At 41.7% G+C, this 115,343-nt stretch carries 100 protein-coding genes, 1 tRNA gene and 2 pseudogenes (2 of these 103 cut by a window edge); 59 read left to right on the forward strand and 44 right to left on the reverse strand.

What is annotated here, in order from left to right:
* Positions 1-812: the beginning of a ribonuclease E gene (gene rne, locus L4D20_RS09445; RefSeq protein ID WP_428801332.1), read on the reverse strand. It extends 2,194 nt beyond the left edge of the window; only the first 812 of its 3,006 coding nucleotides appear in the window; it begins with the start codon at positions 810-812; the stop codon falls past the left edge of the window.
* Positions 813-1,408: 596 nt separating this feature from the next.
* On the opposite strand from rne, the gene rluC reads away from it, so the two are divergent.
* On the forward strand, positions 1,409-2,359 hold the full coding sequence (rluC, locus tag L4D20_RS09450; RefSeq protein ID WP_428801333.1) for a 23S rRNA pseudouridine(955/2504/2580) synthase RluC: 951 nt from the start codon (positions 1,409-1,411) through the stop codon (positions 2,357-2,359).
* An 80-nt stretch (positions 2,360-2,439) separates the two neighbouring features.
* Here rluC and L4D20_RS09455 read toward each other — a convergent pair whose 3' ends face one another.
* Positions 2,440-3,024 (reverse strand): Maf family protein, encoded by a 585-nt coding sequence (locus L4D20_RS09455; RefSeq protein WP_428801727.1) that lies wholly within the window; start codon positions 3,022-3,024, stop codon positions 2,440-2,442.
* A 147-nt stretch (positions 3,025-3,171) separates the two neighbouring features.
* Between L4D20_RS09455 and yceD the strand changes: the two genes are divergently transcribed.
* From yceD to L4D20_RS09530, 15 genes are all read left to right on the forward strand, one after another.
* Positions 3,172-3,699 carry a 23S rRNA accumulation protein YceD gene (gene yceD, locus L4D20_RS09460; RefSeq protein WP_428801334.1) on the forward strand — a complete coding sequence of 176 codons (528 nt, stop codon included), beginning with the start codon at positions 3,172-3,174 and terminating at the stop codon, positions 3,697-3,699.
* 48 nt (positions 3,700-3,747) lie between these two features.
* Positions 3,748-3,918: a 50S ribosomal protein L32 gene (gene rpmF / locus L4D20_RS09465; protein WP_004737376.1), complete on the forward strand. Its 171-nt coding sequence runs from the start codon at positions 3,748-3,750 to the stop codon at positions 3,916-3,918.
* Between the two features lie 9 nt (positions 3,919-3,927).
* Positions 3,928-4,953 (forward strand): phosphate acyltransferase PlsX, encoded by a 1,026-nt coding sequence (gene plsX, locus L4D20_RS09470; RefSeq protein ID WP_428801335.1) that lies wholly within the window; start codon positions 3,928-3,930, stop codon positions 4,951-4,953.
* A gap of 5 nt (positions 4,954-4,958) precedes the next feature.
* The gene (locus L4D20_RS09475; RefSeq protein ID WP_428801336.1) at positions 4,959-5,909 is read left to right on the forward strand and encodes a beta-ketoacyl-ACP synthase III; all 951 of its coding nucleotides are present in this window, start codon (positions 4,959-4,961) and stop codon (positions 5,907-5,909) included.
* Between the two features lie 96 nt (positions 5,910-6,005).
* Positions 6,006-6,932, forward strand: a complete 927-nt coding sequence (gene fabD / locus L4D20_RS09480) for an ACP S-malonyltransferase (RefSeq protein WP_428801337.1) — start codon at positions 6,006-6,008, stop codon at positions 6,930-6,932.
* A 44-nt stretch (positions 6,933-6,976) separates the two neighbouring features.
* Positions 6,977-7,711 carry a 3-oxoacyl-ACP reductase FabG gene (fabG, locus tag L4D20_RS09485; RefSeq protein WP_428801728.1) on the forward strand — a complete coding sequence of 245 codons (735 nt, stop codon included), beginning with the start codon at positions 6,977-6,979 and terminating at the stop codon, positions 7,709-7,711.
* Between the two features lie 236 nt (positions 7,712-7,947).
* A complete protein-coding gene (gene acpP / locus L4D20_RS09490; RefSeq protein WP_012603569.1) occupies positions 7,948-8,181 on the forward strand; it encodes an acyl carrier protein in 234 nt (77 codons plus the stop codon).
* 91 nt (positions 8,182-8,272) lie between these two features.
* Positions 8,273-9,514, forward strand: a complete 1,242-nt coding sequence (gene fabF / locus L4D20_RS09495) for a beta-ketoacyl-ACP synthase II (protein WP_428801338.1) — start codon at positions 8,273-8,275, stop codon at positions 9,512-9,514.
* A gap of 103 nt (positions 9,515-9,617) precedes the next feature.
* Positions 9,618-10,421, forward strand: coding sequence for an aminodeoxychorismate lyase (gene pabC, locus L4D20_RS09500; protein ID WP_428801339.1), 804 nt, complete (start codon positions 9,618-9,620; stop codon positions 10,419-10,421).
* Complete coding sequence (gene mltG / locus L4D20_RS09505) at positions 10,418-11,434, forward strand: endolytic transglycosylase MltG (protein WP_428801340.1); 1,017 nt, start codon at positions 10,418-10,420, stop codon at positions 11,432-11,434. Before pabC ends, mltG begins: the two co-directional genes overlap by 4 nt.
* The gene (gene tmk / locus L4D20_RS09510) at positions 11,431-12,066 is read left to right on the forward strand and encodes a dTMP kinase (protein WP_428801341.1); all 636 of its coding nucleotides are present in this window, start codon (positions 11,431-11,433) and stop codon (positions 12,064-12,066) included. Before mltG ends, tmk begins: the two co-directional genes overlap by 4 nt.
* Complete coding sequence (gene holB, locus L4D20_RS09515; protein WP_428801342.1) at positions 12,067-13,029, forward strand: DNA polymerase III subunit delta'; 963 nt, start codon at positions 12,067-12,069, stop codon at positions 13,027-13,029.
* Entirely contained in the window at positions 13,020-13,787 is a 768-nt protein-coding gene (locus L4D20_RS09520) for a TatD family hydrolase (RefSeq protein WP_428801343.1), read from the forward strand. Before holB ends, L4D20_RS09520 begins: the two co-directional genes overlap by 10 nt.
* 445 nt (positions 13,788-14,232) lie before the next feature.
* The gene (ptsG, locus tag L4D20_RS09525) at positions 14,233-15,669 is read left to right on the forward strand and encodes a PTS glucose transporter subunit IIBC (protein ID WP_428801344.1); all 1,437 of its coding nucleotides are present in this window, start codon (positions 14,233-14,235) and stop codon (positions 15,667-15,669) included.
* A 140-nt stretch (positions 15,670-15,809) separates the two neighbouring features.
* Positions 15,810-16,217 (forward strand): hypothetical protein, encoded by a 408-nt coding sequence (locus L4D20_RS09530; protein ID WP_428801729.1) that lies wholly within the window; start codon positions 15,810-15,812, stop codon positions 16,215-16,217.
* Positions 16,218-16,296: 79 nt separating this feature from the next.
* Here the strand turns inward: L4D20_RS09530 and L4D20_RS09535 are convergent, their stop codons facing one another.
* From L4D20_RS09535 to L4D20_RS09545, 3 genes are all read right to left on the reverse strand, one after another.
* Entirely contained in the window at positions 16,297-16,392 is a 96-nt protein-coding gene (locus L4D20_RS09535) for a MetS family NSS transporter small subunit (protein WP_017034046.1), read from the reverse strand.
* Between the two features lie 2 nt (positions 16,393-16,394).
* A complete protein-coding gene (locus tag L4D20_RS09540; protein WP_428801345.1) occupies positions 16,395-17,864 on the reverse strand; it encodes a sodium-dependent transporter in 1,470 nt (489 codons plus the stop codon).
* Between the two features lie 470 nt (positions 17,865-18,334).
* Complete coding sequence (locus L4D20_RS09545; RefSeq protein ID WP_428801346.1) at positions 18,335-18,919, reverse strand: porin family protein; 585 nt, start codon at positions 18,917-18,919, stop codon at positions 18,335-18,337.
* 132 nt (positions 18,920-19,051) lie between these two features.
* Here L4D20_RS09545 and cydH point away from each other — a divergent pair, with 132 nt between their 5' ends.
* Both cydH and L4D20_RS09555 read left to right on the forward strand, forming a co-directional pair.
* Entirely contained in the window at positions 19,052-19,141 is a 90-nt protein-coding gene (cydH, locus tag L4D20_RS09550; protein ID WP_428801347.1) for a cytochrome bd-I oxidase subunit CydH, read from the forward strand.
* A 13-nt stretch (positions 19,142-19,154) separates the two neighbouring features.
* Complete coding sequence (locus L4D20_RS09555) at positions 19,155-20,336, forward strand: patatin-like phospholipase family protein (RefSeq protein WP_428801348.1); 1,182 nt, start codon at positions 19,155-19,157, stop codon at positions 20,334-20,336.
* A 42-nt stretch (positions 20,337-20,378) separates the two neighbouring features.
* Here L4D20_RS09555 and pyk read toward each other — a convergent pair whose 3' ends face one another.
* Positions 20,379-21,824, reverse strand: coding sequence for a pyruvate kinase (pyk, locus tag L4D20_RS09560; protein ID WP_428801349.1), 1,446 nt, complete (start codon positions 21,822-21,824; stop codon positions 20,379-20,381).
* 263 nt (positions 21,825-22,087) lie between these two features.
* Here pyk and mlc point away from each other — a divergent pair, with 263 nt between their 5' ends.
* Both mlc and L4D20_RS09570 read left to right on the forward strand, forming a co-directional pair.
* On the forward strand, positions 22,088-23,305 hold the full coding sequence (mlc, locus tag L4D20_RS09565; RefSeq protein WP_428801350.1) for a sugar metabolism global transcriptional regulator Mlc: 1,218 nt from the start codon (positions 22,088-22,090) through the stop codon (positions 23,303-23,305).
* Positions 23,306-23,428: 123 nt separating this feature from the next.
* A complete protein-coding gene (locus L4D20_RS09570) occupies positions 23,429-24,376 on the forward strand; it encodes a chemotaxis protein CheV (RefSeq protein WP_428801351.1) in 948 nt (315 codons plus the stop codon).
* A gap of 315 nt (positions 24,377-24,691) precedes the next feature.
* Here L4D20_RS09570 and L4D20_RS09575 read toward each other — a convergent pair whose 3' ends face one another.
* The 4 genes from L4D20_RS09575 to L4D20_RS09590 form a co-directional block, all read right to left on the reverse strand.
* On the reverse strand, positions 24,692-27,763 hold the full coding sequence (locus L4D20_RS09575; RefSeq protein WP_428801352.1) for an error-prone DNA polymerase: 3,072 nt from the start codon (positions 27,761-27,763) through the stop codon (positions 24,692-24,694).
* A 42-nt stretch (positions 27,764-27,805) separates the two neighbouring features.
* Positions 27,806-29,227: a Y-family DNA polymerase gene (locus L4D20_RS09580; RefSeq protein ID WP_428801353.1), complete on the reverse strand. Its 1,422-nt coding sequence runs from the start codon at positions 29,225-29,227 to the stop codon at positions 27,806-27,808.
* 3 nt (positions 29,228-29,230) lie between these two features.
* Positions 29,231-29,908, reverse strand: a complete 678-nt coding sequence (imuA, locus tag L4D20_RS09585) for a translesion DNA synthesis-associated protein ImuA (protein WP_428801354.1) — start codon at positions 29,906-29,908, stop codon at positions 29,231-29,233.
* A gap of 176 nt (positions 29,909-30,084) precedes the next feature.
* Entirely contained in the window at positions 30,085-30,825 is a 741-nt protein-coding gene (locus L4D20_RS09590; protein WP_428801355.1) for a YciK family oxidoreductase, read from the reverse strand.
* Positions 30,826-30,933: 108 nt separating this feature from the next.
* Between L4D20_RS09590 and sohB the strand changes: the two genes are divergently transcribed.
* Complete coding sequence (gene sohB, locus L4D20_RS09595; RefSeq protein ID WP_428801356.1) at positions 30,934-31,995, forward strand: protease SohB; 1,062 nt, start codon at positions 30,934-30,936, stop codon at positions 31,993-31,995.
* Positions 31,996-32,085: 90 nt separating this feature from the next.
* Here the strand turns inward: sohB and rrtA are convergent, their stop codons facing one another.
* Positions 32,086-32,637, reverse strand: a complete 552-nt coding sequence (gene rrtA / locus L4D20_RS09600; RefSeq protein WP_428801357.1) for a rhombosortase — start codon at positions 32,635-32,637, stop codon at positions 32,086-32,088.
* Between the two features lie 3 nt (positions 32,638-32,640).
* On the opposite strand from rrtA, the gene L4D20_RS09605 reads away from it, so the two are divergent.
* The gene (locus L4D20_RS09605) at positions 32,641-33,285 is read left to right on the forward strand and encodes a tRNA-uridine aminocarboxypropyltransferase (protein WP_428801358.1); all 645 of its coding nucleotides are present in this window, start codon (positions 32,641-32,643) and stop codon (positions 33,283-33,285) included.
* Between the two features lie 3 nt (positions 33,286-33,288).
* On the opposite strand, the gene L4D20_RS09610 is transcribed toward L4D20_RS09605, so the two are convergent.
* The 4 genes from L4D20_RS09610 to L4D20_RS09625 all read right to left on the reverse strand — a co-directional run bounded on the left by L4D20_RS09610 (position 33,289) and on the right by L4D20_RS09625 (position 39,234).
* Positions 33,289-34,608: an anti-phage deoxyguanosine triphosphatase gene (locus tag L4D20_RS09610; RefSeq protein ID WP_428801359.1), complete on the reverse strand. Its 1,320-nt coding sequence runs from the start codon at positions 34,606-34,608 to the stop codon at positions 33,289-33,291.
* Positions 34,609-34,687: 79 nt separating this feature from the next.
* Positions 34,688-37,105, reverse strand: coding sequence for a bifunctional diguanylate cyclase/phosphodiesterase (locus tag L4D20_RS09615; protein WP_428801360.1), 2,418 nt, complete (start codon positions 37,103-37,105; stop codon positions 34,688-34,690).
* Positions 37,106-37,245: 140 nt separating this feature from the next.
* Positions 37,246-37,848, reverse strand: a complete 603-nt coding sequence (gene yfbR / locus L4D20_RS09620) for a 5'-deoxynucleotidase (RefSeq protein ID WP_428801361.1) — start codon at positions 37,846-37,848, stop codon at positions 37,246-37,248.
* A gap of 171 nt (positions 37,849-38,019) precedes the next feature.
* Positions 38,020-39,234, reverse strand: coding sequence for a pyridoxal phosphate-dependent aminotransferase (locus tag L4D20_RS09625; RefSeq protein ID WP_428801362.1), 1,215 nt, complete (start codon positions 39,232-39,234; stop codon positions 38,020-38,022).
* Between the two features lie 217 nt (positions 39,235-39,451).
* Between L4D20_RS09625 and L4D20_RS09630 the strand changes: the two genes are divergently transcribed.
* The 6 genes from L4D20_RS09630 (at position 39,452) to menE (ending at position 46,854) form a co-directional block, all read left to right on the forward strand.
* Positions 39,452-40,759, forward strand: a complete 1,308-nt coding sequence (locus L4D20_RS09630) for an isochorismate synthase (RefSeq protein ID WP_428801363.1) — start codon at positions 39,452-39,454, stop codon at positions 40,757-40,759.
* Positions 40,759-42,498, forward strand: a complete 1,740-nt coding sequence (menD, locus tag L4D20_RS09635; RefSeq protein WP_428801364.1) for a 2-succinyl-5-enolpyruvyl-6-hydroxy-3-cyclohexene-1-carboxylic-acid synthase — start codon at positions 40,759-40,761, stop codon at positions 42,496-42,498. The genes L4D20_RS09630 and menD overlap by 1 nt, the downstream gene beginning before the upstream one ends.
* A complete protein-coding gene (gene menH / locus L4D20_RS09640) occupies positions 42,488-43,270 on the forward strand; it encodes a 2-succinyl-6-hydroxy-2,4-cyclohexadiene-1-carboxylate synthase (protein WP_428801365.1) in 783 nt (260 codons plus the stop codon). The genes menD and menH overlap by 11 nt, the downstream gene beginning before the upstream one ends.
* A gap of 58 nt (positions 43,271-43,328) precedes the next feature.
* Entirely contained in the window at positions 43,329-44,195 is an 867-nt protein-coding gene (menB, locus tag L4D20_RS09645) for a 1,4-dihydroxy-2-naphthoyl-CoA synthase (RefSeq protein WP_428801366.1), read from the forward strand.
* Between the two features lie 260 nt (positions 44,196-44,455).
* Positions 44,456-45,442, forward strand: a complete 987-nt coding sequence (menC, locus tag L4D20_RS09650) for an o-succinylbenzoate synthase (protein ID WP_428801367.1) — start codon at positions 44,456-44,458, stop codon at positions 45,440-45,442.
* On the forward strand, positions 45,442-46,854 hold the full coding sequence (menE, locus tag L4D20_RS09655; protein WP_428801368.1) for an o-succinylbenzoate--CoA ligase: 1,413 nt from the start codon (positions 45,442-45,444) through the stop codon (positions 46,852-46,854). The genes menC and menE overlap by 1 nt, the downstream gene beginning before the upstream one ends.
* A gap of 111 nt (positions 46,855-46,965) precedes the next feature.
* Here menE and nagE read toward each other — a convergent pair whose 3' ends face one another.
* Positions 46,966-48,435 carry an N-acetylglucosamine-specific PTS transporter subunit IIBC gene (gene nagE, locus L4D20_RS09660; protein ID WP_428801369.1) on the reverse strand — a complete coding sequence of 490 codons (1,470 nt, stop codon included), beginning with the start codon at positions 48,433-48,435 and terminating at the stop codon, positions 46,966-46,968.
* Positions 48,436-48,613: 178 nt separating this feature from the next.
* Here nagE and L4D20_RS09665 point away from each other — a divergent pair, with 178 nt between their 5' ends.
* Positions 48,614-49,492: a LysR substrate-binding domain-containing protein gene (locus tag L4D20_RS09665; protein WP_428801370.1), complete on the forward strand. Its 879-nt coding sequence runs from the start codon at positions 48,614-48,616 to the stop codon at positions 49,490-49,492.
* 128 nt (positions 49,493-49,620) lie between these two features.
* Positions 49,621-49,794 carry a hypothetical protein gene (locus tag L4D20_RS09670; RefSeq protein ID WP_428801371.1) on the forward strand — a complete coding sequence of 58 codons (174 nt, stop codon included), beginning with the start codon at positions 49,621-49,623 and terminating at the stop codon, positions 49,792-49,794.
* A 35-nt stretch (positions 49,795-49,829) separates the two neighbouring features.
* Here the strand turns inward: L4D20_RS09670 and L4D20_RS09675 are convergent, their stop codons facing one another.
* The 3 genes from L4D20_RS09675 to L4D20_RS09685 all read right to left on the reverse strand — a co-directional run bounded on the left by L4D20_RS09675 (position 49,830) and on the right by L4D20_RS09685 (position 53,379).
* On the reverse strand, positions 49,830-50,753 hold the full coding sequence (locus tag L4D20_RS09675; protein ID WP_428801372.1) for a YeiH family protein: 924 nt from the start codon (positions 50,751-50,753) through the stop codon (positions 49,830-49,832).
* 145 nt (positions 50,754-50,898) lie between these two features.
* Positions 50,899-52,773: an MFS transporter gene (locus L4D20_RS09680; protein WP_428801373.1), complete on the reverse strand. Its 1,875-nt coding sequence runs from the start codon at positions 52,771-52,773 to the stop codon at positions 50,899-50,901.
* Positions 52,774-52,788: 15 nt separating this feature from the next.
* Positions 52,789-53,379 carry a TetR/AcrR family transcriptional regulator gene (locus tag L4D20_RS09685; protein WP_428801374.1) on the reverse strand — a complete coding sequence of 197 codons (591 nt, stop codon included), beginning with the start codon at positions 53,377-53,379 and terminating at the stop codon, positions 52,789-52,791.
* A gap of 177 nt (positions 53,380-53,556) precedes the next feature.
* Between L4D20_RS09685 and L4D20_RS09690 the strand changes: the two genes are divergently transcribed.
* The gene (locus L4D20_RS09690; RefSeq protein ID WP_428801375.1) at positions 53,557-54,447 is read left to right on the forward strand and encodes a Tim44 domain-containing protein; all 891 of its coding nucleotides are present in this window, start codon (positions 53,557-53,559) and stop codon (positions 54,445-54,447) included.
* A gap of 90 nt (positions 54,448-54,537) precedes the next feature.
* Here the strand turns inward: L4D20_RS09690 and aqpZ are convergent, their stop codons facing one another.
* Positions 54,538-55,233 (reverse strand): aquaporin Z, encoded by a 696-nt coding sequence (aqpZ, locus tag L4D20_RS09695; protein ID WP_428801376.1) that lies wholly within the window; start codon positions 55,231-55,233, stop codon positions 54,538-54,540.
* A gap of 249 nt (positions 55,234-55,482) precedes the next feature.
* Between aqpZ and L4D20_RS09700 the strand changes: the two genes are divergently transcribed.
* Positions 55,483-55,803, forward strand: a complete 321-nt coding sequence (locus tag L4D20_RS09700) for a DUF1244 domain-containing protein (RefSeq protein ID WP_428801377.1) — start codon at positions 55,483-55,485, stop codon at positions 55,801-55,803.
* A gap of 65 nt (positions 55,804-55,868) precedes the next feature.
* Here the strand turns inward: L4D20_RS09700 and L4D20_RS09705 are convergent, their stop codons facing one another.
* Both L4D20_RS09705 and aroA read right to left on the reverse strand, forming a co-directional pair.
* Positions 55,869-56,117, reverse strand: a complete 249-nt coding sequence (locus L4D20_RS09705) for a YkgJ family cysteine cluster protein (RefSeq protein ID WP_428801378.1) — start codon at positions 56,115-56,117, stop codon at positions 55,869-55,871.
* Positions 56,118-56,224: 107 nt separating this feature from the next.
* A complete protein-coding gene (gene aroA / locus L4D20_RS09710; RefSeq protein ID WP_428801379.1) occupies positions 56,225-57,505 on the reverse strand; it encodes a 3-phosphoshikimate 1-carboxyvinyltransferase in 1,281 nt (426 codons plus the stop codon).
* A gap of 189 nt (positions 57,506-57,694) precedes the next feature.
* On the opposite strand from aroA, the gene L4D20_RS09715 reads away from it, so the two are divergent.
* Positions 57,695-58,132 (forward strand): YcgN family cysteine cluster protein, encoded by a 438-nt coding sequence (locus L4D20_RS09715; protein ID WP_428801380.1) that lies wholly within the window; start codon positions 57,695-57,697, stop codon positions 58,130-58,132.
* A 97-nt stretch (positions 58,133-58,229) separates the two neighbouring features.
* Here the strand turns inward: L4D20_RS09715 and L4D20_RS09720 are convergent, their stop codons facing one another.
* From L4D20_RS09720 to gap, 5 genes are all read right to left on the reverse strand, one after another.
* Positions 58,230-60,116 (reverse strand): BCCT family transporter, encoded by a 1,887-nt coding sequence (locus tag L4D20_RS09720; protein WP_428801381.1) that lies wholly within the window; start codon positions 60,114-60,116, stop codon positions 58,230-58,232.
* 134 nt (positions 60,117-60,250) lie between these two features.
* A complete protein-coding gene (locus L4D20_RS09725) occupies positions 60,251-60,598 on the reverse strand; it encodes a hypothetical protein (RefSeq protein WP_428801382.1) in 348 nt (115 codons plus the stop codon).
* Between the two features lie 214 nt (positions 60,599-60,812).
* Complete coding sequence (gene rlmA / locus L4D20_RS09730) at positions 60,813-61,631, reverse strand: 23S rRNA (guanine(745)-N(1))-methyltransferase (protein ID WP_428801383.1); 819 nt, start codon at positions 61,629-61,631, stop codon at positions 60,813-60,815.
* Between the two features lie 103 nt (positions 61,632-61,734).
* On the reverse strand, positions 61,735-62,619 hold the full coding sequence (locus tag L4D20_RS09735; RefSeq protein ID WP_428801384.1) for a D-hexose-6-phosphate mutarotase: 885 nt from the start codon (positions 62,617-62,619) through the stop codon (positions 61,735-61,737).
* Between the two features lie 186 nt (positions 62,620-62,805).
* A complete protein-coding gene (gene gap, locus L4D20_RS09740) occupies positions 62,806-63,801 on the reverse strand; it encodes a type I glyceraldehyde-3-phosphate dehydrogenase (protein ID WP_428801385.1) in 996 nt (331 codons plus the stop codon).
* Between the two features lie 334 nt (positions 63,802-64,135).
* On the opposite strand from gap, the gene msrB reads away from it, so the two are divergent.
* Entirely contained in the window at positions 64,136-64,558 is a 423-nt protein-coding gene (msrB, locus tag L4D20_RS09745) for a peptide-methionine (R)-S-oxide reductase MsrB (protein ID WP_428801386.1), read from the forward strand.
* A 45-nt stretch (positions 64,559-64,603) separates the two neighbouring features.
* Here msrB and L4D20_RS09750 read toward each other — a convergent pair whose 3' ends face one another.
* Complete coding sequence (locus tag L4D20_RS09750) at positions 64,604-65,425, reverse strand: DUF2989 domain-containing protein (protein WP_428801387.1); 822 nt, start codon at positions 65,423-65,425, stop codon at positions 64,604-64,606.
* A gap of 99 nt (positions 65,426-65,524) precedes the next feature.
* Here L4D20_RS09750 and L4D20_RS09755 point away from each other — a divergent pair, with 99 nt between their 5' ends.
* A complete protein-coding gene (locus tag L4D20_RS09755; protein ID WP_428801388.1) occupies positions 65,525-65,827 on the forward strand; it encodes a YeaC family protein in 303 nt (100 codons plus the stop codon).
* 117 nt (positions 65,828-65,944) lie between these two features.
* Here the strand turns inward: L4D20_RS09755 and ansA are convergent, their stop codons facing one another.
* From ansA to deoD, 4 genes are all read right to left on the reverse strand, one after another.
* Entirely contained in the window at positions 65,945-66,958 is a 1,014-nt protein-coding gene (ansA, locus tag L4D20_RS09760) for an asparaginase (protein ID WP_428801389.1), read from the reverse strand.
* An 89-nt stretch (positions 66,959-67,047) separates the two neighbouring features.
* The gene (locus L4D20_RS09765; RefSeq protein ID WP_428801390.1) at positions 67,048-70,743 is read right to left on the reverse strand and encodes a hybrid sensor histidine kinase/response regulator; all 3,696 of its coding nucleotides are present in this window, start codon (positions 70,741-70,743) and stop codon (positions 67,048-67,050) included.
* Positions 70,744-71,002: 259 nt separating this feature from the next.
* Positions 71,003-72,550, reverse strand: a complete 1,548-nt coding sequence (locus tag L4D20_RS09770) for a response regulator (RefSeq protein WP_428801391.1) — start codon at positions 72,548-72,550, stop codon at positions 71,003-71,005.
* A gap of 282 nt (positions 72,551-72,832) precedes the next feature.
* Positions 72,833-73,543: a purine-nucleoside phosphorylase gene (gene deoD, locus L4D20_RS09775; protein ID WP_428801392.1), complete on the reverse strand. Its 711-nt coding sequence runs from the start codon at positions 73,541-73,543 to the stop codon at positions 72,833-72,835.
* A gap of 104 nt (positions 73,544-73,647) precedes the next feature.
* Here deoD and L4D20_RS09780 point away from each other — a divergent pair, with 104 nt between their 5' ends.
* Positions 73,648-74,301, forward strand: coding sequence for a Crp/Fnr family transcriptional regulator (locus tag L4D20_RS09780; protein ID WP_428801393.1), 654 nt, complete (start codon positions 73,648-73,650; stop codon positions 74,299-74,301).
* A gap of 85 nt (positions 74,302-74,386) precedes the next feature.
* Here the strand turns inward: L4D20_RS09780 and sppA are convergent, their stop codons facing one another.
* Positions 74,387-76,252 (reverse strand): signal peptide peptidase SppA, encoded by a 1,866-nt coding sequence (gene sppA, locus L4D20_RS09785; RefSeq protein ID WP_428801394.1) that lies wholly within the window; start codon positions 76,250-76,252, stop codon positions 74,387-74,389.
* A 299-nt stretch (positions 76,253-76,551) separates the two neighbouring features.
* Between sppA and L4D20_RS09790 the strand changes: the two genes are divergently transcribed.
* Positions 76,552-78,564 carry a 2,4-dienoyl-CoA reductase FMN-binding domain-containing protein gene (locus tag L4D20_RS09790; RefSeq protein WP_428801395.1) on the forward strand — a complete coding sequence of 671 codons (2,013 nt, stop codon included), beginning with the start codon at positions 76,552-76,554 and terminating at the stop codon, positions 78,562-78,564.
* Between the two features lie 112 nt (positions 78,565-78,676).
* Here L4D20_RS09790 and purU read toward each other — a convergent pair whose 3' ends face one another.
* Positions 78,677-79,510 carry a formyltetrahydrofolate deformylase gene (gene purU, locus L4D20_RS09795; protein WP_428801396.1) on the reverse strand — a complete coding sequence of 278 codons (834 nt, stop codon included), beginning with the start codon at positions 79,508-79,510 and terminating at the stop codon, positions 78,677-78,679.
* A 196-nt stretch (positions 79,511-79,706) separates the two neighbouring features.
* On the opposite strand from purU, the gene L4D20_RS09800 reads away from it, so the two are divergent.
* The 11 genes and pseudogenes from L4D20_RS09800 to L4D20_RS09850 all read left to right on the forward strand — a co-directional run bounded on the left by L4D20_RS09800 (position 79,707) and on the right by L4D20_RS09850 (position 90,408).
* Positions 79,707-79,907, forward strand: coding sequence for a hypothetical protein (locus L4D20_RS09800; RefSeq protein ID WP_428801397.1), 201 nt, complete (start codon positions 79,707-79,709; stop codon positions 79,905-79,907).
* A 112-nt stretch (positions 79,908-80,019) separates the two neighbouring features.
* Positions 80,020-81,936: a DNA repair helicase YoaA gene (yoaA, locus tag L4D20_RS09805; RefSeq protein WP_428801398.1), complete on the forward strand. Its 1,917-nt coding sequence runs from the start codon at positions 80,020-80,022 to the stop codon at positions 81,934-81,936.
* Positions 81,937-81,972: 36 nt separating this feature from the next.
* On the forward strand, positions 81,973-82,689 hold the full coding sequence (gene tsaB, locus L4D20_RS09810; protein WP_428801399.1) for a tRNA (adenosine(37)-N6)-threonylcarbamoyltransferase complex dimerization subunit type 1 TsaB: 717 nt from the start codon (positions 81,973-81,975) through the stop codon (positions 82,687-82,689).
* A 71-nt stretch (positions 82,690-82,760) separates the two neighbouring features.
* Positions 82,761-83,066, forward strand: a complete 306-nt coding sequence (locus L4D20_RS09815) for a chromosome partitioning protein ParA (protein ID WP_428801400.1) — start codon at positions 82,761-82,763, stop codon at positions 83,064-83,066.
* Positions 83,067-83,150: 84 nt separating this feature from the next.
* Positions 83,151-83,708, forward strand: a complete 558-nt coding sequence (locus tag L4D20_RS09820) for a Slp family lipoprotein (protein ID WP_428801401.1) — start codon at positions 83,151-83,153, stop codon at positions 83,706-83,708.
* Positions 83,709-83,719: 11 nt separating this feature from the next.
* On the forward strand, positions 83,720-84,571 hold the full coding sequence (locus L4D20_RS09825) for an alpha/beta fold hydrolase (protein WP_428801730.1): 852 nt from the start codon (positions 83,720-83,722) through the stop codon (positions 84,569-84,571).
* 101 nt (positions 84,572-84,672) lie between these two features.
* A complete protein-coding gene (fadD, locus tag L4D20_RS09830) occupies positions 84,673-86,367 on the forward strand; it encodes a long-chain-fatty-acid--CoA ligase FadD (protein WP_428801402.1) in 1,695 nt (564 codons plus the stop codon).
* A 136-nt stretch (positions 86,368-86,503) separates the two neighbouring features.
* A complete protein-coding gene (rnd, locus tag L4D20_RS09835) occupies positions 86,504-87,622 on the forward strand; it encodes a ribonuclease D (RefSeq protein ID WP_428801403.1) in 1,119 nt (372 codons plus the stop codon).
* Positions 87,623-87,893: 271 nt separating this feature from the next.
* Positions 87,894-88,766 (forward strand): annotated as a pseudogene (gene rimK / locus L4D20_RS09840) (30S ribosomal protein S6--L-glutamate ligase); the annotation flags it as partial.
* A 116-nt stretch (positions 88,767-88,882) separates the two neighbouring features.
* The gene (locus L4D20_RS09845; protein ID WP_428801404.1) at positions 88,883-89,902 is read left to right on the forward strand and encodes a succinylglutamate desuccinylase/aspartoacylase family protein; all 1,020 of its coding nucleotides are present in this window, start codon (positions 88,883-88,885) and stop codon (positions 89,900-89,902) included.
* 65 nt (positions 89,903-89,967) lie between these two features.
* Positions 89,968-90,408, forward strand: coding sequence for an ATP-dependent zinc protease family protein (locus L4D20_RS09850; RefSeq protein ID WP_428801405.1), 441 nt, complete (start codon positions 89,968-89,970; stop codon positions 90,406-90,408).
* 95 nt (positions 90,409-90,503) lie between these two features.
* Here the strand turns inward: L4D20_RS09850 and L4D20_RS09855 are convergent, their stop codons facing one another.
* Positions 90,504-90,872 carry a MaoP family protein gene (locus L4D20_RS09855; protein ID WP_428801406.1) on the reverse strand — a complete coding sequence of 123 codons (369 nt, stop codon included), beginning with the start codon at positions 90,870-90,872 and terminating at the stop codon, positions 90,504-90,506.
* Positions 90,873-91,151: 279 nt separating this feature from the next.
* Between L4D20_RS09855 and L4D20_RS09860 the strand changes: the two genes are divergently transcribed.
* Positions 91,152-92,039, forward strand: coding sequence for a LysR family transcriptional regulator (locus tag L4D20_RS09860; RefSeq protein ID WP_428801407.1), 888 nt, complete (start codon positions 91,152-91,154; stop codon positions 92,037-92,039).
* 150 nt (positions 92,040-92,189) lie between these two features.
* Here the strand turns inward: L4D20_RS09860 and minE are convergent, their stop codons facing one another.
* The 3 genes from minE to minC are packed head-to-tail and all read right to left on the reverse strand — an operon-like array spanning position 92,190 to position 93,949.
* Positions 92,190-92,453, reverse strand: coding sequence for a cell division topological specificity factor MinE (gene minE / locus L4D20_RS09865; RefSeq protein WP_428801408.1), 264 nt, complete (start codon positions 92,451-92,453; stop codon positions 92,190-92,192).
* A 4-nt stretch (positions 92,454-92,457) separates the two neighbouring features.
* A complete protein-coding gene (gene minD / locus L4D20_RS09870) occupies positions 92,458-93,270 on the reverse strand; it encodes a septum site-determining protein MinD (protein ID WP_428801409.1) in 813 nt (270 codons plus the stop codon).
* A gap of 16 nt (positions 93,271-93,286) precedes the next feature.
* Positions 93,287-93,949, reverse strand: a complete 663-nt coding sequence (minC, locus tag L4D20_RS09875; protein WP_428801731.1) for a septum site-determining protein MinC — start codon at positions 93,947-93,949, stop codon at positions 93,287-93,289.
* A 153-nt stretch (positions 93,950-94,102) separates the two neighbouring features.
* Here minC and L4D20_RS09880 point away from each other — a divergent pair, with 153 nt between their 5' ends.
* Together L4D20_RS09880 and L4D20_RS09885 are read left to right on the forward strand one after the other, a co-directional pair.
* Positions 94,103-94,378 carry a YcgL domain-containing protein gene (locus tag L4D20_RS09880; RefSeq protein ID WP_428801410.1) on the forward strand — a complete coding sequence of 92 codons (276 nt, stop codon included), beginning with the start codon at positions 94,103-94,105 and terminating at the stop codon, positions 94,376-94,378.
* A 27-nt stretch (positions 94,379-94,405) separates the two neighbouring features.
* The gene (locus tag L4D20_RS09885; protein ID WP_428801411.1) at positions 94,406-95,377 is read left to right on the forward strand and encodes a lytic murein transglycosylase; all 972 of its coding nucleotides are present in this window, start codon (positions 94,406-94,408) and stop codon (positions 95,375-95,377) included.
* Between the two features lie 82 nt (positions 95,378-95,459).
* Here L4D20_RS09885 and folD read toward each other — a convergent pair whose 3' ends face one another.
* The gene (gene folD / locus L4D20_RS09890) at positions 95,460-96,320 is read right to left on the reverse strand and encodes a bifunctional methylenetetrahydrofolate dehydrogenase/methenyltetrahydrofolate cyclohydrolase FolD (RefSeq protein WP_428801412.1); all 861 of its coding nucleotides are present in this window, start codon (positions 96,318-96,320) and stop codon (positions 95,460-95,462) included.
* 199 nt (positions 96,321-96,519) lie between these two features.
* On the opposite strand from folD, the gene L4D20_RS09895 reads away from it, so the two are divergent.
* From L4D20_RS09895 to L4D20_RS09930, 8 genes and pseudogenes are all read left to right on the forward strand, one after another.
* Positions 96,520-96,596 (forward strand) — tRNA-Arg (locus L4D20_RS09895).
* A 497-nt stretch (positions 96,597-97,093) separates the two neighbouring features.
* Positions 97,094-97,270, forward strand: a complete 177-nt coding sequence (locus L4D20_RS09900) for a helix-turn-helix transcriptional regulator (RefSeq protein ID WP_428801413.1) — start codon at positions 97,094-97,096, stop codon at positions 97,268-97,270.
* Between the two features lie 594 nt (positions 97,271-97,864).
* Positions 97,865-99,454, forward strand: a complete 1,590-nt coding sequence (gene dptF / locus L4D20_RS09905; RefSeq protein ID WP_428801414.1) for a DNA phosphorothioation-dependent restriction protein DptF — start codon at positions 97,865-97,867, stop codon at positions 99,452-99,454.
* Positions 99,455-99,457: 3 nt separating this feature from the next.
* Positions 99,458-100,792 carry a DNA phosphorothioation-dependent restriction protein DptG gene (dptG, locus tag L4D20_RS09910; protein ID WP_428801415.1) on the forward strand — a complete coding sequence of 445 codons (1,335 nt, stop codon included), beginning with the start codon at positions 99,458-99,460 and terminating at the stop codon, positions 100,790-100,792.
* The gene (dptH, locus tag L4D20_RS09915) at positions 100,773-105,887 is read left to right on the forward strand and encodes a DNA phosphorothioation-dependent restriction protein DptH (RefSeq protein ID WP_428801416.1); all 5,115 of its coding nucleotides are present in this window, start codon (positions 100,773-100,775) and stop codon (positions 105,885-105,887) included. Before dptG ends, dptH begins: the two co-directional genes overlap by 20 nt.
* 192 nt (positions 105,888-106,079) lie before the next feature.
* Positions 106,080-106,199: pseudogene (locus L4D20_RS09920) on the forward strand (phosphorothioated DNA-binding restriction endonuclease); the annotation flags it as partial.
* A 201-nt stretch (positions 106,200-106,400) separates the two neighbouring features.
* A complete protein-coding gene (locus L4D20_RS09925) occupies positions 106,401-107,126 on the forward strand; it encodes a hypothetical protein (RefSeq protein WP_428801417.1) in 726 nt (241 codons plus the stop codon).
* The gene (locus L4D20_RS09930; protein ID WP_428801418.1) at positions 107,126-108,292 is read left to right on the forward strand and encodes a DGQHR domain-containing protein; all 1,167 of its coding nucleotides are present in this window, start codon (positions 107,126-107,128) and stop codon (positions 108,290-108,292) included. Before L4D20_RS09925 ends, L4D20_RS09930 begins: the two co-directional genes overlap by 1 nt.
* Positions 108,293-108,344: 52 nt before the next feature.
* On the opposite strand, the gene dndE is transcribed toward L4D20_RS09930, so the two are convergent.
* The 5 genes from dndE to L4D20_RS09955 form a co-directional block, all read right to left on the reverse strand.
* Positions 108,345-108,692 (reverse strand): DNA sulfur modification protein DndE, encoded by a 348-nt coding sequence (gene dndE / locus L4D20_RS09935; RefSeq protein WP_428801419.1) that lies wholly within the window; start codon positions 108,690-108,692, stop codon positions 108,345-108,347.
* On the reverse strand, positions 108,692-110,710 hold the full coding sequence (dndD, locus tag L4D20_RS09940) for a DNA sulfur modification protein DndD (RefSeq protein ID WP_428801420.1): 2,019 nt from the start codon (positions 110,708-110,710) through the stop codon (positions 108,692-108,694). The genes dndE and dndD overlap by 1 nt, the downstream gene beginning before the upstream one ends.
* 8 nt (positions 110,711-110,718) lie before the next feature.
* Entirely contained in the window at positions 110,719-112,524 is a 1,806-nt protein-coding gene (locus tag L4D20_RS09945) for a DNA phosphorothioation system sulfurtransferase DndC (protein WP_428801421.1), read from the reverse strand.
* Positions 112,521-113,600 (reverse strand): DNA sulfur modification protein DndB, encoded by a 1,080-nt coding sequence (gene dndB / locus L4D20_RS09950; protein ID WP_428801422.1) that lies wholly within the window; start codon positions 113,598-113,600, stop codon positions 112,521-112,523. Before dndB ends, L4D20_RS09945 begins: the two co-directional genes overlap by 4 nt.
* 320 nt (positions 113,601-113,920) lie before the next feature.
* A protein-coding gene (locus L4D20_RS09955; protein ID WP_428801423.1) for a DNA phosphorothioation-associated putative methyltransferase crosses the window boundary here: on the reverse strand, positions 113,921-115,343 show its 3' portion. Its footprint extends 599 nt past the window's final position; the window shows 1,423 of its 2,022 coding nt (coding positions 600-2,022); its start codon lies off the right edge, out of view — the gene reads right to left on this strand; the stop codon is at positions 113,921-113,923.

Consider the following 115,343-nt stretch of genomic DNA (forward strand, 5'->3'; position numbering starts at 1 on the left):
TCGATTTGATAGTGACTAAATAGAGGCACCTCACCGTCATACTTTTTAACGCGACTAACAAAGTCAGGACGAATTAAACGAATATGCTCAAGAGCGCGTTCATAGATAGTGTTGCTATCAATCAGTATCTCACCAATATCACGACGTAAATAATCGCGAATTGCACGTACAATAACGTTGCTCTCTTGGTGGATAAGGAAAGGCGCAGAGTTAGAGTCAGATGCCTGTTTGATAGCGCCCCAATGGTTTAATAAAACATTAAGGTCCCACTCTAGCTCTTCTGCACTTTTACCAACACCAGCAGTACGAACAATTAGTCCCATGCCTTGTGGTAGTTCAAGTGTGCTCAGTGCTGCTTTAAGTTGGGTACGCTCATCACCTTCGATACGGCGAGAGATACCGCCAGCACGAGGGTTATTTGGCATAAGAACTAGGTAACTACCCGCAAGTGAAACGAAAGTCGTTAATGCAGCACCTTTGCTGCCACGCTCTTCTTTTTCAACTTGGACAATAACTTCTTGTCCTTCTTTCAATACTTCTTTGATGTTTGGGCGACCCTGGTAGGTGTAGCCTGCTGGGAAGTATTCGCGAGCAATTTCTTTAAGAGGAAGGAAACCGTGTCTGTCTGCACCATAATCAACAAAAGCAGCTTCTAGGCTTGGTTCGATACGGGTAATACGGCCTTTATATATATTTGCTTTCTTTGATTCGTGTCCAGGACTTTCAATATCTAAATCAAACAGTCGCTGGCCATCAACCAAAGCAACACGCAACTCTTCTTTTTGAGTTGCGTTAATTAACATTCTTTTCATTTAATAATCTCATTATCTTTCTTTATATTAATTGTTCTTATTGCTTTAGTTCGTTTTCACGGTGCCAGATCCCATGGCTAAAAAGTGCAGCCTCCCGGCTGGAGGGGATGCTCTATGGGCACGTCAGTTGTCACAAACTCTAAAGCTTGTGACCCGCGAGTTGCGGAGAATACTCAACATGAAAATACGACGAGTAGAGCAATAAGTTGACTTAATTCAGAAGAGTCTTACGCCAGTTGCGGCACTACGGAATAAAGTAATCTACTCAGTTAACTGTGCTATATCACGTTTGATTTTGTTTAAATAATCATCGAAGCGTGAATTGCAGCTGTGAACTATAGCAGTGCAAAGAAATCACAGCAATCTGCTTTGTTATAAACAGGCAAAAAAAAACAAACTTTACTCTTTCAATTGCTCGGTATTCTATTGTTTTCCTGTGTATTTCTATCTTCATTAGGTCAATGTTTGATAGGGCGTTTATTTTTTATCCACAGCCAAGAGTGGAATACCGCTTAAGGGTTACTTCATATGTAATATCAATATATCTTGCATAAGAAAATATGAAATATAGCGTGTTTGGGTGATACAATAGCGAAATGAGTGAAATTAGAACTAAAGTCCAATTTGTCGATATCGATGAAGACATGGCTGGTCAGCGTATTGATAACTTCTTGCGCAACCAATTGAAAAATCTTCCCAAAAGCATGGTTTATAGGATCGTGCGTAAAGGTGAGGTAAGAGTAAATAAAAAACGCATTAAAGCTGAATACAAGCTCCAAGCCGGAGATATTGTTCGCATTCCTCCCGTTACGCTTGAAGAGAAAGATGATGACCCCGTCATTAGTACCAAGCTAAACAAGGTAGCGCAGCTTGAAAGCAATATCATCTTCGAAGACGATCACCTTCTGATCTTAAACAAGCCATCAGGTTTAGCGGTTCATGGCGGAAGTGGTTTGAAGTTTGGTGCAATCGAAGCGTTACGTGCTTTACGCCCAACAGCAAGGTTCTTAGAGTTAGTGCATCGTATCGACCGGGATACATCAGGCATTCTATTGGTTGCTAAGAAACGTTCAGCTCTTCGCCACCTGCAAGCTCAATTTAGAGAAAAAACGGTTAAGAAGTTTTACTTTGCTCTTGTAATGGGTCAATGGAAGGGTACGTGTAAGGTAATCAATGCACCGTTGCTGAAAAATGAAGTAAATAGCATTGTGCGTGTTAACCCGAAAGGGAAAGCGTCTGAAACACGTTTTAAAATTATTGAAAAGTTTGATGATGCGACGTTAATTCAAGCAAGTCCAATAACGGGCCGTACACACCAAATTCGTGTTCATGCCCAGTATGCGGGTCACCCGATAGCTTGGGATGACCGTTATGGTGATCGTCGCTTTGATGCCTATACCGGAAAATGTGGTTTAGACCGACTGTTTTTACATGCTGCCAATATCAAGTTTATTCATCCATCAACGGAAGACAGTGTAGATATCAGTGCACCGATGGAAGCGAAGCTAGAACGTGTGATTAAGTCACTTAAATCAAAAAATAGATAACGATTATCATTAATGAAAAGCAGCTAATCTACACACAGATTACGTTAGCTGCTTTTTCAATTCTTATTTCCTAAAAATAGCTAACGTAGAACATCAAACCCTTGTGAATTAAGCATGCTCACTAATTCAATTAACGGTAATCCAATCAATGCGTTTGGATCTTTTCCCTCTAATTTCTTAAATAGAACAATGCCTAATCCTTCACACTTAAAACTTCCCGCGCAATAAAACGGTTGCTCTTTGTCTATGTAGTTTTCAATGGTTCTTTTATCTAATTGACGAAAGTGAACATGAAATTCGTCAACAATGGTCTCGCAAAGTTTTGTTGCCGAGTTATAAACGGTCAAACCAGTATAAAATGTGATCTTTTTTCCACTCTGGGCACTAAGTTGAGCTATTGCTTTATCACGATTTAAAGGCTTTCCAACGATATTTCCGTCGATAACACAGACTTGATCACTGCCTATTACCAAGCTTGGTTTTTCAACGTGACAAGATGTGGCTTTTACTTGTGAAAGGCGCGAGACTAACGCTTCAGGGCTTTCGTTTGGGAGCGGTGTTTCATCACAATCTGGTTGCGCTGTTTCAAAGGGAATCGATAGCTTACTAAGCAGCTGTTGCCTAAATGGCGAAGTCGAGGCCAATATTAGTTGGTAATTGTGCATTTTTAGATACAATGTGTGGGTTTTAGACCACAGCATAACTTAATCGTTACTGTTGTTTATAATTCTCTCTCTTGAAAGGCAAAAAAGTCCAACTTTTTTACCTTTTTCTTTGACTAAACGTATTTTGAAAGATAAGATTCGCGCCCTATGCAAAAGGTAAAAATACAACGCACGGTTCATCCTGCAAAAACGGCACAAAGAAGAACAGACATAGATGGCATCATCCAAGTCAGTCTTCTGAAACGTTTAGAGGAAGCAACCGAAGGCGTTAAACGCGACGCAGAAGTCTCAGTGTCATTTGGGCTTGATGAACAGCGACTCGTAGTTATCTCTGGTAAAGCTAACGTCGAAGTCGACTTGGAATGTCAACGCTGTAATGAGGTTTTCACACATAGTTGTGATGTCCAATTCACATATACTCCTTGTAATGAGAAGAGTGAAGAGGAAGCACCGGAAGAGTACGATTTGGTAGATCTGAACGAGTACGGTGAGTTAGACCTGATTGAGTTAGTTGAAGATGAGTTCATCTTAAATTTGCCACAAATAGCAATGCATGACGAAGCGGATTGTAGCGTTAATTCAAATAACATGGTGTTTGGTGAAATTCCTGAAGAAATTATTGAGGAAGAAGAAAAACCGAACCCCTTTGATGTTTTAAAAAACTTAAAGCGCTAACTTATTAACAAGTAAGTATCTTTAAGAATTTACATAGGAGTAGGGTCAATGGCCGTACAAAAGAGCAAGAAATCACGTTCAATGCGTGGCATGCGTCGTTCACACGATGCACTTACTACAGCAGCACTTTCTGTAGATGCAACTTCAGGTGAAACTCACCTACGTCACAACGTGACTGCCGAAGGTTTTTACCGTGGCAAAAAGGTTATCAACAAGTAAGGTTGACCTTTGCAAAATATAACCGTTGCGCTTGATGCAATGGGCGGGGATTTCGGTCCTCGTGTTACAGTGCCTGCCGTCGTGCAGGCACTGTCGTCTTTCCCAGAGCTAAAAGTCATTTTAATAGGTGATCGGACTTCGATCACAACTCAATTATCTTTACTTGGTTATGACACCAATGATCGCCTGATCATTGAACATAGTGACCGAGTCATTTCCAATTTCGAAAAACCTTCTCTAGCTTTACGTAACAGTGCTGGTACGTCGATGCGAATGGCGATTGATGCTGTTGCTAGCAATCAAGCCGATGCATGTCTCAGTGGCGGAAACACAGGTGCTTTAATGGCATTGTCTCGTTTTCGTTTAAAACTACTTCCTGGAATTGAAAGACCAGCATTAATTTCAGCGTTGCCCACAGCCCAAGGAAACAAGACTTGGATGCTAGATTTAGGGGCTAATGTTTCTAGTGATGCAGATTCCCTATTTCAGTTTGCTGTAATGGGGAGTGCCTTAGCAGAGCAGTATTTATCAAGGCCAGCGCGCGTCGCTATCCTCAATATTGGCGCAGAAGAAATCAAAGGCAACGATCTTGTTAAGCGCTGCTCAGAAATGCTATCTCAAACTCAATCTGTTAACTTCATTGGCTATATAGAAGGCAATCAGTTGCTTCATGACGCGGCAGATGTGGTCGTTTGTGATGGGTTTGTAGGCAATGTGTGTTTAAAAGCATGCGAAGGTACCGCTCAACTCTTTATCGATAAGCTCAAATCAAGCATGATGAAGAGTTCCATCAAAGGGTGGGTGGCTAGGAAATTATTTTCAGGTCTATTTGACGAGTTAAAAACATTGAACCCCGACCAGTATAATGGTGCAAGTTTGCTAGGATTGCGCGGTATTGTTATTAAAAGTCATGGAAGTGCCGATGTATCTGCCGTCGTTAATGCGATTGGCGAAGCGGTACATGAGGTCAAGCGACAAGTTCCTAGTCGTATTAGCGATCGTTTAGAAGCGGTTTTACTCGAGAGGCATTATTAGTTTTCATGTATAGCAAAATATTAGGCACAGGCAGCTACCTGCCATCTCAGGTGCGTACAAACGCAGATCTAGAGAAAATGGTAGAGACAAGCGACGAATGGATCGTGACTCGTACGGGCATTAAAGAACGTCGTATTGCAGCTGAAGACGAAACGGTTGCAGATATGGCTTATCATGCAGCGGAAAATGCCATTGAAATGGCAGGCATCGATAAGAACGATATTGATTTAATTATTGTCGCGACAACAAGTAGTAGCCATGCATTTCCTTCATCAGCTTGCCAAGTTCAAGGTAAGCTCGGTATTAAGGGTTGTCCTGCATTTGATATTGGCGCGGCATGTTCTGGATTTGTTTATGCCTTATCTGTAGCAGATCAGCATATTAAGACTGGCATGTGTAAAAACGTGTTAGTGATTGGAGCAGATGCACTGTCTAAAACGTGTGATCCAACCGATCGTTCAACCGTCATTCTATTTGGTGATGCCGCTGGTGCTGTTGTTATTGGCGCAAGTGAAGAGCCGGGTATTCTATCGACTCACATCTATTCTGACGGCAAGTTTGGTGAGTTATTGAGCCTTGGTGTACCTGAGCGCGGTGGCGATGCTGATAAATGGTTGCATATGGCTGGCAATGAAGTCTTTAAGGTTGCGGTAACTCAGTTATCGAAGCTTGTTAAAGACACTTTAGCGGCAAATGATATGGATAAATCTGAGCTTGATTGGTTAGTACCACATCAAGCGAATTATCGAATTATCTCGGCGACAGCTAAAAAACTAACGATGTCGTTAGATCAGGTCGTTATTACACTAGATCGACACGGTAATACTTCTGCAGCCACTGTCCCTACAGCGCTTGATGAAGCGGTTCGTGATGGGCGCATTCAACGTGGTCAGATGCTCTTATTGGAAGCATTTGGTGGTGGTTTTACTTGGGGTTCAGCACTGGTTAAGTTCTAAACTCTTAATAATTTTTAGGTTAAGGCGCACTTGTCGAGGTTAAACCGACGTTGGTGTGCCTTTTCTCTTTCATAAATATGTTTAAGGAAAATAACAATGAGCAAATTTGCTATCGTATTTCCAGGTCAAGGTTCTCAAGCCCTCGGTATGCTTGCAGAGCTAGGTGAACAGTTTGATGTTGTTAAGCAAACCTTTGCTGAAGCATCGGATGTTCTAGGTTATGACCTTTGGGCTTTAATTCAAGATGGCCCTGCTGAAGATCTAAACCAAACGTTCCGTACTCAACCAGCATTACTAGCCTCTTCAGTGTCTATCTGGCGTGTATGGCAAGAGCTTGGTCTTGAGCAACCTGAAAATCTAGCGGGTCACAGCTTGGGCGAATACTCTGCACTAGTATGTGCAGGCGTTATCGATTTCAAACAAGCAATTAAATTGGTTGAGCTACGTGGCCAGTTAATGCAAGAAGCAGTTCCTGCAGGTGTTGGCGCAATGTACGCAATTATTGGTCTCGATGACGAGTCAATTGCAAAAGCTTGTGAAGCAGCAGCGCAAGGCGAAGTGGTTTCTCCGGTGAACTTTAATTCTCCTGGCCAAGTCGTTATTGCCGGTAATAAAGATGCAGTTGCTCGCGCGGGTGCACTATGTAAAGAAGCAGGCGCAAAACGTGCGCTTCCACTTCCTGTTTCAGTACCTTCTCACTGTGCTCTAATGCAGCCAGCAGCAGACAAACTTGCCGTTGCTCTTGAAGAGATTGAGTTCAATACGCCAACGTTGCCTGTTATTAACAATGTCGACGTAGCAGCAGAAACCGATCCTGCAAAAATTAAAGCCGCTTTAGTTCGTCAATTACACAGCCCAGTTCGTTGGACTGAAGGCGTTCAATTGATGAGTGAGCAAGGCGTAGAAAAATTATTAGAGTTTGGCCCTGGTAAAGTTTTAACTGGCCTGACGAAACGAATCGTAAAAACACTGACAGCAGCACCTGTGAATGACAGTGCATCTTTAGATGCCGCTAAGTCTTAATCAAGTAATGCTTTAGTCGTTAAGAACACAAGGAATAACAAATGATGAACCTAGAAGGCAAGATTGCCCTAGTTACAGGCGCAAGCCGTGGTATTGGCCGTGCAATTGCAGAATTGTTGGTTGAACGTGGCGCTACAGTGATTGGTACAGCGACAAGTGAAAATGGCGCAGCTGCGATCAGCGAGTATCTTGGCGAGAATGGTAAAGGCCTTGCACTTAACGTGACTGATGTAGACTCAATCGCTGCAACATTGAAGACAATCAATGACGAGTTTGGCGTTATCGATATTCTTGTAAATAATGCAGGTATCACACGCGACAATCTTCTAATGCGTATGAAAGATGATGAGTGGAACGATATCATCGACACTAACCTAACGCCTATCTTCCGCATGTCTAAAGCGGTGCTTCGCGGCATGATGAAAAAGCGTAACGGTCGTATTGTAAACGTGGGTTCTGTTGTTGGCACAATGGGTAACGCAGGACAAGCAAACTACGCAGCGGCAAAAGCAGGCGTGATCGGTTTCACTAAGTCTATGGCACGTGAAGTAGCTTCTCGCGGTATCACGGTTAACACTGTCGCTCCGGGTTTTATTGAAACAGATATGACGAAAGCTTTGAACGATGAGCAACGTGCTGCCACGTTATCAAACGTTCCAGCAGGTCGCTTAGGTGACCCTCGTGAAATTGCATCAGCAGTCGCATTTTTAGCGTCTCCTGAAGCGGCTTACATCACGGGTGAAACTTTGCATGTTAATGGCGGCATGTATATGGTTTAATACCACAGTTTTTGACATTTAGAATGAGTTTAAATTTAAACTTGCTCTACACTGTTGAGAACTTGACTGCATCATGCTCAAGAGTTGTGCATGATTTAAGTCAAAAATGTACTGAATTTCGGTTAAAATCGCTAAAATTGTGGTTTGACCAGCAAGGTCTCTCTTGCAACTTTCAATAGTTTGAATAAACTACGGAATCATCGCATTTAGGCGACATCTGTAAAGGAAAAAGAAAAATGAGCAACCTCGAAGAACGCGTAAAAAAAATCATCGTTGAACAGCTAGGCGTAGACGAAGCAGAAGTTAAAAACGAAGCTTCTTTTGTTGACGATTTAGGTGCAGATTCTCTAGATACAGTTGAGCTAGTAATGGCTCTAGAAGAAGAATTTGATACTGAGATTCCAGATGACGAAGCTGAGAAGATCACTACTGTTCAAGCTGCTATCGACTACGTAACCAGCGCTCAGTAATATCTCTCCCAGGCGGCTTTCTAGCCGCCTGTGTTTTTTCTAGTATTTCTATACCTTTCATAGAACAATTTCAATTCCGGAGAATTATATCGTGTCCAAGCGTCGTGTTGTTGTCACTGGCATGGGTATGTTGTCACCGGTAGGCAACTCTGTAGAATCTTCATGGAAAGCCCTGCTCGCCGGTCAAAGCGGTATCGTTGATATCGATCACTTTGACACTACCAATTTTACTACTCGTTTTGCAGGTTTAGTTAAAGACTTTAACTGCGAAGAGTATATGTCTAAAAAAGATGCTCGTAAGATGGATTTATTTATCCAGTACGGCGTCGCGGCAGGTATCCAAGCAATGGATGACTCTGGCCTACAAATCACTGAAGAAAATGCTCCACGCGTTGGCGTAGCAATTGGTTCAGGTATTGGCGGCTTAGAATTAATCGAAAAAGGGCACAATGCTCTTCTCGAAAAGGGTCCCCGTAAAGTAAGCCCATTTTTTGTTCCATCAACAATCGTAAATATGGTTGCTGGACACTTATCTATCATGCGTGGCTTACGCGGTCCAAATATTGCTATCTCTACAGCATGTACTACAGGTCTTCATAATATTGGTCATGCGGCTCGTATGATTGCTTACGGTGATGCTGAAGCTATGCTAGCTGGTGGATCTGAAAAAGCATCATGTGAACTTGGTATGGCAGGTTTTGGTGCAGCTAAAGCGCTTTCAACTCGCAATGATGAACCTCAAAAAGCTTCTCGTCCTTGGGATAAAGACCGTGACGGTTTTGTTCTTGGCGATGGCGCTGGCATGATGGTACTTGAAGAGTATGAACACGCTAAAGCTCGTGGAGCAAAAATCTACGCTGAACTTGTTGGTTTCGGTATGTCTGGTGATGCTTATCACATGACATCACCAAGCGCAGACGGATCAGGTGGTGCGTTAGCGATGGAAGCTGCAATGCGTGATGCTGGTATTACTGGTGAGCAGATTGGCTACGTTAACGCTCACGGTACTTCAACTCCTGCAGGCGATGTTGCAGAAGTTAAAGGCATTAAACGTGCTCTAGGCGAAGCTGGTTCAAAACAAGTATTGGTATCATCAACGAAATCAATGACGGGTCACTTACTGGGCGCTGCAGGTTCTACTGAAGCAATCATTACCGCTCTGTCTTTAGTTGATCAGATTGTTCCACCAACGATTAACCTTGATAACCCAGAAGACGATTTAGATATCGATCTTGTTCCACATACCGCTCGCAAAGTGGATATGGAATACGCTGCGTGTAACTCATTTGGTTTCGGCGGAACAAACGGTTGTTTAATCTTTAAGAAGATCTAAACAGGCGAAAGTCTTAAATTGACTTGTATTGAAACGGCTTGATGCTTAGCATTAAGCCGTTTCTGTTTTTGTAATCTCGTCAATCTGGATAAAGGGAATCAATATGTTTTGGGTAAATGGATTACCTTGTAACACTATCTCATTGACTGACCGCTCTTTTCAGTACGGAGACGGTTGCTTCACCACAATGCTCACGACTCACGGTGAGATACAACATTGGCAAGAACATCAATCTCGAATGCAGCGTTGCCTTGAACTATTAAATATTGCTCAACCGGATTGGAAGCAAGTCCACGAATGGTTAAAAAATGCCGCTATACACGATCCAAAATCAGGACTTCGGCTTAATATAACGCGCGGAGAAGGTGGGCGAGGTTATAGTTCACTAGGTATATCTGAGATGAATGTGGTGATCAGTGATTTTGCTTATCCAACTCATTATGAGCAATGGGCAGAGCAAGGTATTGAACTTGGCATGTGCAATCGCCGACTTGGGCTCAACCCAATCCTAGCAGGACACAAACACAACAACCGATTAGAGCAAGTGCTTGCAAAGCAAGATATCGATGAGCAAGGACTTTTAGATGGCATTGTGCTTGATATTCATGATCAAATAATTGAAACCACCATGGCCAATTTATTTTGGGTAACGGGTGACACCCTATATACTCCCTCACTGGAAAATAGTGGTGTATCTGGCGTGATGAGACAGTTAGTCATAACTTGTGCAAAGAAGCAGGGAATACCCATTAAGGTTGGCCAGTATTCGTTAACTGATTTGAGGCAAGCGGACGAAATCTTCATAACAAATTCTATTTGTACGGTCGTTCCTATCATCAAAATTAATAAATCGACATTCACTATCGGGTCGAATACACGAAACTTTCAGGAGAATTTTAATTCGTGATTAAGAAGTTATTTATTTTATTAGTAGTACTTACAGCGATGGTTGTAGGTGCTTTTTTTTACGTAACAGGTGAAGTCGATCAGTATCTAGATCAGCCGCTTAGCCTTGAGTCTGAACAGATTTTTACTATTGAATCAGGTACAAGCTTTAATGGTGTTTTGTCTAAGTTTGAAGCGCAGGGTTGGATAGAAGAGAGCCAATTTAAACCTCTAGTACGTCGCTTTTATCCTGAGCTCACACAAATCCGGGCAGGGACGTTCCAACTCAAGCCTGAACAAAGTTTACGAGACGGTTTGTTATTTCTTATACAGGGTCGAGAGCATCAGTTTTCGATCACCTTCGTTGAAGGTACACGCTTTGATGAGTGGCTTGAAGCACTAGCGTCTGATCAGTATCTAGAACATACACTGGGTCAACTCAGTGAAGAAGAGATCGCAGCCAAGCTGGGTAGTGAGTATGAAAAACTTGAAGGTTTGATGCTTGCAGAGACCTATAACTATACATTGGGTACAACGGATCTTGATATATTAAAGCGCGCCCATAAAAAGCTAAACGAAGCACTTAATGAAGAGTGGCAAGAGAAGCAGTCTGATTTACCGCTGAAATCACCATATGAAGCCTTAATTTTGGCGTCGATCATTGAAAAAGAGACAGCCGTAGAGTCAGAGCGCGAACGGGTAGCATCAGTGTTTGTTAATCGCCTTAATAAACGAATGCGTCTACAGACCGATCCGACGGTCATTTATGGAATGGGTGATAGTTACCAAGGAAGAATTGGTAAAAAGGGGCTTAGAACGCCAACACCGTATAACACCTATACCATTTACGGCTTACCACCAACGCCAATTGCAATGCCGGGTAGAGCTTCAATTGCAGCAGCACTCAACCCTGAAGATGGTAATTATTTATACTTTGTAGCAAGTGGTAAAGGTGGTCATGTATTTTCTAAAAACTTAAAAGACCACAACACGGCAGTAAGAGCCTACTTAAGAGAGATAAGAAGTCAAAAATGAATAAAGCAAAATTTGTTGTAGTTGAAGGTTTAGAGGGTGCAGGTAAAAGTACTGCGATTAACGCTATTTTGGCGACATTACGTCAATCTGGTATTGCTGACATCACTCAAACTCGTGAGCCTGGCGGTACGGTTCTCGCCGAAAAAATGCGAGCTCTAGTCAAAGAAGAGCATCAAGGCGAAAAACTGCAAGATATGACTGAGTTGCTGCTAATGTATGCGGCTCGCGTACAGCTCGTTGAAAATGTCATTAAGCCCGCATTAGACAGTGGTTCATGGGTTGTGGGCGATCGCCACGATATGTCCTCTCAGGCGTATCAGGGTGGTGGAAGACAGATTCCAGCATCAACAATGCTAGCACTTAAAGAAACCACTCTAGCGGACTTTAAGCCTGATTTCACACTGTACTTAGATTTAGACCCACGAGTAGGGCTAGAACGAGCACGAGGTCGTGGAGAGTTAGACAGAATTGAAAAAATGAACATTGAGTTTTTCGACAGAACTCGAGCAAAGTACTTAGAGCTAGCCGCACAAGACAGCAGTGTGGTTGTCATTAATGCAGATCAGAATATTGAACAGGTATCCGCTGATATTAAAGATGCGTTACTGGTTTGGTTAGGTGAGAATTCATAGATGCAATCGCTTTACCCCTGGTTAGATGAGACGTGGCAACACTGGCAACGAAACTTAGAAAACGATCAGTTTACCAACTCAACACTTCTTGTTGCTCGTGGTGGTCTTGGGGCTGAACAGTTAGTTAAACGCTTTAGTCAGGCGCTAATGTGTAGCAATGACAAAACTCAAGCTTGTGGTTTCTGTCATAGCTGTAGTTTGATGCAATCGTTTAATCATCCTGATGTACACTTTATCTCTCCTGAGAAGGAAGGAAAAAGCATTTCGGTGGATCAAATTCGCCAATGTAATCAAATTGCCCAAGAGTCATCGCAGTTATCGGGTTTCCGTCTGTTTGTCATTCAGCCAGCAGAAGCGATGAATGAATCAGCAGCGAATGCTCTGTTAAAAACACTTGAGTCCCCCGGAAATCAGTGTTTATTCTTGTTGGTGACTCAGCGGAAAGAGCTGTTGCTACCGACTATAGTCAGCCGTTGCCAACAGTGGAATGTCAAAGCCCCAAGCTCTGAAGTCGCTTCTTTGTGGGTTGCTGAGCGATTAAAACAAGATGTTCCTCAGTATATTGCTCATTTAAATGATAATGCGCCGCTAAAGCTAGAAGCATTTATCAAGCAAGATCATCTAAAGAGTTACAACGCGATCGAAGCTTCAATACTTTCCATGGTTAAGGGTGAAGATAGTTTTTTAACATTGGGTAAGAACCTAAATGACGGCTCAGTCGAAAAGCTTCAGTGGTTGTGGTATCTACTCTGTGAGGCGCAAAAAGCGCATTTTCAGGTCGCGGAAACATCATCACATTCTGCTGCTTATGAGCTGTCACAATATGTAAGCTATGATTTACTGTATCAACAAACACAAAGTCTTAGTGCTTTGATTACTCAGCTACGGACGTTCCCTGGGCTTAATCATGAGCTGTTGATTTCAGATTGGTTAATTAAATTTAATGAGGAAGTATGTTCGTAGATTCACACTGTCATTTGGACAAACTAGATTACAACGAGTGTCACTCAGGAATAGAAGATGTCCTTGAGAAAGCAAAAAATGCGAATGTTACTCAGCTTCTCTCGGTTGGTGTCACGCTAGATTCATTTCCTAATATGATTGAGATGATAGCACCGTTTGATCATGTGCATGCGTCTTGTGGCGTACACCCTCTAGATGTAGAGAGTGATTTTGCTTTGGATATTCTTCATGAGTATGCAAAGCACGACAAAGTTGTTGCTATCGGTGAAACTGGGCTTGATTATCATTACAAACCAGAAACGGCCGATTTACAGAAGTTGCGTTTTTCTCAGCAAGTGGAGTTAGCGGTAGAGCTCAACAAACCACTGATTATTCATACGCGAAATGCACAGGCCGACACTTTATCTATTTTGAAAGAAGGTCATGCTCAAAAGTGTGGTGGGGTGATTCATTGCTTTACTGAAGATTTAAAGTTTGCCGAAGCTGCTATGGATCTGGGTTTTTACATTTCTATCTCTGGAATTGTTACCTTTCGCCAAGCGAAAGAGCTTAAAGACGTCGTTAAATCTTTGCCTTTGGATCGCCTTCTAATTGAAACCGATTCGCCGTATCTCGCTCCCATTCCCCATCGTGGAAAAGAGAACCAGCCAGCGTATGTTGTCGAGGTTGCTGCCTATATAGCACAGCTTAAAGGGGTTGCACTATCAGAGGTTGGGCAAAAAACCACCAAAAACTTCGCCGATCTTTTTTTGCGATAGAATGTTTAACTTGAATATAAAAAGAGCTTAGGCTCTTTTTTTTTGTTTCAAAAGTGATGAAGCACGCAAAAATCTCGTTGTTTACGAAATATGTTGAAATATAGGCATGAATTGGTCGAATTGTAATTTTGTTACATAAAATAACAATCGGGTCTATTTTATTTACTTCGTGAAATTAATCGTTATTAATCTTATTTTTATATTTATCAATTGGATAGGGTGTTATTTAACTATGTTAACGACCATCACTAACTGTGATCTATCCAATATTTTGAAACTAAATTTCGTAACTGTATAGAAAGTATGAAGGGCATCAATATATATTTAGAGGCGAAAAATATAATGCAATACGTGGTTACATTTTCGCTGGGTGCTAACATCAAAGCTACGGGGGTATGCAGTTAGCACCTTGAAAAATTCTAATAATTTATTCAGGAGCACAATTATGTTTAATAACCTTTTTGCAAGTTTGCAAAAAGTCGGCAAATCGCTAATGCTGCCAGTTTCTGTAATGCCTGTAGCGGGTATTCTTCTGGGCGTTGGTGCTGCTAACTTTTCATTTCTTCCTGAGATTGTTTCTCAGATAATGATGAATGCTGGTGATGCAGTTTTCGGTAACATGGGTTTACTGTTTGCTGTAGGTGTAGCACTTGGCTTTGCTAAGAACGATGGTGTGGCTGCTTTAGCTGCAGTTGTCGGTTTTTATATTATGGAAAAAACACTAAGCGTAATGGCTGGTGTTATGGAAATTGATGCGATTAACACTGGTGTATTCGGTGGTATTGTTGTCGGTGCTGTTGCAGCTTGGGCTTTCAACAAGTTTTTCCGCATTCAACTACCTGAGTATCTAGGCTTCTTTGGCGGTAAACGCTCAGTGCCGATTGTTACAGGTTTCATGAGTATTTTCTTAGCACTTGTTTTATCGTTCATTTGGCCACCAATCGGTAATGTAATTGCTATGTTCTCTCATTGGGCAGCTACGCAGAGCCCTGAAATAGCATTTACTATTTACGGTGTCGTTGAGCGTTCATTAATCCCATTCGGTTTACATCACATTTGGAACGTACCGTTTTTCTACGAAGCTGGTGAGTGTATTTCTGCAGCGGGCGGTGACGTTCGTAATGGTGTATTAACATGTTACATGGTTGCTGATGAAGCGACTCGAGCTGCGGGTAATGGCTTTGGTCAATTAGCTGGTGGTTACATGTTCAAGATGTTTGGTCTTCCTGCTGCTGCAATCGCTATCGCTCACTCTGCTAAACCAGAGAACCGCGCAAAGGTTATGGGTATCATGGCTTCTGCAGCATTGACTTCGTTCCTTACAGGTATTACTGAGCCAATTGAATTTTCGTTCTTATTTGTTGCGCCTGTGTTGTATGCCATCCATGCTCTATTAGCTGGTACGGCATTCTTCGTTACTAATACCCTTGGTATGGTACACGGTACATCATTCTCACACGGCTTCATTGACTTTATTGTTCTATCTGCAAACTCTGTTAAGTTCTGGCTATTCCCTGTTGTTGGCCTAGTTTACGCGGCAATTTACTACACGGTATTCCGCGTTGTGATTAAGGCGATGGACTTGAAAACTCCGGGTCGTGAAGATGAAAACGATGATGAATCAGAAGTTGCTACAGGCACAGAACTAGCTGGTGAACTTGTTGCTGCATTTGGTGGTAAAGCTAACATCACAGGTCTAGATGCTTGTATTACTCGTCTACGTGTATCTGTAGCGGAGACTGAAAGTGTTGACCAAGATAAGCTTAAGAAGTTAGGCGCTGCAGGTGTAGTTGTTGTAGCAGGTGGCGTTCAAGCTATCTTCGGTACTAAATCTGACAACCTGAAAACGGACATGGACGAATGGATTCGTACTAACGGATAATTCGATTCATATCTAACAAAAGGAGGCTTCGGCCTCCTTTTTTGATCGCCTTAGTTTAAGTTTCTTCCTCGCATTTACCTTCTCCTGACATTTTGAACGGTATTCAAAATAGAATGCGGGTGATATTTTTGGAGAACATGATGAAAAAGTTAATTCCTTTATTTGCAACCGTTGCTTCCTTTTCTGTTCTCTCTGAAGAGTCTTCTAACTCAACAAACTTTTCAGTGGGAATGGCAGTAGATCAGCAACTCAGTGTTGTGGTTGAACTAGATAGCCAATATCGCTTTACTATTGGTAACAAAGGCGCTGCTTTTGATTACATAATCAAACGAGGCAGCTTTGATGCAGACTTACCGTTATCTTGGTATGTGGGTGCAGGCGCGTGGGGTGAATGGGATCATGACTTTGGTGCTCGTGTTCCGTTAGGGCTGAAGGTCGATTTACCAAAAGGCTGGGATATGTACGCTCAAGTACACCCTGAACTCAACCTTTATAAAAGTGCTGAGCTTCAAATTGGTGCAGCGGTCGGTATTAAATACGCGTTCTAGTCGTGACTCGTTTTGACACGAATTCAGAATGTAAAAAAGCCAGCATTATGATGCTGGCTTTTGTCTTTAGAAGAGCGTGTTACTGCTTATTCATTGCTCTTCGAATACAGTAAATAGCACCGCCCCACGTGATTCCAAGGCCTAATACCATCATAATGATTGCGCTAGTTGTCATAATTAAGCTTCCTTCTTGCTCGTTAGGTTGATAATAACACCACCGACAAACAGCAGTGCTAATAGACCCCAACCAAGTAGTAATAGGTCAGACTGAGCGTAGCCGCCGTAACCTTCAGAAAGTGTTGTTTTCAATGTATTAAAGACGATCACTGCTAGAATTGCAGGGCTGATGAAGCGTAGGCATATTTCAAACCAACCACCGACTTCAAAATCAGAGACTTTGTTTACGTAGCTACGAACATTAGAGATCTTGAATACCCAAATCATTAGCAGTAACTCAACAAAACAGCTGACAACGATACCGATGTTATTAGTAAAGTAATCAACTAGGTCAAGTAGTAGCAATCCGCCATTTGTTGCGAAGGCAAGTGAAACGATAGCGCCTACACCACAAACAATAGTTGCTGCTTTTTTACGGCCCCAGTTCAGTTTGTCGATGATAGCTGATGTAACTGCTTCAATGATTGAGATATGAGAACTTAATCCTGCAATAGTTAGAGCTAAAAACAGGAGTGGACCAAAGATGTACGGTGCTGGAAGTTCATTAATCGCCGCTGGTAGTGTTACAAACGCAAGGCCAACGCCCGCAGAAACAACATCAGTAAGCTCTTTCCCTTGTTCATGAGCCATGTAACCCAGAATAGAGAAAATCATGATACCGGCAAGAATAGAGAAGCCACAGTTAATCAATACCGTCATAAAGGCGTTGTTATTGATGTCCGACTTTTCAGGCAAGTAGCTTGAGTAAGCTAGCATGATTGCAAAACCAATACTTAACGTGAAGAAGATTTGACCATAAGCCGCAGCCCAAACTTTCAGATCCCAAATTTTGCTAAAGTCAGGTTCAAATAGGTAGTTCACCCCATTAAGAGCACCTGGTAGGAAAATCATACGCCCAATTAGTAAGATAACCATGATAAACAGCACTGGCATCATGATTTTAGCTGCACGTTCGATTCCTGATTTTACACCGCCCACAATGGCAGCATAAGTCACACCCCATGCAATCAGCATAGCACCAGCGATTTTCCACTGAATAGAGCCAAGATTAGAAGGTGAATTATCACCAAGTTTTAAATATTCGCTAAAGAAGAATGCGTTAGTGTCGGTTCCCCAGCTTTGGTTAAATGACATACCTAAGTATGAGATTGACCAGCCAATAACCGCCACGTAGTAAACAGCGATTGCAGCAGCAATACCTACTTGGAACCAACCAAGCCATTCAAACTTACTGTGAATTTTAGATAGTGAAATTGGTGCTGAACCGCGATTTTTTTGGCCCATACTGAATTCCATGATCATAAATGGAATACCAGCGGTGAGCATGGCAAAAAGGTAAGGGATAAAAAATGCGCCACCACCGTTTTCATAGGCCATATAAGGGAAACGCCAAATGTTTCCTAGGCCAATTGCAGATCCTACAGCGGCTAGAATAAATCCAGCTCGAGATCCCCATTGTTCTCGCTTCATATTGAACTCCTTTACAAACTCTGAGGTATGAAGCTTTTCTTAGGCAGATAAGGCGATAAAAGGATGAAGTACACTGCGACCAAGTTTGGTCTGAATAATTGCTCTATCATCCGTGATATAGCGATAAACTAGATGTATATTCTAGCTGCGACAAGAAAACTCAGAATATTGTTCTTTATTGTCTAATGTGTGTTTGCGTAAACTGAAATAATCAGCTGCGCATTGAGAGTGAGATTACCGATATAACTATTATTGTGCAATAGAATATGTTCAGTTGAATATATCGTAGGCTTTGCGAAAGTGCTGATTTTTATGGGTATGATCGGCGTAATGTGTCGCCTAAGTGTGGATGGGTGGTTTTATAGGCTGATTTTAAAAATAAAACTGAATTATACAACTAATTTAATCATAAGAATGTATGACTATAATCTAGCCATTTATTAAGATTAACGTGCTGCAGCTAGAGTTAGCTAGAAACGAACTACTAATCCAATATTTGCAGAGAATTGGTTCATCCAATCGGTTTTAAAGTGGATGGTACAGCTTTCAGACGTTGGAAGATTACATATCCCCGTAGTTTCGTTGTCGACTACAGTACCTAACCAGCGAAGTTGGCTATTGAGTGAGATGGTATCGCTAATTTCATACTCGAATCCACCAAACATACTGGCAGAGAAGCCGTATTTGTCATCAGCCCAATCAACATCAACATATGATGCTCCAAGGCCTACACCAACATATGTTTTGAATTTATCTTGGACGGGGTAATAAATGCTGCTTTGAAAGTGCAAATATTTGATGGCACTTTTTTCGTTGAGCTTTTCAATGCTGCTATTTTGTTGGCCATAGAATAGGCCGATCCGGCCTTTATCTAGCGTTGTTTCAAGCGTGAGTGCATAGCTCTCAGAGCCCTTAAGGTCATATTCGACCTCATCTTGGTCGACCACAGAGCCACCTCCTGTATAACCGATCCATGGCGTAAGGTAGAAATCTGCATGGACAAATGTGCTAGCGAACAGAGTACATAATCCTGTAGCGATAATTTTATGGTTCATAACGATGTTCCTTTAAAGGCCAAGCAGTTAACCAAGTGTGAAGCTAATGGCATAATTGTGCACGGAAAATGCACATAATTTGAAGATGCTTCACACTGCTGTTATTACTTTAATATACACAAGGTGGAATTTATGGAACAAGACTTAAAGTACTCGCTTCTTATCACGGTGATTGTTTTTACTGTTTTATTGATGTTTGGAGCAATTGTCGTCACTCACTAGTGGGGTGTTATCTATGAAAAACAGTGGTGTTATTACCAATTTATCAGATCAAGTTGATGCTCATCAGCTTTCTCAATACATCGGTGGAAAACACGCGCTTGTTGCACAAGGAGGAGGGCAGAGAAGTATTTTTACTTCTGGTGTTCTTGATGCGTTTCTAGTGTCGAATTTCGATCCATTTCATGAATTTTATGGTACATCAGCAGGCGCTTTAAACTTGTGTGCCTTTCTTTGTCGGCAGAAAGGGTTAGGTCACTCCTTTCTAGTTGAACTCACCACAGACTCTCGTTTTTTTAATCTGTTTCACTATATCCGTCGTAAGCAATATCTAGGCATTGAATGGGCGCTCGACAGTATTAGCAGCTACCCGTATAAACTCGATATCGATATGGGTCGAAAAATATTGGGTGAACGTAGAGCTTTTGCTGCGGTGACTCATGGAACGACGTTGCATGATCATTACTTACCTATGCTTAATGAAGATTGGTATAAAGTGATGGTGGCAACCTGTGCAATACCGCGTTTATATCCTCATGAAGTCGAGATTGAAGGTGAAGGGTATGTGGATGGTGGCGTTTCTGCCGCTATTCCTGTTCAACAAGCTTGGCGAAATGAAGCTCGTTGTATCATTGTAATTCGAACCGAAGGCGCTGATCTTGAGGCTGACTCTGAAATTCTAACGTCACCTGCCGATATTCAGTGGTATCGAGAATCGCTAAACTCAATCCAAGAGCAGTGGCAGGAAAAAGTAGGACAGTGGAAATTAGATTGGAATGGTTTTTTTCAGCAACAGGTATTGAAGTCTAAACAACAAAAACATGAGCATCGTCATTTAGAGTCAATTAATGGGGGCCGCTGGTTATTTGGGGCCGATGACATTTATCGATTGAGTCACCTGATTGGCGACAAATTTGATTCAGGTCTCGCTGACATGCTGATGGCGCATTATCAAACGTATTCATTAACACAAGACTTTCTACATCACCCGCCGGATGATTGCTTTATTGTCCAGATAAAACCAGATAGTCCGCTTAAATCCAATTCGCTTATGAGCAGTAAAGAAGATCTTCTTCATGATTATCAATTGGGTCTTGATGCTGGGTATCAGTTTGTCGACATGTATACCAAAGTAGAACTGAATGCTGAAAACAAGAGAGGCTCAATGAATGAGCCCCTGCATTATAATTTTGATTAAGCTCTAAGACCTATTAAGCTTCGATGACCTGAACTAGTGATACTAAGTAACCGGCAATATTCTTAGACAGTTTGTGGAACCTGCAACATCCATGATATCACCCTGAGTCATAATCAAAATATCACCAAATTCGACAAGCTTACGCTCTTTGAGTGATTTAAGTGCTTCAATCGCAATATCGACACCGGATTCAGCGGAAGTATCAAAATACAATGGGGTCACTCCACGGTACATGCTGCAGCGGTTAAGCGTGCCTTCGTTTCGCGATAGAGCAAAAATAGGCAAGCCAGAGTTTAATCTCGACATCATCAGTGCGGTTCGGCCCGATTCAGTCAATGCTACCATGCCTTTAATACCATCCATGTGGTTGGCAGAGTAGATTGTCGCCATCGAGATTGTCTCTTCCGCAGTCATGAAGGTTTTATCAATGCGGTAGCTTGACGTGTTTTCGAGTGCCTTTTTCTCTGCCCCAACACAGACCTCTGCCATTGATTTAACCGTTTCAACAGGGTAAGCACCGGCGGCGGTTTCCCCCGAAAGCATAACAGCATCGGTTCCATCTAATACGGCGTTGGCCACATCCATCACTTCTGCTCGAGTTGGCATAGGAGCGTAAATCATCGATTCCATCATCTGAGTTGCGGTAATAACCGTGCGATTAAGGGCTCTAGCACGCTGTATAAGCTGTTTTTGCACACCGACTAACTCAGGGTCACCAATTTCAACACCGAGGTCTCCACGGGCTACCATGACGGTATCTGACGCCATGATGATGTCATCCATATTTTCTATTGTTGCTACGGTCTCTGCTCGTTCCACTTTGGCGACAAGGTTTGCTTCAAGTCCCGCATCTCGAGCTAGACGTCGGGCGTATTTCATATCTTCGCCATTTCGGGGGAAAGATACCGCCAGATAATCAACTTTGAGTTCAGCGGCAAGAAGAATGTCTCGTTTGTCTTTCTCTGTTAATGCATCGGCTGAAAGCCCGCCGCCTTTTTTGTTGATCCCTTTGTTGTTCGATAGAGGACCGCCTATGGTGACGATGGTATGAACGCGGTTTCCCTCAACTGAGACGACTTTTAATTGAACTCGACCGTCATCAAGAAGTAATAGATCATTAGGGACAACATCATTGGGAAGCTCTTTGTAATCTAGCCCAACGGACTCTTTATCGCCTTCGCCAAGGCCAAGGTCGCTGTCTAAAGTGAAACGGTCACCCGGCTCTAATTCTATTTTTCCATCTTTGAAGGTTGAAACACGAATTTTAGGCCCTTGTAAGTCACCTAATACCGCAATATGAATGCCCAATTTAGCAGCAATTGCTCGCACTTTTGCGGCTCTATTTTTATGATCTTCTGCGGTGCCATGAGAAAAGTTCATTCTGACGACATTGGCACCCGCTTTAATAATTTGGAGTAAGTTATCGTCTTTATCAGTGGAAGGGCCAAGGGTAGTTACAATTTTTGTTCTTCGTGTTGCTGGGGTCATCCTGTTCTCCTAGATTGCAGATAGCTTTCTTAGTATATGCGGTGTTGATAATTTGGGGTGACGGATCCCTCACAATCCCACATAGAGCGATGAATTAGTTCGCGACAATAAAAAAGATTTCTATGATTTTTACTCTACAATTCGACATCTTCCGCAAAGATGAATGTTTCTACGTGATGCTTGTCACGGCAATATATCAAAGCACTTCACAATTACTTCGCAAAGTAAAAAAATTAATATGTTGTTGAATTTTGGAGTACATCATGTACATCGCCCAACCCGGTCACATTGATCATATTAAGCAAGTCAATGCTGGTCGAGTCTATAAACTCATAGACCAAAAAGGTCCCATCTCTCGAATCGATCTGTCGAAAGAGAGCTCACTTGCACCTGCAAGTATTACAAAAATCACACGTGAGTTAATAGAGTCTCATCTTATTCATGAAACAACGGTTCAGGAGTCGACTAGTCGTGGGCGTCCTGCGGTTGGTCTGCAAGTGAATAATCAAGGTTGGCAGTTTTTGTCGATGCGATTAGGTCGTGGCTATTTGACGATTGCACTTCATGAATTAGGCGGTGATGTTCTTATTGATACCAAAATCGACATTCATGAACTTGACCAAGAAGATGTATTAGCTCGGTTATTGCATGAAATTGATGAATTTTTTCAAACCTATTCAGATCAGCTAGATAGGGTGACGAGTATCGCTATTACTCTACCTGGTTTGGTGAACTCTGAAGATGGTATCGTGTTGCAGATGCCGCACTACAACGTGAAAAACTTGGCACTAGGCCCAGAGATCTACAAAGCGACTGGGCTGCCAGTTTTTGTTGCGAATGACACACGAGCATGGGCGCTAGCTGAGAAGCTGTTCGGTCACTCTCAAGATAATGACAATTCTGTTTTGATTTCAATCCACCACGGCTTAGGTGCCGGAATAATTCTTGATGGCCGAGTTTTGCAAGGTCGTCATGGCAACATTGGTGAGTTAGGCCATATTCAGATTGATCCTAATGGAAAACAGTGTCACTGCGGAAATAAAGGTTGTTTAGAAACGGTCGCGAGCTCTCAAGCGATTCGTGAAGAAGTGGCGAAGCGCATCGAAAACGGTGAAGAGTCTGTTTTGAGCAGCCTCGAAGAGATGACCATTGAATCGATTTGTTCTGCGGCGGCAGAAGGTGATGCGCTTGCGGTTGATGTTATCGAGAAACTGGGGCGTTATTTAGGCGCTGCAATTGCTATTGTTATTAACCTGTTTAATCCAGAAAAAATCTTGATTGGTGGCGTTATTAATCAAGCCAAAAGTGTGCTTTATCCCGCCGTTTTAACCTGCATTAAAGAGCAAAGCTTACCGGTATACCACCAAGACTTAGAGCTGGTGGAATCTCGTTTTTATAAGCAAGCCACGATGCCCGGAGCAGCACTGGTAAAACAGGCTCTTTTTGATGGGCTACTTTTAATGAAAGTTATTGAAGGTTAGGCAGTTCAACACTACATATTGAAAATAAACCCACATAACATCTCTGTTATGTGGGTTTATTTTTTGTCTAAGCACTACACTATGGACTATGTTATTTATAGGCCAGTAATCCCGAGAGAATGTATGTCCGGAGTTCTTAATTCAGTTGACCAACGTACCAATTTAGTCGGTGAAAATCGTCTAGAGCTGTTGTTGTTCAGCTTAAATAGCCGTCAGATTTTTGCCATTAATGTCTTTAAGGTCAAAGAGGTACTTAAGGTGCCTGTTATGACCAAGATGCCAGGGTCTCATCATAATATTACTGGTGTTGCCTCACTTCGTGGTGAGTCTGTCCCTGTGATTGATCTTCGAAGTGCTATTGGTTTCCCTCCTGCGAAAGATGACTGTCAGGAACAAAACCTGATCATTACTGAATACAATCGTTCAACACAGGGATTTTTGGTTGGGCAAGTTCGTAATATTGTGAATACCGCGTGGACTGAAATCCAGCCACCACCAAAAACGACAGGCCGAGCCAATTATTTAACCGCAATTACCCATGTTGAGGAAGATGACCGCTCTCATATTGTTGAGATCATTGACGTCGAAAAAGTATTGGCAGAAATCATTGATTACGATGTGTCTATTTCTGAAGGTATCCTAGATGAGGATCTTGCATCGCAAATGATCGGACGCAATGTGCTGATTGTTGATGATTCTTCAACTGCACGTAACCAAGTAAAGGGGACGCTCTCTCAGCTAGGGCTTAATATCATTGAATGTAGCGATGGTCTTGAAGCACTGAATTTACTTAAGTCTTGGTGTGATGAGGGGAAAGACATTTATTCTGAGCTACTCTTGATGATCACCGATGCTGAAATGCCCGAAATGGATGGGTATAAATTGACTTATGAAGTTCGAAATGACCCAAGAATGAAGGATTTGTACATTACTCTTAATACTTCTCTAAGTGGTAATTTTAACGAGGCTATGGTGGAAAAAGTTGGGTGTGATCGTTTCATCTCCAAGTTTCAACCTGACTTGTTAGTACAAGTTGCTCAGGACAGATTACGAAATGTTTTATCCGGTTAGATCTCAGTTTTTATCTGTTTTTGGAAGCTAGTTCATCAATTTTGCTACAATTTAAAAGGTTTCAAAAACCGTACTATCTGTACTCTTTTATTTAAATACTTTTAGGTAGTTTCATTCTATGATCTTGATAGCAACGACATTAAGCATGTTATTGTGGAAAGTATGGAAGAAAAGGTGCACGGAAGCAGAAGTTGAATTGTAATTAACAGGTTCAACCACGGATTAAAATGGGAGGTTTTCCTCCCTTTTTTATGCCTGAAATATTGTATGTTTAGATTTAAATACAACACAGAACAATGTCATTACCTGTTGATATTAATGAAAATCTCTAGAGTGTGTATCTAGCTTTTCAAAATGTTCCGTTAAGTCAATTAATCGCCCTGCCATAATGTGTGTGACTTCGCCTTCTCGTTCTAATATGCCTTTCACCATCAATACTTTCGCCGTTAAGTAAGCTTGTTTTTGAGCTCTTGCTGTTGCTTTCCATACCACAACATTTATGTTGCCCGTGTCATCCTCTAGTGTGAAAAATGTTACGCCTGCTGCCGTGGCGGGGGATTGCCTTCCTGTCACTAATCCAACAACCGTCACCATGGATTGATGCGCCTTTTTAACCAAATCTTTTTGACGAGTAAACTGGCCAAGTTGATTGGCATTGTCGAGTAAGGTGATAGGGTGCAGATTAAGAGAGACACCTGTTGAAGAGAAGTCTTCTAACAGCGTTTGCATATCACTGGGCGCTTCAATTTGGCGTTCATCTGAGTCATTCATACTCTGGAAAAGTGGCAAGTCAGTAATAGAGTCCATCATGCTCCAGCGAGCCTGATAGCGATTATGAGCAAACTCGTGCATGGCATTTGCAGAGGCCAAGAGCTCGATATCTCGTTTGTTTAAGCCAATGTGCTGTAACTGACTTGGGTGTTGATAGCCAGAGGTAGGGCGTGCTTTGATAAGCTGCTTCATCCCATCTCTACTTGCACCTTTTATCTGCCGCAGCCCAAGGCGAATGGCTAACCCTGAGGCGTGATGAACAACTAAATGTTGGTAGTCTGAGTGATTGACACAAATGGGCAGTACGGTGATGTTATGTCGTTTTGCGTCTTGGATGAGTTGAGCTGAGCTGTAAAAACCCATTGGTAAACTGTTGAGCAGTGACGTATAAAACGCTTCTGGATAGTAGTGTTTTAACCATGAAGAGCAATAAGCCAACACGGCAAATGACGCGGAGTGGCTTTCTGGGAACCCGTATTCACCAAAACCACAGATTTGTTCGAAAATACGTTCCGCAAAATCACGGTCATAGCCACGAGATAGCATCCCATCAATCAGTTTGGTTTTAAACTTAATCAGCTCTCCACTTTTTTTCCATGACGCCATAGCACGACGAAGCTGATCGGCCTCACCGCCAGTAAATCCTGCCGCCACCATCGCAAGCTTAATCACTTGTTCTTGGAAAATAGGCACACCCATAGTGCGAGAAAGTACCTCTTTAACCTCTTCTGATGGATAGGTAACAGCTTCAATGCCATCACGCCTTTTTAAAAAGGGATGCACCATATCGCCCTGAATAGGACCAGGGCGAACAATGGCTATTTGAATGACTAAGTCATAATAGCAAGCTGGCTTTAACCGTGGCAGCATACTCATCTGCGCTCGTGATTCTATTTGGAACACGCCAACGGTGTCTGCACGTTGAATCATGGCATAGACATTAGGGTCATCTTTTTTTCGCGTAATGTCTGCAATAGTGAGCGTTTTCCCGTGATGCTTTTCTACCAGAGCAAAGCACTTTCGAATTGCCGTGAGCATTCCAAGGGCAAGAACGTCCACTTTAAGTAGCCCAAGGCTCTCCAAATCATCTTTGTCCCATTGAATCACTGTGCGATCAACCATCGCTGCGTTCTCTACAGGAACAAGCTCATACAAAGGCCCTGATGAGATAACAAAGCCGCCGACATGTTGAGACAGATGACGTGGAAACCCCATAATTTCATTAATTAAGGAGATAAAGTGCTGACCTTTTAGTGAGTCTGGCTTTAGCCCTAGCTCCATGATTTGAGCTTGCCAACCTAATTGATGGTCACGACGGTTGATGTTCTTTATAAAAAAATCGAGTTGAGTTTCATTGATCCCCAAGGTTTTACCCACATCGCGTATTGCACTTTTCAAGCGATAGGAGATAACAGAAGCCGCTAGTGCAGCACGCTCTCTGCCGTATTTTTTATAGATGTACTGGATAACCTCTTCACGTCTTTCGTGTTCAAAATCTACATCGATATCAGGCGGCTCATTGCGTTCTTTGCTAATAAAGCGCTCAAACAAGACGGAGACTTGCCTTGGATCGACAGAGGTTATTTCTAAGCAGTAGCAAACCACAGAATTGGCCGCTGATCCTCGACCTTGATAAAGAATATCTTGTCGCTTAGCAAACATCACAATGTCATGGATAGTAAGAAAGAAGAACGCATACTTGAGCCGTTCAATAAGCATCAGCTCTTTATCGATGATCTGTTCAATATGGTTTGGAACGCCATTAGGGAATCGACGCTGTTTACCTTGTTCAGTGAGCTGACGCAAATAACTCATCGGTGTCATTTGATTTGGAATGAGTTCACTTGGGTATTCATAACGAAGTGAACTCAACTTAAAATGGCAACGCTGAGCAATTGCGTGTGTCTCTGCTATCCACTCCGGCTTAAAAAGCTTCGTGAGTTTTTCACGGCTACGCAGTGCTCGCTCAGTATTAGTGAGCATGTGCTGACCGATAGCATCAAGAGTACTGCCGTGTTTGATTGCAGTTAGTGTGTGCTGCAGTGGAAGCCTTGTTGCGGTATGCATCAGAACACCACCACAGGCGGTAATAGGTAGGTGAAACTCTGATGCGAGCATCTGGCAATGCGCTATGTACTCTTTATCGTTGGCGTTTAAGTGGCGTTGTAAGCCAACCCAAAGGCGATAGGAGTGATGTTGACTGAGCCAGTTCCCCCAATGATGATCGCTCTGTTCATAGCTAGGTAGCCACAGAATAAGACAGTGTTGAACAGACATAATATCCCATTCAGAAAGCTGATATTCGCCCTTACTTGCTCGTCTTCTTGCGTTAGTAATAATGCGGCAAAGTTCCCCGTATGCTTCTCTACTCGGGCAAAGTAAGATCAATTGGCATTCGGAATTAAGCCAAAACATGCTGCCAACAATTTGTTTGATGGCAAGTTGATGATCCTTAATAGCAGTATGTGCTCTGACGACCCCTGCAACTGAGCATTCATCTGTGATCGCTAAGGCGTGATAGCGTAAAAAATCTGCCTGAACGATAAGTTCTTCAGCATGAGAAGCCCCGGTTAGAAAGGAGAAATTACTTTGGCAAAATAGCTCAGCGTATTTCATTGCGTTACCTAGTTAAAGAAAGCTCAATTTATTCAGACACAGCTAGCTAAACTGGCCGTGTAAAAACCATTGCTTTTGATGGTCTCTAAACACCCAAATCCAACGTCCTTCAGTGCTACGGGCAATAAAGTAGTCACGAGTCATTTCATCAGCGTCCCACCAACCAGTCACAATGCGTTCTGGCCCACTGATGATGGTGGCTTTCTCTGTCAGTGGGTATGGCACAGGCTCCATGATAGAAGGTCGTAATCTAGGAGTTAACCGTGAGGTTTTATCCTTCGGAATTGAAGTGGGGTCACATAAAGTGGTGGACTTTTCTGGTCGTGGATCGTGTGTTTTGTAGACCTTACATACCCGATCAAGCCCTAGCTTGGCCTGCAGTAATGAGATCAGTTCTAATTCGGTTTGTTGGCCTTCTTTTCCACGAAAACTGGTCCCGCAGAAAATATCCTGTGTGGTGCTTTGGCGCTCACCACCTCGAGCAATGGTTAATGTGATGCCGTGAGTCGGGGCATTCAGTGCCATCGATTCAAAAGATAACCGACACAATGTCGACCATTTAGCTGCTAAGTAGTCTCCGTTAGCCGAAGTAAAGCAGATCATTTGATCATCTTTATCTCGCAAGTGAAGTGTTAAACACAGCTCGTAGGCAACTTGATTACGCAGTGTTAAAAATAGCTCTAGTTGCATGAGTAGCTTCATAAGGGGCTTTTCTAGCCATAGCACGTTATCGATATCAAACAGTAGCTCTAAGTAGCGTTTAAAGGCTTCAGGTGGATGATAAAAGACGACAGGGTGCTTAAATTGGCCGAGTAGGCGTCCAACATAATTCACCAAGTCGATATTGAAGCGCTTAGCCAACTCCTGCATTGGCAGAGCAAGTAGCTCTTGAAACGTTTTAATGCCAATTCGACTCAGTTGTTCAACTTGCTTCTTATCAAGCTCACTTGTGGTTAAAAAATGAGACTTTATCTCTTCAATAATCGATTCTTTGTCGTTATAAATGCAGTTCTTCGCTGATTTTGAAAGTAACATCGCCGAATAGGGCGAAAACCCGGTTGAGAATTGATAGCGAAAATTGAGCTTATTTAAGTGTCGGTGTATTGCTTGCCAGTAGCTATCAAGATCTTGATAAAGTGACAGCATATTGGTCACTTTGAGTAGAATCCCTTTTGATGGGAACAGAGTAATGTCGGAGGTCTTTAGATAAAGCCATTGCGCAATATGCGTTAAAGTTTGTTGCTCTGTTTTTCCGTCGTAGGCATGCACTTGAAGGTTTGAACACAGAGCAGCAGCACTACCAAGCCCCATACCGATCTTAATTCCTTGATTAAGAGCTTCTTCATTTAACTGGACAATCTGGTGCTTCTTTTCCTCAACGATGACTAAAGGCAGCGTCGATTGCTCGGAAAAAAGCGCATCGAGTTGTAAGTATGGAAAATGAAGATAGAGCCACAATTGCACCGTTTAACCCTGTTTCAACAGCGGGAAAGGGACAATTATCGGAGACGTTTGATCAAGGGTTAGGCTTGGCCATAAATGTTCCATGTGAAGAATAAAACTTCCTTGAGGCCATCCTCCCTTGCGTTTGGTAATCGTCACTTCAAGGCCACTTCGATGAGGAGCTAATGTCATACTCAAACTCACGGGCAGTGAAAAGCGTCCTTGTTGTTGCTGACGGAAAATGAACTGTAAACAGTCACCCTCTTCACTGGCAACTTGCAGCCTTCGAGCTTGATGAACTTCTAGATCTGAATGCCATAGAAATACGTTGCTACAAGCGCCACTTTTTAAACACTGTTCTGCCGCCCACAATGCTTGTTGCTGAGTTTGAGGGTACATAATCAGAACCTTTTGATTATCAATATCTTCTGCTTCAAGTTGTTCAGCGCATAAGTAACCGGGAGGCTGAATAAATACCGACAACCGCTCAGTATCGTTCTGTTTAATATGGGGAAACATCAAGCGAAGCTCACCAATACCACTGAGAGATTGAACTTCAACGACCCCGTGTCTTGGGTAGCCACCTTCAAGCTTTTGATCCAGAGTTTCAAACCCTGTTGGTAAGTATTCACCAGAGACAGGGGTATGGGCACCTTGCCATATCATTTGGTTGTTTTTCAATTGTTCGATCAGTTCACACATATCAGTGCACACATAATTAACCTGTACATTTATACAGTATATATCATGGGGAGCATGCAGCAATAAAAAGATCAGGATTTTGGAATAAAGGAGTTAGTGCAGAATTCAGATAAGAAAATGCCCCACTGTATTGGTGAGGCATTGTGAAATACGTAAAGAGCATTTAACTCATTAAGTTATTTAGGCTGTGCGTCAATACATTGTCCGTGTAGTTCTTTCCCTTCTGGTGCCATTAAGTAGACGTACAGTGGGATAATATCTTTTGGCGTTTTTAGCAGTTCTACGTCTTCGGCAGGGAAGGCTTTCGCGCGCATACTTGTGCGAGTACCACCTGGATTGATGGCATTAACTCGAATCGGTGAGTCAGAGACTTCATCAGCGAGAACTTGCATCATGCCTTCAGTGGCGAACTTAGATATAGCGTATGCACCCCAATAAGCACGACCAACGTGTCCAACGGTTGACGTTGTAAACGTCACGCGTGCATCGTCTGATTTTCGCAGCAGTGGTAGCAAGGCTTGAGTCATCAAGAACTGAGCTTTGACATTTACCTGCATGACTTCATCAAACGTGTCTTCGCCAATTTGGTCAAATGGGCTAATAACACCTAGAAGGCTAGCGTTATGTAGGACACCATCAAGACGGCCAAATTGACCTTGAATAGTCTCAACCATATCGATGTAATGCTGTTTTGTTGCGCCTTTCATATCCAAAGGGACGATAGCGGGTTGAGCAAAACCTGCATCGACTATTTCGTCGTAAGTTTGCTCTAATTTTTTAACGGTACGGCCAAGTAAAATAACCGTTGCTCCATGCTCAGCAAAACTCATGGCTGCTTGTTTGCCGATGCCTGCACCAGCGCCTGTGACTAAAATAACTTTATCTTTGAGGGCGTCTGCAGAAACTGAATAATCCACCGTAAGCTTCCTTATTGTTATGATTTTCTTTTTTTCTTTGTGATAAGACGGTTACAATAACCGAGTAGAACGAACAATACACTAATTCGCACATTTGAGGATATGACATTGGAATTTTTGTTGGACTATGGCCTGTTTTTGGCCAAGATTGCGACTGTCGTCGTCGCGATTATTGCGATTTTAGTTATTGCTAAAGCCGTTAGTGGTAAAGGAAGTGGGGCTAAGGGTGAGTTAGAGATTACTAATCTGACAGAGCAGCACAAAGAGCGTGTTGAGCAGTTAGAACATCATCTACACGATGAGGCTTTTCTTAAAGCACGTGATAAAGCAGAGAAGAAAAGCGAGAAAGAGAAAACCAAGTCTCGTGAAAAAGACATTAAAAAAGCAGTAAAAGAGGGTGAGCTTGACTCACAACGCGAACCTCATCTGTTTGTATTAGACTTCAATGGCAGTATTGATGCTAAAGAAGTGACGTCACTGCGTGAAGAAGTCACGGCGATTTTGGCGGTTGCACGTGAAGGTGATGAAGTGCTACTTCGTTTAGAATCTGGTGGAGGCATGGTACATGGCTATGGTTTGGCGTCGTCTCAACTTGATCGTATTAAAGCGGCTGGATTACCACTAAGTATCTCAGTTGACAAAGTAGCCGCAAGTGGCGGTTACATGATGGCGTGTATTGCCGACAAAATCATCTCGGCACCGTTTGCTATCGTTGGTTCTATTGGTGTGATTGCACAGCTTCCTAACTTTAATAAACTGCTTAAAAAGCACGATATTGAATTTGAGCAGTTAACGGCGGGCGAATACAAACGCACACTGACCATGTTTGGCGAAAACAGTGATAAAGCACGTGATAAATTCAAGCAAGAACTTGAAGAGACGCATGGGTTATTCAAAGACTTTATTCGTGAGCGTCGCCCTGAGCTAGATCTTGAAAAAGTGGCAACCGGAGAGCACTGGTTTGGTACTCAAGCGAAAGAGCTTGGCTTAGTCGACGAAATCAAAACATCTGACGATGTGGTTGTTGAAGCATGCAAAGATAAGACAGTATTGTCGATTCATTATGTGCAGAAGAAAAAGATCACCGACAAGCTAGCCGGCGTTGCAGGTGAAGCGGCTGACAGTGTATTAATGAAACTGATCGCTCGTGGTCAAAAGCCGATCGTTTAGTAATGCATTAGTAACGCTTAGTCATTAGCGGCAGGTAACAACATAAAATTAAACGTTTAGCTTGAAGCTCTTTTTAACAGAGAAGAAAGGCTAGACGTTTTTTTTTGTACGATATAAATGGACAATGTACGCCAGCAATAAGCCTGATAAAGCGCCAAACAGGTGAGACTCAATGGCGACGCGAGCTTCAATTAAACCACTGGTCAATGCCGAAGCGCCAAAGCTATGCTCCCAAACGACTTTACCGGCTAATCCTAGCACCAGAAACCAACTGCTTTTGCGACCTTGTAGGCTCTCACGAAGTGCATAATAACCAAACAGGCCATGTAATGTTCCAGACAGTCCAGCGTAGAGTTGCATGTCGGTAAATAGGTTGCCAGTGCCTACAGCTACACTAGTCAAGATAAGTGGGGTAATAAGCGCTCTTACACTGGGTTTAAAAATGAAACAAATGAACCATAATCCAAGAAGGTTCATCGCTAGATGCGCAAAGTTGGTATGGGTGAGGTTTCCTGTTAGGATGCGCCACCATTGCCCTGCATAAATGGCGTTAGCGTTCCACTCGACATAGGTTTGTAATGGCTCAAACTGTAAGCCGAAACAGATGATACTGATGACAGATAACAAAAGGTAAACGCGCAAGATATGTACCGATATTGTTTACAATGTGGAAAATCACACAAAGCTTGTATTTGTAGTTGGATTAAAAGCCTAACATCGAATGTGGAATTGATCATCCTTCAGCATTCGAGTGAAACACAACGTCCGATGGGAACGGCTAAAATATTAACGCTTTCACTAACAAATAGTTACTGCTTTGTTGGTGAAGACTTTAGCCAAGAACCAAAGCTCAATATCTTACTTAGTGATCCTGAATATACCCATTATATTATGTATCCGTGTGACGACTCTCAATGTGTTTCACCTGCGTTGTTACCATCTAACTCCAGTGATTCAACAAGTAGGTCAAAACATAAAAAATTAAGAGTCATTTTGCTTGATGGCACTTGGAAAAAAGCCTACAAGATGTGGCAGTTATCAGAAAACTTACATAACCTTTCAATGCTGCATTTACCTAAAGGGCTGAAGGGGAATTATCGAATTCGTAAAGCCCCTACAGACAATAGCCTATCCACGGTAGAAGCAGGTTATCACTTGTTAAGCATCTTGCAGCCAGAGCTGGACTTTACGCCTTTGCTGACGGCATTTGATAATATGATTCAATTTCATATTAATCAAATGCCAGAAGGTGTCTTTGAACGTAACTATCGCAAAAGCCTGTCTGATTAAGGACTAACTACTAGAAAATAGCTGCTGGTGGAGTCGTTTCGCATGACCATCCGTCATCGCTGATATGTAATCTGCAATAACACGTAATTCAAGACTTTGGTTACCCGCAGCGAGTTGCCATTTCTTCTTTTCAACGTGTGGCAGTAGGCGTTCTGCATTTGCGCTTAACGCTTCGAAGAGATCCATGATGATTTGCTGCCCTTTGTATTCGACCACTTGAACTTGTGGGATCTGAATAACATGTTGGCTAACAAAACGTTTTAATATATCGAGTGCGTCGGCCATTTTTGGATCCAAATAGGCGTTGTACGCGAGTAACTTACTCTCAAATTTAGCATTAACCGTTTGAATGGTGACGCTAGTCAGTAGCGCGTTAACCATCCCCCCAATCGCATCTTTTCTTTGGTGATGCTTGCCTGAAAATAGCATCTCGGTGATAGAGGCAATATGTTCTTCAAACCAAGGCTCTCCGCATTCAGAAATGAGGCTCGCTGCCGCTTCGACCCATTGGTTACGATTGACCATTCCAAGTGCAATGGCATCTTCAAGATCATGAACGCCATAGGCGATGTCGTCGGCAAGCTCCATGATTGAACAATCTAGAGATTTAAAGCGAGTTTTATTGTGTTGGTGGCTAGACAATGAAGGCGTACGCAGTTCACACAGTAAGGCTTGCTCATCACTAGATAGGGGCTTAATGACCCAATCGAAGAAGTGCTTGTCACAATCATAGATGCCTTTCGCGGGATGCCACTCTTTTGTTTTTAATCGGCGCTGATCAGAGATTGCTTTCGGTCGTTCTTTTGCTTGGGTTTGACTAAGAAATGCGGGGTACTTGATTAGCCCTAGTAACGCTCTGCGTGATAGGTTCATACCAAAGTGTTCGGTATAGGGTTCAAGCTGTGTCACGATACGAAATGTTTGAGCGTTACCCTCAAAACCACCGTGATCACGCATCATATAATTCAGTGCAATTTCACCACCATGACCATATGGCGGGTGACCAATGTCATGAGCAAGGCAAAGTGAATCAATCAAGCTGTCAGAAGGGAGTAACTCTCGAAACTCAGGTTGCTTTTTCTTAAGTTGAGCGACTATACCAGTACCTAGTTGGGCGGCTTCTAGTGAGTGAGTAAGGCGTGTTCGGTGGAAATCATCAACACTGTCACCATGAACTTGGGTTTTGGCTTGTAGGCGTCTAAAAGCAGCAGAATGCAAAATACGGGCGCGATCTCTTTGATACGGGCTGCGGTGATCATCTCGCCTGATTTTATGTTCATCGTCATGTCTATCTTGCCAAAGTGGGCTTAATTCAGACTCCATTCTCATGATCCTTTTGTAATGGATTACCTTTAACCAGATTAGATAGCCCAATGCTAAAGGAGAATATTAGGCTGTATAACTATAATGTACGGTCATTACGATAGTTTACAAGGTCACTCATTAGAATAGGTCTAGAAAAGTAATAACCTTGGCCAAGGTTACACTGATATTGATTCAGTTTACGATATTGCTCTAAAGATTCGATTCCTTCTGCGACGACTTTTAACGAATGAGAATCACCAATCGCGATGATCGCTTTAACCAGTGCATCACTTTGTTCGCTAACTAACAGTTTGTCGATAAAACTTCGGTCAATTTTAATTTCCGTTATTGGCAAGTTACATAGGTAGCTTAATGAAGAGAACCCTGTTCCAAAGTCATCCAGAGAAATAGAAAACTGGCATTCGCGGATCTGTTTCAGTATTGGAGTAACGAGTTCCAAATCGTTAATTAACACGTTTTCAGTGATCTCAACGGTAATACGCTTTCTGTCTATGCCGTTTGAATCCACAATCGCAGTGAGTTCTTCGACAAAGCCTTTAGCGATGAGTTGGCTTGGAGAGACGTTAATTGAAAGATCAATACTCTCAGCACTATTTGGATAGTGATCAATAATTTGTTTGCAAGAACGTTCAATGACAAATCGGCCAATTTCATGAATCAACCCAATCTCTTCTGCTTTGCGAATTAGCTCAACGGGTGAAACATGACCTAAGATGGGGTTTTCCCAGCGAATAAGTGCTTCCACGCCTTTAAGGTTGCCACTATTTAGGTCAATTTGAGGTTGATAGACCATATATAGTTCGTCGTTCTTGAGCGCGCAGCGAAGTTCTTTTTCAAGAGAGAGCTCATACTGAACTTGCTGATTTATCGATTCATCGTAGAAAAGAACATGACCTTTTTTACGAGCTTTCGAGGTGTAAAGTGCGGTATCTGCTTTAGCAATAAGATCTTCGGCGTAATGAGCATCTTGAGGGTAAAGAGCGACACCGACACTACAACTCGAAGAGATCACTTTTCCTGAAATGGTGAAATCTTTGGTTAATAGGTCACAAATATCGAGCCCTATTTTTTCAGCATCTAGGACACAGGATAAGTTAGAAAAGCAGAATACAAACTCATCACCGCCAAATCGTGCAACAATATCCTCTTTGCCAAGTAATGTTTCAAACTGAGAGCCAACTTTAGCCAGTAGGCGATCTCCTGTTGAATGACCAAATGCGTCATTAACCTTTTTAAAATCATCCAGATCGACGAACATAATGGCCAAAAAATTTCCATTATCTCGGCTTTTTTCTAGTTGTTGTTCTATGAACTCAATAAGAAATAGTCGGTTGGGTAACTCGGTTAAGCTGTCATGCAGTGCAAGATATTGGAGTTTATCTTTGGTCTCTTCAAGTTCATGGAAGTCTTGTTTAATCTGTTTTTGAAAGCGCATGAAGCGTCGCCCTACGGCATCACCTATAAACCAGGAGAGTGCAGCTAACAACAACGAAGCAACGAGGCTAAAAAAGGTAATTCTTAGAACCTCTTCAGAGTTCTTTCGCTCGATGGAATATTGTCTTCTATCAATAAAGCTCTCTATCTCTTGGGTATAGACACCTGTTCCAACAATCCAGTCCCAGTCAGGAAGGTAGCTAAGATAGCTAAGTTTATCTGGCTCTGTAGTTCCAGCAGGTAGATAGCTTGATCTATAGCTTATAAATCCACCGCCAGTGAGTCCTTTATCAACAATCCTTTTTATATAAAAGTCACCGTTGATATCTTGCGCATCCAATCGCTCAATACCAATAAGTGCTTTGTTCGGGTGAGAAAGCAACACACCCTTACTATTCATAACAAAAACATATCCGCCATTGCCATATAAATAACCGGATATACGATTTAAAAGGCGAGACTTAATGTCTTGCTCTACATCGACAACGTATTCACCTGTGCCAATAAACCAATCAAATGGTTTGAAGTGAGAGACATAACCAATTTTGTCGAATTCCTTATCAACCTGAGCTGGTTTACTCCACCACCAGCGATGAAACCCTTGCTTTTGACTAATAGCGACATTGGAGAGCTCTTGAATTACGTATGCCCCGCGAACATCCTGTAAATCCCATAATGATGTTCCTTCAATATGAGTCAAGATGGGGTGCATGATATTGGTGCCATCAAGCTTGTAGATAAAAAAGTAACCTCGACCATTATTGAAACGTACTTCACGCAGAGCGTCGGTGATCATTTTCGTAACAGTCGACTCGCTAAGCCCCGGGTTTTGTCGGTAGATGTTTTCTGCGATCGATATCGCTTCATCAACCCGATTTTTTATGTCTTGTTTAAGAATGGTTTCGGTATTGGCTTTCTCAAACTCAATCTGCTCTCTGATATTGGTTACTCGGTATTGAATTGCCTCACGTTGTGTCTGGTAAAAATTGTCACGCAGAGATGAGATGTCTTCTCGTAGGGCTGAACGATTGGCAGAGAGAATGATAGTAATTAATATCACTACAAAGATCCCAATGATTATCATTGGAAGATATTTGATCAGGTATAGAAGCTTTCGGTCACCAGTCAAAGACACAACCGTCCTCTTATAAATATGCTTATTGAGTAAAGTGTAGTTAAGCATTTAAGAGTTGGTAGCCGTTAGGTGATTTCATCAAGGGATAACTCGAAGCTAGGAGCAAAGGTATTGAGGAAATAGTCCATTTCATCAGTGCGCCTCTCTCTTAAAGTGACATCCAAGCGTTTTTTAGCTAACGCATATTCATGGTTGCCCGCACTGAGTTCTTCTAAGCATTTTAGGTATGCGCAGATGGTGTCTGCTTGTTTAACTACTGCAGCATCTTCTGGGTGGGCTTCTTGCGTAATGAGGTAGGGGGCAAAGTCCTCGCGAAACTCTTCAGGCAGCATTGAGAGTAGTTTTTGTTCGGCGGCTGCTTCGATTTTTTTATACTCTTTGGCGATCTCTGCATTGTAATACTTAACCGGGGTAGGAAGGTCACCAGTTAGTACTTCGCTTGTGTCGTGATACATACCTAAAATGGCAATGCGCTCTGGGTTGAGTTGCCCGTTAAATTTCTTATTTTTGATGACAGCTAATGCGTGCGCAACGAATCCAACTTGTAGGCTATGCTCTGAGATATTTTCGGTTGAAATAGAGCGCATCAAAGGCCAGCGCTGAATCAGCTTCATACGTGCTAGATGAGCAAAAAAATGGCTCTCTTTTACTGCGGACTTATCTTCCATAGCGTTGACATCCTTAAGTATCACTCTTTCTTAAAGCATAAGCTAAAAGCATAAGTTAAATTGTCTTAAACAAAAATGGACACTCTCTCACTTTATGAGTAATCACTCATATATCAGAAAGTATCCATTAAGAAGCCCTTTCCATGGCTTCAGGTATTATCAGTAAACTAACTACTGGCGATACGTCGTCAGGAAGCGCTCAAAGCGTCCAATAGCGGTTTCTAGGTCTTCTATATGTGGCAGAGTCACAATGCGGAAATGGTCCGGCTTAGGCCAATTGAATCCACTGCCTTGAACGAGTAAGACTTTCTCTTGAATCAAGAAATCGAGCACCATTTTTTGATCATCTTTGATGCTGTATTTCTTGGTGTCAATTTTCGGGAATAGATACATCGCTCCTTTGGGCTTCACACAAGAAACGCCGGGAATTTGGTTGATCAGTTCCCATGCTCTATCACGCTGCTCGAGCAAACGACCACCAGGTAAGATCAACTCGTTGATGCTTTGGTAGCCACCAAGCGCGGTTTGAATTGCGTGTTGCATCGGCACATTGGCACACAAACGCATTGAGGCGAGCATTTCTAAACCGGATATATAACCTGCGGCGGTATGTTTAGGGCCGGTTAAGAACATCCAACCACCACGGAAACCACACACTCGGTAAGCTTTAGATAGACCGTTAAACGTCACAACCAATACGTCTTCTGTCAGTGTCGCGATTGAGGTGTGAGTCGCGCCGTCGTACAAAACCTTGTCATAGATTTCATCGGCAAAAATGATCAGTTTGTGTTTACGGGCAATTTCGATCACTTCAAGCAAGAAGTCTCGGCTATACACTGCGCCAGTTGGGTTGTTTGGGTTAATTAGAACGATACCGCGAGTCTTTGGCCCGATCTTCTTTTTAATATCATCAAGATCTGGATACCAATCAGACTCTTCATCACACATGTAGTGAACGGCTTTACCACCTGACAGCGCAACAGACGCCGTCCAAAGTGGATAGTCTGGTGAAGGTACTAGCATTTCGTCGCCGTTATTTAGCAACGCTTGCATCGCCATAACGATTAACTCAGAGACACCATTGCCAATATAGACATCTTCGACATCAAGAGAGTGGATGCCTTTTTTCTGATAATGCTGAACGACTGCTTTACGAGCAGGGTAGATCCCTTTTGAATCACAGTAGCCTTGAGAAGTAGGAAGGTTACGAATTACATCAACAAGGATTTCGTCTGGGGCGTCAAAACCAAATGGGGCGGGATTGCCAATATTCAGCTTAAGAATTTTATGCCCTTCTTCCTCCATGCGTTTAGCATGTTTGAGTACTGGACCCCTAATGTCGTAGCAGACATTATCGAGTTTTGACGACATCCCGATATTTTCCATTGTACAATCCCTAAAAATGATTCGATTCTATATTTAAAGTATCTCAATTTAGGGTTTGATAGAATTAAAATCTGCCATTTATTTAGCTGATGATTAATCTTTGTACGTTTGTTATCACAGGAATATGTAAAAAATGGGAGACAGCCTTGATTTGAAGGAAGTCTATAAATAAAGTAGCCATCTAATAATAGCAATGTCATCGATATAAGAGGTTGGTTTGTCTCATTTTCATCAAGCTGTTTCTGAACTTATTGAACGTGTAAAGAGCGCCAAAGAGGGCGAAGTACGTCTAGTTCAAGTTCTTGAGGAAAACCCAAATTTTGCTTTTATAGACTGGTTAGAAGCGCAGCCAATTTTTCCAAAATTTTATTGGCAATCAAGAGATACTCGTGAAGAGGTCGTTGCACTTGGCCAATTGTATACTTTTTCTGATCCCGCTCCTGCTTATGCCATATTAGGTGAAGACCAACGCATCTGGGGTGGTCGATCGTTTGATGGTAATACGGAAAAAAACCGCCGCTGCATGCCTTCGTTTTTCTTTTTACCACAGGTTGAGTTGATTCGATTTGATGATACTTGGTCTCTTGCCGCTAATATCACAACAGACAAGCACCGTACTTTGGCAACATTAAACAAATTGAAAGGCGACGTTACCCCACTGCTTCCTTTGTCTTCTCATATCGACAGTGTTAGCCACACACCAAGTAACAGTGAATGGCAATATTTAGTCGATAAGGTACTCGATGGCATCGCCGTTGGTGATTTTAAAAAGGTAGTACTGGCTAGAAAAACCGTACTTCAGCTCGATAAGCCGGTATGCGCTGCTCAATTACTCAAAGCCAGCTACCAAAAAAATCATCACAGTTTTCACTTCTTGATGTCACTTGATCAGAAACACAGCTTCATGGGCTCAACCCCAGAGCGTTTATATTCTCGTTTAGGTCAGGAGCTTCATACAGAAGCGTTAGCGGGTACGATTGGCCGCGGTGTCAATGCAACTCAAGATATGAAATTAGCCAATTGGCTCTCGCAAGATACAAAGAACCTGAATGAAAACCAGTATGTTGTGGATGACATCGTTGATCGGTTAACGCCGCATTCCGAAGATATCTATGTTGAGCAAGATACTCGTTTGGTTAGGCTGCGGAAGGTTCAGCACCTAAAACGAAGTATTCGAGCGCATTTACACAAAGGTACCAATGGTGTTCAGTTGTTAAGTGCCCTCCAGCCTACTGCTGCTGTCGCGGGGTTGCCTCGTAAAGAATCAATCGAATTTATTCGTCAACATGAACCTTTTGCCCGTGGGTGGTATGCGGGTTCGGTTGGCTATGTGAGTCATCAAAAAGCGGAATTTTGTGTTGCTATACGAAGTGCACTTGTACTGAATGATCAAGTTCAGCTATTTGCTGGAGCAGGTATTGTACCGGGTTCGGTCGCGAGTCATGAGTGGCAAGAGTTAGATAAAAAAATGTCTACGTTGCTCTCATTGATTTCAGACAGTACTCCGTTAGGTGTCGCATCATAATGGCTCATCAAGCAGTAATGAATCGAATATGGTGCGAGGTCATATTAGAAGAGCTTACACGTTTTGGTGTTACTGACGTGTGCCTCGCTCCCGGTTCACGGTCAACGCCGCTAACTCTTGAAGCGGATGCGAACTCTAAGCTAAACATACATACCCATTTTGACGAACGTGGTTTAGGATTTTTGGCGTTAGGTTTAGCCAAAGCGAGCAAAAAGCCCATTGCTATTATCGTCACCTCTGGCACCGCGGTTGCTAATTTACTTCCTGCTATAGCTGAAGCGAAATTAACCGGCGAGAAGTTAGTTGTATTGACGGCTGATAGGCCACAACAATTAGTGGGTTGTGGTGCTAATCAAGCCATTGCCCAGCAAGGTATCTTTTCATCGCATGCGAGTGCCGCTCTTAATCTTCCCTGCCCATCGGATAGCGTCAGTTTAAATTGGTTGCTATCGAGTATTGATGAGGTCATGCACCAGCAAAACCAAGTTGGTTCAGCGGTTCATATTAACTGTCCATTCCCTGAACCGCTTTATTCAGTTCACGATAAAAGCATATTTCTTGATTATCTATCGACAATACAAATGTGGCAGAACTCTACACAGCGTTATACACAACAATATTTTGGCCATAATGAGCATTTAGTTCACCCTGATCTTTTTACTAAAAAGGGCATGGTGATTATCGGTAGTGTGAGCTTAGATGAGGCAAACCAAGCGTTGGAACTTGCTTCGACATTAGGCTGGCCGGTGTTGTGTGACCCACAATCTGGTGTGAGCAGTGATTGGGTTCATTATGACTTGTGGCTGCAAATGAAAAGCGAATCAATGGAGCCTCAATCGATTCTGGCTCAATGTGAAGCCGTTGTGCAGTTCGGTTCAAGAGTTATCTCTAAACGACTCAACCACTGGCTTGAGAAACACATATCAGCCACAGGCTGTGACTATTTCTATATTGATCCAAGTACTGTTCGAAATAACCAATCACACTTGAACCAAATTCATTGTGTAGCGAATATTTCGGACTGGGTGCAGACGCAGTTAAAAAGCTTAACCCACCCCAATGTTGAGGCTGGGAATGGTGGCTGGGCTGATGAGCTTAAAGCTCTATCGACAGTGGTAAAGACTGAAGCTCGTAATCAGTTAGAGAGCGGTGATGATCTAACTGAAATTAGTTTGGCCTATTCAATAACGCAGCTTCAACAATCGTTGCCTAAAGAGGTTTCATTCTTCTTTGGGAATAGCCTTTTTGTTCGTCTTGTCGATATGTTTTCATCATTGGAAAAGCGTGACATATTTACGAATAGAGGGGCGTCCGGTATTGATGGTTTGGTTGCCACGTCGGCCGGTGTACAGCGCTCAACACAACAACCAATGATTCTATTTATCGGTGATACGTCGCTGCTTTATGATTTCAATTCATTGGCGTTATTCACTCATCAAGAGACACCCGTTGTGGTTTTGGTTACCAACAATGATGGTGGAGCAATTTTCGATCTACTGCCTGTACCTGAAGCGCAAAAGCAGGCACTTTATCAAATGCCTCATGGCTACCAATTTGAGTATGCAGCTAAGCAATTTGGTTTGGCCTACGATAGCCCAAATACTCTCTCAACTTGTCTTGAAACAATGACAAACCATCTCACTGAAGGGCATGGCGCTTTAATTATTGAAGTTCAAACACCGCCAAATCAGGCCTCCACCCAGCTAAAAGAGTTCTATAAACTTATTCATGCTTCATAGTCATCAGTATAATCGACCGCACACTATAGAAAAACCAACGCTGGTTTTTCTTCATGGGTTGCTTGGTAGTGGCAGTGATTGGCAGCCCTGTATTGATCTTCTTAAGCAATATGCGTGTATTACCCTCGATCTTCCCGGCCATGGTCAAAGTACGAGCATGACGTGCTACGACTTTGATGATTGTTGCGCTATGATTTCCAACACACTGGACTCATTACTTCCCCCTAATCAACCTGTGATTCTAATTGGTTACTCCATGGGTGGAAGAGTCACGATGCACGGTGTTGCTAATCAACACTTTTTATCACTAAACCTTCAGAGTCTGATTATTGAAGGTGGTAACTTTGGTCTTCAGAATCAAAACGATAAACAAGTAAGGCTAGTGAGTGATACTCATTGGGCTAATCGATTCATTCATGAGCCAATTGAGCAGGTGTTAATCGATTGGTATCAGCAAGGTGTTTTTTCTTCACTAAATCATGAGCAAAGACAAATATTAGTACTCAAGCGTAGTGCTAATCTTGGCTCCTCTGTTGCAAATATGCTGCTCGCGACATCATTAGCGAAGCAAGATCATTTGTTAAAAGCGATCAAAGAGCAGAAGACACCAGTGCATTATGTTTGTGGTGAGAGAGACAATAAATTTAGTCAGATTGCTCGTGAAAGTGGTCTGTCATTTAATCAAGTAATCGGTGTTGGGCACAACGTTCATCAAGAGAGCCCGTACGCCTTTGTGCAAATTATAAATGAACATGTGATGTTGAATTTATAACGATGCAAGACATTATGCTCGCTAAAACGAGCGACTAATTGAACAAATGGATATTAAGATGGCAAAAACTGTAGGCATTACCGAAGAAGAACTTTATGCACCTGCCGAATGGCAAGATTGTACTAACGAATACGAAGATATTCAGTATCATAAATCTGCAGATGGCATTGCAAAAATCACGATTGCACGTCCTCAAGTGCATAACGCATTTCGCCCGCAGACCGTAAAAGAGATGATTGATGCATTAGCGAATGCTCGATATGACGAAAAAGTCGGTGTCATTATCTTAACGGGTTTAGGTGAGAAAGCATTTTGCTCTGGGGGCGATCAAAAAGTTCGTGGTAACTATGGTGGCTATCAAGACGATAGCGGTACACACCATCTCAATGTTTTGGATTTCCAGCGTCAAATTCGTACCTGTCCTAAACCGGTTATTGCAGCCGTTGCGGGTTGGGCTGTTGGTGGCGGTCATGTATTACACATGATGTGCGACTTAACGATTGCCGCTGAAAATGCTCAGTTTGGCCAAACAGGACCTAAAGTTGGTTCGTTTGATGGTGGTTGGGGAGCTTCTTACATGGCAAGGATTGTTGGCCAAAAGAAAGCTCGCGAAATTTGGTTCTTATGCCGTTTCTATGATGCACAAGAAGCGCTAGATATGGGCCTTGTGAATACAGTTGTTCCGGTTGAAGACCTCGAGAAAGAGGCGATTCGTTGGTCTCGTGAAACTCTGCAGCATAGTCCAATGGCACTTCGTTGCTTGAAAGCGGCACTCAATGCTGATTGTGATGGTCAAGCTGGCTTGCAAGAGCTAGCGGGCAACGCGACCATGATGTTCTACATGACAGAAGAGGGTCAAGAGGGGCGAAATGCCTTTAATGAAAAGCGTCGACCTGATTTCGATAAGTACCCGCGTAATCCTTAAATAAAAGGTCTGACCAAACTATCTATTGATTAAGTAACCTATACATTGCTTAGGTAAGCTATTGCTCAAGTGATATATAGCCGATAGGCAAAATGCACGAAGTATTGAGGTGCATTTTGTTTATCGAGAAAAGAAATATCGGCATTCTGCGGTCTATTTAAACTGAAGCTTTAGATTAAGTAAGTTAGAGATGAACTTATGACCTGATTAGATGGTCTATGTAGTACTCATGATCGCGCATCAAACAAGCGGAATCTTATATGAAATCAGCCAAACTGTATCGTTATCAATTACCTATGGATAGCGGTGTTATTCTACGAAACCATAAGCTGACCGAGCGTGTTGGCTACGTGGTGGAACTTACCGAAAATGGCCGTACAGGACGCAGTGAGATAGCCCCACTTCTAGGCTTTAGTGTTGAAACAACAGAAGAAGCAGGCATTCAAGCTCAGCAACAGTTAGAAATGTGGGTTTCAGGCCATAGCTTTGACTATGATGAGCTGTATCCGTCTGTCGCATTTGGGCTTTCAATGGCAGAACTTGAACTGTCGGGTGAATTACCGAAAGAAGGTAACTACCGCGCTGCGCCTTTATGCAGCGGAGACCCCGATGAATTGATTCCTGTATTGAGTGCGATGGAAGGAAAGAAAGTTGCGAAAGTAAAAGTGGGTTTATACGAACCTATTCGTGATGGAATGATTGTTAGCTTATTACTAGAGTCTATACCGGACCTATCTCTACGCTTAGACGCAAATCGTTCTTGGTCTTTGGATCAAGCTCAGAAATTTGCAAAATATATAGCGCCATCACTTCGCCAGCGAATTAACTACCTAGAAGAACCTTGTATGGCACCTGGAGATAGTTTTTCTTTGGCTATGGATACAGGAATAGCGATAGCTTGGGATGAAACACTTCAGCATGCCGTGCAAAAACACGACTTTGCTTTAGAAGATCTGACCGGAGCTAAAGCGATTGTTATTAAGCCAACGTTAATTGGTTCGGTTCAGCGTTGTATTGAATTAATCGAAAAAGCAAAAGTACTGAGTATACAAGCCGTTATTAGCTCAAGTATCGAATCTAGCCTTGGCTTAGATCAACTTGCTCGCTTCTCTAAATGGCAACTTCCAGAAGAAGTTCCTGGCTTAGATACGTTAAATTTATTTAAGAGCCAGCTTGAAACACCTTGGCCTGACTCTACTCTACCCATTTCCCGTTTGGATGACCAACAACTGATGTGGCAGTCATAGTGTCAACGACAACGGTATCTATTAAAAAATGGGCTCAAAGGAGCCCATTTTCTTGCGCACTCATTACCCCCGAATATAATTACACTTGGGCTCAATTGACTGGTGAAATTCATCAGTTTTCTGCGCAACTACGATCGCAAGGTGTAAAGCAGGGCGATGTGGTCACCATCGTTGGTAAGAACCAAACAGAATCATTGTTTGTCTATTTAGCTTGCTGTGAGTTAGGTGCAATTACTGCTTTAACGATGCCACAGCCTTGGTCTGCGTTAACTCAAAAACTTAATTGTTTGTACAAACAACAGCAGTCTCGATATCTATGGTTAACCGATGATGTTTGGCTCGGTTTTTCAGAGCAAGAACAGCAGGAGTTAGAAACCAGTTGTAGCTTGCTGGCGTTCGATACGTCAACCAACAGATCCGAAGCTGAGCCTCTTAGTAAAATAAATGCCGATGATATTGCATCAGTCATCTTCACCTCGGGTTCAACTGGCTTACCTAAAGCAGTTGCTCACAGCTTTGCTCAGCACTTTGCTTCAGCTCAAGGGCTGTTGGAAGAATTTAGCTATGGCGTGCCTGATACGTGGCTGTTGAGTTTGCCGATGTATCATGTGTCTGGATTGGCGATCATTTATCGTTGGTTAGCTGCTGGTGGTTGTTTGAAGTTAGGTGTAGGGGATCTGTGCAAAGATATACAAGATGTGACCCATGCTTCACTTGTTGCTACGCAATTAAGTCGATTGATCGCGAGCGACCAGCCTTTGGCGTTATCGAGAGTTCTACTCGGTGGAAGTCATATACCACAAGAATTGACAAAAAAATGTGCGAGTTTCGGTATCGATACATGGCTAGGTTATGGCATGACAGAAGCGGCTTCTACTGTAACCGTCAAACAGATTGATGATAATCCAACAGCAGGAAAATTGTTGCCAAATCGACGCCTAAAAATTGAAGGTAACCGGATCTATATTGGTGGTGAAACCTTAGCAAAAGGCTATTTCTTTCAAGGAAGAATCACAACATTAATTGATCTGGAAGGTTGGTTTGACAGTAAAGATTTGGGGCAATGGGAGGGTGGTGAATTACGTATCATAGGTCGGGCTGATAACCAGTTTATATCTGGTGGTGAGAATATTCACTGTGAAGAAATTGAAGCGCAATTGAATCAACACCCCGATATTGATCAGTCAATCATCATCCCAATTGAAGATAGTGAATTTGGACATCGTCCTGTCGCTATCATTGAAAGCTCTAGACCTATAGATGAACTCGATATTGTGGATTATTTGCAGCATAGATTAGAAAGATTTAAATGGCCTGTTTCATATTATCTTATGCCAGAGGAGATGCTGAATTCCGGTATTAAAGTGTCGCGAAGTGCATTAAAGAGATGGCTAGAAAGCCGAATAAAGTGAAGTGCAGAATCGGTGACTAATCGTTCCTGCACTTCGGGGGGCGTGGTGGAGGTGAGGCCACCACAATTTTAAAAAACGTTACTTTTTTAAAAGCCTTATTAGTTTTGAGTATTAGTTAGCTAGAGCAACTTTCATTTGCTCTGCAACCTTATCAACTTTACCTAGGCCGATGATAACTTGTAATCCACCTTTACCTACTTTCACAACACCGGCCGCACCAAGTTGCTTCAGCTTGTCAGTGTCTGCTACAGAAGAATCTTTAACGGTTAAGCGAAGGCGCGTAATACAGTTATCAACTTCAAGGATGTTCTCTGCACCACCAAGAGCTGCGATGTAGCTTTCCGTTAGAGCCGCTAGGCCTTCTTCAGTCGTACCTGCTTCACCTTCTGCTTCCATCTCTTCACCACGCCCTGGCGTAGGTAGGTTGAATTTAATGATAGCGAAGCGGAATACCGCGTAGTAAATACAGAAGAATACGAGACCTTGTGCAATTAGCATGTACCAGTTAGTTGCTAGTGGGTTTTGGCTTGAAAGTACGAGGTCTACAAAACCTGCAGAGAAGCCAAAGCCTGCCATCCATTCCATGCTTGCTGCTATGTATAGTGAGATACCTGTTAGGATTGCGTGGAAAAGGTACAGTAGTGGCGCTAGGAACATAAAGCTGAATTCTAGAGGTTCAGTGATACCGGTGAAGAATGAAGCTGTAGCCGCTGCAACCATAATTGCGAATACTTGGTTCTTGTTTTTAGCGTCAGCACAGTGATACATAGCAAGCGCTGCACCTGGAAGACCAAACATCATGATAGGGAAAAAGCCCGCTTGGTACATACCCGTTTTACCAGGGATACCTGTACCGGCAGCAATAGACTCTGCGCCGCCAAGGAAGTTAGGGATATCGTTAATACCAACAACGTCAAACCAAAATACAGGGTAAAGAGCGTGGTGCATACCAACAGATAGGAATAGACGGTTGAAGAAACCAAATAGACCAGCACCAATTGCGCCCATACTTTCTAGTTTGATGCCAAGAAGAACTAGTGTGTCGTAGATCGCAGGCCAAACGTAAAGCAGCGCAAATGAAAGTGCCATACCAGCAGCAGACGTTAGGATTGGAACTAAACGCTTACCACTAAAGAATGCGAGTGCTTGTGGAAGTTCAACAGTCGAGTAACGGTTGTAGATTTCAGCAGAAAGAATACCGACAAGAATACCGATAAACTGGTTGTTGATCTTACCAAATGCTGCTGGAACAGCATCCGCATCTACACCGGTTAACTGTGCGACAGCACCTGGTGCGAGTAGCGTTGTCACGACTAAGAACATGACGAAACCGGAAAGTGCTGCAGAACCGTTTTTGTCACGGCTTAGACCAAATGCAACACCAACGGCAAATAGCACAGACATATTGTCAATGATTGCCGCGCCAGATTTAATAAAGAATGCGGCTAGGATACTTTCAGAACCCCACCCAACAGGATCGAGCCAATAGCCAACCCCCATTAGAATAGCTGCAGCAGGTAGCGTAGCAACTGGTACCATCAGCGCCTTACCTACTTTTTGCATATAACCAAGAATATTCATGTATGCCCCTAAGTTTTCTATAGATTGATTTTTTTAATGCGTTCAAACGAATCAAAAGTAGTCATCAATTGATACCGCTTACACTTTTCTGTTCTAGCGTCATTAGAAACTTATTTTTTAATGCAAACAAACGAAATGGATCGTAGTATGGATTAAAATTTTTAATGGGTGACTTGTTGTGGCTAACCATCAATTACTATTGAGAAACTTACATACGTTTAATATTGCAGCTGAGAAGATGAGCTTCACTCTTGCAGCTAAAAAGCTGCATTTAACACAAGGCGCAATAAGCCATAGAATCAAAGTGTTAGAGAGTGAGCTTGGCTTCAGTCTTTTTGTTAGAGGCACTCGACAACTTGAGTTAACAGAGGAGGGCGAGCGATTTCAGAAAACACTGTCTAAGTCGCTAAGTACTATTTTCGGAGAGATTGAAGATATCAATAATGCTGATCTTTATGGACAAATAAACATTGGTACTAGCCCAACTTTTGCAAGTGAATGGCTGATCCCACGCCTAGCTGACTTTAAACAGCGATACCCTAACTTTAATCTCAATTTATTTTCCCAGGAAGAGCAGGACTTTCATAAAAATCAATTAGATATAGCAATCTACTACGGTGATGACGATCTGAAGGATATGTATAGAAATAGACTTTTTGGCGAAAAGTATGTCCCGGTTTGTACACCAGAGTATGCAAAAACCCATCGGATATTTGAAGATGGATTAGACTCTCTTAATCGAATCAACTTCATTCACGCACTGGGTTCTGATGCTTGGCAACGCTGGATTAAACATTTTAATATTGAACTTTACCCTTTCAAACACTTTTATTGTGTTAGCCACCGAGAGATGGGCGTTAAATGTGCCTTAAACAACATCGGTGTAGCGATGGGGCGTCTTCATTTTGTCAAAGGATACCTTGATTCTGGAGAGCTAGTTACGCCTTATTCAGCAATGGATACTGAGCATGGCTATGAATTGATTTGTCCGTTAGGCACTGAAAAGAGGCCAAAAGTAAGGACATTTATCAACTGGATTGAAGGGCAGCTAGACTAAATTAAGTGTGGCGTATGGTTCGATTTAGTTAATTTTGGCATTAAATAGTCCAAAACAGAATTTCACTCTATATAGCGTTAACTCATAATAGAAGGTATGAATTAACGAATTATGCATATAGGCGTAAAATGAAAGCAATATTTTTAGCGAGTACAATCTTAATGATCGCGCTGGCACTCAATAGTGAAGGTTTAGTAAAAGCGCTTGCTGAATTGTTTGCTTTCCTAAGCCTAATTAGCTTTGTGGTTAGTGTTAAGCACAAAAGAAAGGTAGGCGTTAGAGTCGAGGCTGAAGAGTTGTAACCACCTTCAGCCTTTAAAGAGAGTCTTACACGATATTAGAATAGCGTTAGCCATGCTAAAGATGTTGTCGAAATTAACACCCACAAAGTAACCCCAAATAATAACGGCTTTGATCCCGCTGCTTTTAGCTTATCAAGTGAAATCCCACACCCAATCAAAAACAAACACACAACCAGAGTTTGTTTCGCTACTGCAAATACTCCTTGGTAAATGAACTCAAATTGAGGCAGAAGATCGCTGACAACGATTGCCACACAATAGAAAACGATGAAAAGGGGAATCGTTACTTTTTTTGATTCACTACTGAATATAAATGAGCTAATAAGAGCGACAGGTACAATCCACAGTGCTCTAGCCAGTTTCAATGTAGTCGCTGTCGTTAAAGCTTCCTCACCGTAAGCAGAAGCAGCTCCAACAACGGAAGATGTGTCATGAATAGCAATTGCTGCCCAAGTTCCGAAAGTATGTTGGTCAAGCCCAAGAGCGTGCCCTATGACAGGGAAAATAAACAACGCGATAGAATTGAGAACGAAAATAACGGCTAGGGCTAACCCTGTCTTATCATCGTCGGCTTTAATAGCAGGTGATACAGCAGCGATGGCACTTCCTCCACAGATTGCTGTACCTGCTGAAATTAGATACCCCGTTACTTTATCGAGCCCAATCGCTTTGGCAAAAAACCACCCAATGATTAACGTCCCGGCTATAGTCGTAATAATGATGCCAATGCCATTCGAAGTAACGGCTATCGCTTCTTCTAACTGAATACCAAATCCTAAACCCACAATCGAAATTGCTAAGAGCTTTTTCGTCATTTTCCCTATGGCAATGTTTTTAGGTATCAGCCCAAAGCTTGCTAGAAGGAACCCAATAACTAGCGCAGTTGGTGATGAAACGTAGGGCGTCAAACAGAATATGCCAGCAAGCCAAAAAGGAAGTTGATGTTTTAATTGGGTCATAGTGTTGTTCATTGGCGATAAGAGCGTTTAGTGTATAGGAAAAAGAAGATCAGTCAGTCTTAATGTTTTGAACAAGCGTTCACTTTAATTGAACGCTTGCTTCTGCATATAATTTTAGAATCACACGCTAAATATAGCGTATGTTTTATTGGAAGTTGCCACGAAGTTTAGAGACCTTGTCTCTCATGTAATTTGCCGTTGCGTCAGTAGGCTCAACAGGAGGGCCCACTTCAATTTCAATCTTAGACCAAAATCTTCTTGGCAGCCCTTTACATGCACTGCCTTTGTAGCGGCTAAAGTAGCTGCCCCATAAGCCTTTCAGTGCCATTGGGATAACGGGCACAGGGCTGCGTTTGAGTATGATATCCATGCCTCGCATAAACTCTGCGACTTCACCATCCGATGTTAAGCTGCCTTCAGGGAAAATACAGACAATGTGCCCTTCGTTAAGTGACTCCTCAACTTCTTGAAACGCTCGTCGGATTGATGTTTTTCGGCTTGCAGAGATCGGAATCACTCCTGCTCGATTTAAAAAGCCTTTAAGAGGCGGAAGGTTTGCGTACTCTTCTTCCATAACAAAGCGAATCAAACGAGGGCAGACAGCACTAACGAGTAGGGCATCCATGTAGCTAACATGGTTGCAGACAATAAGAGCGCCACCTTTTTTAGGCAGGTGCTGAAGGTTCTTATGCTTAACTCGGTACATCGTGTGGGTCAAAATCCACATTAAAAATCGGATTACAAAAATAGGGACTTGAACGCAAAGATAGATTGAAACCATCAGATTCAATACTGCAAGTAAAGTAAACAGTTGGGGAATGCTAAGTTCAAGAACGCTAAGGAAGATGATGCCTAAGATGGCACTGCCGACCATCAAAAGGGAATTATAGATATTCAAGGCTGCAATGACCTGCGCACGCTCCTTAGGCTGAGCTCTAAGCTGTAACAATGCGTATAGCGGAACAATGAAGATGCCACCTGACGCCCCGAGCAGTAGCAAGTAAATAAATACTGACCAATGCGGTTGGTAAGAAACAAATTCAGAAAAAGTGGTGAAAGAGGGCAATGATTCAGGAATCGCAGCAATCATCAAATAGCCGAAAATGGTAATACCGAGACTACCAAGTGGAACGATACCAACCTCAATCCTATGGTTAGATAGCTTGTCACAAGCCAATGAGCCAATGGCTATGCCTACAGAGAAAAGTGCCAAAAGAAAAGAAACGGCACTTTCCTGTCCGTTGAGGTGCAGCTTAGTAAAGTTTGGAAACTGGGTTAAATAGGTTGCGCCTAAAAACCAGAACCAACTGATCGCCATGATAGATTGGAAAATAACGCGATCTGACTTAGCAATAGCTAATGTTTTTCTTGTTTGCTTGATGGGTTGCCATTTAAATTCTAACTCTGGCGCACTGGCAGGCGCTTCAGGTATTGAGCGACTTGCAAGGTAGCCAATGATTGCAGAAGTGATGACGCAGAAAGCAGCTATGTATTTTGCGCTCTCTGAAGAGGCAATAACACCAGCAGCCAATGTGCCTAATAAAATGGCTAAGAATGTGCCAGTTTCAACTAAAGCATTGCCTGAAACAAGTTCATCAGATTTTAGGTGCTGCGGTAATAAAGCGTATTTTACTGGACCAAAAAATGCCGATTGAGTTCCCATAAGAAAGAGTAAAATCAACAAGATAATATAACTTTCGGTAATAAAACCAACCGCACCTAAGCACATAATGCCAATTTCAAATTGCTTTATGATACGAATCAGTTGGGACTTTTCGTATTTATCCGCAAGCACACCAGCTGTCGCTGAAAAAAGGAAAAATGGCAGGATGAAAAGACCAGCGGCCAAGTTAATAAACAAGTTGCTGGAAAACGGCAAACTCCCTACCGCAGCGAATGCGACAAGGAGCAGTAGGATGTTCTTGAATATGTTGTCGTTAAAAGCGCCAAAAAATTGAGTGATAAAATAGGGTAAAAAGCGCTTTTTAGTCAGTAAAGAAGCCTGAGGATGCTCCGGCATTGCAGGTCCTTATTATTACCAATTGGAGAGATAATTAGAGAGTAAATTTTCGATCAGCTCTTTACCATCGATAGGGGCTGCTGCGAAGAATTTATCATCAACACTAAGAAGTGTAATACCATGAACACCAGACCACAACACTCGGCTTGCTTGTAGAATTTCATTTTCAGTTCTTTGAGGAGCCATAATTCGCAGTAAGCTTTCGAGCATCCCCGTCATGTTATCAATACGTTCTGATTGCCATTGAGGCAGTGTCTCACCATTCATGTTATGAGCAAAAATAAGCTGCCAGCGATGAGGATGCTTTTGAGCAAAGTCATGATAACAATAGGCAAGTTCATAAAGTGCAGACTGTGGATCAGCACTGTTCTCGACAACGTCGCGAGCTTCCACGCCTAATTCGTCAAGAGTTTGAGCGACAGCATGGAGTAATAATAAATTATAATTACCGAATACATTCACCAACGTACTCGGAACATAGCCGATCATATTCGCTATTTTTCTCAAGCTTAGGTCGTGATGTGGCTGGTCAGCCAAAAAATCTTTAACAGTGTTAAGAGTAAGAGCGACGAGCTCTTCACGGGTGTGATCGTTTCTACGGGCCATGATAACTTTATAATTATGAACAACGTTCAATATTCTAGGGAACGAAGAGGGAGGCGTCAACTAAGTCACACAATTTTTGCAATATTCTGATACACACAATCTAATTTGATAGTTTGCATAGTGTTACGAAGTCGTTATGATTAACGTGCTTCTATAATTATTTCCCTGAGGAAAAGCATGAAAAAGATTTTTTCACTGGTAGCGTTACTAATGGTATCAGTCGTTGTAGCTCCGCTAGCCGAAGCGAAAAGAATGGGTGGCGGTAAGTCTTTCGGTAAGAGCTTTAAAACAGCTCCCGCACCAAGTCAGCAAACCACCAATACTAGCCGTGTTAACAGAGAACAGGGCGCAGCACAAAAAACTAGCCGTAAAGGTGGGTTAATGGGTGGCCTAATGGGTGGCTTGTTAGCCGGTGGTCTATTAGCAGCATTCTTTGGTGGTGCATTTGAAGGTATCCAGTTTATGGATATCCTAATTATGGGTTTGATTGCTTTCCTAGCCTTTAAATTCTTGCGTGGCATGCTCGGCTCGAAACAAGGCAGTATGAATCAACATCGACAGCAGCCTGCATACGGTGGAACTAACCAGAAGTTTGAGCAGCCTAATGTTCACAACTTTGAGCAAAAAGTAGAAACTTCAAACCAAAGTACAGCTAATACAGCTGGTGGTTTTGGAGCACAAAGCGATGTCCCACACAACTACCCACCGTCGTTTGATAAAACGGCATTTGTTGATGGCTCACGTGAGCACTATCGTATCCTTCAAGGCGCTTGGAATCATAATCAACTAGATACGATTCAAGAGTATGTCTCGCCAAGTCTTTTTGAAGATTTAAAAGCGGAACGTGCCAAAGCGCAAGGCGAACAGCACACCGACGTAATGTATGTTGATGCTGAAATTGTTCGTGCAGATTACGACGCGAGTAAAGCTCAGTTAAGCTTGCAATTTAGCGGTCGCTTCCGTGATACAACGGAAGGTGTTGAAGAAGATATTACGGATATCTGGCACTTAGAGCGCGATCTAACTCAAGACAATGCACCTTGGTTGATTGTTGGTATTCAAGGCTAAACGGCCGTTACCTAATCACTCAGTGTTTTGCATAAAAGAGAGCCCGATTACATATCGGGCTTTTTTGATGATGGAATAAATCGTTGCTAATTATGCTTCTTGCTTTCCGGCAATTGCTTTATATGCGATTGCTCCAAGAATAGCACCGACAATAGGCGCTACCCAGAACAGCCAAAGTTGCGACACTGCCCAGTCACCCACATAAAGAGCAACAGCAGTACTGCGAGCAGGGTTAACCGACGTGTTCGTCACTGGAATGCTGATTAGGTGAATTAGAGTTAACCCAAGCCCTATAGCAATTGGAGCAAAGCCTTGTGGTGCTCTATTGTCTGTTGCGCCCATAATGATGATTAAAAACATCATGGTCATAATTACTTCTGTGATAATGGCAGCAGTCATTGCGTACTGACCTGGCGAGTGCTCACCAAATCCGTTAGCAGCAAAACCTGAAGCTGTAACGTCAAACCCTGCTTGTCCTGTCGCTATTAGGTACAAGGCTCCCCCAGCAATTACACCACCAATGACTTGAGCAATAATATAAGGAAGAACATATTTAGCTTCGAAACGGCCACCAACCCAAAGGCCAACAGTCACCGCTGGGTTCAAGTGACAACCAGAGATATGTCCGATTGCATAAGCCATAGTCAGAACCGTAAGACCAAATGCGAGTGACACTCCTAATAGACCGATACCAACATCGGGAAAACCTGCTGCTAATACAGCGCTACCACAACCGCCTAATACTAACCAAAATGTACCAAAACCTTCTGCTAAATACTTGTTCATGAATTTTCCTACTGTTTTTGATTGACGAAACGCGAGGAATGTAATGCAGCAATGTCAGAGCAGTGTGATAGTAATATTAAATTTGATGAGTATGGTGGCGTTACTTATGTGCGTCTCATATTCAATACAGAAGTTAGTGCTTACTTTGGCTTTCACCGCTAATTTGGTTGTCTGTATTTTTTGTTTGAGTAATTTAAAACAAATGCACATAATCAGACGATAAATAAAACAAGCAGCAAGGAAGTAAAAGTGACTGAATTTAAATACAAAAACCTATCTCAACAAGAACAAGATAAACTCGATGCAGCGGTATTTCGCCGTTTACTCTCTCATTTAGATGAAAATAAGGACGTTCAGAACATAGACCTTATGATTCAGGCTGGCTTTTGCAGAAACTGTTTTAGCAAGTGGTATAAAGCAGAAGCAGAGCAAAACGGATTAGATCTTGATATTGATGATGCACGAGAGCGTGTTTACGGCATGACTTACGACGAGTGGAAACAGAACCATCAGCCTAAAGCTACACCAGAGCAGATGTCGGCGTTTGAAGCGAAGCAAAATAAAGTTTAAGCCTTATTTTTAATCTAAAGCTCAATACTAATTGATGTGTTGGGCTTTGCTCTAAAGGCATAATTTTAAGTCAGTTTCTCAAGCTCAATCAGTGACTGTAAGGCGTGCTGATTAGTTGTACCGCAAATATCAGGGCACGCTTTGAACATATGACAAACCTTAGGCCTTTCCGGCTTACCAAATAGCTTACAGAGGTTTTGATCATTAAGCTGAATACAGCGTTCACCAGCAGGCTTACCATTAGGCATTCCAGGTATTGATGAGGATATACTTGGCGCGATACAGCAAGCACCACAATGAAGACGACAATCCATAATGTAATTACACCAGAAATAAAGGGGAGCGGATAATAGCAAACAATCCTGCTTTCAGCACTCATTGCTTCTTTTGGTGTTGCGCGTGCGCTATAGCTAGAAGCTCCCTATTGGCATAAGCCTTTAAATTTTTGGAAGTAATCAGGGAACGTTTTAGATGTGCATTTAGGGTCATTGATCGTGACAGCCGTACCACCTAGGGCAATAAGAGAGAAACACATTGCGATTCTATGGTCATCGTAGGTATCTATGCTGGCATGTTTTAAAGTGCGTAGTGGTTGTACAATAATGTAATCGTGTCCTTCTTCTACTTCTGCTCCAACTTTCCTTAATTCTGTGGTGATGGCAGCTAAACGGTCTGTTTCCTTTACTCGCCAGTTATATATGTTTCGAATGACGGTTGTGCCTTTAGCAAACAGAGCGATGATAGCTATGCTCATTGCTGCGTCTGGGATATGGTTATAATCCATGTCGATTCCCACTAACGTGTTGTGGCGACAGGTTATATAGTTTTCTCCCCATTCGATATTTGCGCCCATTTTTTCAAGAGCATCAGCAAATTGAATATCCCCTTGGATACTGTGTTTCCCGATACCCGTAACGGTTACTTCACCACCTTTAATGGCAGCAGCGGCAAGGAAATAGGACGCAGATGATGCATCACCCTCAATATGAAACTTAGTAGGTGACTGGTATTTCTGTCTACCTTTTATCTTAAAATATTGGTAATGGTGGTTTTCAACTTCAACACCGAATTTTTTCATCATTTCAAGGGTGATGTCGATATACGGTTTAGAGACCAGATCCCCAACGACATCAATACGGCTATCCTTCATTGCTAAGGGTAATGTCATAAGGATGGCGGTTAAAAATTGGCTTGAGATGGTGCCATCTATTGAAATATCCCCACCTGGCAAGGCTCCTCCCATGATTTTTAAAGGAGGGTATTGCGGGTTCTCTAGGTATTTTATGTTCGCGCCTGCTTCACATAACGCATCGACGAGGTGGCCAATCGGTCTTTCCTTCATACGCATATCACCGGTAAGCGTAAATTCGCCATCACCCAAACACAATATTCCAGCCAATGAACGCATGGATGTTCCTGAATTACCGAGAAAGACCTCCGTCGGTACAGGCGATGTAAACGGCCTGCCTAAGCCATTGATAATACATGCAGTGTTGTCTTGTGACAGCTCATAGCTAACGCCAAATTTGGCTAGCGCTTTGAGCATGTGTCTGGTGTCGTCGCTATCCAATAAATTAGTTAACTGTGTTGTACCTTCAGCAAGAGAGGCTAATATCAGTGCTCGGTTCGAGATACTTTTAGAACCGGGTAAGTTGATTTCCCCTGAGACTTTCTCGATCGGTTGTAGCGTCAATTGTTCCATAGAGAGAAGGTAATCCTTAATTGAATGATGGCCATGAACACTATATTGGGAAGATATGACGTTTGTATTTGATAAATATTAAGGCGGTTCAGGTGATCTCAATTAAGTAGCGGGTGAAAGAATAACCTTGAAGTTTATGGGTAGTAACGGTATAAAACGCATCCACTTCTAATCGATGATAATAGCGCTATGACTTCTCCTTTTTGGCAATCAAAACCTCTCCATGATATGAGCGAGCAAGAGTGGGAATCTCTGTGCGATGGCTGTGGAAAGTGTTGCCTGCATAAACTCATGGATGAAGACAGTGACGAGGTGTATTACACCAATGTGGCATGCAGTTGGCTTGATGATAAAACGTGTTCGTGTAAAGACTACCCAAATCGTTTTAATTCGGGCGAAGAGTGTTTAAAGCTAACTCGCGATAAGATTGATGAGTTCCACTGGTTGCCGGATACCTGCGCCTATCGTCTTTTAGCGGAAGATAAACCGCTTCCTGTATGGCATCCATTAATTACCGGCTCAAAGGCTGAAATGCACGCTGCAGGTGAAACCGTTCAGAATAAAGTGGTTTATGAGATTGATGTTATAGACTGGGAAGACCACATATTAAATCACCCAAATCGATAGCTGTTCATCGTTTACCTTCAAAAAAAAGGCTCACAATATTGTGAGCCTTTTGCTTATCTAGGAATAGTCCAAATTAATGGATATTGTCATGGCTAGTTCAGGCCGTTGTTGGGTTAGCAACAACCAGATCGAACGCGATACGAGCTTTCTGAGCAAGCTCAGATGATTCAATTTTCCTCTCTTGTGCAGCCTTTAAGCTACTTTCTGCCGATTCAAGTGCTTGTTGAAGTTCTTCAGGCAGCTTGTGAGTCTCAGTGTCTGAATTTTGTTCAAGAACGTAAGCGCGAATCTGTTTTCTGACTTCCATCAGTGCGTTGTATGCTTCACGTTCTAGTACTGCAGCCTCTTGAGCTGCATCTTTATCCTTCTCAAATCGAGCTAAAGCGATACCTTCAGTCGACCAAGGGTCTATATCAGGCAACTCTTCAATATTAATGGTTGGTTCGATGTAGTCGTCTTGATGACGTAAGTCTAAGGTTGTTGCTCTGACCGCTGAAACCATTAACATCACAGAGATAACAAGCAACGGTAACCCACCCACAATTGCGGCTGTTTGCAGGGTGTCTAAACCGCCAAGAAACATTAGGATTGCGGGAAGAAATGACAGAGTGAATGCCCAAAACATTCGATTCCAACGAATTGGCTCTTCCATTACATTATTTTGAACCACAGATGCCAAAATATAAGATATCGAATCAAACGTCGTTGCGGTGAAAATGATACACAGCAGCGTAAACACTGCAATAACGAGCGTGCTCATTGGTAGCTGGTCGAGCATAGAGAATATGGCTTTGGTCGCGCCTTCGTCATTTAAAATGGCGACGATATCTAGCTGTCCGGAAAGCTGCAATGATAAGCCATAGTTACCTAAGATCATAAAGAATAGGAAGCAGCCTAGCGATCCAAAGAAGATCGAGCCTGACACCATTTGTTTTATAGTTCTACCTCGAGAAATTCGAGCAACAAATAGGCCCATGCTTGGCGCGAAAACTAACCACCATGCCCAGTAAAAGATGGTCCAGTCTTGAGGGAACTGTGTGTTTTCAAACGTGCCATAGCCACCAAATGGTTCAGCCCAAGTAGCCATAACAAAGAAGTTAGATAATAGTCGACCAATGGAGTCCAGCCCTGTTTCTAGCATAAAGATCGTTGGGCCCGCGACGAGAACAAAGGCAAGTAACCCCATAGCGCCCCAGAAGTTGATATTACTCAGAATTTTAATGCCTTTCTCAAGACCAGCATACGACGAGTAAGCGAAGATCGCCGTGCAGACTAACAAAACGGAAATTTGAGTAAGGTTGTTTTTTGGTAAACCAAACAGGTGATTAAGTCCTTCGGTAATAAGAGGAGCCGCCAAGCCTAATGTGGTTGCCGCTCCGCCTAACAAGCCAAAGATAAATAGAATATCTACGGTTTTTCCCGCAATACCGCGGCTTCTATGCTCGCCTAGTACTGGCATTAAAGCACTAGAGATTTTTAGTACAGGCTGTTTACGGACATAGAAAAAGTAAGCGATAGGAATCGCCGGTATTAGGTAGATAGACCAAGCGATAGGGCCCCAGTGGAATAAACCATAAGTGGCAGCCCAGCGCACCGCTTCTTCACTTCCTGCTTCTAGTTGGAAGGGTGGAGACTGGTAGTAGTAAGCCCATTCGATACAGCCCCAGTACAAAATGCTTGCACCAATACCGCCGCAAAATAGCATTGCTGCCCATGATGCCGTGGCAAATTCGGGTTTCTCATCCGCTTCCCCCAGTTTTATCTGTCCCATATCACTAAAGACAACGTAAACCATAAAAGCGCAGGCCGATAATCCAAGGGCGAGGTAGAGGAAGCCAAGTTTGTCGGTCATGAACGTTTTGGCGACCGCTATCCAATCGGCACCCTCTGCTGGGAACATGATGAGTGGGAAGACTATCGTGAGTAGAAGTGCAATTGCACCAAAAAAGGTAGGTTTATCAATTAGCTCAAAATTGTTTTTCACGAGTGTAGCTCCATAAAAAGAGGGGGGAATTATGGAGTGAAGGTGTTATACAGGACAAATCGAATCCTTTGTCTTGACGACAAATTGATTTGTTAGGCTATATGTGGAATAAGCCTATTTATACAAGCTTAGAATTAAGCCAGCATTAATAAGATACCGCCAATGGTTGCCGCTGCGGAAAGGTATTGCCCCGCTGAGTATGAACCATCGCTTTCTTCTTTAATTTTGTCTGGATGATCCATTCCTAATGCACCGTGGGCAAAGGACTCAACCTTAGAAGTTGTTGATTTATCGGCTTCGACGCCTTCTTTTTCTAAATCCTTAAGCGCAGCTAATAGCGCCTTGCCTTCATCAGACAAAGTTACTTTATTTTGTTCAACTTTCAGAGGGGCAGGGCCATTCTCTGGTGTTGCTTGGCTTCCTTGAGGCTTGACCTGTTGGGCTTGAGACAGCTGAGCTGGCCCCATTCCTACTGGTGTCATACATATCTCCTTTACACGCTACTGTCACTATATCGACCGCTATATGAAAAACTTGTGTAAATTTATCCATAATTTGTATAACTAAAAGCTAAGCAAAAACCGAGCCTATTCTTAGGTGGAGGTTTTCTTTTGGTAGGAAGAGTGAAAAATGGTTGGAGGTTGTGATGCAGAGCCAGTTTAGACGCTGCACCTTAGTCATTGGGTATTTGTTTAACTATAGCTTTTTGTACACGCGAAGCATGAAATCAGCCTCACAATTGAATACTTCTAGTGCAGCCAGTTCAGCTTTTAGTTTTTCGTCTGCTTTCCATGCAAATGGCGTCATTTGAAGTAGCTGTAAGGCATCGCCTTTTTCCAGATCCATCGTGTAGTTGAGCTGTTCTTGGTGGACTAATTCAAACCCTTCTAATTCTTCAAGTTCTTCACTGTGAAGGTGAACCTCAGAATAGATTTTTTCTCTTAACTGATAGAGGTGTCTTCCTGCTGGTGTTACCGTGATAACTTTACCGTCTTCGGTTAAACAGCGAGCTAATTCATCGGCTTTACACGGCGCATATATTCTTAAAATGGCATTAAAAGACTGGTCAGCAAAGGGGAGGCGATGACTAGAGGCGACACTAAAGTTACATTGACGATATTGTTTGGCCGCATAACGGATAGCGACTTTTGATATATCTAACCCATAAACTTCAGCATTGGCGACTTTTGATTTAAGTGTAGTAGCAACTTGATCGGTGTAATAACCTTCGCCACAGCCAATATCGAGTAATTGAGCTTGGTCTGATTCTATGTGGTCTTTACATAGATTCGCTATAGCTTGACGCATAGGGTTGTAATAACCGGCTTGTAGGAACGCGCGACGCGCCTGCATCATCTCTTTATTGTCACCAGGATCTTTTGAACGTTTATGGTGAGCAGGCATCAAATTCACATAGCCTTCTTTGGCTAAATCGAACTGATGGTTGCTGCTACACTTGAAAGTGCGTTCCGAAAGTATAAGGGGCTGGTGGCAAAGTGGGCATTGGTAAGCCATAAAGACCTCAAAAGAGTAGTGAAGGCGGTAAGTCTATCGGGATTAGCAGCAAATAAAAAGAGCAGCAATTGCCGCTCTCATTTGTTATTGCTGTCACTCAATTCTATTTGACGGCAATAGTGGTGATCAGCTGGTAGCTTTCATTTGGTTGAAGCGTTTTACCATCTTCTATCGTTGGGGCGTTAACCGTTGACTCAACACATAGGAAGCCAAGGTAGCCGTCATCTGACATATCACCCATTGCCGTTGCGCCTTCCGCCCATGGGTTCCATAGGACTGCTGAGTTATGACCTTCATTTTCAACGGTGATTGAGCGTTGAAGTTTCAAATCGTTAATTTGAATCAAAGCTTCAGGCTTGGTGTAAACGCGATCGATGGTGTCGGTTAGAACTAACTCAGAATCACCTTGGCATATCTTGTTTGCTTGCAGGCTATCTATGTATTCGTCACCCATGCCCGTTGTAGAGGACTCGCGAACATCGCCTAGGTTCAAGTAGGTATGCAGAGCTCCAGAGAAAGTCCAAGCGTGATCATCGGTATTGGTTACATCAAGGGTCACTTTTAGTGTGTCTGAGATCTCGACATTAAGGCGAGCCTCAAATTGATGTGGCCAGATATTCAGCGTTGCTTCGCTCGGCACAAGACCAAGACTTACAATCACACCATTATCGTTTTCACGGTGTTCTACTAATTCCCACTCACTTGAACGTGCAAAGCCATGTGCAGGTGCAGCGATACGACCAAACCAAGGCCAACAAACTGGAATACCACCTCGAAGAGCAGCTTTGCCATCAAAAATAGCTTTATCACTCATCCAGATAAGGTCTTCTTGTCCTTGAGGTTTGAAAGAAACAACATGCCCACCATGCAGAGCAATGCCAGCCGTTGCTTTTTCATGGATAACGCGCACAATTTTAACACCATCTTTTTCAACAATAGTGACGTTATCAGAAAGCACCGTTAAGGCAGGAAGAGATAATAAGTCCATCGATATATCCTCAGTTTGAGAAATTACAGTCCAATACTCAATTGCAAATAACACTTAAGCTCAAGTTAAGTATTGGGCTGGAATTTAGATGAGATAAAATTTAGGTAACAAAAAGGCGACTCAAGAGCCGCCTTTTTCAAGTCTTATGTTTCAAACACAAGTATCGCTAATTGATTACAAATCTAATTACTTAGAGATGTGTGCAACTAGGTCAAGAACTTTGTTTGAGTAACCGATTTCGTTGTCGTACCAAGATACAACTTTAACGAATGTGTCAGTTAGAGCAACACCAGCTTTAGCATCGAATACTGAAGTTTGAACTTCACCGATGAAATCTTGTGATACAACTTGGTCTTCAGTGTAACCTAGAACACCTTTAAGCTCGCCTTCAGATGCTTCTTTCATAGCAGCACAGATTGCTTCGTAAGAAGCTGGAGTCTTAAGGTTAACAGTTAGGTCAACTACAGAAACGTTAGCAGTTGGTACGCGGAAAGCCATACCAGTTAGTTTGCCGTTTAGCTCTGGAAGTACAACGCCTACTGCTTTAGCAGCACCAGTTGATGATGGGATGATGTTTTGAGAAGCACCACGGCCACCGCGCCAGTCTTTAGCTGAAGGACCATCTACAGTTTTTTGAGTTGCTGTAGTAGCGTGAACTGTAGTCATAAGACCAGATTCGATACCGAACTTGTCGTTAAGAACTTTAGCAACAGGTGCTAGACAGTTAGTAGTACAAGAAGCGTTAGAAACAACATCTTCACCAGCGTAAGTGTCTTGGTTAACACCCATAACGATCATTGGAGTTGCGTCTTTAGAAGGACCAGTAAGAACAACTTTCTTAGCACCAGCAGTGATGTGCTTACGTGCAGTCTCGTCAGTTAGGAAAAGACCAGTTGCTTCAGCAACTACGTCTACGTCGATTGCATCCCACTTAAGATCTTCAGGGTTACGCTCAGCAGTTACACGAACTGTTTTACCGTTAACGATTAGGTTTCCGCCTTCAACTTCAACAGTACCGTTGAAACGTCCGTGAGTTGAATCGTACTTAAGCATGTATGCCATGTACTCAACATCGATAAGGTCGTTGATACCAACAACTTCGATGTCATTGCGCTCTTGCGCTGCACGGAATACAAAACGACCGATACGGCCAAAACCATTAATACCTACTTTGATAGTCATTATAGTTGCTCCACAACTTAATTTCTGAATAAAGATAACTGGTAGTAAAATTACAAAATCCAGTTTGCATCTGCAACTGATAATCAGGCTTTACTTGTTTAATGTCAAAAAAAACTGTCGCTTTTTTTCACATTTTGTCGCAAATGATGGTTTTTTGTACTTAATTACAGATTGTATGTAACTCAGCTATCGAAAAATGTTTTAAAATATTAAAGCGATCTATTAATTCGTAACGCTCTTGTTACGGCAAGAAAGTATGTGCTACAACAGTCTGGTTTCGCAAGTCTTTCGAAAAAAAAGTTTGTATAAAATATGAGAGTAAGAGAAGTTTTTTATGAATAACGAGAACAAAGAATTTGTTAACAAGTTAGATGAGGACTGGCGCGAGCAGTTGTCTGATGAAGAATTTGGTGTCTGTCGCTTAGGTGGAACAGAAGCCCCTTTCAGCGGTGCTTTGCTACATAATAAAGATACAGGTATATATCATTGTACTTGCTGTGAAAAAGCATTATTTAACTCTGACAGCAAATACGATTCAGGTTGTGGCTGGCCAAGCTTTGATGCCCCTGTCAGTGCAGAGGCTATTCGTTATATTGAAGACCTGAGTCACGGTATGAAGCGTGTGGAGATACGATGTAGCCAGTGTGAAAGCCATTTAGGGCATGTTTTTGAAGATGGCCCGGTGACAACCGGTGAACGTTACTGTGTGAATTCAGTGTCGTTAATTTTCAACAAAAGTAATAAAAGCGGTGAATAGTCACCGCTTTCTGTTTCATTGTTACATAATTTAAAATTGGTTGGTTTATTTCAAATTTTGAGGAATTACGTTTCTATTAAACGATCCTGAGCTAATAGAATCTTCGACTGAATCTGCAATATCATCCAATTCTTGGTATTTATCTTTTGTAAAACCGTATAAAAGCTGTATTTCTTGATCGGAAGCGATAGGGACATCAAAATCTTTAGCCACCATAGCCCAGATGTAGGCACGTTCTTTGTTTTGAACTCGATAATGGGTGCTGGCAAGAGTTTTGAGGATTTCGGTGTTCACAGAGCCTGATCGGGTAAGTTCAAGTGATCGTTTTAGTAGCTCGATGGTTTTTAAATGATCTCGGCTAGTATAAAAAGTCGCGAGCGCATATTGCATTTCGGCGGTGTCTAATTGGGGTGAGCCTTCAAGTTGTAAAAACTCTCTGCGGGCTTGTTCATCGCCAACTTGGCTCCATAAAAAATAGAGCGTTTCAGGAGAACGAGACTGCTTTAGCTCTTCAACAATACGTTCTAGTTCGTCACCAGAATGAATTAATGCATTAAATCGGCGTTGCTTGAGCCCACTTTGATCAATGGGTTGTATTTGTGCGGCAAGCTCTAAACATCTTCTATATAGTCTTGCAAATTCGTATTCTTGAATAACATTGATATCACTTGGATCTTTGAACACTTCGTAGCGGTGCCAAATCAAATCTGTTCTTGGAAGGCGGCATTGACCATCGTTCATGTTAAGTAGCTCACAACGAAGTGCGGGTGTACTTTCACACAGTTGATCGGTGTTTTTAGTGATTTCCAAACATCCAGACAAAGAGAGCGTTGCAAAGATGGTAATTGTTATTTTAGATAAATTCATACATTCGCTTGTGATCGATTACTCTTATTCTTCTAACTAACCTTGACTCAATTGATGAGCGTTATATTTTGGTACAGCCTCATAACGTAAGGATAGAACATGGATGCTGAAATATTAATTGATGCTATTACACCTGAAGTTTATCAGCGATTAATTTATGCTGTTGAAACTGGAAAGTGGCCAGAAGGTGGTCGTCTTTCTCAATCCCAACGAGATTCTTGTATGCAAGCAGTGATGCTTTATCAATCTAAGCATAATGTAGACGCGCCACATATGACAGTCGCAGCGGGCGGTGAGATCAGCTTCAAGTCAAAGTCTGAACTAAAAAAGCAGTTTAAAAAGAACGAAAGTGACATTTTACGTGTAAACCCTAACGAAGAGCAGGGCATAGGCGCCAAGTAAACGGAACAACAGTTGTCGGAACTGAAAAAACAAAAAAGCTATCTTAGTGAAGTACTAAGATAGCTTTTTAAATTTTTAGGTAATGATAGAACAAGTAGGCTTTAGTTTAAGCTCAAACTACAGACTCATCTCACCGTGCAGTACTTTTTGCATCTGTTCTTTGACTTCTTCATATGACAGCCCTTGGCTAAGCAAGTAATGTAACTTAGCTAGCGCCGCTTCAGGGGTCATATCAAAACCACTGATAACACCAGCATCTTGCAGTGCACAGCCAGTCGCATAGCCGCCCATGTTTACTTTTCCCGCTAAACACTGAGTTAAGTTAACGACAATAACACCGCGTTCTGATGCTTCTTTTAAGTGAGCCAATAACTCAGGATTTTGCGGTGCATTACCCACGCCAAAGGTCAGCAAGATCATCGCATTAACGGGTTGAAGCAATGTATTTCGGATCACTTCGTGTGAGATTCCAGGATACATTGTGATCACACCGATAGGTTGTGGCGTAATGTTATGAACCTTAAAAGCCCCTTCAGGTTTCTGGTCTACCGTTACATCGTTACTGACCTTAATGCTGATCCCTGCTTCAAGCAGTGGTTGCATATTTGGGGAAGTGAACGCGCTAAAACCATCTGCGTGAGATTTGGTGCTACGATTTCCTCTCATCAGTTGGTTATTGAAGAAAAGAGTGACTTCGTTGATTGGGTAGTTTGCCGCAATATGCAGTGCATTGAGCAGGTTAGCTTGGCCATCTGATCGCAACTGAGCCAACGGTATTTGTGAACCTGTCACGATCACTGGCTTTCCTAGGTTTTCCAGCATGAACGACAGCGCCGACGCGGTGTAAGCCATTGTGTCGGTACCATGTAAGATGACGAAGCCGTCGTACTTATCATAGTTGGCTCGAATATCATCAGCGATCTGTTGCCAATCCATCGGAGTCATATCAGACGAGTCAATTAGCGGTTCATACTCATGGATAGTGTATTCTGGCATTTCTGGGCGATGAAACTCAGGCATACCTGCGAGTTGTTTTTCCATAAAGCCGGCCACAGGTATAAAACCGTGATCAGATTTTTGCATACCGATAGTACCGCCTGTGTAGGCGATATAGATGTGTTTTCTCGTCATGATGAAAACCGTTTAGTAATTTGGGAACAGGCGGCGATTATAGACCGTTGCATCCCATTAATTCTACGCATATATGCACAATTTAGTGGTTAAGCCTTCGTTTTTTGTACGTCTTTTATGAGCAAATCTAAGCCAGCGTCAAAATCAAAATTATTGATCGCCTTTTTTATTGCTAAAAACTGTTCTTGGCTCATACCTATTTCGTCGTGGTGGTTAATGCTATTGATCAAGTCAATAGCATCGGCGTCTGCTTCAGTAAGGGTTTTTATGAGCTCGTCTCGTTGTAGTTGTAGTTCGCCCTGTGTTTTTACTATGCGAACTTGAGAGGAAGCTGTATCTGGCTTGATAGTCTCCAAATACAAAGGGATCTGTGCGTGAAGAATCTCAAACTCTGTGACAATTTTTGCTATCAACCTTGTCACATTGTCCTTTTCGGTTTGTTGGATAGAGGTTTCTAGATCGCTGCATAGTTGGTGTAACTTACGAGCCCCGATGTTTCCGGCAATACCTTTTAGAGTATGAAGGTAGCGCTCTTCTACAACATCTGTGGCTATTTGTTGAGTGATACTCTCCAGAGAATAGTGCTCTATAAACTGGTTGAGTAAAGTGTGGTACAGACTAATTTGATCGTTACAGCGTTTGATGCCACTTGCCCAATCGACTGATGCAGGTGAGTCGAGTGCATTGCAATCGTGTTTAGTTGGTTGAGCAATGGGCTGCTGTTTGTTATTAGACTCCCGCGCGGATCCATGTGCGACTTCAGAAGGGGCTAGCCACTTACGCAATGTGGCAAACATCTCCTGAATATCGACAGGCTTTGAAATGAAGTCGTTCATACCTGATTCAATCGCTTTATGTCTATCACCCTCCATATTGCTTGCCGTCATTGCAATGATGGGTAGATCCTCAAGTTCGAGTTCATGGCGAATTTTAGACGTTGCTTGGTAGCCATCTAAAATCGGCATTTGGCAATCCATTAGTACGCCATCGAATTTATTAACTCTTAAGAGGTCGATCGCTTCTTGGCCATTATTAGCAATTGAGTAACTCATGTGCGCACTAGAGAGCAGTTCACAGGCAAGCGTCTGATTCATTAAATTATCTTCAACGAGCAACACATGGCATCCAGCGAGCGCGCTGAGGTTGTTTCTATGCGGCTGGTTAATGGACATATCGGGTGAGTCAATACGGTTGCTTTCTTTCCAAAGAGTGGAGAGCAGGTCATTGAGTTGTGTTGAGTTTATTGGTTTACTTAAGATGTGTTCTACGGATAAATTTAATTGAGAAAGCTCTACTTTGATATCATCTGGCTCATAGGAAGTGAGCATTATGATGGGTGTATTTGGTTGAAGGTTACTTTCGCTTAGAACTTTAACCAGTGAAATACCGCTCTTTTCTGGCATCTTCCAATCTAGCAAAATTGCATCGTATGGTTGGTGTGTAGAATAGGCGAGATGAATCGAATCTACGGCTTGGTCAACGTTGCTAACACTGTTTGATTCTATGCCGTTTCGCTTTAAATGCTCTTCGGCGATTTTACATGCTGAATCATCGTCATCGACGATGAGTACATTTCGATTTTCGAAATTGTCTTTTTTTGAGCTACCTACAACTGTTTTTGTTGTACTTGGTTGTACGGTAACCCAAAAAGTAAAGGTTGAGCCTTTGTCTGGCTTACTGTCGACAGAAATTCCTCCTCCCATTAGCTCACTGAGTTGTTTAGATATGGCTAACCCAAGGCCTGTTCCACCATATTGGCGGGTGATGGAAGTATCAGCCTGTTGAAATGAGCTAAACAATGAGCGCATTTGTTCTTTGGTCATGCCAATTCCCGTGTCTGTAACAGAAAATTGAAGCACAGAGTGGGCATGAGACGATTCTTTGACACGAGCGCTTAGCTCAACTCCGCCTTGTTTAGTAAACTTTATCGCGTTGCTTCCTAGATTAAGTAGTATCTGCCCAAGTCGAAGTGGGTCGCTTACAACATAATCAGGAAAGTTTGGCTCAATGTTTATATTAAGCTTTAGACCATTTTCTTTTGCTTTTAACCCAATAATGTTCGAGAAATCATCAAAAACATTTTGAACGGGGAAATCAATTTGTTCGATTTGGAGCTTCCCTGCTTCAATTTTAGAAAAATCGAGAATGTCATTAATGATACCAAGTAGTGACTTTGCAGAGCGATGAACGATATCAATATGATTTCTCTGTTTTGGCTTAAGTTCATCTGACTCAAGCGCCAAGTAGCTCATACCGATAATGGCATTCATAGGAGTGCGAATTTCATGGCTCATATTTGCCAAGAAATCTGATTTACTTTGATCGGCCGTTTGAGCCTGATCTCGTGCTTTAGTCAGTTTCTTTGCTAGCTCAGATTGAGTTCTCTGCGTACTTCTAACAAGAAAGGCTAGGAGCACCAAACTGATAGAGAATGCGATGCCCCCTATTGCCAAAATAGGCGAAGAGGCTCTCGTGTCCTCCATGAGTTTATCTCGTGCGGTATGTACCTTGGTTAACGCCCTATCCATGGCGAGAATGTTATTGACCATGGATGCACCCACCTGCGTGGCTTGTTGTCGCACGTCTACCATTTTAGCAAAGTTACTTTTATACCGGCCGATATCAAAGACTACACCTTCAAAAATCATCGATTCATCATCTTCAATTAAAATGTCGTTGATATGTTTAGCGCGAAAGAGTGCCTCATCGAGAATTCGATACACTTGTTCCGCCAATACCTGCTGTGTTTCTGCACTTCGTGCTTTGATGAAATCACGGTCGATCTGACGAGCATCGGAGATATTACTTGCTAACAGAGTGACCTCTTCGGCGACATCTAGTCGAGAGTTGAGAGTGTCTTGTATCTTGTTAATAAGCAGTTGATGCGTCGAAAATTGACTTTGTTTATTATTACGAAGTTGTGCAGCTCTTCGTTCTAAATCTATTAAGTTGAGTTCGAGTTGTGTTGCTTGCTGTTCAGAAAATTCAAAGTGATTACTATTATTAAATTGGTCCCGAATTATCTTAAAGTGAAAACGAGTAAGATTACTCATAATCGATAGTAAGCTCTTATTTTCAAAGCTGGTTGTCAGTACTCCTAACGCCTCAATTAACCTTAATAATTCTTGCTCCTTTGAGAGAAGTTGAGACAAATTAAATGCTTGGCTTTTTTGAAGGTAGTGGACCTCAATACTCTTTAATGACTGAGTGACAGCCAATAATTCAAAGGAGAGATTGACGCTTTGGGAGGCCTTTTGCATCTCCTCTCTAATTCGCTTTACTTCATTGGTGTCGTAATTAATGTAGTTCAATTGAATATTTCTAAGAGCTGTAGTGCTTGATGTAACTTCACGTGCTGCGGCAACCATATATCCGTGAACTTCTTCATTGCGTAATCGCAGCAACGCATATTGATCAAATTCAGAATTAAATACTTTTAGGCGCTCTGAAAGCTCGTTGAAAACGCTCGTCGATTCAGGGTTATCATCGTTTAGTAACTGGATGGCTTCGATAGCATCGTAGATCGCTTGTGTCGCATTGTTGGCGGCATCGAAGTCTAGATCTCGGGTGAACACCAACTCATTAATACGTGCCTCATCAAGCTTGTGCTCAAATTGCGCTGCATTGTTATAGCGGTCGATGGTAGTAAAGAGAGTGGAAAGTGTTATCCAGCCAAATGACCCTATAAGTACCAAAGCAGTCCCTAATACCGTAAAGCCAATTAATACCCTGTTTCCTTTATCAAAAAGTTGTGCCTTTTTTGCCAAAGACCGAACGAGTGTCATACGAGATCCTCATACAAGTTACCGATGGAAAAGAGCCATTGTCATAGCCAAATTTTTTTTGTTATTAGTATTATCACTAATACATAGTAGAACACGTGAACTGTAACGGGAGGGAGTAGGTCAAAAAATGTCACAGAGTGAGGGAAAGCAGTAATAGCGTTAGGGGAGTGCTAATTAGTTGAATTATTGAGAAAGTAAATAAAATTCCGAATGCCGCTACCTAGTAGGTACACCAACTAACATGTAAAACTCGCAAAGGCTAAATAGGTAAACAAAGTGATATTGTTGTTGTATTAAGATCATCATCAACAGACATCTTAACGTTGCCTCGCTGAATCTCAGTCATTAACTTTATTACATACGTACCAAAACCGAGGTGGTGCCTAGAGTCTGATGTCGAATGTTTATCCCAAAAAATAGGTCGCATGTCTTTCGAGACCGCCCCAATATTTTCGATGCTCATACAGCAGTACTTGTCATGGTGGGTTAATTTGACCGAAATCCTAGAGCGACTTGAAGCGGCATGATATGCATTTTTAAGAATATTAAAGATGATGATTTGAGTGAGTTTCTGATCGCCCTTAACTGAGAATTGATGGTCTAGGTCTTCATCGGGTTCACTGTAGATGAGAATACCTTTATTCTTATACACCTCCTGCATAATCGATAAGGGCGTCGAAAGCAAAGAGTGTAAGGAAAAGCGTTTTCTTTCGGGAGAATAATGTCCTATTTCAATTTTCTCCAATACTTTGGATTGGTCTAACACCAATGCTGTTTGACATGTAAGAGATTGCAGTACGTCAATTTTTTCTTTTACATATTCGTTAATCTTTCGGTCATAAGACATATCATTAAGCATTTTTGAAGAAGCCTCGAGTGGTCTTCTTAGTTCGTCAAACAACATCTGATTTGCGTGTTGCTTTGATTGTGACTCTTGCAGCATTTGGTCGTACTCTAGCTGTAGAGACTTACGAAGGTTAATACCTGCTAACAATGATTTAATGCGAAGCTTTAATATGGTGGGCTGAATAGGTTTCTTTATGTAATCAACGGCTCCGTATTCTAATCCCTTTATTTCGTCATCTTGCTGGCTTAAAGCTGTAACAAAAATAACGGGAATATGCTCTGTCATCGGGTTTTTACGTATTTGTTGTAGTACTTCAAATCCATCCATTTCTGGCATCATGATGTCGAGTAATATTAGATCGGGTGGTGTCTCTTCCTCACATAATTGCAGTGCTCTTTTGCCACTTTTAGAAAATGTCACCTGATAATCATCTTTTAATAAACCACGGAGCAGAGTGAGATTTTCAGTCGTATCATCGACAATCAAAATCTTATTGCTGGTGTCAGTTAATAGTTCACTTTCAGGTGTGAGTGAATTAGCTTGTACGGAGTCTAAGGTGTCTTTATCGAAAGAGGGTAGAACACATGGGTGATAAGTTTGCTTTTCAAGATTGAGGAGTTTTTTCTTAAATATGGCTGCGCTAAAGGGCTTAATTAAAAGCTCTGAAACACCAGCTTGGATTACCTCCTTTATTTTGTCTCGGGTTGCTTCACTCGTGACCATTAGAAAGGGCATCGTACATATCTCTTTAGAGTTTCTAACGACATTGAGTAGCTGTGTACCGCTGATTTTGGGTAGCTCTAACCCTGAAACAATCAAAGATATTGGGTGTTCTTGTAGTACTTCAACAGCTCGCTGGCCATTGTTCGCTTGTATTACTTCGCCATAACCAAATTGTCGTAAATGCTCACTGAGCACCTTTCTCATGAGATCTGTTTCTTCTACGACTAGTACGCTCATTGATTTTGCTTCCATACATTCATGGCCCTTGGTTCATAGGTGAAATCGATCCCATTGAAATATTCAGCGATGGGGGGGGGGTATATGTTGGCGCTTGTGGCTGATACAAAGCTCACTCTTTCAGAGAGTTAACACTTAAATTTAAAATGTATTTTCCATTTATGAGTAGCTTAGTAGACCGTATCTCATTGTGCTAATTTACTGTCGATGTAATGAGGTAAATCTAAAGCATCTAGATAAGTGATGATGGTTTTATCTGATGCTTTATATAGGTTTTTTAGATTAACTGGAATGTAGGGCAGTATCGAGTGCCAATCGAATCATCTGATCAAAGCTGGCTTTGCGCTCTTCTGGTGACATTTCACCGCCTTTTACAACGTGGTCAGAAACGGTAAGAATACTCAGCGCTTGAATTCGTTTTTCTGCTGCAATGGTAAACAGCGCTGAGGTTTCCATATCCATGGCGAGAATGTTAAAGCGTTGTAGAGCAGGCAGTAGCGTTTCTGGATCGTCATAGAAAAAGTCGTTGGTAAAGATATTGCCAAAGGTCGGTTTAATACCGAGTTTATCTGCGCTCGTCCAGCACTGACGAAGAAGATTAAAATCAGGCGTAGCGGGGTAATCATAGCCTGCAAATTTGGCTCGGTTCATTGCGTTGGCTGTGCCCGCGCCAGTCACCACAATAATATCTTTAAGATCTAAGTGATCCGCGACACCGCCACAACTGCCGACACGTATTGCTTTTTTTACGCCATATACTGTAATGAGTTCATGTAGGTAAATAGAGATAGAGGGTGTCCCCATACCATGTGCCATGATGGATATTGGGGTTCCTTGGTATTCGCCAGTGTAACCAAGAACATTGCGTACATCGGTGACGAGCCTTGGGTTATCTAGATAGTTCTCTGCGATGAACTTGGCTCTTAGAGGGTCTCCTGGCATGAGGACAGTTTCTGCAAAATCACCAATTTCAGCACTAATATGTGGGGTCATTATTTGATCCTTTTATGTCGTAAAGTGTTAGATTATTTTATCGACGCAGCACCAAGTAGGACATTTGTCCGCAATGACCAATTTAACTCTAGTTTTGAGAGAATATGAACGATATAAACGCACTCGCCTCAATAGGGTTGAGCACCTTCTTACAAGAACTTGGTAAAAGAACATTACCTGCCATTTCATTTGAACAAGGTGATGTTTTACTAAGGCAAGGACAGAAGATTGAGCACTTGTATTGGGTTGAGTTAGGTGAGTTTGGTTTAGATTACATAGCCGAAAACGGAAGAACCTACAGTTTGGGTCGCCACTTTGTCTCCCAGCACCTTTTTGGTGAAGTTGAATACCTGAGTAAGCAAATGTGCCAGTTTAATGTGGTCGCTAGTGAGTCAGTGAAAGCTTTTGTTCTTCCTGTGAATGTATTTACATCGATTCTTTCTGATAATCCGCAAGTATCATGGTGGTTGAGCCAATCTTTGGCTTGTCGGTACCAAGAGGGGATGAGCTTGACGATGAAGCGGTTTTTACATCCGTTGATCTATAATATCGCTTGGGATATTAAGCAGAGAGAGCAAGGGTTAGCAGAGCCTGTTAACTTTGATCTAGTGTGTAAAGAAGCGCACAGGTTTGGTTGTTCAGAGAGAGTGTATCGCCGAGTGCTAAAGCAGCTAATTGATATGGATCTGCTTGTAAAGCAAGGTGGACTGGTCGCAATCAGAGATCCCCAAGCGTTAGACGATTTTCTTACGAATTAATTTTGGTGATCGCTGTGAATGAAAAAGGCCAACTATCAAATGATAGTTGGCCTTTTTATTAGCTTATTTGACGGAAGTTAAACGGCTACTGAACTTGGCAGTTTAAGCAAAAAGCGTATTGCCCTTTAGGGTCGTTAAAGCTATCAAGCAAAGATATGTCTGTCGCGACTTGATTCATCATTGGTTGCCATGATGCCGGAAATAGGCTCGAAGAGAACAGACTGCTCATATCAATATCGAATCGAACAGAGACCTGATTCATCATCTCTTGGAAGAATTTCTGAGCAGGTGATAGCGGTTCTTCAACCCAGTAGACGTTGTAGTTTTCTAGCTCCGCAAGTTCTGCTGCTAAATTGATGGCATCATCAAAATCGCCCATCTTATCAACAAGACCGTGCGCCAATGCATCTTGTCCTGTCCAGACTCGGCCTTCAGCAATGGATTCCATTGTCTCTAGCGAGATATCACGGTTAGCACTTACTAGACCAACAAAGCGGTTATAGCCATGTTCAATACCAAGCTGGAAGGCATCAGAGGCGCCTTGTGACATACCAGTGGTGACGCCAACACCAGAGAATGGTGAAGTACCGATTCCATCGCTGTATACGCCTAGGTTATTCAACCCTTTTTCAAAGGTAGTGATCACACTGAAAATACCAATTGAACCAGTTAATGTAGTGGGTTGTGCAACTATCTTGTCTGCGCTCATTGAGATCCAGTAACCGCCTGATGCCGCAAGGCTCGACATAGAAACAACCACAGGTTTGTTTGCAGCTCGTAGTGCGTCTATTTCGTTACGAATAACTTCGGAAGCAAAAGCGCTTCCGCCTGGGCTATCGACACGTAACACCACGGCTTTTACCTTGCTGTCATTACGCGCTTGGCGAAGCAGGCTAGCGGTAGTATCACCACCAACGTTATTACGTGACTGTTTGCCATCCATGATCGCGCCACTAGCCACTACGACTGCGATATCATCGGATTCGAGATTAAATTGTGGAGACATGGTTGTACGATATTCGTAGTAGCCCATCGCTTGGTAACTGTCTTTGCCATCGCTTCCAAATACGTCAGCAAGTTCACTTCGAATCTGCTGTCTCGTTGCTAGTTCATCAACTAGCCCAAGCTGTAGAGAAAGTTCAGCCAAATTACCGTCGACTGCTTTAAGCTTTGCAAGGAACTCATCCATAGATGGGTTTAGAGCTTTCGCATCCATCTGGCGATTGTTTGCCACATCATCGACATATGCACCCCAAAGTTGCGTTAACCAACGAGCCGCAGACTCTTTTGCTTCGTCTGACATGTCATCTCGAATGAAAGGTTCAATGGCCGATTTGTAAGTACCCACTCTAAAGACATGCGTGTTGACATCAAACTTCTCTAGTAGTGTCTTGTAGTATAGAGAGTATGCACTGTAGCCCTTGAGTAGCACTGCACCATCGGGTGAGAGGAATATTTTGTCAGCGTAACTTGCAAGGTAATATTGGCTCTGATTATAAAACTCACCTGCCGCATAAATAGGTTTACCCGACGCTTTAAACTCATTCAATGCTTTAGCGATATATCGAAGTTTAGTGAGATTTGTCTCAGGGAGGTTACGCAGTGACAGCACTAACCCTTGAATTTGGTCGTCATTTTGCGCATGTCGAATCGTATCCACAATATCGAACAGAACGTTCTCTTTCGGCATGTCTTGACCAAAGATTGATCCGGTAATCGAATCCATTGGATTATTGTAGCTTCGCTGCTCAACGATAGGGCCAGAGAGATTTAGAACCAATGCCGATTGCTGTTTCACCTCAGGCGTCGGTGTATCGACACTTGTAAACAAAAAGTAAATAACAACAAGGCTGAGAATAAAAATTAGATTTGTTAACGCAAGGCGAATAAAGGTAATGAGTTTCCAAATACCTTTAAAAATCAAACCAATAAATTTGAATAGTTTTTTCATCGAGTCTTCACTGTAGTTGACCTAACAGAGTCCATGATGCTGTTTGAAGGGCTGATTCACATCCTACGCCATCTCAAATTAGCAAACAACCGCATGTTGTTATGGCATTGATAGAAAGTAATTAGGGTATTAGTAGAAAGTCATTAGGAGATAAGCAGGAAAATACCGAATGACAGTACTTAGTGTAGAGGTATTTCAAGTTCGATGTTGACGAGTGTTGCAAAAATGTAAACGGTTGTTTGATTTTCACTTGAAGTGTGAATATTCTGGTCAGACCACGAATAATAATAGATATAGTGATGTCAGCCATGTACTCAAACTTATTACAACCACTTGATCTGGGATTTACTCAATTGAGTAATCGCGTTTTGATGGGATCAATGCACACTGGGTTAGAAGAAGACAAACAAGGTCTGCATAAGCTTGCTGCTTTTTATGAAGAGCGTGCTAAGGGCGGTGTCGGGCTGATTGTAACTGGAGGCTTTTCGCCGAATCTACGTGGCCGATTGACGCCTTTCAGTGCAGAATTTAGTAAGCCTAAACATGCTCAATCACATAAAGTTGTAACCGAAGCAGTACACAAGCATGGCGGTAAAATTGCACTGCAATTGCTTCATGCTGGGCGCTACGCCATGCACCCGTTTGCTCAAAGTGCATCTGGAATGAAAGCCCCAATTGCGAAGTTCACTCCAAGTGAAATGAGCCCAAGGCAGATTAACAAGACCATTGATGCCTTTGCTAACAGCGCTGAACTGGCGCAACTTGCAGGCTATGACGGCATTGAGATCATGGGTTCTGAAGGTTATCTCATTAACCAATTTATTTGTAAACGCACCAATATGCGTTACGACGATTGGGGTGGTAGCTATGAAAAGCGTATGCGCTTTCCTTTAGAAATTGTCCGTAAAGTTCGTAAAGCGGTTGGTGACGATTTCATTATTATCTTTAGGCTGTCGATGCTCGATTTGGTTGAGCAGGGCAGTACGTTTGAAGACGTAGTGTTACTCGCGCAAAAACTCGAAGAAGCGGGCGTTACTATTATAAATACGGGTATCGGCTGGCATGAGGCGCGAGTCCCGACTATCGCAACACAAGTACCTCGTGGCGCATTTACTTGGGTGACAGAGAAAGTAAAACCGTATGTGAATATTCCGGTCGTAACTTGTAATAGAATTAATACCCCAGAGGAAGCGGAGAAAATCTTAAGCTCTGGTCAGGCCGATATGGTTTCTATGGCAAGACCATTTCTCGCAGACCCTGAATTTGTCATTAAAGCAGAGAAAGACCAAGCCCGGTTCATTAATACCTGTATTGGTTGTAACCAAGCGTGCCTCGACAACGTATTTAAAGGTAAGCGTGCAAGTTGTTTAGTGAACCCTCGTGCTTGTTATGAAACTGAAATCGTTGTTCAGCCTGCGACGACAAAGAAAAAAATAGCAGTCGTAGGTGCAGGGCCTGCTGGACTTTCATGCGCGACGACCTTAGCGCAGCGTGGACATGATGTGGATCTGATTGAGAAAAATGACCGTATCGGTGGCCAATTCCGGCTTGCTATGCAAATCCCAGGAAAAGAAGAATTTAGAGAGACGATTCGATATTTTGCCAATCAGATTGATGCAACAGGCGTTAATTTAATGCTGGATACTGAAGCGTCATTTGAGTGCTTGAAGGAGTACGATGAGGTTGTTATGGCCTCGGGTGTCGAACCTAGAAAAGTGAAAATTTCTGGTATTGATGACACGGATAAAGTGATTGATTATCAAACACTGATTCGTGAGAAAACCCCAGTGGGTGACAAAGTGGCGATTGTTGGTGCTGGTGGTATTGGCGTCGATATCGCAACGATGATCACTGAACCGGAAGACAATACACTTGACGACTGGCTTCATGAATGGGGTATCGATAAAGAGATCGGTCATTCTGGTGGCTTGTACCCTTATCCGCCTTCAGTGAGCGATAAAACCGTTTGGGTTCTGCAAAGGCGCCAAGGACGTGTTGGTAAAGGCCCTGGAAAAACAACGGGCTGGATTCATAAGCGAACGCTTGAGAAGCGAGGTGTGAATCTATTTGGTGGTGTCGAATATAAGAAAATTGACGACGAAGGTTTGCATATCGTGATGAAAGATAAGCCTCAACTGTTAGACGCTGACAAAATCGTGATTTGTGCAGGGCAGGAATCGGTTCGTCCATTTGAAGATAAATGGTCACAGCTCGGAGAGAAACTGCATGTCATTGGCGGTGCAGATCATGCTGGTGAATTGGATGCAGTACGAGCGATTAAGCAAGGCGTTGAATTAGCGATACGTTTGTAATTCAATATCGCTGATTTGCAAGCATAGCTGCGGCTGAGATTGAAAACTAAAATGGCGCATTGATTGAGAGACAATCGATGCGCCATTTTTACATCTACGTTAAACTTAAATTTTAAAGAATGACGGTTTTGTTTCCGTAAACAAAGACATGGTCGTTCAATACTTTGTTGAGTGCTTTGCTTAATACGTTCTTCTCTACGTCACGACCAGCACGAGCCATATCTTGTGCGCTAAAGTTGTGATCCACAGGGATAACGTCTTGTTTAATGATAGGGCCTTCATCGAGATCGTTAGTCACAAAGTGAGCGGTTGCCCCAATGATCTTTACACCACGCTCGTAGGCTTGCTGGTAAGGTTTTGCACCAATAAATGCCGGTAAAAAGCTGTGGTGGATATTGATTATTTTGTGGTTGAACTTCTCAACAAATCCTGGAGTAAGTACTCTCATGTATTTAGCCAGAACTAAGTAGTCAGCGTCATATTGCTCAATCACTTCGAGCACTTTTTCTTCATGCTCTTCTCGATTTAGCCCTACATGCGAAACAGCATGGTATGGAATGTCAAAACGCTCAGTCAGAGACTGCAAAGTATCGTAGTTCCCAACAACAGCTGCAATGTCGACATCCAAACTACCATCGTAATTCTTCATCAAAATATCACCCAAACAGTGCGACTCTTTGGTTACTAAGATGATAATGCGCTTGCGTGTTGAATTCACTAAGTTGCGCTTTGTTCCTTCAGGCAGTGCTTGGTCAAGGTCGGCTAGTAGAGTTTGGTCATTGAAATAACCTTCCAACTCAGTGCGCATAAAGAAGTGGCCACTGGTGTTATCAACAAATTCATTGTTATGAATAATATTGAGCTGATGCTTATAACAAATATTGGTGATTTTAGATATCAGCCCAGGTGCATCTTTGCAGTGGGTTAAGAGTGTTTTTTTTTCCATTTGTGTCTTGCTTCCATGAATTATTTTTTTGGGCTTAAAACTAATTTCAGGTTCCGTGAACGGTGACGTAACCCGCAATATACCTGCTATAATTAATCTATTATCGAGCATGTTTCAACAAAAGATCGTTGCCAAAATCAAGGTTTTTTCCTTTTGTTGTGGATTCTGTCGTAAGAAGTATCAAAGGTGCTGTCATATGGATAAAGAACTACTAGCGCGAAAATTGTATGTTGAGCGAGTGAATGCCCTTGTTGGCGATCATGAAATTGATGAAGCGATGTTAATTGAACTGTGGGAAAACAAAGCCTCACCAAGCGACGCAGCGAAAGCAATACTCAGTGAAGATAACGGATTTGATGGGCCAGCGTGGCTATCACGTTATTTAAATAGAAAGTAACCCATTTCACCTCGCCTTAAACCAAACACCTCCGGTGCGGGTCATAATCTGATTCGCGCCGGCTCACTAAAGCTGACATAATCTCTCCATCTCTTTTTTCTAGTCTTTTTACATGATCTTAAAAACTTTCTCTGCCGACGGTGCTCTGGGTAAAGCTATTCCTGGTTTTCAACCAAGGCAGCCTCAACTTGATATGGCACAAGCGGTTTATGACGCCATTGATAAGCAAAGCCAACTGGTTGTGGAAGCGGGTACCGGAACCGGTAAAACTTTCGCGTATCTCGTTCCGGCGTTGATGAGTGGCAAGAAAGTGATCATCAGTACCGGTTCTAAAAACCTTCAAGAGCAGCTCTTTCATCGCGATCTCCCATTAATGGTGGATGCGCTTGGTTTTTATGGTCAAGTGGCACTGTTAAAAGGGCGCTCAAATTATCTCTGTTTAGATCGGTTAAGCCGCCAAATGGTAGAGAGTCATACCAATACCGCAGATCCGACTTTACTGGCTCAGTTGATTAAAGTTCGTAGTTGGGTCTCTCAAACTAAAAGTGGTGATCTTGGTGATTGTGATGAAATCGCAGAAGATAGCCCAGTCATTCCGACCATCACATCCACCAATGACAACTGCCTTGGCAAAGAGTGCCCAAGCTTTACCGATTGCTTTGTTTTAAAAGCTAGAAAGCGAGCCATGGATTCCGATGTGGTCGTCGTCAACCACCATCTGTTTTTAGCCGATTTAGCCATTAAAGAGACGGGCTTTGGGGAGCTTATTCCTGAAGCGGATGTATTTATCTTCGATGAGGCTCACCAACTGCCAGATATTGCGAGCCAATATTTTGGTCAGTCAGTTTCAAGCAGGCAGGTACAAGAGCTCGCTAAAGATATTGAAATCGCTTACCGAACTGAAGCGAAAGATATGCGCCAGCTGCAAAAGGTGGGCGATAGCCTCATTCAATGCGCGATGGAGCTGCGTATTATATTGGGTGATGCCAACTTTCGCGGGAATTGGCGTGAAGCGGTGAGCTCTCCAGTGGTTGCGCGAGAGTTACGTCGACTACAGGATGCGCTTGATTTTGCTATCGAAGTGCTCAAACTTGCTCTAGGAAGAAGCCAATTATTGGATACCGCTTTTGAACGAGCGAATACAATCAAAGCCAGAATTGAGCGGGTATGTGATGTGTCTATCACTGGGTATTCCTATTGGTTTGATACCACGCCTCGTCATTTTACGCTTCATATCACACCGCTTTCGGTCGCCGATAAGTTCCATGAGCAGATTGAACTTAAACAAGGATCATGGATTTTTACCTCTGCAACGCTTGCTGTAAATGAGGACTTTGGTCACTTTACTGCTCGTTTAGGTTTGCAGCCAAAACAAAAGCTTGCCTTGCCAAGTCCGTTTGATTATCAAACTCAAGCTAGGCTCTGCGTACCTCGTTATCTACCTGAGCCAAACAGTCCGGGGATGGCAGATAAGCTCGTTGAAATGCTTGGTCCTGTGATTGAAGCAAACGGAGGGCGCTGCTTCTTCTTATGTACCTCTCACAGCATGATGCGAGAGCTAGGAGCGCGATTTAGAGAAACATTGTCTGTACCCGTCCTACTTCAAGGTGAAACCAGTAAACAGAAAACACTGGCGGAATTTATGGAGCTTGGGAATGCGTTACTTGTTGCCACAGGGGCATTCTGGGAAGGGATAGATGTTAGAGGTGACGCATTAAGCTGTGTTATCATCGATAAATTACCGTTTACTGCACCTGATGACCCATTATTGAAGGCTCGAATCGAAGATTGCCGATTAAAAGGCGGTGATCCTTTTGCTCAAGTTCAACTGCCCGATGCTGTTATTACGTTGAAGCAAGGGGTAGGTCGATTGATTCGAGATAATAGCGATCATGGGGCGTTGATCATTTGCGATAATCGCTTAGTGACCAAAGATTATGCGCGACTGTTTTTAGCCAGTTTGCCGCCTATTCCGAGAACTCGGGATTTAGATAGTGTTCAAGCTTTTCTCAAACAGCTTGAGCAATAAAAGTTAATCAGATTAATTAAAAAGATAGAGTTATCAATGACTGTAAAAATTCTTGCTTTAGATACCTCAACAGAGAACTGTTCTGTTGCCCTGACTGTTGGCGAACAAGTATTCGCACGAAGTGAAGTGGCACCGCGCGACCATACTAAGAAAATTTTACCGATGGTCGATGAGGTATTAAAAGAAGCAGGCTTATCGCTCGCTGACGTCGATGCATTGGCGTTTGGGCGTGGACCGGGTAGCTTTACGGGTGTTCGTATTGGCATTGGTATTGCACAAGGTTTAGGGTTTGGTGCAGATCTACCAATGATTGGTGTTTCAACATTGGCTGCAATGGCGGAAGGTAGTTACCGTAAGCTAGGTCATACCAAGGTTGCGTGTGCGATTGATGCACGAATGAGTGAGGTTTATTGGGGACGTTATAGTCGTCAAGAAAACGGCACTTGGATTGAGCTTGATGCTGAGTGTGTTATTCCACCAAGTGAGCTAGTGCCACAAATTGAAAAAGATGATTCAGTTTGGTACACAGCGGGTACCGGTTGGGCAGCTTACGAAGAAGCGTTAACTGCATTACCTTTAGAACGTGTAGAAATAGTGAGTGATGAAGGCACAGTTCTTTACCCAGAAGCGATTGATATTGCCTATTTGGCACAGTTTGAATGGGCTAATGATAATACGGTAGATGCAGAGCACGCGAGCCCTGTTTATCTGCGTGATAAGGTCACGTGGAAAAAATTACCAGGAAAAGAATAAACAACGAATTCTGTTACTGACAGTAATGAGTGAAATAAGGCTAGCTCGCTAGCCTTTCATTAAGGAAGAGTATGGTCTCAATCAACGGCTTACCTCCTTCGGTAGTCCCGAGCAATACTAAGACTAGCAAGGCGAGTAAAAAGAGTGAGGTAAAAAAAGGGCAAACTACGACATCAGTTGGTCAAACGACCCAAGTCGCGGATGCTGTTTCCAATTCTATTCGTCATGTTAACGAGTCCGATATTCATCGGGCGCAAGTTCAATATGACCTTCCTGAAGGGCAAGGCCGAAAAGCGATGCAAGAGTACCTTTCTGTCATGACTCAATCCAAACGTGATGAACTTGCTAAGCTTCTTGGTGTCGATATCTACATCTAATCCTTTATCGTTTTAGTTTGTTTAATTTGAACTCAGGTTAATTATCTAACTCTGACCGACCTCCTATGAAATAACGAGTGCCTTATGAATACGTCCTTATTAAAAGCGGCTTTAATGTCGATTTCCTTATTATTTATCAGCGCCTGTTCAACGCTCCCTGAATCTTTGGCTTCATCGGATGAAACCCTCGTTTCTGATTACGCAACGTGGGTCAATATCGATCCTGTAACAACACCTCAAGTACGCCTTGGCGGTGTGATTGCCAGTGTAACCAACCTAGCAGATAAAACGCGTATTGAAGTGGTGAATTTGCCAATCAGCTCATCAGGTAAACCCGATATTAATCAACAGCCCAACGGACGATTTGTTGGTTATGTCGACGGTTTCTTAGAACCTCTAGCTTATGGAAAAGGTCAGTTGATAAGTGTTCTTGGTCAAAGTAAAGGAACTGAGAAGATTATGGTTGGCGAATCAGAGCAAGTTGTGCCTGCTATGACAGTAAGCGGTCACCATCTGTGGAAGATTCAAGAGCGTGTGCAAATCAATGATGTCAGGGTCTACCCATACCCTTGTCGAAGCTTACATTGTCGTCAAGCCTACTTTGAGCCTACCGATGGTCGAGTCATTCAAGAAGTTAAATAATGCGTGGTAGTATGCGTAATAATACGATTTCTATCGCCAGTGGTGATATCGCGACTTTAGAGTTAGGGAACGCAGAAACAGCCCATACCACGGTGGTCTTTTTGCATGGCTGGCTAGACAACGCCGCTAGCTTCCACTCAATCCTTCCTAAACTGTCTCAGCTTGATGAGAGTCTGCATCTTTGTGCGATCGATCTGCCGGGTCATGGCTTGTCTAGTCACAAAGGAATTGGCTCATTTTATCCTTTTCATGACTATATTGACGATCTTCACCAGGTTTTGTCTACTTTATCGCCGAACAGGTTGGTATTAGTAGGACATTCACTTGGTGCATTAATCGCAAGTTGCTATAGTGCCGCGTTTCCTGAGCAAGTCGCAGGATTAGTTCAAATAGAAGGCTTTGGTCCATTAGCTGAATCGCCCGAAAAGAGTATTGATAGATTACGAAATGGAGTGCTTAGTCGTCAGCGACTTAGACGAAAACCAACTCGGGATTTGACTAGCATTGAAGAGATGGCAAGTCGTCGCGCAACGATTAATCATCTTGACGCCCATTTAATACAACCCGTTGTTGAGCGTGGAATGATGAGTCTTAACGGCATTTGGCAATGGCGGCATGATAGTCACCTGCAAAGTGACTCGTTATATCGAATGTCTTTGGAGCACGCTGAAGAAGTCATCAAAAGCATTGAATGCCCTCAATTGGTCATCTTAGGTGATAAAGGTTATGACCGATTAAAACCGTCATTGAGTCATTCAACGAAGTTGTGTGATGTCGTGACAATTAGCGGAGGCCATCATTGTCATCTGCAATCCCCTTCGGCTGTAACTGATCTGATATTTGGCGTGCTTAACAAAATTTAAACAAGTGTTTGAGTCTTTCGTGCTCATGCGCTTTGGCTGTGCTGTAATAGACGAATAATAATAATGGTCGAACCAGCCTGCCAATAACAAGGAGTAATACCGTGGAAAACCCTTGGCTCTCACGCTACCCAGAAGATGTACCTGAAACTATCAACCCTGATCAATACTTATCTTTGGTTGAAATGTTTGAACAATCGGTGCAAAAATTTGCCGATCAGCCTGCGTTTATGAATATGGGCTCGGTCATGACATATCGCAAATTGGAAGAGCGTAGTCGTGCTTTTTCTGCTTACTTACAAAATGAGTTGAAGCTTCAGAAAGGTGATCGTGTTGCGTTAATGATGCCGAACTTGCTTCAGTATCCTGTGGCACTGTTTGGTGTACTCAGAGCGGGTATGATTGCGGTGAATGTAAACCCGCTTTATACACCACGTGAGCTAGAGCATCAGTTAAATGATGCGGATGCAAAAGCCATTGTTATTGTTTCTAATTTTGCCAATACCCTAGAGCAAGTTGTTGATAACACGCCAGTTAAACATGTGGTCCTCACTAGTCTTGGTCAAATGCTTCCGCGAGCAAAAGGTACAGTTGTTGATTTCGTGGTTAAGTATGTGAAAGGAATGGTACCTAAATACAATTTGCCAGGTGCTATTTCAATGCGTAAGGCTTTGCATAAAGGCCGTAGGTTGCAATATGTTAAGCCGCACATGTCAGGCGATGATATCGCGTTCTTACAATACACTGGTGGCACAACAGGTGTTGCGAAAGGGGCGATTCTGACGCACCGCAATATGATTGCGAACGTGATGCAAGCAAAAGGCGCTTACGGACCTGTATTAACCGATGGGCGTGAACTTGTTGTAACAGCACTGCCGCTTTACCACATCTTTGCGTTGACGGTAAACTGTCTGCTCTTCTTAGAAGTTGGTGGCAGCAACTTATTGATCACTAACCCAAGAGATATTCCGGGCTTTATTAAAGAGTTACAGAAATACAAGTTCACCGCGATTACAGGGGTAAATACACTGTTTAACGCGTTAGTGAATAATGAAGACTTTAATGAACTCGATTTCAGTAATTTGCGCCTTTCTGTCGGTGGTGGCATGGCGGTACAACGAGTTGTTGCTGAAAAATGGAATAAAATCTCAGGTTGTTACTTACTTGAAGGCTACGGCCTAACCGAGTGTGCGCCACTGGTTTCAGCATACCCTTACGACCTTGTCGAATATAACGGTTCGATTGGCTTACCTGTACCTTCCACTGAAGTTCGAATTGTCGATGATGAAGGTAACCCACTAGCAAATACTGAAGTAGGTGAATTGCAAGTTCGCGGCCCGCAGGTGATGCAAGGTTACTGGCAGCGCCCTGAAGCAACCAAAGACGTGATAAATGCAGAAGGTTGGCTATCTACGGGTGACATCGTTAAATTTGATGATGAGGGTTTCTTGCATATCGTTGACCGTAAAAAAGACATGATTTTGGTTTCTGGCTTTAACGTTTATCCGAACGAGATTGAAGATGTGATTGCTTCTCACGGAAAAGTGTTAGAAGTTGCTGCAATTGGTCAGGCTCACGAAGTATCTGGTGAAATAGTGAAAATCTATGTTGTTAAACGTGACCCAAGCTTAACTAAAGAAGAAGTGATCGCTCACTGTCGCGAACAACTAACCGGCTACAAAGTGCCAAAATTGGTTGAGTTTAAAGAAGAGTTGCCAAAGACTAATGTAGGTAAAATTCTTCGCCGTGTGCTTCGAGAAGAAAATGATGCTCAAGTTGCACAGCGAGAAAGTGCGTAAGCTTTTCATCTTGATGTATGCAAATTAACAATGCAGAAACTCAATAGCATTTAGTGCTAGAATGCCGACATAAACGTCGGCATTTTATTTTTCATCCTTTAGGTCAACGGATCTAATCATCATTAGCGAGCATTTTGTGAACTATCAAATCATTACCCAAGCGTCCGATCTAGAGCGCGTCTGTCACCAAGCCAAGCAGTCTGATGTTGTGATGCTCGATACCGAGTTCGTACGAGTTCGTACTTTCTATCCGTTACTTGGCTTGATACAGCTGTTTGATGGAGAGAACTTATCTCTTATCGATCCGACAGTGTTTGATGATATGTCACCGTTTGTTGACTTATTGCAAGATACGTCAGTATTAAAAGTTCTACATGCGTGTGGTGAAGATCTAGAAGTTTTCCAAAATGCCTTTGGTTGTACGCCGTTTCCTATGGTCGATACTCAAATCATGGCGGCCTTTTTAGGTTACGGATTATCTACCGGCTTTGCTGCGCTAGTTAATGAATATATTGGTGTTGAGTTGGATAAAAGCGAGTCTCGCACTGACTGGATGGCACGTCCTTTAAGCGTGAAGCAATTAGAGTATGCCGCTGCTGATGTATTCTATTTAATGCCGCTGTATGAAAAGCTACTTGAGAAACTACAAGAAGCAGACTGGTGGGACGCTGCGTTGCAAGAGTCAGAGCTATTGGTTAGCAAACGAATTAAAAATATTGATGCCAATAACGTTTATCGCGATATTAAAGGTGCTTGGCAATTAAAGCCAAAGCAACTGGCGATTTTAAAGCCACTGGCAACATGGCGATATAAAGAAGCGATGAAGCGTGACTTAGCCTTGAACTTTGTATTTAAGGAAACCGACTTACTGCTTGTTGCTCGTGATGCGATTAAAAGCTCGCACCATATGGAGCAAGAAGGTATTGATAGCCGAGCAGTACGCCGTCATGGAAGCCGTATCATCGCTATGATTAAGTCTGCAGAGCAAACACCTGAAGATGAGTACCCAGAAGCCATCGATCGCTTAATGGATTACCCTGGGTATAAACAGCTATTTAAACTGCTAAAAGATGAAGTGAAACATGCGTCTTCAAAGTCGGGTCTTGCTACTGAATTTCTCGCTTCTAAAAAGCAACTTAATCAGCTTTTGACGTGGGTGTGGAAAAAAGATCGAAATCCAAGTGCGTTACCTGATGTTATGCAGGGGTGGCGTTTAGAATTGATGGGTGAAAAGCTAGATGATTTAGTGAAGTAGCTATCTCTGTCTCTGTTAAGGTTTTTTAGAGACTTAAATTGAATATCAAGAGTCAATCAGCATTGCTGTTTGGCTCTTTTTTATTTTTATACCTTCTTGCCTGCCACATATAAAAGACAAAAATTCACCGGTATATCCCCCGTCTTAATAAATATTTCTTGTCGTGATGACTAAAACTATTCGTTGTATTTAAGCTGAAATAACTCTTAAAGTTCGCGCACTTTCCGAAGGGCTGAACCGACGGGTTAATTCATCATAAAAGGATACTGCCATGCGCATTGCGGTTTTGTCACGCAACGAAAATTTGTACTCAACTCGTCGTTTGAAAGAAGCTGGCGAAGCGAGAGGTCATCAAGTCGATATCATCGATACTTTACAGTGTTACATGGATATCACTAGCAATAACCCTAAGGTTCGTTATATGGGCGAGGATCTACCTCACTATGATGCAGTTATCCCGCGAATTGGTGCTTCCATTACCTTTTACGGAACCGCAGTAGTCAGACAGTTTGAAATGATGAATGCGTTTTGCATTAATGACTCGACAGCGATTACCCGTTCGCGTGACAAGTTGTCTTCGTTACAACTGCTTTCACGAGAGGGCATCGGTCTACCAAGAACAGGCTTTGCAAGTAAGCCAGACAAGATCAAAGACGTGATCAAAAATGTTGGTGGTGCGCCGGTCGTGATCAAGCTACTCGAAGGTACTCAGGGTATTGGTGTTGTGTTAGCTGAGACCAATAAGGCGGCAGAAAGCATCATCGAAGCGTTCATGGGGTTGAAGGCCAACATTTTAGTTCAAGAGTTTATTCAAGAAGCAAAAGGCGCGGATATTCGCTGTTTTGTTGTTGGTGGAAAAGTTATTGCAGCCATGAAACGTCAAGCTGGCGAAGGTGAGTTCCGCTCAAATTTACACCGTGGTGGGACGGCGCAGCTAGTGACGCTAACAGATGAAGAAAATGCAACAGCGGTAAATGCCGCTAAAGTCATGGGACTTAATGTGTGCGGTGTCGATATTTTGCAATCGGCTCGCGGCCCTATGGTTATGGAGGTGAACTCTTCCCCTGGCCTTGAAGGGATTGAGTTAGCCACTGGTAAAGACGTAGCTGGTTTGATTTTCGATTTCATAGAAAAGAACTCTCAAGGTATAAATAACATGGATGATATGGCTTTGGGATATGAAGATTTTGAAAGTCGTGTTTTTCATAATGACGGTGATGTCTTTAATGGCGTTAATAGCGGCAAAAAGGAGGTGGCCTAATGGCTAAGAAGTTGATGATTGCTGGTGTTGAAATTTCTCCTGGAGAGAGAAAAAAAATCGAAATACCAGTAGCTAAACTCTATACCGATGCTGAGATGAGCCTTCCTATTCAAGTTATTCGTGCAAAAAAAGAAGGGCCGGTTGTGTTTGTCAGTGCGGCGGTACATGGTGACGAGATCAACGGTATCGAGATTATAAGCCGATTGATACAAGAGAACCTAAAGCTGCAAATAGGAACATTAATATTGGTGCCTATGGTAAATGTATATGGCGTACTCAACCAAAGTCGCTATATGCCAGATCGACGAGATCTAAACCGATGTTTCCCCGGGTCTAAGACGGGATCATTAGCTGGGCGATTAGCGTATACGTTTTTAAACAGCATTGTCACTCATTGCGACTATGGAATTGATTTGCATACAGGTGCTATTCATCGCTCTAATTTACCTCAAATTAGAGCGAATTTGGATGATGTAGAGACAAAACGCCTAGCTGAAGCATTTGCCGTGCCTGTGCTTCTTAATGCCAACATTCGTGATGGTTCGTTACGAGGGGCAGCGGTCTGCAATGACACTCGAGTCTTGCTTTATGAAGCAGGTGAAGCCCTTCGTTTTGATGAGCTGTCAATTCAAACTGGGGTGAAAGGAGTCATTCGAGTATTAAGAGCTCTTGGCATGATTCGTAAGAGAATGAGTAAAGTAAATATTGAACCGTTTGTCGCTAACCGCAGTGATTGGACAAGGGCTAATGCGAGTGGCTTTGTGAAAGAGTTTGTTGCACTAGGCTCGATGGTTGAGAAAGGGGATATTTTGGCAGATATTAATGGTCCGTTAGGTAATCATATTAGCCAAATAATATCGACACGTTCAGGGATCATTATTGGCAAACAAAATATCCCACTTGTTCAAGAAGGTGAAGCGATGTACCACATTGCGTATTTCGGGGATAGTGCTGACGATGTTTATGAGCATATTGAGATGATGCAAGATGCGATCGTAGCCATAGAGCCCGCAAGTTAGGCACTCTCGCCAACTCAATTCGTTGAACTAAGCGATTTATTTAGAAAGATAAGATAGAGGCAATTATGCCAGATACATTTAAGAAACGAATGATTATTGGAAATCTAGAGCTGTGCTCACTGCCCGATTTAGGTATCCGTGATTTAGAGGTACGTATTGATACCGGAGCGAAAACATCGTCGCTTCATGTGGACAATATCGAACGAATTGTTAAGGGGGGCAGATTGTATGTTCAATATGATCTTCACCCTGACGCCTATCAACTTGATGAAGTGGTACGTTGTGAGTCACTCGTTTATGACTCTAGACGCATTAAATCATCGAACGGTAAAGTAGAGCAGCGTGTTGTGATAGAAACAACGTTTCAGCTAGGGAATAAGTCCTGGCCTATTCAGCTTACACTGAGTAATCGAAATGATATGACGTATATGATGCTATTAGGGCGTGAAGCGATGGGCGATAAAGTGTATGTCGACCCAAGCCACACATTTTTGGTCGGGGAATAGTCGGAAAAATAACGCTCTAATCTCATTGGGGGAAAGAATGGAGCGTTATCAGTTTGAATGCGTGGAGCGCATCAAGTCAAAGATTGTTTATTTCATTACGCCACCTCGGTTACTTCGTCATCATTGGTCTCAAAATCGAACTCTGGCAGCGAAATATGAAACTTTGTCCGGCTATTTAGTGTGTGAAATGACTTTCGACCACGAGCTAGGTGGGTATATTTAACCCATGTATGCTCCAGTTTGGTTTTTGCTTTCATTGGGTGTTTTATGACTTTTAGAAAGTGTTTTTCCTCCGAGTTATCTGGTGTGATATCACCTATTTCCAATGCAAGCATTGTTTCTCCAAATGTCATTAAGATCTCACTCTCTAGGAGTGTGAAATCACCCGATTTAGCAAACCCGTGCGGAAATTTCACCATATCGTAGTAGCGTTTTTTGCCGTGGCGAAACTGAGTATCAAACATGCTAACCTCAAAAGAAGCAGAATAAATATTGAATGGAAAACCAACCGATGTGGCGCCGCTAGAGCTATTAACTCTCTGGGACAAGAATAGGACACAGAGGCTTGTCATAAAAACGAATAATTTTTATCGCAATGACAAAACATTTTTTGTTATTGATCAGTGTGTTGATATTGCTTAGCTAGTGACACCATAATATAACGGGGATTAATAACTAAACTCTCTGTTTCTAATCTCTTTGTTTCTAAAAGAATAAACGTTGCACCGGAATGGGCGTAAATAATGGACATAAAAGTATTTCAGACATTTTTAGAAGTCGCTAAAGAGAAGCACTTTGGAAGGGCTTCAGAAAACCTCTATATTACTCAAGCGGCGGTTAGTGCTCGTATCAAACAATTAGAAGAGTACTTTGATGTGCAGTTGTTCATTCGTCACCGTAACAATATTCAGCTGACATCTGCCGGACAGCGTCTATTGAGTTATGCGGAGACGATGGTGTCTACACTAAAGCAAGCGAGGTTTGAGTTATCTCTAGAGAGCAATAAAGTGATGCAGTTGACCATAGGCGGTACACCGAATATTTGGGATGCATATTTACAAAACTGTTTGAGTGTCGTGACTGGTGCTTTGCACGGGTACGGATTTATGGCTGAATCGCAAGGCCGTGAACAGCTACATCGTAACTTGCTTGACCATTCGCTTGATATTGCTTTCTCATTTGATCCATTCAAGCTTGATGAGTTTATTAGTGAGCAAATAGCCGATTTGACCCTCGTACTAGTATCGACTGAGCCAGTATCGGTTGAAACTGCTTTTGATAGTAAATATGTTTATATCGATTGGGGGACGCTCTTTACTTTTGAACATGCGGATCGGCACCCGAATATACCGGCACCGTATTTAAGAACATCGACAGGTCGAATAGCGTTAGATTTTATTTTGGAGAAGGGTGGTTGTGCGTATTTACCATACTCTCTGGCTGAACCATTTATAGAGGCTGAACAGCTGTATAAAGTGGATGGTGCGGAGCAGTGGTCTAGGGCTATATATATTAGTTACCGCAAAAATAGTCATGCGACAAACTCGATTGAAAAGGTGAAATCGTTGGTGGGAACCATCGAGCCAGCAGGATCATACTTAGTTCAACAGGTGAGTGAAGGAATGGACTAAAGCAGAATCAAAAAGACATAGCTTCCTTTATCCAACGACACTAAATACAACAAAGCCTCTCACGTTATTAATCTAGGTTAATAACGTGAGAGGCTTTTTGAGTATTTAACACTTAGCTCCAGCTACGTGAAATCGCCAAGTAATAAACGGCTATTTCTCTTCGTCTGGCAGAGTGACATTCAGTTCTAGAACAGAGATATCATCATCTTTATGCTCAAAGCTAAGATCAACCATTGATGGGTCAACTTCCACATATTTAGCGATGACTTTCAAAATGTCTTCTTTTAACTGTGGCAAGTAAGAAGGCGCAGGATCATTATGGCTGCGTCGCTCTGCAACGATGATCTGTAAGCGTTCTTTCGCTAAGTTCGCTGAGTTTTTTTTCTGTGGGCGGAAAAATTCAATTAATGACATAGTGTTAACCTCCGAATAATCGCTTAAAGATTCCTTTCTTTTGCTCGACTAAAAAGCGGAAGTCCACTTTTTCACCGAGTAAGCGCTCTACCGTATCATTGTAGGCACAACCCGCATCTGACTCATCATCAAAGATAACTGGAACACCTTTGTTTGATGCGTTCAATACTGCTTGGCTTTCTGGGATAACACCTAGAAGTGGGATGTGCAGGATCTCTTCTACGTCTTCCACACTTAGCATTTCACCCTGTGTTACACGAGCAGGATTGTAGCGTGTTAATAATAGGTGCTGCTTAACAGGAGGCAGGTTTTCTTCTGCACGTCGAGACTTAGAGTCTAAAATGCCAAGAATACGGTCTGAATCACGAACCGATGAGACTTCTGGGTTGGTGGTAACAATAGCTTCATCAGCGAAGTACAACGCCATTAGCGCACCTTGCTCGATACCAGCCGGCGAATCACAGATGATGAAATCAAAACCCATTTCATCTAGGTCATCGAAAACACGACGCACGCCATCTTTTGTTAGCGCGTCTTTATCACGCGTTTGAGAAGCCGGTAAGATGAATAGGTTCTCTGTACGCTTATCTTTAATCAGTGCTTGGTTTAATGTGGCTTCACCATTGATCACGTTTACAAAGTCGTAAACGACGCGGCGTTCACAGCCCATAATAAGATCGAGGTTTCTCAAGCCAATATCGAAATCGATAACAGCAGTCTTTTGTCCTTTGAGTGCCAGTCCTGATGCGATGGCTGCGCTTGAGGTTGTTTTACCAACGCCGCCTTTACCTGACGTGACTACAATAATTCGAGCCATGGTTATTCCTTATTATTTATATAGTTAGAGTTTCAAGCTTTAAAGAATCATCATCCATGCTTATCATGACTTTCTTTTGCCAAAACGTCTCTTCAATTTTATCGCTTAACCAATAATTCCCTGAGATAGAAATAAGCTCTGCTTGTAAGTCGTTACAGAAAATACTGGCTTGTTTTTGACCACTAGCGCCCGCTATTGCACGGCCTCTTAGTGTGCCATGAATATGGATAGAACCATCGGCAATGACTTCTGCGCCCGCACTTACATGGTTTAGTATCACCAGATCACCGTCTTTGGCATAGACTTGCTGCCCAGAACGAACTGGCGTGCGAATAACTTTGGTTGGTGCCATTTCGGCAGGGGCTTGCTTGCGTGTGTTGGTTGCAGACATAACGGCAAAACCGGCTTCAGATGCTAGGTTTTGAAGGCGCTTATCTTTACACCCTGTAATTCCAACTGGAATCATACCAATCTGCTCAATACCATTTTTTAGTGTCGCAAAGTCAATGTCGCCTTCAACTTTAGCAACATTAATGACCACTGGAGCAGAGGTAAAAAACGCAGGTGCTTGCGCAACTTTTTCTTTAAGAAATGTAACAGATTTGGTGACTTCACTATCAGAAAGGTGTAACACTGACAAAGTGAAGCTGCTGCCTTTTAAGTCGGGAGTATTTGACATTTTATTTGCGGCCTTTACTGCAAGGGCGTTGCCGGAAGCTAGGGATATCATGTTATATTCCATAACTAGCAACGGCAAGCGCTGTAGCTGTTAATTTTCAAAACTTTAACGTTATTTTTCTGAATGACTCAACATTTAATCAAAAGGCGACTTATGCTTTGTTCTATATATAAAAGTTCTAAGAAAGAAGGGACTTACCTGTACATTCCGAAGAAGGACGATTTTTCACAAGTTCCTGACACCTTGATGCAAATGTTCGGTAAACCTATATTCGTGATGGTGATTAAATTAGATAAACATAATCTTGCTCAGGTGAATAAAGAAGTTGTGATTCAATCTTTGGCTGATGAAGGATTTTTCTTACAGTTACCGCCACGACAAGAGAACTTGTTAGAAGAGTATAAAGAACGAAAAGCTCAACAAAAATAGTCGAGATAATTGCTCAAGGAGGGCAGTTTGAAAAAATTTCTGTCAGTAATATTAGGTTTAGGTCTGTCTTGTTCAGCGTTTGCAAATGAGGCGAGCTTTGAAGAATACGTCGAAGGATTAAAGAAACAAGCGGTCGAGCAGGGGGTTTCTCAAGCAATAGTTGATCAAGCTTTTGAAAACGTCACCTACAGACCAAGAGCGGTCAGTTCGGACAGAAACCAGCCAGAGAAAAAACTCACGTTGGATGAGTATATTCCCCGTGCAGTTCCTGACTGGAAAGTGAAACAGGCTAAAGACTTATACAACAAGCATTATGCCGAGTTGAAACGCATTAGTGATAAGTATGGCGTGCAACCTCAATACATTGTTGCTTTGTGGGGGGTCGAAAGTAACTTCGGTGCCTTAACTGGCGGCTATAGTGTGATTGATGCATTATCAACGCTTGCGTATGAAGGGCGCCGAGAAGAGTTCTTCCGTAAAGAAGCGATGGCCGCATTAACTATATTAGATGCAGGGCACATTACAGCGAATGCAATGAAAGGCTCTTGGGCTGGAGCGATGGGTCAGCCTCAATTTATGCCTAGTTCATTTTTAGCCTACGCTGCAGATGGTAATGGCGATGGTAAAAAAGATATCTGGAATACTAAAGCGGATGTTTTTGCTTCAGCTGCTAACTACTTGAGCCAATCTGGTTGGGACGATACCTATACTTGGGGACGCCAAGTTCAGGTGCCTGAATCGGTGGATGTTGAAATGCAAGGCCGCGATGCGGAGAAGGGAAAATACCTTCAGCAATGGGGTGAGCTTGGAATTACCCGCTATGATGGTCGCCCATTACCAAAGCTTGATGAAGATATTAAAGCATGGCTCATCATGCCTGATGATCACCATGGCAGAACCTACCTTGTTTACAACAATTATAATGTGTTAATGAAGTGGAATCGCTCGTACTACTTTGCATTGGCTGTGAGTCATTTAGCTGATCGCATTAAGTATTAAGCGAACTTTCCGATACACGACATAGACAAATACTAAAAAGGCTCCTGTTCTAGGAGCCTTTTTATTTAATCAGGAATTGAATCTATTTCTTAGTATGGAACTGCTCACACGCCATCATCGTATTTTCAATTAGGCTAGCCACAGTCATTGGGCCGACACCGCCAGGTACTGGAGTAATGAAGCTGGCTTTTTCTTTGGCGACATCGTATTCAACATCGCCAACGAGTTTTCCTGACTCTAAACGGTTGATACCCACATCGACCACGATAGCACCTTCTTTAATCCACGCTCCAGGAATGAAGTTTGGTTTACCTACCGCAACGACAACTATGTCAGCTTGGCGTACGTGACCTTCAAGATCTTTGGTAAAGCGGTGACACGTTGTTGTGGTACAGGCTGCTAGCAGAAGCTCAAGTGTCATTGGGCGACCAACAATATTTGAAGCACCAACAACAACAGCGTGTTTGCCACGAAGATCGATATTGTAGCGGTCGAGTAACGTGATTATGCCCTTAGGCGTACATGAACGTAACTTTGGCATACGCTGAGCAAGTCGGCCTACATTATATGGGTGGAAACCATCAACGTCTTTTTCTGGAATGATACTCTCTAGCACGTGTGTTGTATCGATACCTGCTGGAAGAGGAAGCTGAACGAGGATACCGTCAATCTCAGGGTCTTCATTAAGCTTGCCTACAAGCTCAAGCAGTTCACTTTCTGAAGCTGTAGCAGGTAAGTCGAAAGATTTAGACACAAAGCCGACTTCTTCACATGCACGACGTTTACTTCCTACATATACATGAGAGGCTGGATCTTCACCAACGAGTACTACAGCGAGCCCTGGCGCTCTTAAACCAGCGTTAACTCTTGCTTTTACTCGAGCAGCAACTTCTGAGCGTACGGTTTGAGAAATAAGTGTGCCGTCTATATTTTGAGCAGTCATGACGTTCCTTGATTAGGATGGTTAATACTTATAAAACTATTGTCGCAGAATTTGTTAATAAACTCCATAAGCAAACGTTTGCGTCGGCGTTGGGTTGTAGGAATAATAGTCGCATGACTCTTTTTTAGGCACTTGAACAACAAAGTAAGATAAACCCGTTGCTTTACTCAATCCAATTCGTATAATCCTTTCCTGTAGCGCGCCCTTAGCTCAGCTGGATAGAGCACGTCCCTTCTAAGGATGTGGTCAGAGGTTCGAATCCTCTAGGGCGTGCCATATTCGATAAGGCGCTAGCAGTTAGTAACTGCTAGCGCCTTTTTCATTTCTGGCGTTTATAGTCAAGTAACTAGTCAAGTAACGATGAACCTATAACGAACGTTACGAACCATGATGAAACACATAGTGTTACATAGAATGATCTGAGATTGATTTTAACTCAATTTAGATTATTTCGTGGTTGCTCAATATTAAGGTTGATATCATCAATTTCGATTACACTTTAGAAATCTTAGACTGCCTTTCTTTTAAAAAACGACATTTAAAGCCAAAGAAAATTTCAGGCCAGGACTGCTAGGCTGCTTTGTCGTGTTTGTCCAGTTTTTCAATCTAAAAATAGTGGGTGATACTAAGATATTTGACTATGTACTGACTAGGGCTGCCTTTGAATGTTTGTTTTTTGTGCGATAAAATAGCACCAAAGACAAACATAGCCATTTTAGGGATTAGAGCCATCCTGGAGCTAATTACTGTAGGTTATGAGAGGTACATTATGCATGATCAATTTACTTAATATTAATGAAGTAATTAGCGTTTTAGGTATCAGTCGAACAACTTTTTGGCGCCTTCGCCAAAACCCGACATTTCCAAGGACGATTTTTGTCTCACCAGGCTGCCCGCGTTGGATTGAGCACGAACTCCTACACTTTGTTAAAAATAATAAGTTAAGTTAAACGCGTGAAAACGCAGCATAAATCAAGTTAGCCGCAAGGCTAGCTTGATCATCAGAAGATGAAACCTCAGATTCAATCCCCTCCCTGCTTATATAGAATAAACAACCCTACAGCTAAACCTTTCGCTTTGGCTCAAAGCTCCACTTCTACCTACGTGTTCAAACTAGGAGATTATCGTTTTGAAAGTACAACACTTCGATATTTAGTCCAAAAAGTTATTTCAGTTAACAAGGTCAATATATTTCAAATTATACGTTTTATGACCTTGTTCTTTAGTTTAAAACTGATGCGTGTTTTTGATTTCCTCTGGTTATGCTAATCATGGCCGTTCCTATAAGAAGAAATATTAAGACGTATAGAGCAAACCATCAGCTAATTAGGCTGGAGATCTCACAAAAACAATGAAATCTATAAAAGATATGGATTTCTTTGAGAAAAGTTGATCGCATATGAATACATGTACACTTAATTATGTAAAATGCATGAGTCATGCAGAATCAGCATGTTCATTACGCGATTTGTATGTACTTATATTAATGTTTCACTTTCCATGGGGTTACAAACTTGATTGACTTTCGAACTGCCCTGAGTGTGATGTCTAAATCATCACCATATGCTGTGTCTACAGAGAAAGACTCAAACTCTGAATTAGATAAATATAAAGACTATTTGTATATAAATACCCCTTTAGAAATGGATTTTGAGTCAGCTCTAGATGACTTATTAAACTCAGGAAAAAAAATCCTTTTCTTATGCGGGAGTAGTGGTGATGGTAAGTCTGAGATAATGACTCGATACAGCCAGAATGAAAAGTATTCGCGTAGTATAAGCTTTCATTTAGATGCTACACATAGCTTTGACCCAAAACTTGATGCTATAGCTACACTAAATAATAGATTCTCAGAATATAAAGCAGAAAACAGTTCGTTAGTTGTTGGTATTAACCTAGGTATGATGGCTAACTTTGCAAAAAATTCGGAAAATGAGCATGACGATATAAAAGCAGCTATGCTTCAGCATCTTGAAAAAAGCATTGATTCAGACGATATAAACTTTCTAAGCTTTGAAAATAAAAAGTACTCTAAGTTTTGTTTCAAAAATGGTCAGCCTAGTTCTGATTTTGCCAGTTCATTCATGCAGAAACTAACACAAAAAACAACATCTGAGGTTACAAACCCATTCTGGGATTTGATGATTGAATCTGAGGTAATTAGTAAAGATGAAGTTGTTGTAGCTAACTTTAAGTTGTTGGCGATTGAATCAATTCAAAACTCAATCATTGAGCTGTTATTAAAAGGTAGATTAGTAAAAGATCAGTTTGTGACTGCTCGTTCATTCTTAGACTTTATCCATATTCTATTGGTGAGAAAAGGGTACCTTTTTGACAATCTGTTTTTAACTAGAAATAACGAATTGTCGGAGCGGTTAATCAGTTTTGATCCTGCATTAATTAGATCTGAAAAGATTGATAGGTTCATTCTATCACTCAAGCTGAAGATCGAAGATCCCGCATTTTATGAGTTCAATGAAGAACTGAAAAAAGAGGGCGTTATAGGTTTAAAGGAACCAAGTTCGTATCTAAGGCTGTTCTATATTCTACAAAATTCAGATTTTGCAAATAATTATCATCAAGATTATCGTCCTGAATTTAAAAATACCTTGTTACAAGACTATGCCAAAGTGCTGCTTGCCCATCAAAATTATACTGGTGAAGACGACGAGGCTGAAACAAATACACTTAATGATTTTTATAGACACACCTTATTTTCTGCCTTATGGCGTTATATAAACCGGAGTGCTCCACAACTTAAGAAGAAACAGTACCTTATCTCAAAAGAAAACTCTGTTTTATTCGCAACAGAACTAAAGCTGCTTGTTGATTGGGGACTTATCATTGAATATGACTCTGAAAGCTTAATGTCTTTTAACGCGTTAATAAAAGTTAACCGCCGTCCAATTCAGCCTGCCTTACCCGTAAATATAAATCTATTTGAACTGCTTCATAGACTAAATTCAGGCTATCGACCAAATAAATATGATAAAAGTTGCGTTTTACTGCTTGACGAATTGGTTGAGCAAATAAGAGTTGAAATGGCTAAGTCAGATACATTGATAATTGTAGATGGTGTATCAACCTATGATGCTGAGCGAGATGGTAGTTTAATAGAAATAGTGGAGCGTTAATAAATGAATTCAATTATTAACATTAGTAATCTTAAGAAAGAGATAGGCGATAATATTCCTAGTGAATATCTACCTGTAAAAACCAATTATAATGAATGTAATTGGGATATGGTCGCAGGGTACTTCATTAGCTTTGCATATGGTTTAGAATTGAAAAATTACTCTAAACAAGAATTTGAAGCTGATTGTTATGATGTATTTAAAAGTAAACAAGTTTCAGATAAACATTTTCAAGCTATCCATAGAGCATATTTTGAGGAAGGAAACTATCTTAAGTTAGGGCCAAGCTGCCTTTTATTACATACACAGACTGATGAATCAATAAATAGTAAGGTGTATAGTGCTAGTAAGAAAGTGGCCATTTCTTTGTTAACTTTATTCGGCAGGGAAAGCTTAACCATACCAAATAAAGAAAGTGATCATTTCATTAGTGAAATCATAACTTCAACACTTAAGAATAAACTACAAAAAAGCAAAATAGATAATAAAGCTTCTACGTACCTTCCTTTTTTACAAGAAAAATTTTTACATGACTTTAAGTTTTTAGCCAGTAAACCTGCATATATGTTAGAACATATTGCGAGCTTTTTAGCATTATACAATTTCCTACATATATCTCAGTTGGCATTGAACTTAGCCGACTGGAAGTGTGGTGCCCCAAAAAGCAAGCAACTGTATTTTGTTATTGAAACAGAAAAAGTAAGTGCAGAGAGAACAAAAGTGAAAGAAAGGGGCTGGAATCTATTTCATTCATCTTGCCAAAACTTGTTTCCTATTTTATCAACTCTAGGACTACTTCAACAAGAGGGCTCTAGTGCACCTCTGTGGAGGATTTATGGTGAATTAAATGAAGCAGAAGATCAATGTGAATATATTAATAGTATAAATGATTACTGCAAGAGATTTATTGAAGCTAGAAATTTGAAAAAAGAGTTTAACCAAGCAGCAAGTATTGAAGACTCAATTACACAACTATTTGATCTAGCAATAGCACAATTTAATAAAATTTTTGCTGACTCATCAGCCACACGATACCAAGCAAATAGTAAGGTTACAAATGCTTTGAAAGAGCATACAGCGAAAGGTATTGTTAAGCCAATTGGTCGAGTCGGTAATACGCTGGTGCTTACGCAAGATAACTTATTACTTTTAACTAATGTGGTAATAGGGGATAAGCAAAAATTACGGCTAAACGACCTGATTGAAGAGTTCAGATTACGTGGGATATATTTCGATGAGACAAGTGAAGAGTGGTTAGTCGGTTTTTACGAACGTATAGGTAATGTTGAAAGAATGAGTGATAGTGGAGATGACTTATATGTCCGACAAACAGTTTAGTAAGTTTGAAAAATTTATTGTGTCTGAGTTAATTAACTGGGCGCCTAGTAATATTAAGCAAGGGTTTAGATACCAATTTAAATCTCCTGATAATAAAAATAGAGAAAGCCTATTTTCAGCGTTGCTAGATATTAGTAATGACAAAACCGTAAAGTTTGAAACTCAAACCAAAGATGTTGTTGAACTACCATTTATTGAAGTTGATGAATTAAAGTTAATTCCATTATTGCAATCCGATTCTGAAAAAGGCTTCACTCAAGATTTTATATCGTTTTTAAGAGATGAAATAGGTAGGACTGACAGTTCATTATACTCATTCTCACTTTTAATTATCCATAATAGTAAGTTAGACACCATAGAAAACAGCTCTCTTAATTTAGATGATTCTGAGTGTGTTTGGAGCCATGAGAGTATTAAAAATGCTTTAGACTCATTAATAGATTTAAAAGATCAAGGTAAGGAGATTTCAAAAGTTCTTTTAGATTATCAATGCGACACTATTATAAATGGTAAAGGAACACTATTTGGCTTTAAGGAGCTATATAGTGCTATAGATGATGGTGACTTGAAATTTGACGAATTATTTTTGTTGGATGACCCCCATATTCATGACTATGAAAGCAACCCAAAGCAGCAGCGTAAGAGACTTGATCAAAACCGGGAACTTTACGAATCCATTGAATATGAGATAAATGAAAACCCAGGAATACTAGAAGAACGACTTTCTAATAAATTCAGTTCTAAGTTTATTAAAGCAAAGTTTCCAAAAGGAAACCAAGATATATGGAAAAATTATCCCATTACAGACTACTGGGATGAAATAAAAAGGAATCAAAAACAAACATTAGAGTTAGATAAAATAGTTTGTAACTCTTCCACTTTTGAAGATAAGACGAAAGGAAGCTCCAAGGCGCAACAACGAGAATGGCACATCCTACTGGAAGCTCCAACTGATTTAGATTGTGTTGAAGTAGAAATGTTATGGAATGGTGGGGATCTAGAAAACTCACATTTAACCACACCTAACCGATTATTGCCTGATGGTAGTGAGTTTAAAGTTGTTTCTAAAGGAAGTAAAAAAAGTAAAACAAAATTATCAGTTCCTTTTGATGGTAAACCTATTTTCTTTACTGTTGGAACTGGAAACAGAGAAAAAGGCAGTGACAAATATACATTACACTTTTTGATTTTACGTGAAGGCCAATTTAATACGAAGGCTATACAGAATACATTTTTATTACATCCTAAAAAGAAGCTGGTTCGATTACTAACTAATGAATGCGTACTAGCTGTAAACCCGGCCGCGTATACAACGGTAGAGTTGAATGAACTGAATCAACAGATAAAATGGAATGACGTTAAATCTATTGATTTTAAATCCCTTTCTGATAGGTCAAATGATATTGAGTTTTCGATTGTAAACGGTGAAAATAGGCTTGATTTTCATGTTGAAGGGGAAACCGCGGATTCTAAGTTGTCATTACCTCTGATATTCGATAGTGAGCGAGCAAATTCAATTTTAAATGATCAATATTTTGGGCAGTTCAACCGAGATAAAGACAAAGTAATTATTGATAATAAAGAAGTACAACTAGTAAGTAATCGCCGAAACTTGATGAGGCTTGAAGCTATATTCATTGACGAAATGGTTGTTGGTATTGATGAAGTAACAGGTAAAAAGATAGAATTAGATGAATTGGAAACGGTAGATGATGATCTTTATCAATCATATTGTTTACTTTTTGAGTATTGTAAGGCACGTAACTCGGTACCATCGATAATATCGTGGGGTCAAGAATTTAGGGAAATAGTGTCTAAACTGATTAACAGCTATATCTTATTATTAGAGCAGGCTGAAATTGATAAAGTTGTTTCTAAGAAGCTCAAATTAGCTCTAAGTATAGGCCTAGTTAAGAAAGAAGATAGTGAACTTATTTCACCATTTCACCCTATTGTTCTGTCATATTATTTGTCTCTTACTGAACAGTTTGAAAATGATTTGATTGCGTCTAAAAGTAATAGATCTGAAGCTAGTTTTAAGTTCTTACCGAAAGTAACAGTTGATAGGTTAAACCCAAGAGGTTTGATCCCTTATTTATTTGACAAGAATGATCAATTTTCACATGTTAATGTTTGCAAAGAAAACTCATTTTGGCTTGAGGCTATACCACATGAACAAAGCCAGTATGATTTTGTAACCAAACTTGTAAAAGAAAAAATAATTGAGTTTCAAACAGCGTTTCCTGATCTATTTAAAAGTAATGAACAATGTAAGTTGGTACTAAACTCAGTTAACCAAGGCAGTTGTCATGAGCTGTTTTTAGGAATTGTTTCCTATTACAAAGAGAATTTGGATAAGAGCTCATTTGTACACGTTAATGTTTACGATAATGATCTTCTACTGAACTCATTTGATCAATTTGCAGAAGCAAATAACAGTGAAGAACTAAAGGTATTTTTAGAGCTAACAGCCAAAAAATACAAAGATAATGCAGATAGTATTATTGAATTACTTCGTACGCGATTAACTTATAGCAAATTTAAAACTTCAGATGTCATTCAATACGAATACGCGCATATTTCATTCTTTTATAATGACGAAAAAGTTGATTGTATTCGAGTCAATATGGACTCAAAACCAAGTGGTATTGCAGCAGATGGACTTATAGGAGGGGAGGCATCTGAAAGTCAAAGTGGAAGTTATCACACAGCATTTGGTCTAAGTAATATCGATTACAAAAGTAACCTTCATTTGCATACTGCCATGCTATTTGGATCACTAATTAGACCAGCAAGGGAAGAAAATACACCGTATTCAGGGAAAGATGCACTTGCTCTCGCGGTTAATGAAAACTTTAAAAATCTGCTGAACCAGACTTGTGACTCATCAATTTGGACCACTGTTATTGACCCCAAAGTAACCTTAGAGTTCTTCGGGACGCAAGACAAAGTTCTGATCCATTATTCTGACCAATACACCTCTTCGGCTGGTTTTGATGCGATCACAGTAAGTCGACAGAAAGACCTTTTTACGAGAGTGCTTGAACTGGGAGAAGGCACGAAAATAAGTGACTTCAACTCATTTAATGGAGATTGGCTATTAAAAATGCTTACCTCTTCGGATACATCTAAGTTAGGTATGGAAGGAGAGATCGGAGCATATAAATTAGTAACAGCATTATTGAATACTCCAGATACTGTGTGGCTCCCTCTTTCCGTCGGTGAGATGGTTCGTGTTTCAGGGAATATAGGTTTAAAAATATTAGATAGTGATTTATCAGCTGCCAATGCCGGACATAAAGGAAAAATGTCTGATGATGTATTGATGGTTGGAATTAAAGGCCAAACGATATGTATTTTACCTGTGGAAGTCAAAACAGGAAGCACACCAGATTATAAGGCTGCAAAAGAACAGGTTACTAATCTAAGAAATCACCTAAAGAAGCAACTAGGGCCTAGAAATCTAAAAGGCAAACTCAATCGCGCTTTGTTTTTTAGGCAATTACTAGTTCAAATTGAAAAATACAAGCTTTACAGCGTGTTTCCAGATAGTTATTTCTCAGAAATCTTAGCGGCCAAAACAGAATGGTTACGAGGTGAGTACCATGTCGAAGATGATGATCGCTTTCCTATAGGTATCATTGTTAGCCATTTAAATAGCGATTGTATATTTGAACCTGATGCTAATGAAGAAAATGATATCGTAAAGATTGACTTACCAATCGCACTTTTACCAACCTTAGTACAAGGTGATCTTAAGGAATTCTTAGTTGGCGAAGGATTACCTGCAAAGTTTAACTTTCCATACTTTTCTAATTTAATTGCAAATAAAGCTTCGACCACCGATTTAACTACTGTAGCTATGGAACCCAAGATCATAGCTAATAAAGCAGTTGAAGCAGTTGAAGCAGTTGAGCTAGAAGTGATGAGTGTGAATTCTGAATCATCAGGGACTACAACTGGTTCAGAAGGATTGAAAGTGTTGATTGGTCATGACGTGTTAACTGAGCGAGAGCTGCACTGGGAACCAACCAATACAGCCAAATTCATGAATACCAACTCAGGTATTATCGGTACTATGGGCACCGGTAAAACGCAGTGTACGAAATCGGTAGTGACACAGCTTTATCGTGACCAACATAAGAATGTAGATGGAAGTCCAATTGGAATTTTGATTTTTGATTACAAGTCAGACTATGTGGATGATAAGTTTATGAGCGCAACTAATGCGCAGAAATTTGATTTGGATTGCTTACCCTATAACCCATTAAGCTTGTTTGGGGATAAGGCAAAGCTACCCGTACATACTGCGAGTGCATTTGCTAACACGATGACACAAGCATTCGGATTAGGGCCAAAGCAACAAATGCGGTTGAAAAATTTAGTTCTTGATGCTTATGAACTTAAAGGAATAGATCGTTCTAATAAAAACACATGGTCAATTCCGGCACCCACATTAAGTGATGTGTGGGATGTGTATATGGATCAAGAAAAAGTCGAGCAGGACTCTTTATACGCAGCACTGGATAGCCTTGTGTCTTTTGAAATTTTTGAACCTGACGCTAGTAAAGTGAAAAGCTTGTATGATTTGGTTGAAGGTGTGACGGTAATTGAACTTGCTGGGTACGACTCCAGTATTCAAAATTTGATAGTCGCGCTTACTTTAGACTTGTTCTATGCACAAATGCAGAAGAGTGGAAAACCTGAAGTGCAGGGAGATTTCCGCCAAGTGACCAAGCTGGTGCTGGTGGATGAAGCAGATAACTTTATGTCTCAGAACTTCCCTAGTTTACGCAAAATCTTAAAAGAGGGACGTGAATACGGGGTGGGCGTGATTCTATCAACGCAAGATATTACTCACTTTAAAACCAGTGAGAACGACTATTCAACATATGTTTTAAGTTGGATTGTGCATCGTGTTTCACAGATAAAAAATCAGGATATTAAGTCTATTTTTAATAAAGATGATAAGCACGAACAAGACAATTTAATGAAGTCTATCCGTGAGTTAGAGAAGCATTACAGCTTATATGTGGATGGCGATAAGAAGATAACTAAAATCAAAGATAAGGCGTTTTGGGAGCTATTACAGTAAGAGCATGTTTTAAAACGCCCTTTAAGGGCGTTTTAATCTCTTTGGTATGAATGTATAATCACATGGATATCAAGGCCGGATGTTTGTGGTGGAACTATTAGATAACTTTTCACTATTTCATGGTGGCAATGTGTTTCTCTGCGAGCTCCGCATAAACCCCTAATGTTGCTGTTTGTTTTATCTGAAGATCAGAAAGGTGTGATTACCTTTAATATTGAGCTAAAAGTATTAGTATCCCCAGCTACAATGGGAGGAAGTATGGTTGTACGATCGATTTGGGGTTACGAGAGCAAGCCAATTGGTTTCCCGAGGGCTTTTTCCTGGTACATATGTTATAGGTGTTGGGCAGGCATGTGAGAGAGGCTTTTAAAATTTTATTAATTAGAGTGTTGATGTGTATTTTGTATTCAAAAAAACAACTAAAAATGGAAAAGTTGTTTGTTATGCTTTAACGAAATGAATAAGGTTTCTTGTAAGTGTTAAGTATATTCTGTAATTTGGCTGGGATTTAAAATGAATAATGAAGTGGTTTGTTATTGGAAAAGATTAAGGAGGAATATAAAAAATGTGCCTAGGAAATCAATTGAAAATCCAAAGTTTGTATTTTCTTTTTTTATCATAATGGTAATATCAAGTGCTGGAGTTTGGGTTCCATGGGCATTTAATTTAGAACTTTCTTCTGTATGTAATGTGAATAATGAAGAATTGGTTTTAGAATATGATAATTTTTTGAAAAAGGAAAAAATTGACGTAGGACCATATAGAGCTGTTTTATTTGAAAAAACAGATTTAACTTCAGTAGATGTGAGTCAATTAAAATTATCAATTATTTCCGCTTGCGATTATATTGGCTCTCTACCAGTGACATTATTTCAAGGGTTTGCTGTTTTTATGTTTAACTTAGGTATATTAGGAGGCATTGCTTTCGATTTCTTCATGACTCAAGGACCAAAGAAATATGAAAGGAATGACCTTACTCAAGATAAGTTGAATGAAGAAAGAGTGAATGATTTTGCAGGATTTTCTGCTTGGATTATTGCATTTATTCTTTCATTTTATGGCCTGATTTCGCCGACTAGCTTCAGCCTTTTAAGTTTATTAGGGGCGTTAATATCAGTAAGCTTATGGATATGCGTAAATCATAATAAAGCAGAATTCAAACAACCCAAAGCAAACCCAGGAAATATTGTTGCTGAAAGTGATAATACCAAGCCACTTGCCGGAGGAGGACTTAAATAATGAAACCTCATGTTTTTAAAGCGATAAAAGTAAAGCAGCCCTTCTCTGATTATTATATTTGTAAGATACCATCTGATGTTTTAAGGACTATCAGTTACACTTTAAAAGCTGTTAATAATGATGGAGAAGTTCAAGGGGTTCAAAGAACCTTAAACTCCAAGCGCTTGCAAGAGATAGCCCAGTTTATTGATAGCGATTCTGGAGCATTTCCAAACCCTATTATATTAGGTGCTAATTTCAAAGAATCAGGTCGCTATGCTGATGAAGGTAGTAAAATAGAATTTAGGTCAATTGATGATACTGATGATATATATGAAGTTGTAATTCCTCAAAACTCACAGTTGATGTCTATAATTGATGGGCAGCATCGACTGTTTGCATTTGACCAAGCAGATACTTCAATGGATTTATCATGTTCAATATATGAGGATCTAGCTACGCCATATCAAGCTTTTCTCTTTTCTACGATTAACTATAATCAAGGGAAAGTTGACAAAAGCCTAGCATATCAATTGTTTGGTTATGAAATAGACAGCATAGACCCTATCGAATGGCCACCGGAAACTTTAGCTGTATATTTTGTTCGTGAATTAAATAAAGAAGAGCCTCTATTAAACAGGGTTAAGTACCGCACCGCTGATGAGAAAAATCTGACAAAGCGCGAACGCGAAGCTCTACCTCCTTGGCGATTTTCTACATCTTCGATTGTTGAAGCAATTCTTTCACTTATTAGCCATAATCCCAAGGAAGATAGGTATTTAATGAATACGAAGCAAAGGGCTGATGAAAACGGTATTGTTGGACGAAGCGTTTTGCATAGCGATAGTAGATACCCATTAAGGGATTTGTATATATCTGGAAATGACAAAGCCATCAGTGATGTTTTAAGTTTGGCGTTGAATGCAACTAATGATATTTTTTGGAAGGAAGTTGACGACAATAACTTCCTAAAGAAAACAGTTGGGGTTGCTTGTATGTTTAAGTATTTAAAGGCTGTTTTAATAAAAGAAGGTGTATCATTAGATACAATGGAAAATAAATTTCCTAAGTATTTAGAAAACATAAAACATCACGAAGACTTTAGTGATACGACCTTATATACATCAACGACTAAAGCAATGAACATTGCATATGAACGAATGTTAGAACTGTCAGGCTTGAAATAAATGGGACTCTTCAGCTTCCCTTTACGAGTAATCGCGAAGGGAAGCTGAAAACCTATAACATCGTTGAAATAAGAGCAACTGACTTGCAGTTGCGAACTGATGCTATTCCATCCTCAACATGTGCGGCCCAAGCTTGCTGATACTCCTTAAGTTCAAGCTTCGGGTAGTACACCTTCAAAACTAGCTCTGTAACATCACTGGTTTCACCCAGCCAAGTGTATTTATCTAGTACCAACGAACCGTCTAGTTTTGCTTCTACTCCTTGGTATCGAAAATCACTTTCTATAGAGCGAAAGAAGGCGATGCGCGCCGATACGTTAGGAGTAATCCCGGTATAGCTTTTTAACTTCTTAAGCTGCTCTTCCGTAGTGCGAGTCAAGTTCATGCGATTAGGTAGCATTATACAGTCTCCTTAGTTGGCTCTTTCCAGAAGTAACCTTGTTTTAGTGATGAAGACTTGGTTGTGCCATCAAAGCAGATTTCGTAAGTACGAGCGATATCATCTTGAATCATGCTAGTGTAGTTCTTATCAATCTCGGTATCTGTCGACAATATAACCACTTGGTGACTTGCGGTAGGGAAGTAGTTTTCTACTAGTTTATCTCTATGGTGTGAATCCAAACGTCCAAGAGGAGTATCGATAATAATTGGCAATTTACGGCCTGATGTTTTACCTAGCGCTTCAAGGATTGAAATGGCGTAAATTTGCTTTTCACCAGCCGACATTGCTTTGCGGTTGATCTTAATACTATGCTCGTCGATTAATTCAACATCAAATGTTGCTGGGTTAATGGTTGCTGAAATTTTTAGATCTTCTTTACGGGCAAGCTTCTTATATGAAGCAACAAATTCAGACTCAAGCTGCTTTACGCGAGCTTTAGTTAGCTGATCTGCGAACCTGTCTAGAAGTAACATCGCATTTTGGGCATTAGCGACGCTGCTGTCTTTATTAGCCTGATCTTTATTTTTGTCGTGAAGTTTTTGAATCTTCCTTGCTGTCTCAAGAGCAACGCGAAGTTCACGTTTCGCATTTTCTAATAAGTCATGATACTTAATAATCAGCTTTTCTTTCTTCTTATCAAGCTCTCGTACATCAGAAAATAGGCCTTGGACCTGCTCTTGCTCTGGTGCACGTGCAATGTTGTTGGATGCATTATCAATGTCATCTTCAACTTGTTTTAAGCGAGTTCTAGCTTCATCAAACCGGCGGAGTGAGTCGGAGGATTGCTGGTTTACTTGATAGTCTATGGTGGCAGCCTGACGGTCAGATATATCAAGCAACAGACTTTGCTGAGAAATATCACCTAAATGGTCTGCGAGGCTATCTGTGATGGCTTCCATTGCAGCTGGAGCCGACCCACTTAGGTTGAAGGATAGTTTAGCTCGTAGCGTATCTAAGAATGAATCTAGTTCTTGGCCAAAGTTTTGTTTTTGTTTAACGCTTTGCTCTTTTTTGATCTTCTCAAGTAGTGAGAGCATTGTGTTCGGAGCAAGTGAAAACGGTAAGCTGGTTTCCATTTCCATGCGAATCTGTTTTTCTAGCTCGACTTTCTCTTTTAACAACTCATCAACTTTTAGTGTTTCAGCTTCTCTGGTTTTTGCCCATGCGCCGCCACTTTGTGAAAGCTTGTTTTCTAAGGTGAGAATATCATTTGAAGTGAGCTCTATTTGAGCATCAACGATATCTGCTTCTCCACGCAGCTTTTCAGAATTACGTTCATGCTCAATTCGCTTTGTATCGAGCGAATCCATTTCTTCTCGGATAGATTGAGTCAGTGTTGAAGAGCCTTGTTTCTTTAGGTAAATACCTAAATCACTTTTTAGCTTTCCGATAACATCTAGCCCTAGTAGGCGACGAACTGCAGTCTTTAAAACCTTCCCTGATTCATCTTCAGCCAAATCAGCGATTTTTTCACCATCAAAGAAGAAAAGATCAGCGATGCCAGTTGGTATTAATTCGTTAAGAAAACCTTGGCATTGTTCGTAATTCAATTCAGGAATCTGAATGCCATCTTTCTCTAAGCACAAGTTATCCTTCTTATCTTTTTTCCAACCACGGATAACTTTGTATGTGTTCTCTTCGCCATTTTGGCTGTATTTAAATTCTAGTTCAATCGAGGCATTATCTTGAACACCACCGTGACCAACACCTTTATGGATAAGCTCGCCGAGAGCTTCGATATACTCGCCATTAGATAGCAGCTGGCCAAATGATTGACGACCAAAAAGAGCCAGACGGACGGCGGTAAGGATAGAGGTTTTACCAGCGCCATTTAAGCCACCAAATAAAATGATTGGTCGCTCGGTCCCTTCAATTGCTCCGTTTAAACTGAGCCGTGCAGGTGCTGGGCGTAAATCTATTTCGTGGATACCACGAAACACTCGGAAGTTGTTTAACGTTAATTTAGTAATCAGCATAGTCTTACTTAAAACTCTTTTAGTAGCTGCTTATCGATATCAATCAATTGTTGATTGTAACGGTCAATTTCTTGCTGATGAATATCAAACGCTGCCTTACTTTGTAGTGAGGCATGTTTTTGTTTGATCTCTTCAAGGCTTCCCCAGTCTTGTTTCAGTAGTGAAGCAATTTTATTGCTGATTCCACTACGTCGACTTAGTCCTTCCATTGATACTTCAAGCTCAATGAGCTTCATTATCATTTCAGGTGCAATATCGAAATCTTCACTGAGCTCGTTGATGATTAAGGCATCGTCTTTGCCAAAGCTTGCATTGTCGTCATAAATCCAATCAAGGTCATAGCCGTAGACTTCATTGAAGATGGTAGGTAGAGAATCATCCCAATCTGGCTCGTTTGGATCGTGGATCCACTCTTGGCGGATAGCATGTAACTCTGGAACTGTTATAAGTTCTATTTCACGACCTTCAGATTTGTATTTCTTATCGAGCTCTAATAATTCACGCAACCACTGGCGACGATATTTTAGCCAGTAAGGGCCGGGAATAAATCGGATTAAGTGCCAAGCCATCTCTGTAGGGTTAGGATGAGCAGGGGTACTCTTAACTAACTGATATGAGTAATGTTCAAGTAAGTGGCCATCTTGATATAACCGCACTTGGCTCTCATCTTCAGACACTTCAAGGTGTTGCTCTTCGCCTAGAGTAATGCTGCTTTTTACATCTTCAAGAGTTTTTAGCTCGCTGCCTTTATAGGATGCTTGGTTTGTAACTTTCCCGGTGCGGCGCTTAAAGTTTCTGTATTCATCTTTATTTTTTGGAATACCCGTCTCAGCGAGCATATCTCTGAATTCTAATAAAGGCGACATCCAAGATTCACCGTTTTGGATCAAACTTTCCATAGCGCGGTCTTTAGTTACCACAGTACATGTCCAGCATCCAAAACGAGAATTACCACAAGAAGGGGTGGTTTCATCAATAACCATTGGGCATTCACCTTGCCCTGAAGAATCTTTATAAAGATTCCAAAGAACTAAGTTCTTACCTCCCCAAGGATTTTCCCATTCGAGATCGTACCGGTTACTCCAAATGTTTTTGATTCCAAAGGGAGTTTTTTCGGTTTTTAGGTGACAGAGTCGTAAGATTTTCCAAACATCATCAACACCCCAGGTATCAATCGGTGTGAAGATGAAAGCATTAGAAAGCGTCGTGTGGCGAGCCAGACGAGATCCGTCAATTTTATGTTTTGCAATCACTTGAGCACGAGAAGCACTTTCATCGCTACGCGAACCTAAAACCACGATAACCTCATCAAATTGAGAAACTTTAGACTTGATGAAATCACTTACGGGGTTTATTTTCATTCTCTCAGTACACCAGCGGAAAGAACGTGTTGGGGCAGGGTAACCTTTACCTAATAGACTCGACCAAAATGTCTGATCTGATTCAGGTACAACTTTATGGCAAGTAATCGGTAAATTATCGCGCTTTGCACCTTTGCTTATTGCATCCAATGAATTGTTTATGTGGTTAACAACAACGGGTGTTTCAACCAGAGTATCAGAGGTAACGACAAAGACTTGTTTTGTGCGGTCTTTCTCTTCAAGCCCAAGGAGTGCCATATAAACAAGACTCATAATTGCTGAGGAGTCTTTTCCCCCACTGTAACCTATGACCCATGGTCTTTTGTCTGCGCAATAGACGCGTTGTACATCTGCAATGTAATGACTTAATTTGTTGTTCGAGAAATCTTCAGAATTTATGAATTCTTGATATTCGTCGGCGAGATCTTCCGCCAGTTGTAGCTCATGTATCATGATAATTGCTTCTCTAGAGCTTTTTCTTCTGGGGTTAGTGGCAACCCAAGTTCAATTTTTAATGCGTTGGCGGTTAGCTGAATATTCATAGTCGACTTACTCAGTTTACCGAGATTCATGCTGCGCTTCATCCATTCAGGGTTGGTTTTTAGCCAGTTAACTTCTGCCAATTTTTGCAGTTTTTTCTTCCAGTTTTTAGGTTCTTGGCATAATAGGTGTTTACCTAATACACCAATTGCATGCAAACCAACACCGTGTGCATGGATGTATTCTTGGCGCAGTTGAGCGGGTGATACTTCTTTACTTATCACCAGCTGCCAGTCTTTGATGTGGAGTGTAACTTCTTCCCAAAATTCAGCTGCGAGCTTTTTCTCTTCTTCAGTAAAGCCTTCTTTTGTGCCCTTACTTAAAAGAGCACGAGTTGACTGTTTAATACTACTAAGCGTGAAAAGCTTGTTGGATTTAGGGCTGATATTCGATTTTTCCATTTCAGTTAAACCAACAAACGGTTTAACGCTTTTTGCTAGCTCTCTTGCTAACTCTGAGCTTTCATCACGGTGATCGTATAAAGTGCCTAATGATGGGCTCGGTTTAACTGCGTATTTGTTTAGGTCAGCGAACATTTGTTGACTGCGACCCAAGCCTTCATCTATGAAGAAAAGAACGGGAATATTGTCTTGTCCCAAGTCTGGATTTTCTCTTAGAGCTTCTTCAATAGCTTTACGTCGGTGCTGTCCGTCGTTAATCAAGATCTGAGCATCCATAGGAATCTTCAGTATTCCTAGATTTGGTGCCGCTTCATGGTCGTCAAACGAGATATCAACTCCTACAGATGCAGTTAGAGCTGAGAATACATATTCTTTTGGGTTATCTAGTAAGTACTTAACCATTTCAGGAATACGAGTTTTATTAAGAGTTCTTTGCGCTCTTAGCTCTGGCGGAACATCATCTTCGTTATAGCTGAAAATCTTAGGGATGATACGCAATGGACAAGTCGCAATGTAAAATGGGCGTCCAGCTTGAATGCCTCTTACTGCTGGAAATGAATAGCAGTATCCAGAGTCTTGATTTTGCATAACGCACCTTATTAGTTTGTTAAGTTAATATGACATAATTTTAGTTGGTATGTCATATTTATCAAATTCGGTATGTCATAAATGACAAACTATAATGCTTGGTATGCTATGTGTGAGCTGGAGATTGCTGATTACTACATAGGTATGCCAAATTAAGCTGGCTATTTTACACAAAGCTATTAGTAATATCTATCGTTAGCTAAGCAAAAATCGGTGTGGTTTTCAGTCGCTATCAGGTCCTTGAAATTCACTTATGGCTATAAGTGATTCAATGGTTGATGGAAGCGAATTTCTAGTTCATCTGACTGGCTGGATATAGACTAGTCACTACTGATGATTTTATAGCCTTTTACCTTCTTACTCTCTTTCCTAAGCAACACATGGTACTCCATTGCTGTAAGTAGGCTTTCTTTTCCTGAATCGTACTCAAGGAGTTTGGCCAGTCGTTTATCAAAGCTTTGCTGCTTTTTGAATTCTTCATTTTCATCTGGAATATAAAGACTTTTATTGAGCAGAGGTGGTCTGCGACTTTCATTTACATAATCGAAGAAATCGATGTCCTGATCGGCCATCTTGATTTTGATTCGCTCAACTAAAAAGGGTACAGACTTTTCAAAATCATCATAAGCGGTCAGAGTGAGCTTTCCTGATGTGATGTGTATTTTGATTAAATCTATTTCTTCATCTAGCTCACCATACATTTGCAGGCCAGAACCAACATAAACTCTGAGTAACAGTGGCAAGTCATCGATGTAGTCTTTATGGAAAACTAAGGAGTGACCTTCGTTCATTAAGCTAGCATCTAGTTGTTGATTGGCTTTCTGGCATTGCTGAAGGATGAGCTCTGTGTCGGCTATAGCAAATAATAAATCTGTAGCGAGGTTCAATGCTGTTTTGTACTCACCAAATAGTGCTTTGATATCTCTTTTGAGTGCTTCAGGTTGTTGTGTGTAAGGCTTGCGCTTTTCAAATAGGCCCATCGTGAAATACAGTAATAGATCTTCCTTACGGTTTTTCTCAGCCTGCTCAAACTCTTGGGTACTGTACATTTCTTGTAGCAAGCTAAACACTTTTTTATGTGAGCCAATCAGCTCACGTACAGCGTCCGAGTGCTCAAATTCATCATTAGCGGGAATACGCCCAAGCTCAAGGGTTTTGCTCCAAAAGCTATTAAAGAGGTCCTGGTGCTGAGTGATAAGTAACTTCGCTTTGTCTTTAGCTTCGATTGGCTCGGGAGAGGTGAGCTGATTCCACTTATGATGACGCTTGTATTTTTTTTGTAGGTATTGCTGTTCTTCTAGTTTGTCTTTGAAAACGTAAAAAATTCCAGGTGCGACGGTAATAGCGTCTTCTTGCAGACTTCTTTCTATGTACGCTTTTATTTCTGATTGAGCATAGTATTTTTGGAAGGTGTTACGCGAGGTGATCACCCCATCTTTATAGGGCTTGAATTGAGCAATGTAGTTTTCGTTAGCAAGCATGACGGAGACGACAAGAAACTTGTTTGCCAATTCCCAAGCGCCTAGTAGTGCTTCTAACCGCTCATCCTGATCTTCAATAACGTTAAGGACAAAACCAAGGTTAACAATGTCAGAATCAACCTTATCATTGTCTGGTTGAAAGTTTGGGTCCCATCCCAACGCATCGAGGCCATGAGCTTCGAGTTCTCTTAGATCATCTCCACGCCCACACCCATAATCGAAAATAGAATGTTCGCCTTCAAGGTAGCCATATTTCACAAGA

Source organism: Vibrio kyushuensis, assembly GCF_050337325.1.
Classification (GTDB): domain Bacteria; phylum Pseudomonadota; class Gammaproteobacteria; order Enterobacterales; family Vibrionaceae; genus Vibrio; species Vibrio kyushuensis.

Coding starts and splice junctions, on each gene's coding strand:
- rluC (WP_428801333.1), top strand. CDS start 1,409: ATGAGTGAAATTAGAACTAAAGTCCAATTTGTCGATATCGATGAAGAC.
- L4D20_RS09455 (WP_428801727.1), bottom strand. CDS start 3,024: ATGCACAATTACCAACTAATATTGGCCTCGACTTCGCCATTTAGGCAA.
- yceD (WP_428801334.1), top strand. CDS start 3,172: ATGCAAAAGGTAAAAATACAACGCACGGTTCATCCTGCAAAAACGGCA.
- rpmF (WP_004737376.1), top strand. CDS start 3,748: ATGGCCGTACAAAAGAGCAAGAAATCACGTTCAATGCGTGGCATGCGT.
- L4D20_RS09475 (WP_428801336.1), top strand. CDS start 4,959: ATGTATAGCAAAATATTAGGCACAGGCAGCTACCTGCCATCTCAGGTG.
- fabD (WP_428801337.1), top strand. CDS start 6,006: ATGAGCAAATTTGCTATCGTATTTCCAGGTCAAGGTTCTCAAGCCCTC.
- fabG (WP_428801728.1), top strand. CDS start 6,977: ATGAACCTAGAAGGCAAGATTGCCCTAGTTACAGGCGCAAGCCGTGGT.
- acpP (WP_012603569.1), top strand. CDS start 7,948: ATGAGCAACCTCGAAGAACGCGTAAAAAAAATCATCGTTGAACAGCTA.
- pabC (WP_428801339.1), top strand. CDS start 9,618: ATGTTTTGGGTAAATGGATTACCTTGTAACACTATCTCATTGACTGAC.
- tmk (WP_428801341.1), top strand. CDS start 11,431: ATGAATAAAGCAAAATTTGTTGTAGTTGAAGGTTTAGAGGGTGCAGGT.
- holB (WP_428801342.1), top strand. CDS start 12,067: ATGCAATCGCTTTACCCCTGGTTAGATGAGACGTGGCAACACTGGCAA.
- L4D20_RS09520 (WP_428801343.1), top strand. CDS start 13,020: ATGTTCGTAGATTCACACTGTCATTTGGACAAACTAGATTACAACGAG.
- ptsG (WP_428801344.1), top strand. CDS start 14,233: ATGTTTAATAACCTTTTTGCAAGTTTGCAAAAAGTCGGCAAATCGCTA.
- L4D20_RS09530 (WP_428801729.1), top strand. CDS start 15,810: ATGAAAAAGTTAATTCCTTTATTTGCAACCGTTGCTTCCTTTTCTGTT.
- L4D20_RS09535 (WP_017034046.1), bottom strand. CDS start 16,392: ATGACAACTAGCGCAATCATTATGATGGTATTAGGCCTTGGAATCACG.
- L4D20_RS09540 (WP_428801345.1), bottom strand. CDS start 17,864: ATGAAGCGAGAACAATGGGGATCTCGAGCTGGATTTATTCTAGCCGCT.
- L4D20_RS09545 (WP_428801346.1), bottom strand. CDS start 18,919: ATGAACCATAAAATTATCGCTACAGGATTATGTACTCTGTTCGCTAGC.
- cydH (WP_428801347.1), top strand. CDS start 19,052: ATGGAACAAGACTTAAAGTACTCGCTTCTTATCACGGTGATTGTTTTT.
- L4D20_RS09555 (WP_428801348.1), top strand. CDS start 19,155: ATGAAAAACAGTGGTGTTATTACCAATTTATCAGATCAAGTTGATGCT.
- pyk (WP_428801349.1), bottom strand. CDS start 21,824: ATGACCCCAGCAACACGAAGAACAAAAATTGTAACTACCCTTGGCCCT.
- mlc (WP_428801350.1), top strand. CDS start 22,088: ATGTACATCGCCCAACCCGGTCACATTGATCATATTAAGCAAGTCAAT.
- L4D20_RS09570 (WP_428801351.1), top strand. CDS start 23,429: ATGTCCGGAGTTCTTAATTCAGTTGACCAACGTACCAATTTAGTCGGT.
- L4D20_RS09575 (WP_428801352.1), bottom strand. CDS start 27,763: ATGAAATACGCTGAGCTATTTTGCCAAAGTAATTTCTCCTTTCTAACC.
- imuA (WP_428801354.1), bottom strand. CDS start 29,908: ATGTGTGAACTGATCGAACAATTGAAAAACAACCAAATGATATGGCAA.
- L4D20_RS09605 (WP_428801358.1), top strand. CDS start 32,641: ATGTACCGATATTGTTTACAATGTGGAAAATCACACAAAGCTTGTATT.
- L4D20_RS09610 (WP_428801359.1), bottom strand. CDS start 34,608: ATGGAGTCTGAATTAAGCCCACTTTGGCAAGATAGACATGACGATGAA.
- yfbR (WP_428801361.1), bottom strand. CDS start 37,848: ATGGAAGATAAGTCCGCAGTAAAAGAGAGCCATTTTTTTGCTCATCTA.
- L4D20_RS09625 (WP_428801362.1), bottom strand. CDS start 39,234: ATGGAAAATATCGGGATGTCGTCAAAACTCGATAATGTCTGCTACGAC.
- menD (WP_428801364.1), top strand. CDS start 40,759: ATGGCTCATCAAGCAGTAATGAATCGAATATGGTGCGAGGTCATATTA.
- menH (WP_428801365.1), top strand. CDS start 42,488: ATGCTTCATAGTCATCAGTATAATCGACCGCACACTATAGAAAAACCA.
- menB (WP_428801366.1), top strand. CDS start 43,329: ATGGCAAAAACTGTAGGCATTACCGAAGAAGAACTTTATGCACCTGCC.
- menC (WP_428801367.1), top strand. CDS start 44,456: ATGAAATCAGCCAAACTGTATCGTTATCAATTACCTATGGATAGCGGT.
- nagE (WP_428801369.1), bottom strand. CDS start 48,435: ATGAATATTCTTGGTTATATGCAAAAAGTAGGTAAGGCGCTGATGGTA.
- L4D20_RS09670 (WP_428801371.1), top strand. CDS start 49,621: ATGAAAGCAATATTTTTAGCGAGTACAATCTTAATGATCGCGCTGGCA.
- L4D20_RS09675 (WP_428801372.1), bottom strand. CDS start 50,753: ATGACCCAATTAAAACATCAACTTCCTTTTTGGCTTGCTGGCATATTC.
- L4D20_RS09680 (WP_428801373.1), bottom strand. CDS start 52,773: ATGCCGGAGCATCCTCAGGCTTCTTTACTGACTAAAAAGCGCTTTTTA.
- L4D20_RS09685 (WP_428801374.1), bottom strand. CDS start 53,379: ATGGCCCGTAGAAACGATCACACCCGTGAAGAGCTCGTCGCTCTTACT.
- L4D20_RS09690 (WP_428801375.1), top strand. CDS start 53,557: ATGAAAAAGATTTTTTCACTGGTAGCGTTACTAATGGTATCAGTCGTT.
- aqpZ (WP_428801376.1), bottom strand. CDS start 55,233: ATGAACAAGTATTTAGCAGAAGGTTTTGGTACATTTTGGTTAGTATTA.
- L4D20_RS09705 (WP_428801378.1), bottom strand. CDS start 56,117: ATGGATTGTCGTCTTCATTGTGGTGCTTGCTGTATCGCGCCAAGTATA.
- aroA (WP_428801379.1), bottom strand. CDS start 57,505: ATGGAACAATTGACGCTACAACCGATCGAGAAAGTCTCAGGGGAAATC.
- L4D20_RS09715 (WP_428801380.1), top strand. CDS start 57,695: ATGACTTCTCCTTTTTGGCAATCAAAACCTCTCCATGATATGAGCGAG.
- L4D20_RS09725 (WP_428801382.1), bottom strand. CDS start 60,598: ATGACACCAGTAGGAATGGGGCCAGCTCAGCTGTCTCAAGCCCAACAG.
- rlmA (WP_428801383.1), bottom strand. CDS start 61,631: ATGGCTTACCAATGCCCACTTTGCCACCAGCCCCTTATACTTTCGGAA.
- L4D20_RS09735 (WP_428801384.1), bottom strand. CDS start 62,619: ATGGACTTATTATCTCTTCCTGCCTTAACGGTGCTTTCTGATAACGTC.
- gap (WP_428801385.1), bottom strand. CDS start 63,801: ATGACTATCAAAGTAGGTATTAATGGTTTTGGCCGTATCGGTCGTTTT.
- msrB (WP_428801386.1), top strand. CDS start 64,136: ATGAATAACGAGAACAAAGAATTTGTTAACAAGTTAGATGAGGACTGG.
- L4D20_RS09750 (WP_428801387.1), bottom strand. CDS start 65,425: ATGAATTTATCTAAAATAACAATTACCATCTTTGCAACGCTCTCTTTG.
- L4D20_RS09755 (WP_428801388.1), top strand. CDS start 65,525: ATGGATGCTGAAATATTAATTGATGCTATTACACCTGAAGTTTATCAG.
- ansA (WP_428801389.1), bottom strand. CDS start 66,958: ATGACGAGAAAACACATCTATATCGCCTACACAGGCGGTACTATCGGT.
- L4D20_RS09765 (WP_428801390.1), bottom strand. CDS start 70,743: ATGACACTCGTTCGGTCTTTGGCAAAAAAGGCACAACTTTTTGATAAA.
- L4D20_RS09770 (WP_428801391.1), bottom strand. CDS start 72,550: ATGAGCGTACTAGTCGTAGAAGAAACAGATCTCATGAGAAAGGTGCTC.
- deoD (WP_428801392.1), bottom strand. CDS start 73,543: ATGACCCCACATATTAGTGCTGAAATTGGTGATTTTGCAGAAACTGTC.
- L4D20_RS09780 (WP_428801393.1), top strand. CDS start 73,648: ATGAACGATATAAACGCACTCGCCTCAATAGGGTTGAGCACCTTCTTA.
- sppA (WP_428801394.1), bottom strand. CDS start 76,252: ATGAAAAAACTATTCAAATTTATTGGTTTGATTTTTAAAGGTATTTGG.
- L4D20_RS09790 (WP_428801395.1), top strand. CDS start 76,552: ATGTCAGCCATGTACTCAAACTTATTACAACCACTTGATCTGGGATTT.
- purU (WP_428801396.1), bottom strand. CDS start 79,510: ATGGAAAAAAAAACACTCTTAACCCACTGCAAAGATGCACCTGGGCTG.
- L4D20_RS09800 (WP_428801397.1), top strand. CDS start 79,707: ATGGATAAAGAACTACTAGCGCGAAAATTGTATGTTGAGCGAGTGAAT.
- yoaA (WP_428801398.1), top strand. CDS start 80,020: ATGATCTTAAAAACTTTCTCTGCCGACGGTGCTCTGGGTAAAGCTATT.
- tsaB (WP_428801399.1), top strand. CDS start 81,973: ATGACTGTAAAAATTCTTGCTTTAGATACCTCAACAGAGAACTGTTCT.
- L4D20_RS09815 (WP_428801400.1), top strand. CDS start 82,761: ATGGTCTCAATCAACGGCTTACCTCCTTCGGTAGTCCCGAGCAATACT.
- L4D20_RS09820 (WP_428801401.1), top strand. CDS start 83,151: ATGAATACGTCCTTATTAAAAGCGGCTTTAATGTCGATTTCCTTATTA.
- L4D20_RS09825 (WP_428801730.1), top strand. CDS start 83,720: ATGCGTAATAATACGATTTCTATCGCCAGTGGTGATATCGCGACTTTA.
- L4D20_RS09845 (WP_428801404.1), top strand. CDS start 88,883: ATGGCTAAGAAGTTGATGATTGCTGGTGTTGAAATTTCTCCTGGAGAG.
- L4D20_RS09850 (WP_428801405.1), top strand. CDS start 89,968: ATGCCAGATACATTTAAGAAACGAATGATTATTGGAAATCTAGAGCTG.
- L4D20_RS09855 (WP_428801406.1), bottom strand. CDS start 90,872: ATGTTTGATACTCAGTTTCGCCACGGCAAAAAACGCTACTACGATATG.
- L4D20_RS09860 (WP_428801407.1), top strand. CDS start 91,152: ATGGACATAAAAGTATTTCAGACATTTTTAGAAGTCGCTAAAGAGAAG.
- minE (WP_428801408.1), bottom strand. CDS start 92,453: ATGTCATTAATTGAATTTTTCCGCCCACAGAAAAAAAACTCAGCGAAC.
- minD (WP_428801409.1), bottom strand. CDS start 93,270: ATGGCTCGAATTATTGTAGTCACGTCAGGTAAAGGCGGCGTTGGTAAA.
- minC (WP_428801731.1), bottom strand. CDS start 93,949: ATGTCAAATACTCCCGACTTAAAAGGCAGCAGCTTCACTTTGTCAGTG.
- L4D20_RS09880 (WP_428801410.1), top strand. CDS start 94,103: ATGCTTTGTTCTATATATAAAAGTTCTAAGAAAGAAGGGACTTACCTG.
- folD (WP_428801412.1), bottom strand. CDS start 96,320: ATGACTGCTCAAAATATAGACGGCACACTTATTTCTCAAACCGTACGC.
- L4D20_RS09900 (WP_428801413.1), top strand. CDS start 97,094: ATGATCAATTTACTTAATATTAATGAAGTAATTAGCGTTTTAGGTATC.
- dptF (WP_428801414.1), top strand. CDS start 97,865: ATGTCTAAATCATCACCATATGCTGTGTCTACAGAGAAAGACTCAAAC.
- dptG (WP_428801415.1), top strand. CDS start 99,458: ATGAATTCAATTATTAACATTAGTAATCTTAAGAAAGAGATAGGCGAT.
- dptH (WP_428801416.1), top strand. CDS start 100,773: ATGTCCGACAAACAGTTTAGTAAGTTTGAAAAATTTATTGTGTCTGAG.
- L4D20_RS09925 (WP_428801417.1), top strand. CDS start 106,401: ATGAATAATGAAGTGGTTTGTTATTGGAAAAGATTAAGGAGGAATATA.
- L4D20_RS09930 (WP_428801418.1), top strand. CDS start 107,126: ATGAAACCTCATGTTTTTAAAGCGATAAAAGTAAAGCAGCCCTTCTCT.
- dndE (WP_428801419.1), bottom strand. CDS start 108,692: ATGCTACCTAATCGCATGAACTTGACTCGCACTACGGAAGAGCAGCTT.
- dndD (WP_428801420.1), bottom strand. CDS start 110,710: ATGCTGATTACTAAATTAACGTTAAACAACTTCCGAGTGTTTCGTGGT.
- L4D20_RS09945 (WP_428801421.1), bottom strand. CDS start 112,524: ATGATACATGAGCTACAACTGGCGGAAGATCTCGCCGACGAATATCAA.
- dndB (WP_428801422.1), bottom strand. CDS start 113,600: ATGCAAAATCAAGACTCTGGATACTGCTATTCATTTCCAGCAGTAAGA.